This window comes from Lonepinella koalarum, from assembly GCF_004565475.1.
GTDB classification, from domain to species: Bacteria; Pseudomonadota; Gammaproteobacteria; order Enterobacterales; family Pasteurellaceae; genus Lonepinella; species Lonepinella koalarum.
This window is the reverse complement of record NZ_SRHX01000006.1, coordinates 1-115343: the sequence shown is the minus strand read 5'-3', so window position 1 is coordinate 115343 and position 115343 is coordinate 1. Positions and strand designations below refer to the sequence as shown.

The 115343-nt window shown below is 37.6% G+C and carries 112 protein-coding genes, 1 tRNA gene, 1 pseudogene and 1 riboswitch (1 of these 115 running past the window's edge); of the genes and pseudogenes, 66 read left to right on the top strand and 48 right to left on the bottom strand.

Annotated elements, in window-relative coordinates; genetic code table 11:
* A protein-coding gene (locus E0709_RS08700) for an NCS2 family permease (RefSeq protein ID WP_132302438.1) crosses the window boundary here: on the top strand, positions 1 to 437 show its 3' end. Its footprint begins 877 nt before the window's first position; only the last 437 of its 1314 coding nucleotides appear in the window; the start codon falls outside the window, past its left edge; the stop codon is at positions 435 to 437.
* A gap of 83 nt (positions 438 to 520) precedes the next feature.
* On the opposite strand, the gene mrcB is transcribed toward E0709_RS08700, so the two are convergent.
* The 4 genes from mrcB to E0709_RS08680 form a co-directional block, all read right to left on the bottom strand.
* The gene (gene mrcB / locus E0709_RS08695) at positions 521 to 2857 is read right to left on the bottom strand and encodes a penicillin-binding protein 1B (RefSeq protein WP_132302439.1); all 2337 of its coding nucleotides are present in this window, start codon (positions 2855 to 2857) and stop codon (positions 521 to 523) included.
* Positions 2858 to 3004: 147 nt separating this feature from the next.
* Positions 3005 to 3790, bottom strand: a complete 786-nt coding sequence (znuB, locus tag E0709_RS08690) for a zinc ABC transporter permease subunit ZnuB (protein ID WP_132302440.1) — start codon at positions 3788 to 3790, stop codon at positions 3005 to 3007.
* Positions 3791 to 3798: 8 nt separating this feature from the next.
* A complete protein-coding gene (znuC, locus tag E0709_RS08685; protein ID WP_132302441.1) occupies positions 3799 to 4593 on the bottom strand; it encodes a zinc ABC transporter ATP-binding protein ZnuC in 795 nt (264 codons plus the stop codon).
* A gap of 1 nt (position 4594) precedes the next feature.
* A complete protein-coding gene (locus E0709_RS08680) occupies positions 4595 to 5341 on the bottom strand; it encodes a YdcF family protein (protein ID WP_132302442.1) in 747 nt (248 codons plus the stop codon).
* 143 nt (positions 5342 to 5484) lie between these two features.
* On the opposite strand from E0709_RS08680, the gene E0709_RS08675 reads away from it, so the two are divergent.
* From E0709_RS08675 to E0709_RS08640, 8 genes are read left to right on the top strand one after another with little or no spacing between them, the layout of a single operon-like run.
* Positions 5485 to 6462: a polysaccharide pyruvyl transferase family protein gene (locus tag E0709_RS08675; RefSeq protein ID WP_132302443.1), complete on the top strand. Its 978-nt coding sequence runs from the start codon at positions 5485 to 5487 to the stop codon at positions 6460 to 6462.
* On the top strand, positions 6452 to 7651 hold the full coding sequence (locus E0709_RS08670; protein WP_132302444.1) for a lipopolysaccharide biosynthesis protein: 1200 nt from the start codon (positions 6452 to 6454) through the stop codon (positions 7649 to 7651). The genes E0709_RS08675 and E0709_RS08670 overlap by 11 nt, the downstream gene beginning before the upstream one ends.
* A 16-nt stretch (positions 7652 to 7667) precedes the next feature.
* Positions 7668 to 8441, top strand: coding sequence for a glycosyltransferase family 25 protein (locus tag E0709_RS08665; RefSeq protein WP_132302445.1), 774 nt, complete (start codon positions 7668 to 7670; stop codon positions 8439 to 8441).
* Positions 8441 to 9649 carry a hypothetical protein gene (locus tag E0709_RS08660; RefSeq protein ID WP_132302446.1) on the top strand — a complete coding sequence of 403 codons (1209 nt, stop codon included), beginning with the start codon at positions 8441 to 8443 and terminating at the stop codon, positions 9647 to 9649. Before E0709_RS08665 ends, E0709_RS08660 begins: the two co-directional genes overlap by 1 nt.
* Complete coding sequence (locus tag E0709_RS08655) at positions 9642 to 10523, top strand: glycosyltransferase family 2 protein (RefSeq protein WP_132302447.1); 882 nt, start codon at positions 9642 to 9644, stop codon at positions 10521 to 10523. The genes E0709_RS08660 and E0709_RS08655 overlap by 8 nt, the downstream gene beginning before the upstream one ends.
* Before the next feature lie 12 nt (positions 10524 to 10535).
* Positions 10536 to 11339, top strand: coding sequence for a glycosyltransferase family 2 protein (locus E0709_RS08650; RefSeq protein ID WP_132302448.1), 804 nt, complete (start codon positions 10536 to 10538; stop codon positions 11337 to 11339).
* Positions 11340 to 11347: 8 nt separating this feature from the next.
* Complete coding sequence (locus E0709_RS08645; protein WP_132302449.1) at positions 11348 to 12445, top strand: lytic murein transglycosylase; 1098 nt, start codon at positions 11348 to 11350, stop codon at positions 12443 to 12445.
* 52 nt (positions 12446 to 12497) lie between these two features.
* Entirely contained in the window at positions 12498 to 13394 is an 897-nt protein-coding gene (locus E0709_RS08640; RefSeq protein WP_132302450.1) for a mechanosensitive ion channel family protein, read from the top strand.
* A 47-nt stretch (positions 13395 to 13441) separates the two neighbouring features.
* Here E0709_RS08640 and trpCF read toward each other — a convergent pair whose 3' ends face one another.
* The 7 genes from trpCF to vapB form a co-directional block, all read right to left on the bottom strand.
* Entirely contained in the window at positions 13442 to 14875 is a 1434-nt protein-coding gene (gene trpCF, locus E0709_RS08635) for a bifunctional indole-3-glycerol-phosphate synthase TrpC/phosphoribosylanthranilate isomerase TrpF (RefSeq protein ID WP_132302451.1), read from the bottom strand.
* A 132-nt stretch (positions 14876 to 15007) separates the two neighbouring features.
* A complete protein-coding gene (gene trpD / locus E0709_RS08630; RefSeq protein WP_132302452.1) occupies positions 15008 to 16009 on the bottom strand; it encodes an anthranilate phosphoribosyltransferase in 1002 nt (333 codons plus the stop codon).
* A 10-nt stretch (positions 16010 to 16019) separates the two neighbouring features.
* The gene (locus E0709_RS08625) at positions 16020 to 16406 is read right to left on the bottom strand and encodes a tautomerase family protein (protein WP_132302453.1); all 387 of its coding nucleotides are present in this window, start codon (positions 16404 to 16406) and stop codon (positions 16020 to 16022) included.
* A 9-nt stretch (positions 16407 to 16415) separates the two neighbouring features.
* Entirely contained in the window at positions 16416 to 16994 is a 579-nt protein-coding gene (locus E0709_RS08620; protein WP_132302454.1) for an aminodeoxychorismate/anthranilate synthase component II, read from the bottom strand.
* 10 nt (positions 16995 to 17004) lie between these two features.
* Positions 17005 to 18546, bottom strand: coding sequence for an anthranilate synthase component I (gene trpE, locus E0709_RS08615; protein WP_132302455.1), 1542 nt, complete (start codon positions 18544 to 18546; stop codon positions 17005 to 17007).
* A gap of 109 nt (positions 18547 to 18655) precedes the next feature.
* A complete protein-coding gene (gene vapC / locus E0709_RS08610) occupies positions 18656 to 19060 on the bottom strand; it encodes a type II toxin-antitoxin system tRNA(fMet)-specific endonuclease VapC (protein ID WP_132302456.1) in 405 nt (134 codons plus the stop codon).
* Positions 19061 to 19072: 12 nt separating this feature from the next.
* Positions 19073 to 19306, bottom strand: a complete 234-nt coding sequence (gene vapB / locus E0709_RS08605) for a type II toxin-antitoxin system VapB family antitoxin (protein WP_132302457.1) — start codon at positions 19304 to 19306, stop codon at positions 19073 to 19075.
* 204 nt (positions 19307 to 19510) lie between these two features.
* On the opposite strand from vapB, the gene E0709_RS08600 reads away from it, so the two are divergent.
* From E0709_RS08600 to tyrA, 10 genes are all read left to right on the top strand, one after another.
* A complete protein-coding gene (locus E0709_RS08600) occupies positions 19511 to 20437 on the top strand; it encodes an ABC transporter ATP-binding protein (protein ID WP_132302458.1) in 927 nt (308 codons plus the stop codon).
* A gap of 1 nt (position 20438) precedes the next feature.
* Positions 20439 to 21206, top strand: a complete 768-nt coding sequence (locus E0709_RS08595; RefSeq protein WP_132302459.1) for an ABC transporter permease — start codon at positions 20439 to 20441, stop codon at positions 21204 to 21206.
* Positions 21207 to 21274: 68 nt separating this feature from the next.
* Entirely contained in the window at positions 21275 to 22336 is a 1062-nt protein-coding gene (gene sohB, locus E0709_RS08590; RefSeq protein WP_132302460.1) for a protease SohB, read from the top strand.
* Between the two features lie 202 nt (positions 22337 to 22538).
* A complete protein-coding gene (locus E0709_RS08585; RefSeq protein WP_132302461.1) occupies positions 22539 to 23384 on the top strand; it encodes an OmpA family protein in 846 nt (281 codons plus the stop codon).
* A 108-nt stretch (positions 23385 to 23492) separates the two neighbouring features.
* A complete protein-coding gene (modF, locus tag E0709_RS08580) occupies positions 23493 to 24944 on the top strand; it encodes a molybdate ABC transporter ATP-binding protein ModF (RefSeq protein ID WP_132302462.1) in 1452 nt (483 codons plus the stop codon).
* Between the two features lie 40 nt (positions 24945 to 24984).
* Positions 24985 to 25905: an SPFH domain-containing protein gene (locus E0709_RS08575; RefSeq protein WP_132302463.1), complete on the top strand. Its 921-nt coding sequence runs from the start codon at positions 24985 to 24987 to the stop codon at positions 25903 to 25905.
* A gap of 9 nt (positions 25906 to 25914) precedes the next feature.
* The gene (locus tag E0709_RS08570) at positions 25915 to 26373 is read left to right on the top strand and encodes an NfeD family protein (RefSeq protein WP_132302464.1); all 459 of its coding nucleotides are present in this window, start codon (positions 25915 to 25917) and stop codon (positions 26371 to 26373) included.
* Positions 26373 to 26966, top strand: coding sequence for an NAD(P)H-dependent oxidoreductase (locus tag E0709_RS08565; protein WP_132302465.1), 594 nt, complete (start codon positions 26373 to 26375; stop codon positions 26964 to 26966). Before E0709_RS08570 ends, E0709_RS08565 begins: the two co-directional genes overlap by 1 nt.
* A 222-nt stretch (positions 26967 to 27188) precedes the next feature.
* Entirely contained in the window at positions 27189 to 28247 is a 1059-nt protein-coding gene (locus tag E0709_RS08560; RefSeq protein WP_132302466.1) for a 3-deoxy-7-phosphoheptulonate synthase, read from the top strand.
* A gap of 29 nt (positions 28248 to 28276) precedes the next feature.
* Positions 28277 to 29404 carry a bifunctional chorismate mutase/prephenate dehydrogenase gene (gene tyrA, locus E0709_RS08555; RefSeq protein ID WP_132302467.1) on the top strand — a complete coding sequence of 376 codons (1128 nt, stop codon included), beginning with the start codon at positions 28277 to 28279 and terminating at the stop codon, positions 29402 to 29404.
* An 88-nt stretch (positions 29405 to 29492) separates the two neighbouring features.
* On the opposite strand, the gene ybaK is transcribed toward tyrA, so the two are convergent.
* Positions 29493 to 29981 carry a Cys-tRNA(Pro) deacylase gene (ybaK, locus tag E0709_RS08550; protein WP_132302468.1) on the bottom strand — a complete coding sequence of 163 codons (489 nt, stop codon included), beginning with the start codon at positions 29979 to 29981 and terminating at the stop codon, positions 29493 to 29495.
* Between the two features lie 61 nt (positions 29982 to 30042).
* Between ybaK and E0709_RS08545 the strand changes: the two genes are divergently transcribed.
* From E0709_RS08545 to E0709_RS08535, 3 genes are read left to right on the top strand one after another with little or no spacing between them, the layout of a single operon-like run.
* Complete coding sequence (locus tag E0709_RS08545) at positions 30043 to 30999, top strand: oxidoreductase (RefSeq protein WP_132302469.1); 957 nt, start codon at positions 30043 to 30045, stop codon at positions 30997 to 30999.
* A 17-nt stretch (positions 31000 to 31016) separates the two neighbouring features.
* Positions 31017 to 32312: an NCS2 family permease gene (locus E0709_RS08540; protein WP_132302470.1), complete on the top strand. Its 1296-nt coding sequence runs from the start codon at positions 31017 to 31019 to the stop codon at positions 32310 to 32312.
* A 16-nt stretch (positions 32313 to 32328) separates the two neighbouring features.
* Positions 32329 to 32685 (top strand): DsrE/DsrF/TusD sulfur relay family protein, encoded by a 357-nt coding sequence (locus E0709_RS08535; RefSeq protein ID WP_132302471.1) that lies wholly within the window; start codon positions 32329 to 32331, stop codon positions 32683 to 32685.
* Positions 32686 to 32745: 60 nt separating this feature from the next.
* On the opposite strand, the gene E0709_RS08530 is transcribed toward E0709_RS08535, so the two are convergent.
* The 5 genes from E0709_RS08530 to moeA all read right to left on the bottom strand — a co-directional run bounded on the left by E0709_RS08530 (position 32746) and on the right by moeA (position 37997).
* On the bottom strand, positions 32746 to 33753 hold the full coding sequence (locus tag E0709_RS08530; RefSeq protein ID WP_132302472.1) for a YeiH family protein: 1008 nt from the start codon (positions 33751 to 33753) through the stop codon (positions 32746 to 32748).
* Positions 33754 to 34386: 633 nt separating this feature from the next.
* A complete protein-coding gene (gene yedF, locus E0709_RS08525; protein WP_132302473.1) occupies positions 34387 to 34656 on the bottom strand; it encodes a sulfurtransferase-like selenium metabolism protein YedF in 270 nt (89 codons plus the stop codon).
* An 18-nt stretch (positions 34657 to 34674) separates the two neighbouring features.
* Positions 34675 to 35895: a selenium metabolism membrane protein YedE/FdhT gene (gene yedE, locus E0709_RS08520; protein WP_132302474.1), complete on the bottom strand. Its 1221-nt coding sequence runs from the start codon at positions 35893 to 35895 to the stop codon at positions 34675 to 34677.
* Between the two features lie 165 nt (positions 35896 to 36060).
* Positions 36061 to 36783: a molybdopterin-synthase adenylyltransferase MoeB gene (gene moeB / locus E0709_RS08515; protein ID WP_132302475.1), complete on the bottom strand. Its 723-nt coding sequence runs from the start codon at positions 36781 to 36783 to the stop codon at positions 36061 to 36063.
* Positions 36784 to 36785: 2 nt separating this feature from the next.
* Positions 36786 to 37997: a molybdopterin molybdotransferase MoeA gene (gene moeA / locus E0709_RS08510; protein ID WP_132302476.1), complete on the bottom strand. Its 1212-nt coding sequence runs from the start codon at positions 37995 to 37997 to the stop codon at positions 36786 to 36788.
* A gap of 132 nt (positions 37998 to 38129) precedes the next feature.
* On the opposite strand from moeA, the gene folE reads away from it, so the two are divergent.
* Complete coding sequence (gene folE, locus E0709_RS08505; protein ID WP_132302477.1) at positions 38130 to 38786, top strand: GTP cyclohydrolase I FolE; 657 nt, start codon at positions 38130 to 38132, stop codon at positions 38784 to 38786.
* 278 nt (positions 38787 to 39064) lie between these two features.
* On the opposite strand, the gene E0709_RS12550 is transcribed toward folE, so the two are convergent.
* The 4 genes from E0709_RS12550 to E0709_RS08490 all read right to left on the bottom strand — a co-directional run bounded on the left by E0709_RS12550 (position 39065) and on the right by E0709_RS08490 (position 42252).
* Complete coding sequence (locus tag E0709_RS12550) at positions 39065 to 39352, bottom strand: MOSC domain-containing protein (protein ID WP_279387421.1); 288 nt, start codon at positions 39350 to 39352, stop codon at positions 39065 to 39067.
* Entirely contained in the window at positions 39325 to 39621 is a 297-nt protein-coding gene (locus E0709_RS12515; protein ID WP_243640870.1) for an MOSC N-terminal beta barrel domain-containing protein, read from the bottom strand. The genes E0709_RS12550 and E0709_RS12515 overlap by 28 nt, the downstream gene beginning before the upstream one ends.
* A 65-nt stretch (positions 39622 to 39686) precedes the next feature.
* Positions 39687 to 41066: a Do family serine endopeptidase gene (locus E0709_RS08495; protein ID WP_132302550.1), complete on the bottom strand. Its 1380-nt coding sequence runs from the start codon at positions 41064 to 41066 to the stop codon at positions 39687 to 39689.
* A gap of 166 nt (positions 41067 to 41232) precedes the next feature.
* A complete protein-coding gene (locus E0709_RS08490; protein WP_132302478.1) occupies positions 41233 to 42252 on the bottom strand; it encodes a branched-chain amino acid aminotransferase in 1020 nt (339 codons plus the stop codon).
* A gap of 373 nt (positions 42253 to 42625) precedes the next feature.
* On the opposite strand from E0709_RS08490, the gene E0709_RS08485 reads away from it, so the two are divergent.
* The 6 genes from E0709_RS08485 (at position 42626) to folC (ending at position 48239) form a co-directional block, all read left to right on the top strand.
* Positions 42626 to 43525, top strand: a complete 900-nt coding sequence (locus E0709_RS08485) for a transcriptional regulator GcvA (RefSeq protein WP_132302479.1) — start codon at positions 42626 to 42628, stop codon at positions 43523 to 43525.
* Entirely contained in the window at positions 43525 to 43941 is a 417-nt protein-coding gene (locus tag E0709_RS08480; RefSeq protein ID WP_132302480.1) for a DUF423 domain-containing protein, read from the top strand. The genes E0709_RS08485 and E0709_RS08480 overlap by 1 nt, the downstream gene beginning before the upstream one ends.
* A 9-nt stretch (positions 43942 to 43950) precedes the next feature.
* Complete coding sequence (rlmM, locus tag E0709_RS08475) at positions 43951 to 45057, top strand: 23S rRNA (cytidine(2498)-2'-O)-methyltransferase RlmM (protein ID WP_132302481.1); 1107 nt, start codon at positions 43951 to 43953, stop codon at positions 45055 to 45057.
* The gene (truA, locus tag E0709_RS08470) at positions 45054 to 45878 is read left to right on the top strand and encodes a tRNA pseudouridine(38-40) synthase TruA (protein ID WP_132302482.1); all 825 of its coding nucleotides are present in this window, start codon (positions 45054 to 45056) and stop codon (positions 45876 to 45878) included. The genes rlmM and truA overlap by 4 nt, the downstream gene beginning before the upstream one ends.
* Positions 45879 to 45951: 73 nt before the next feature.
* Positions 45952 to 46887 carry an acetyl-CoA carboxylase, carboxyltransferase subunit beta gene (gene accD, locus E0709_RS08465; protein ID WP_132302483.1) on the top strand — a complete coding sequence of 312 codons (936 nt, stop codon included), beginning with the start codon at positions 45952 to 45954 and terminating at the stop codon, positions 46885 to 46887.
* Between the two features lie 14 nt (positions 46888 to 46901).
* Positions 46902 to 48239 carry a bifunctional tetrahydrofolate synthase/dihydrofolate synthase gene (gene folC, locus E0709_RS08460; protein WP_132302484.1) on the top strand — a complete coding sequence of 446 codons (1338 nt, stop codon included), beginning with the start codon at positions 46902 to 46904 and terminating at the stop codon, positions 48237 to 48239.
* Positions 48240 to 48309: 70 nt separating this feature from the next.
* Here folC and E0709_RS08455 read toward each other — a convergent pair whose 3' ends face one another.
* Positions 48310 to 48951, bottom strand: a complete 642-nt coding sequence (locus tag E0709_RS08455) for a histidine phosphatase family protein (RefSeq protein WP_132302485.1) — start codon at positions 48949 to 48951, stop codon at positions 48310 to 48312.
* A gap of 48 nt (positions 48952 to 48999) precedes the next feature.
* Between E0709_RS08455 and E0709_RS08450 the strand changes: the two genes are divergently transcribed.
* The gene (locus tag E0709_RS08450) at positions 49000 to 49650 is read left to right on the top strand and encodes a TIGR01621 family pseudouridine synthase (RefSeq protein WP_132302486.1); all 651 of its coding nucleotides are present in this window, start codon (positions 49000 to 49002) and stop codon (positions 49648 to 49650) included.
* Between the two features lie 84 nt (positions 49651 to 49734).
* Here the strand turns inward: E0709_RS08450 and E0709_RS08445 are convergent, their stop codons facing one another.
* On the bottom strand, positions 49735 to 50652 hold the full coding sequence (locus E0709_RS08445) for a gluconeogenesis factor YvcK family protein (protein WP_132302487.1): 918 nt from the start codon (positions 50650 to 50652) through the stop codon (positions 49735 to 49737).
* A gap of 192 nt (positions 50653 to 50844) precedes the next feature.
* A riboswitch (molybdenum cofactor riboswitch) is annotated at positions 50845 to 50993 on the top strand.
* Between E0709_RS08445 and moaA the strand changes: the two genes are divergently transcribed.
* From moaA to moaE, 4 genes are all read left to right on the top strand, one after another.
* Positions 50982 to 51992 (top strand): GTP 3',8-cyclase MoaA, encoded by a 1011-nt coding sequence (gene moaA, locus E0709_RS08440; RefSeq protein WP_132302488.1) that lies wholly within the window; start codon positions 50982 to 50984, stop codon positions 51990 to 51992. Its footprint overlaps the riboswitch before it by 12 nt.
* Positions 51993 to 52186: 194 nt before the next feature.
* Positions 52187 to 52663: a cyclic pyranopterin monophosphate synthase MoaC gene (moaC, locus tag E0709_RS08435; protein ID WP_132302489.1), complete on the top strand. Its 477-nt coding sequence runs from the start codon at positions 52187 to 52189 to the stop codon at positions 52661 to 52663.
* A gap of 9 nt (positions 52664 to 52672) precedes the next feature.
* Positions 52673 to 52918 carry a molybdopterin synthase sulfur carrier subunit gene (moaD, locus tag E0709_RS08430; protein WP_132302490.1) on the top strand — a complete coding sequence of 82 codons (246 nt, stop codon included), beginning with the start codon at positions 52673 to 52675 and terminating at the stop codon, positions 52916 to 52918.
* Positions 52919 to 53371, top strand: coding sequence for a molybdopterin synthase catalytic subunit MoaE (gene moaE, locus E0709_RS08425; RefSeq protein WP_132302491.1), 453 nt, complete (start codon positions 52919 to 52921; stop codon positions 53369 to 53371).
* 49 nt (positions 53372 to 53420) lie between these two features.
* On the opposite strand, the gene E0709_RS08420 is transcribed toward moaE, so the two are convergent.
* Complete coding sequence (locus E0709_RS08420; RefSeq protein WP_132302492.1) at positions 53421 to 53810, bottom strand: cupin domain-containing protein; 390 nt, start codon at positions 53808 to 53810, stop codon at positions 53421 to 53423.
* 162 nt (positions 53811 to 53972) lie between these two features.
* Here E0709_RS08420 and xthA point away from each other — a divergent pair, with 162 nt between their 5' ends.
* A complete protein-coding gene (gene xthA, locus E0709_RS08415) occupies positions 53973 to 54776 on the top strand; it encodes an exodeoxyribonuclease III (protein ID WP_132302493.1) in 804 nt (267 codons plus the stop codon).
* Complete coding sequence (locus tag E0709_RS08410) at positions 54776 to 55570, top strand: TIGR01619 family protein (protein ID WP_132302494.1); 795 nt, start codon at positions 54776 to 54778, stop codon at positions 55568 to 55570. The genes xthA and E0709_RS08410 overlap by 1 nt, the downstream gene beginning before the upstream one ends.
* 65 nt (positions 55571 to 55635) lie before the next feature.
* Here E0709_RS08410 and sixA read toward each other — a convergent pair whose 3' ends face one another.
* Positions 55636 to 56094 (bottom strand): phosphohistidine phosphatase SixA, encoded by a 459-nt coding sequence (gene sixA / locus E0709_RS08405; RefSeq protein WP_132302495.1) that lies wholly within the window; start codon positions 56092 to 56094, stop codon positions 55636 to 55638.
* A gap of 210 nt (positions 56095 to 56304) precedes the next feature.
* Between sixA and pyk the strand changes: the two genes are divergently transcribed.
* Positions 56305 to 57744: a pyruvate kinase gene (pyk, locus tag E0709_RS08400; protein WP_132302496.1), complete on the top strand. Its 1440-nt coding sequence runs from the start codon at positions 56305 to 56307 to the stop codon at positions 57742 to 57744.
* Between the two features lie 105 nt (positions 57745 to 57849).
* Here the strand turns inward: pyk and E0709_RS08395 are convergent, their stop codons facing one another.
* Positions 57850 to 58203, bottom strand: a complete 354-nt coding sequence (locus E0709_RS08395; protein WP_132302497.1) for a DUF4870 family protein — start codon at positions 58201 to 58203, stop codon at positions 57850 to 57852.
* Between the two features lie 322 nt (positions 58204 to 58525).
* Between E0709_RS08395 and E0709_RS08390 the strand changes: the two genes are divergently transcribed.
* The gene (locus E0709_RS08390; RefSeq protein ID WP_132302498.1) at positions 58526 to 59479 is read left to right on the top strand and encodes an AEC family transporter; all 954 of its coding nucleotides are present in this window, start codon (positions 58526 to 58528) and stop codon (positions 59477 to 59479) included.
* Positions 59480 to 59483: 4 nt separating this feature from the next.
* Here E0709_RS08390 and E0709_RS08385 read toward each other — a convergent pair whose 3' ends face one another.
* Positions 59484 to 60302, bottom strand: a complete 819-nt coding sequence (locus tag E0709_RS08385; RefSeq protein WP_132302499.1) for a D-hexose-6-phosphate mutarotase — start codon at positions 60300 to 60302, stop codon at positions 59484 to 59486.
* A gap of 68 nt (positions 60303 to 60370) precedes the next feature.
* On the opposite strand from E0709_RS08385, the gene yoaA reads away from it, so the two are divergent.
* The 9 genes from yoaA to rplT all read left to right on the top strand — a co-directional run bounded on the left by yoaA (position 60371) and on the right by rplT (position 68837).
* Entirely contained in the window at positions 60371 to 62290 is a 1920-nt protein-coding gene (yoaA, locus tag E0709_RS08380) for a DNA repair helicase YoaA (protein WP_132302500.1), read from the top strand.
* Between the two features lie 235 nt (positions 62291 to 62525).
* Positions 62526 to 63140, top strand: a complete 615-nt coding sequence (locus tag E0709_RS08375) for a glutathione S-transferase (RefSeq protein WP_132302501.1) — start codon at positions 62526 to 62528, stop codon at positions 63138 to 63140.
* 15 nt (positions 63141 to 63155) lie between these two features.
* Positions 63156 to 63869 carry a tRNA (adenosine(37)-N6)-threonylcarbamoyltransferase complex dimerization subunit type 1 TsaB gene (gene tsaB, locus E0709_RS08370; RefSeq protein WP_132302502.1) on the top strand — a complete coding sequence of 238 codons (714 nt, stop codon included), beginning with the start codon at positions 63156 to 63158 and terminating at the stop codon, positions 63867 to 63869.
* Positions 63870 to 63890: 21 nt separating this feature from the next.
* Positions 63891 to 64439 (top strand): Slp family lipoprotein, encoded by a 549-nt coding sequence (locus E0709_RS08365; RefSeq protein WP_132302503.1) that lies wholly within the window; start codon positions 63891 to 63893, stop codon positions 64437 to 64439.
* A gap of 35 nt (positions 64440 to 64474) precedes the next feature.
* Positions 64475 to 66163 (top strand): long-chain-fatty-acid--CoA ligase FadD, encoded by a 1689-nt coding sequence (fadD, locus tag E0709_RS08360; protein ID WP_132302504.1) that lies wholly within the window; start codon positions 64475 to 64477, stop codon positions 66161 to 66163.
* A gap of 2 nt (positions 66164 to 66165) precedes the next feature.
* The gene (gene rnd / locus E0709_RS08355; RefSeq protein WP_132302505.1) at positions 66166 to 67308 is read left to right on the top strand and encodes a ribonuclease D; all 1143 of its coding nucleotides are present in this window, start codon (positions 66166 to 66168) and stop codon (positions 67306 to 67308) included.
* A gap of 143 nt (positions 67309 to 67451) precedes the next feature.
* Complete coding sequence (infC, locus tag E0709_RS08350; protein WP_425339225.1) at positions 67452 to 68012, top strand: translation initiation factor IF-3; 561 nt, start codon at positions 67452 to 67454, stop codon at positions 68010 to 68012.
* A gap of 219 nt (positions 68013 to 68231) precedes the next feature.
* Positions 68232 to 68429 carry a 50S ribosomal protein L35 gene (rpmI, locus tag E0709_RS08345; RefSeq protein WP_011200231.1) on the top strand — a complete coding sequence of 66 codons (198 nt, stop codon included), beginning with the start codon at positions 68232 to 68234 and terminating at the stop codon, positions 68427 to 68429.
* A gap of 54 nt (positions 68430 to 68483) precedes the next feature.
* Complete coding sequence (gene rplT, locus E0709_RS08340) at positions 68484 to 68837, top strand: 50S ribosomal protein L20 (RefSeq protein ID WP_005596075.1); 354 nt, start codon at positions 68484 to 68486, stop codon at positions 68835 to 68837.
* A 157-nt stretch (positions 68838 to 68994) separates the two neighbouring features.
* Here rplT and E0709_RS08335 read toward each other — a convergent pair whose 3' ends face one another.
* The 3 genes from E0709_RS08335 to purE form a co-directional block, all read right to left on the bottom strand.
* Positions 68995 to 70185 carry an amino acid aminotransferase gene (locus tag E0709_RS08335; RefSeq protein ID WP_132302507.1) on the bottom strand — a complete coding sequence of 397 codons (1191 nt, stop codon included), beginning with the start codon at positions 70183 to 70185 and terminating at the stop codon, positions 68995 to 68997.
* A 148-nt stretch (positions 70186 to 70333) separates the two neighbouring features.
* Positions 70334 to 71413 (bottom strand): 5-(carboxyamino)imidazole ribonucleotide synthase, encoded by a 1080-nt coding sequence (gene purK, locus E0709_RS08330; RefSeq protein ID WP_132302508.1) that lies wholly within the window; start codon positions 71411 to 71413, stop codon positions 70334 to 70336.
* A 57-nt stretch (positions 71414 to 71470) separates the two neighbouring features.
* The gene (gene purE, locus E0709_RS08325) at positions 71471 to 71968 is read right to left on the bottom strand and encodes a 5-(carboxyamino)imidazole ribonucleotide mutase (protein WP_132302509.1); all 498 of its coding nucleotides are present in this window, start codon (positions 71966 to 71968) and stop codon (positions 71471 to 71473) included.
* 264 nt (positions 71969 to 72232) lie between these two features.
* On the opposite strand from purE, the gene E0709_RS08320 reads away from it, so the two are divergent.
* The 3 genes from E0709_RS08320 to cysB all read left to right on the top strand — a co-directional run bounded on the left by E0709_RS08320 (position 72233) and on the right by cysB (position 75064).
* Positions 72233 to 72856: an L-threonylcarbamoyladenylate synthase gene (locus E0709_RS08320; RefSeq protein WP_132302510.1), complete on the top strand. Its 624-nt coding sequence runs from the start codon at positions 72233 to 72235 to the stop codon at positions 72854 to 72856.
* Between the two features lie 288 nt (positions 72857 to 73144).
* Positions 73145 to 74056, top strand: coding sequence for a 23S rRNA pseudouridine(2605) synthase RluB (gene rluB / locus E0709_RS08315; protein ID WP_341539177.1), 912 nt, complete (start codon positions 73145 to 73147; stop codon positions 74054 to 74056).
* A gap of 36 nt (positions 74057 to 74092) precedes the next feature.
* The gene (cysB, locus tag E0709_RS08310; RefSeq protein WP_132302511.1) at positions 74093 to 75064 is read left to right on the top strand and encodes an HTH-type transcriptional regulator CysB; all 972 of its coding nucleotides are present in this window, start codon (positions 74093 to 74095) and stop codon (positions 75062 to 75064) included.
* Positions 75065 to 75107: 43 nt separating this feature from the next.
* On the opposite strand, the gene asnS is transcribed toward cysB, so the two are convergent.
* Complete coding sequence (asnS, locus tag E0709_RS08305; RefSeq protein ID WP_132302512.1) at positions 75108 to 76511, bottom strand: asparagine--tRNA ligase; 1404 nt, start codon at positions 76509 to 76511, stop codon at positions 75108 to 75110.
* A gap of 283 nt (positions 76512 to 76794) precedes the next feature.
* On the opposite strand from asnS, the gene cspD reads away from it, so the two are divergent.
* Complete coding sequence (cspD, locus tag E0709_RS08300; protein ID WP_132302513.1) at positions 76795 to 77004, top strand: cold shock domain-containing protein CspD; 210 nt, start codon at positions 76795 to 76797, stop codon at positions 77002 to 77004.
* A 438-nt stretch (positions 77005 to 77442) separates the two neighbouring features.
* Here cspD and E0709_RS08295 read toward each other — a convergent pair.
* From E0709_RS08295 to ftnA (E0709_RS08255), 9 genes are all read right to left on the bottom strand, one after another.
* A tRNA-Leu gene (locus tag E0709_RS08295) sits at positions 77443 to 77529 on the bottom strand.
* Between the two features lie 226 nt (positions 77530 to 77755).
* On the bottom strand, positions 77756 to 78445 hold the full coding sequence (can, locus tag E0709_RS08290; RefSeq protein WP_132302552.1) for a carbonate dehydratase: 690 nt from the start codon (positions 78443 to 78445) through the stop codon (positions 77756 to 77758).
* A gap of 14 nt (positions 78446 to 78459) precedes the next feature.
* A complete protein-coding gene (gene ppnN, locus E0709_RS08285) occupies positions 78460 to 79824 on the bottom strand; it encodes a nucleotide 5'-monophosphate nucleosidase PpnN (protein WP_132302514.1) in 1365 nt (454 codons plus the stop codon).
* A gap of 1 nt (position 79825) precedes the next feature.
* Positions 79826 to 80665 (bottom strand): NADPH-dependent 7-cyano-7-deazaguanine reductase QueF, encoded by an 840-nt coding sequence (gene queF, locus E0709_RS08280; protein ID WP_165867235.1) that lies wholly within the window; start codon positions 80663 to 80665, stop codon positions 79826 to 79828.
* Positions 80665 to 80988 carry an HI1450 family dsDNA-mimic protein gene (locus E0709_RS08275; RefSeq protein ID WP_132302516.1) on the bottom strand — a complete coding sequence of 108 codons (324 nt, stop codon included), beginning with the start codon at positions 80986 to 80988 and terminating at the stop codon, positions 80665 to 80667. The genes queF and E0709_RS08275 overlap by 1 nt, the downstream gene beginning before the upstream one ends.
* 86 nt (positions 80989 to 81074) lie before the next feature.
* Positions 81075 to 82004, bottom strand: a complete 930-nt coding sequence (gene uspE / locus E0709_RS08270; protein ID WP_132302553.1) for a universal stress protein UspE — start codon at positions 82002 to 82004, stop codon at positions 81075 to 81077.
* A gap of 136 nt (positions 82005 to 82140) precedes the next feature.
* Positions 82141 to 82911, bottom strand: a complete 771-nt coding sequence (locus E0709_RS08265) for a fumarate/nitrate reduction transcriptional regulator Fnr (protein WP_132302517.1) — start codon at positions 82909 to 82911, stop codon at positions 82141 to 82143.
* A 242-nt stretch (positions 82912 to 83153) separates the two neighbouring features.
* Positions 83154 to 83651: a non-heme ferritin gene (gene ftnA / locus E0709_RS08260; protein WP_132302518.1), complete on the bottom strand. Its 498-nt coding sequence runs from the start codon at positions 83649 to 83651 to the stop codon at positions 83154 to 83156.
* A gap of 11 nt (positions 83652 to 83662) precedes the next feature.
* Complete coding sequence (gene ftnA, locus E0709_RS08255) at positions 83663 to 84151, bottom strand: non-heme ferritin (RefSeq protein WP_132302519.1); 489 nt, start codon at positions 84149 to 84151, stop codon at positions 83663 to 83665.
* Positions 84152 to 84511: 360 nt separating this feature from the next.
* Here ftnA (E0709_RS08255) and rplY point away from each other — a divergent pair, with 360 nt between their 5' ends.
* Positions 84512 to 84799, top strand: coding sequence for a 50S ribosomal protein L25 (rplY, locus tag E0709_RS08250; RefSeq protein ID WP_132302520.1), 288 nt, complete (start codon positions 84512 to 84514; stop codon positions 84797 to 84799).
* Positions 84800 to 85486: 687 nt separating this feature from the next.
* Here the strand turns inward: rplY and E0709_RS12580 are convergent.
* Both E0709_RS12580 and E0709_RS08240 read right to left on the bottom strand, forming a co-directional pair.
* Positions 85487 to 85651 carry a hypothetical protein gene (locus E0709_RS12580; RefSeq protein WP_424353158.1) on the bottom strand — a complete coding sequence of 55 codons (165 nt, stop codon included), beginning with the start codon at positions 85649 to 85651 and terminating at the stop codon, positions 85487 to 85489.
* Between the two features lie 150 nt (positions 85652 to 85801).
* The gene (locus E0709_RS08240; protein ID WP_132302521.1) at positions 85802 to 86659 is read right to left on the bottom strand and encodes a fructosamine kinase family protein; all 858 of its coding nucleotides are present in this window, start codon (positions 86657 to 86659) and stop codon (positions 85802 to 85804) included.
* A gap of 240 nt (positions 86660 to 86899) precedes the next feature.
* Between E0709_RS08240 and thrS the strand changes: the two genes are divergently transcribed.
* The 13 genes from thrS (at position 86900) to pyrD (ending at position 107003) form a co-directional block, all read left to right on the top strand.
* Entirely contained in the window at positions 86900 to 88831 is a 1932-nt protein-coding gene (gene thrS, locus E0709_RS08235) for a threonine--tRNA ligase (RefSeq protein WP_132302522.1), read from the top strand.
* Positions 88832 to 89019: 188 nt separating this feature from the next.
* Positions 89020 to 90138, top strand: coding sequence for a homoserine O-acetyltransferase MetX (gene metX / locus E0709_RS08230; RefSeq protein ID WP_132302523.1), 1119 nt, complete (start codon positions 89020 to 89022; stop codon positions 90136 to 90138).
* 41 nt (positions 90139 to 90179) lie between these two features.
* Positions 90180 to 93887 (top strand): exodeoxyribonuclease V subunit beta, encoded by a 3708-nt coding sequence (gene recB / locus E0709_RS08225; protein ID WP_132302524.1) that lies wholly within the window; start codon positions 90180 to 90182, stop codon positions 93885 to 93887.
* On the top strand, positions 93880 to 95874 hold the full coding sequence (gene recD / locus E0709_RS08220) for an exodeoxyribonuclease V subunit alpha (RefSeq protein ID WP_132302525.1): 1995 nt from the start codon (positions 93880 to 93882) through the stop codon (positions 95872 to 95874). Before recB ends, recD begins: the two co-directional genes overlap by 8 nt.
* 105 nt (positions 95875 to 95979) lie before the next feature.
* Positions 95980 to 96708, top strand: a complete 729-nt coding sequence (gene bioD, locus E0709_RS08215; protein ID WP_132302526.1) for a dethiobiotin synthase — start codon at positions 95980 to 95982, stop codon at positions 96706 to 96708.
* A gap of 177 nt (positions 96709 to 96885) precedes the next feature.
* Positions 96886 to 98313 carry a peptide MFS transporter gene (locus tag E0709_RS08210; RefSeq protein WP_132302527.1) on the top strand — a complete coding sequence of 476 codons (1428 nt, stop codon included), beginning with the start codon at positions 96886 to 96888 and terminating at the stop codon, positions 98311 to 98313.
* A 163-nt stretch (positions 98314 to 98476) separates the two neighbouring features.
* A complete protein-coding gene (gene pheS, locus E0709_RS08205) occupies positions 98477 to 99466 on the top strand; it encodes a phenylalanine--tRNA ligase subunit alpha (protein ID WP_132302528.1) in 990 nt (329 codons plus the stop codon).
* Between the two features lie 15 nt (positions 99467 to 99481).
* Positions 99482 to 99949, top strand: coding sequence for a hypothetical protein (locus E0709_RS08200; RefSeq protein WP_132302529.1), 468 nt, complete (start codon positions 99482 to 99484; stop codon positions 99947 to 99949).
* Between the two features lie 13 nt (positions 99950 to 99962).
* Positions 99963 to 102353 (top strand): phenylalanine--tRNA ligase subunit beta, encoded by a 2391-nt coding sequence (gene pheT / locus E0709_RS08195; protein ID WP_132302530.1) that lies wholly within the window; start codon positions 99963 to 99965, stop codon positions 102351 to 102353.
* A 2-nt stretch (positions 102354 to 102355) separates the two neighbouring features.
* Positions 102356 to 102652, top strand: a complete 297-nt coding sequence (locus E0709_RS08190; protein ID WP_132302531.1) for an integration host factor subunit alpha — start codon at positions 102356 to 102358, stop codon at positions 102650 to 102652.
* A gap of 69 nt (positions 102653 to 102721) precedes the next feature.
* Positions 102722 to 103219, top strand: a complete 498-nt coding sequence (locus E0709_RS08185) for a C40 family peptidase (protein ID WP_132302532.1) — start codon at positions 102722 to 102724, stop codon at positions 103217 to 103219.
* 83 nt (positions 103220 to 103302) lie between these two features.
* Positions 103303 to 105921: an aminopeptidase N gene (pepN, locus tag E0709_RS08180; protein ID WP_132302533.1), complete on the top strand. Its 2619-nt coding sequence runs from the start codon at positions 103303 to 103305 to the stop codon at positions 105919 to 105921.
* 59 nt (positions 105922 to 105980) lie between these two features.
* Positions 105981 to 107003 (top strand): quinone-dependent dihydroorotate dehydrogenase, encoded by a 1023-nt coding sequence (pyrD, locus tag E0709_RS08175; RefSeq protein ID WP_132302534.1) that lies wholly within the window; start codon positions 105981 to 105983, stop codon positions 107001 to 107003.
* 224 nt (positions 107004 to 107227) lie between these two features.
* Here pyrD and purR read toward each other — a convergent pair whose 3' ends face one another.
* The 5 genes from purR to argR all read right to left on the bottom strand — a co-directional run bounded on the left by purR (position 107228) and on the right by argR (position 113905).
* Entirely contained in the window at positions 107228 to 108235 is a 1008-nt protein-coding gene (gene purR / locus E0709_RS08170; protein WP_132302535.1) for an HTH-type transcriptional repressor PurR, read from the bottom strand.
* 338 nt (positions 108236 to 108573) lie between these two features.
* Positions 108574 to 111231, bottom strand: a complete 2658-nt coding sequence (locus E0709_RS08165; protein WP_132302536.1) for a PqiB family protein — start codon at positions 111229 to 111231, stop codon at positions 108574 to 108576.
* Positions 111209 to 112483, bottom strand: coding sequence for a paraquat-inducible protein A (locus E0709_RS08160; RefSeq protein ID WP_132302537.1), 1275 nt, complete (start codon positions 112481 to 112483; stop codon positions 111209 to 111211). Before E0709_RS08160 ends, E0709_RS08165 begins: the two co-directional genes overlap by 23 nt.
* Before the next feature lie 46 nt (positions 112484 to 112529).
* Complete coding sequence (locus E0709_RS08155) at positions 112530 to 113435, bottom strand: TIGR01777 family oxidoreductase (RefSeq protein ID WP_132302538.1); 906 nt, start codon at positions 113433 to 113435, stop codon at positions 112530 to 112532.
* A gap of 2 nt (positions 113436 to 113437) precedes the next feature.
* A complete protein-coding gene (gene argR / locus E0709_RS08150; protein WP_132302539.1) occupies positions 113438 to 113905 on the bottom strand; it encodes a transcriptional regulator ArgR in 468 nt (155 codons plus the stop codon).
* 244 nt (positions 113906 to 114149) lie between these two features.
* On the opposite strand from argR, the gene mdh reads away from it, so the two are divergent.
* Positions 114150 to 115082, top strand: coding sequence for a malate dehydrogenase (gene mdh / locus E0709_RS08145; protein ID WP_132302540.1), 933 nt, complete (start codon positions 114150 to 114152; stop codon positions 115080 to 115082).
* A 67-nt stretch (positions 115083 to 115149) separates the two neighbouring features.
* Here the strand turns inward: mdh and E0709_RS08140 are convergent.
* Positions 115150 to 115343: pseudogene (locus tag E0709_RS08140) on the bottom strand (hypothetical protein); the annotation flags it as partial.

The window sequence follows — 115343 nt, the reverse complement described above, 5'->3', positions numbered from 1 at the left end:
GTAGTTTATTCTCGGGTATTTTCGGTACCGCACCTGCGGCAGTCTATATTGAATCGGCGGCGGGAACAGCGGCTGGCGGAAAAACGGGGATCACCGCCATTGTGGTCGGCGTATTATTCCTATTAATGTTATTTTTCCAACCGTTAGCTTTTTTAGTGCCGAACTATGCAACGGCTCCAGCTTTAATGTATGTGGGTTTGTTAATGTTAAGTAATGTGAGTAAATTAGATTTTACTGATTTTGTCGGTGCCATGAGCGGTTTAATTTGTGCGGTATTTATTGTGTTAACCGCCAATATCGTGACAGGGATTATGCTTGGTTTTGCTGCGTTGGTGATCGGTCGAGTAGTATCTGGTGAGTTCAATAAACTCAATATTGGCACGGTGTTAATTGCAATTGCTTTAGTGGCATTTTATGCTTGTGGTTGGGCAATTTAGTTTTTAGCTAATTGGCATAAAGTGCGGTGGATTTTTGATGATTTTTCAATCAAAATACCCCGCACTTTTTTGTTCGCAATTATTTAACCAGCAGGTTTGGCATCTTCAACAGGTGCAGGCGTTTTACGTGGGGGCGATAGTAAGATGGTTGGATCTATGGTTGATGAAGCACAGAAATCCTGCCCTTTATTTACCCAAACAGGGATATTCCGCACAGGGCTGTAACAGTTCCAACTACCATAGCTATTAATCCCTACCCATTTAATTTCATCTACTTTTTTCAGTTCTAATGGGCTGACTTCGGCACGTTGTAAGTAATTTTTATAAATTTCCAATGCACCACTTGCGCCAGTTAAACCCGTTTCGCCATTGTTGTCACGTCCTAACCAAACGGTTGCTACGTTTTCTCCATCAATACCCACATACCAAGTATCACGAGCATCATTGGTTGTGCCTGTTTTTCCGGCAAGATGTAAGTTGGCAAAATTATTTTGTAAACTGCGAGCCGTGCCACGTTCTACCACTTGTTGCATCGCATATAAGGTTTGTACTGCCGCTTGACTTGGTACGACTTGTTCTGGTTCAGTTTGATGTTGGTAAATTACTTCACCTTTACGGTCAGTAATAGTGTTAATCGTGCTTAATGGGATTTTGCCACCATTATTTGCGATCACTTGGAATAATTTTGTTACATCATAGGGAGAAATGCTATAGGAACCTAATAACATAGCGGGGACTTTGGGAATCGAAACCTGATCCCAACCCATCGCTTGCTGGGTCTCAATCACTTTGGTTAATCCTACTTTCATGCCAATATTGACCGTTGGAATATTCAGCGAACGAGTTAACGCATCCATTAATAACACTGATCCGCTATATTTACGATCATAGTTTTTGGGTTGCCAAGGAGGGCTACCTTTTATATTAATAGTAATTGGTTGGTTATTAATCGGACTGTTCAGTCTAAACCGATCAGGATCGGAAAGTGCGGTTAAATAAATGGAAGGTTTAACTAAAGAACCGATTTGACGTTTTGCCATAAATGCACGGTTAAAGCCAGCATACTGGGTTTGTAATCCGCCAACAATGGCTCTAATTTCACCTTTTTGATAATTTGCGATGACCATTGCAGATTGTAAATGTGGATTTTTCACTTTCAACTGTAATTTTTGTGTAGCGTCCACAACCGCTTGTTCAGCGTAAGCTTGTTGTTTAACATCAAGGGTTGTGAAGATTCTTGCCCCCAATAAACTGGAGGATTTATTTTCTCCCAAATTTTGGCGTAATTCAGCTTGCAATGTTTGAATAAATGCAGGATAGGGGCGAGTAACCGAGCCTTTTTCTTGTACACCTAATGGACGTTGGCTTAACAGATCAAATAATTCTTGGTCGATCATTTTATGTTCTAACATTAAGCCTAACACAACATTACGACGTTCTTTCGCATTAGTTGGATTACGCCAAGGATTATACAATGATGGACCTTTCACCATGCCGACTAATAAGGCTATTTGATCTAAGCTGATTTCTCGCACTGGACGACCAAAAAAGAAATGGCTCGCCAGCTCAAAACCGTGAATTTGGGTGTCACCATTTTGACCAAGATAAATTTCATTAAGATAGGTTTCTAAAATAGTGTTTTTGTCGTAGCGTAAATCCAACATAATAGCCATTAAGGCTTCGTTAATTTTACGTGTAATCGAACGTTCATTAGTTAAAAATAAATTTTTGACCAGTTGTTGCGTTAGGGTACTTCCACCTTGTACAGTTTGACCCGCACGAATATTGCTGATCATAGCACGAGCAATACTGATAAGACTGACACCTTGATGTGCATAAAAACGGCGATCTTCGGTTAAAATTAGGGTATCAATCAGTAGTCGTGGATAATTTTGTAATGGAATGGCTAGGCGTTCTTCATTATCAGATTGCAACATTGCCACTAATTTGGGGGCTAAACGAAATTCATCAATCGTCACTTGATTGACTAAATCTTCAATAACCGTTAATTTCTCATCACTAAAGCGTAAACGAATCACCCGTTGTGGTTCCATTTTATCAGGAAACGGAAATGATCGACGTAATAACACGATAGTATCATTTTCAATTTTAAAATCCCCAGGGGCTGCCACAAAGCTGGTTTGACGATAATCGTTATTGAGTAATAATTGTGTAACATCATTTAGGGTGAGATTATCTTGCAAACGAACACTTTCAATACGGCTATATACTTCGGCAGGTAAACGCCAAATTTGTCCATCCATTTTGGAACGAATTTGCCAGTCTAAATAAGCCCCATAAAAAACTACCAACGTACCTAGGCTAAAAATAGCTTTGGCAAAAAATAATTTCCATTTGTGCCGTTGAGAAAATGGAATAGACGTCTTTTTGGTTGAATCAGTTTCTTGGTTCGTTGACATATTAATCCTAATAGATCCTAGCATCGTAAGGGCGGACCAATGTGTCCGCCGCTGAAAACGGAGCGTGATTTTCGGGCAAATATACCGATTCGCCCTTACAAATAAAGTGATAAATAAGCGAATTCTATCATATAAATTTTAATGGGTTTAACTGTTTTCTTTTTTAAGTAGTGAAAATAAAAACAGTACACTTGATGCAACCACTACCGATGGTCCAGAAGCAGTGTTATACAATGCAGAAAGTGTTAACCCTAAACTTACCGCAATTATACTAATGATTACCGCAATCATTGCCATGCTTTCTGGTGTACGAGCAAAACGTCTGGCGGTGGCGGCTGGAATAATCAATAATGAAGTAATTATTAATGCCCCGACAAATGTCATACTTAACGCAATAGTAAGTGCGGTTAAAATCATTAAAATAAATCGCATTCTTTTTACATTAATACCTTCCACTTGAGCTAGTTCAGGGCTAACAGTGGTTGAAATCAGTGGTCGCCAAAAATAGAGTAACAGACTTAATACCACAACAACGCCAACCCCAATATAAATGAGATCATCAAAGTTGACTGCCAGTAAATCACCAAACAAATACCCCATTAAATCTACACGTACATTTTGTAATAATTGTACGGTAATCACACCAAGGGAAAGACAGCTATGAGCAATAATACCGAGTAAAGTATCCACCGAAAATTGGGTATTATTTTCTAACCAAACCATTGTAATGGCTAAAATCAGGGTGAGAATTAAAATCGCAATATACGGATTAATTTGTAAGAAAATCCCCAATGCCACACCAAGTAGGGCAGAATGAGCAAGGGTATCACCAAAATAGGCCATTTTTCGCCACACTACAAAAGCCCCTAAAGGTGCAGTAATAAATGACAACAAAATACCAGCAAGCCAAGCTGGGAAAATAATTTCAAACATATCTTTCCTTAATTTTTATGTTCTGCACAAGTCTGATCATCCTGACAACAGACATCACCGTGAATATTGTGTTGGTGGTTGTGATGATGCGTATAAACGGCAATATTTTTAGCAAATTGATCACCAAAAAAATGAATAAATTTCGGATCATTAGACACGGCTTCAGGTGTGCCAGCACAACAAATATGATGATTAACGCATAAGACTTCATTGGTATCCGCCATCACGATATGTAAATCATGAGAAACCATGAGAATGGCACAATTTAATTTTTCTCTTGTTTGTTTAATCAGCTGATACAGTTCTACTTGACCGTTAATATCGACACCTTGAGTAGGTTCATCTAGCACTAACAAATTGGGTTTATTCAAAATCGCACGAGCTATCAACACCCGTTGCATTTCACCACCAGACAGCTTTTGCATACTATTTTTGATTAAATGCGAAACTGACAGCAATTCCAACGCCTGTTGCATATCGTTTTTGGTAATGCCTTTTTTCAACGATAAAAATTTTTCCACTGTTATGGGCAAACTTGGATCTAAATGGATTTTTTGTGGCACATAGCCAATACGTAGATTTTTACTATAAACCACATCACCACTAGTCGGCGTTAATAATTTCAGTAATACCTTTAATAAAGTGGATTTACCTCCACCGTTCGGTCCCACAATAGTCATCACTGAGTTCGGATAAATGCGTAAATTAATATTTTGCAACGCAACTTTTTGGAAGAATGTCACATTAATATTATTTAACGCTACCAATGGTTGTTTAGGCAACTGAATGGATTTGATTTTCATATTAAAATTTCTCTTTCCAGTAGCCGAGCCATTCTTTTAATAATTGCATATTGGCACCAATCGCTCCAGCTTGTGGAATAAAGTGCATATAGTTTAAATCATAGCTTTCTGGGGTGACACCATTCCCTACGCTGGCTGGAAATACGCTAAACCCCGCTTTTTCAAATAATAATTTAGCACGTTGCATATGCCATTGATTAGTGATTAAAATAATTTTTGAAATGCCTTCACGCTCAAGAATTTCTTGGCTATATTTTGCATTTTCCGCTGTATTTAACGCTTTTCCTTCTAGCCATTTTGGTTGCACACCGAAAAAAGTAAAAAATTCTTGTGCCATGACCTTGGCTTCGGAATTACCATTTGGACTGGCTCCCGTGACTAAAATTGGTAGTTCGGTTTCTTTATGTAAATAGGTGGCATATCGCATACGTTCTAAGACTAAACCCGGTACCGTTAAACTATTATACAATTCACTGCTATCACGCAACCCACCGCCTAATACTACAATGGCTTGAGCTTGACGATAATCTTCTACACTTAGGTTATCTTCGACAATTAAGCTATCACTGAATTTTTGTGAAGTATAAGGCAAGCTCACGATGTATAAAATGCCGATAGCCAATAAGGCACTAAAAAAAGCCAATTTAGGACAACGAAATAATAGGCAAAATAAAGCAAAAATCGCCAGCATAATCACATTGGCTGGCGGTAAGATGAGGGCAGTAATCAATTTGGTTAGTTCAAACATAGTATTTTTCTCAATAAAAAGTGCGGTTATTATTCCCGAAAATTAAACGAAACTCAATCATTAAAACGCTGTCAAAGCCCTTGAAAAATGCTATGATAAGCAATTTGCTAATCTCTTTACTCGGCTATGGAACGTCTTTAGGAATGAATGCAGTCTTACAATCATTAAAACAAAAATTACAACAAATTAACAGCTTAATTATTGATAAAAATGACGTGCTGTATTTTGATTATCCGTTACATTTAAATGTTGGGGATTTATTAATCTATGCTGGCACGGAACAATTTTTCAAAGATTATCACATCAAGATTCGTTTAAGACGTTCATTGCAGGCTTTCGATATTCATGAAGTCAAAAAATATATTCAACCGAATACCACGATTTTGTGTCACGGCGGTGGAAACTTTGGGGATCTGTATCCACTCATTCAACAGATGCGAGAAGATATTGTGCGAGAATTTCCACATAATCGGATCATTTTATTGCCACAGACTGCTCATTTTTCCGATGAAAAAGCCATGTTGGTAGCCGCAGAATTATTTTCTTCTCATTCTGATCTGCATTTATTTGCACGTGATAGTAAAACCTTTCAATTAATGCAAAGCCATTTTTCGAAGAATAGTTATTTGTCGCCTGATATGGCTCATCAGCTTTACGGAAACTTGCCACAAAAAGACCGCAGTTTGCACCAAAGTGCGGTGCAAAAAACACTCTATTTTTTACGCAAAGATATTGAAAAAAGCTATATTGAAACAGAAATTCAAGCTCAATTAGCTAACCTAGATAACGTGAAAGATTGGGAAGATATTTTATTACCAAGTGATTTGAAATTTGAATTATGGTGTAGTCGTTTTTCCAAAATCGCCAATAAATTTCATTTAGCGTTTATGAAAAATAAAATTAACGATCTATGGTATCAACATGCGTTAAACGTGATCGAACGCTGTCAAAGGATTTTTTTAAGCTATGATAATGTGATTACCAGCCGATTACATGGACATATTTTTTCTTGTTTATTGGGTATTCCAAATCAAGTGTGTGATAATTCCTATGGGAAAAATTTAGGCTATTATCAGCAATGGACAAAAGACATAGATTACACAACGCTCTATGAAAAATAATCATTTTATTAAGCTCATTGCGATTACTTTATTAAGCATGGGGTTGACTTTAGTCAGCTCTTTTATCTTAGCTCGCTTGTTATCGGTACAAGATCGGGGAGTACATCAGCTGTTTGTGACTTCGGTTTCTTATGTGACTACGTTTGCCACTGGGGGAGTCGGTTTTGCGTTTGCTTTGAGTATGCGGAATAACCAATATACACATTGGAAAGGTTATTTTCTATTATTTTTAGCCTTAGCTGTATTGGTCGCCAATGTCGCCGTGTTTTTCTTTAATGTGACGGATTATTACGGCTTATTTATGCTGAATGTGCTATTAACCGCTGTGTTAACCATTACGCTAGAAAAAAGTAAAATTGATCCTAAGATGATCGTTTATCGTCGTTTAACCTTACAACAACCGATTTTATTGGTGTTGGTGTATGGCGTGACTTATCTGTTATTTCAGGAGCAACCACTCCAAATTGCCCTGTATTTATTAACCTTATACAGCACTATTCAGGCTATTTTTTGTCTTATTTATTTATATCAAATTGATAAAGATTTCACCCAACGTAATCGAGTAGTTTCCATTGAACGCAAATTTTTCTTCACCACTTGGTTTAAGCAAAATGTATTACAAACCTTTGGGGCGACCACTGCCAGTTTAGATAAATTTTTGGTGGTGTATTTTCTTGGCCATTATACGTTAGGTCTTTACACGGTGTGTATTGCCTTTGATAGTTTAATGACCAAATTTATTAATATGTTGGCGGATTATTATTATTCGGGCTTATTAAATAAATTAAATCGAATTAAATCCGTGTTAGTCGTGATTGCGTTAATTAGCGTTGGGGCATTAATTCTAGTGCCGTTGTTAGCCAAACCAGTGATTGCGTTTTTCTTCAGTGCTAAATATATAGAAGTCGCACCGGTGTTAATTTGGTTTATTGTGAATGCGATTATTGCTGGTCTATCTTGGGTGTTATCACAAAATATGTTGCTATTTGGCAAACAGATTTTATTGTTTGTGCGACAATTAATTGCTATTGTGGTATTTGTGGTTTTATTTTATTTATTACGTGATCTTCAATTATATGGCTTGGCTTATGCCCTTATCGGAGCCAGTTTAACTCGTTTATTGATTTCGTTAATTTATTATTTTAAATACCCGATCACCGATATATTGGTGAGCAACACAACTGAATAAAAAAGTGCGGTGTAAAATGCGAAAATTTTTAATTTCTTTAGAAAAAGACATACAACGTAGGAAATTATTTTTCTCTCAACCAGATACAGCAGATTTTGACGTATTTAATGCTATTAATACCATGAATTTGTCACCATCAGAATTAGAAAGCCGTTTTGATTTTAATGGGTTTAAACAAGCCTACGGGCGAGAAGTGACTAAAGGGGAAATCGGTTGTACTTTAAGCCATTTAGCGGTTTATCAAAAAATTGTAGATGATGAAACTGTTCAAGCAAATGACTATGCTTTAGTCTGTGAAGATGATGCGTTGTTGGCAGAAAATTTTCAGCAAAATTTGACCGCACTTTTAACTGAAAGTCTTACCGCCGATATTATTTTAGTCGGACAATCAAAAATCCCAACCTTTGATGATATTGAGTTGAAGATTAATTATCCAACCACATTGCGTTTTCTGCAAAAGAAGATAGCGACAACGGGTTATCGTTATGCTTATCCTTATAAAAATTATTTTGCAGGCACGGTGGCTTATTTAATAACAAAATCGGCTTGTCAAAAGTTCTTAGATTACATTGAACAACAGCAAAAGATCTTCTGGTTGGCAGATGATTTTATTTGGTTTGAGAAACAATTAGGCTTAGATATTGTCGTGATTCGTCCGTTAATGGTGATTGAAAACCCCAAATTAGCCAGTAATTTAGCCGATTTACGTGCTGCCTTAAAACATAGTTGGTGGCAAAAATGGCTGAAATTTCCAGCCAAAAAGCTATTAGCGATTAAGAGAAATTTATAATGTCAGCATTATTTAATTTATTTTATCTTTATGATCCTTGGACTTTTCATTTTATCCGAATGAGTCTAGTCGCTGGTGTTATTGCGGTGTTATGGTTGGCTTATAAATGGTATAAAAAACAAATTAATCAAGTGATTATTCCAGCAGACAGTTTATTCGTTTGTGCTGCTTTAGTGCTTGTTTCCGTGATCCCGATTTTGATTAATGGTACAGCAGAGTTTGGTGTACTGAGTATGTATATTAAACTGTTGGTGATATTTATATTGGGGATTGCAATTTATAATTTATTTTATCTGCAACAAGAAAAAAGCCTATTTATTCGAGATATTAAAATAGGAATAGTGGCACAGTCTATTATGGGTGTTTTAGCACTAACGGGTATTCCGTTTTTAGTCAGCATTGCATTAGGTACAAATGCCAGTGCCATTTTACCGCGGTTTACAGGATCGGAGCAGGAATATCGTTTATACAACATAACATCATCCGCCTTTTTCCAATTAAGTGCCTTTTACTTAATGCTTTTGCATTTTTTATTAGCTTATGCCGAGAAGCACGCTAAATTGCAAGGGATTTATGTGTTTTTAATGTTATGTATCGGATTGATTTCAGGCAGAACATTTTTATTACTCTCCGTTTTCAGCTTAGTCCTTTATTTTAAACGAGATTATATTTTGCCGATAATATTGTTTGGTATATTAATTTTTGTTTTAGCCATAAATTATCAATCAAGCCTTTATATTGAACATGCTTTAGAACCCTTGATTAATTTGATTTATGGGACAGATCGTCCAGCGTCTAAATTTATTGGTATTTCTACTGGGTTATCTTCTTCCACCGATACCTTAATGCAAAAACATTTATTTATGCCAGGTTTAAAACAACTGATGATAGGTGACGGCTTATATTATAATCTGAACGGCAAAGGTTATTATGGCGGATCGGACTCTGGTTTTATTCGTCAGGCATTATATGGTGGTATCGGTTATATTGCAGTTTGTTTTGTGGTGACTGCTTATTTTGTGAAACGGATTGCGGATAACTGGTTTAATGGCAGTTGGAAATTTATTTTATCTAGCTTGTTATTGTTGAGTTTATTAAATGTCAAAGCCGATACCTACGCTTACCCTGGGATTATGTTTATCTTTTTAATGTTTATTTCGTTGTTTGGTGGGCAGGGTAAACAAATTGTGAGAAAAAATCATGTTTAGTATTATCATACCTTCCTATAATCGTAATCTGGAAGTTAATCGTTTATTGGTGAGTTTAGAACAACAAACCGCAAAGAATTTTGATGTCATTGTGGTTGATGATTGTTCGCCAAATCCATTAAAAATTGACCGCACTTTTAGCTTTGAGGTTAAACTTATTCGTAATGAACAAAATGCTGGACCCGCTCAAAGTCGTAATAATGGTGCCAAAATGGCAACAGGCGAGTGGTTATTATTTTTAGATGATGATGATCGTTTTGATGAGCGAAAATGTCAAATGATTGCCGAAACCATTGAGCAAAATTCAACGCTGAACTTTATTTATCATCCTGCCAAATGTGAAATGGTGAATGAGAAATTTAGTTATGTGACTAAGCCGATTAAAGAGCAAGAGATTTCATTAGAAAGGATTTTATTGGTCAATAAAATCGGTGGTATGCCGATGATTGCGATTAAAAAAGACTTCTTTTGGCAGTTAGGTGGATTATCCACGGCGTTAAAATCTTTAGAAGATTATGAATTTGTGTTAAAAGCCGTAAGTTGCCCTGATTTTCGCCCAAAATATATTGATGAGCCATTGAGTATCTGTGCTTTTCATACCAAAAGATCGAGTGTATCCACGAATACGGAAAACACCGAAAAAGCCATTGCGATGATCGGTCAACAATATGTCAAAACTGAACAGCAAGCGAAAAATTTTGCCATCAATTCGTTGTATATGCTGGCATATCCTTATGCGATGAATTTATCACGTAAAGCAGGTTATTATTATTTCAAGATTTTTATGTTGAGCCACAATGTTAAGCATTTGATGATTGCTATTGTGAGCAGCATTTCGCCGCGGTTGGCGATAAATTTAAAACGCTATATTTAAACGGAACAAACAATGAAATTTTCAGTATTAATGTCCTTATACATCAAGGAAAATCCCACATTCTTACGGGAATGTTTACAAAGTTTAGTCGATCAAACTCACCCAGCCGATGAAATTGTGTTGGTGTTAGACGGTGCGATTACATCAGAATTGCAGGCGGTGATTGATGAATTTAAAGCAACATTACCTTTTAAATTAGTCCCATTAGAACAAAATGTTGGTTTAGGTAAAGCGTTAAATCAAGGGATAAAATCGGCGAGCCATGAATGGGTTTTCCGCATGGATACGGACGATATTTGCTATCCTGACCGTTTTGAAAAACAGCTTGCTTTTATTGAAGAAAATCCTGATGTGGTGATTTTCGGCGGACAAATTGCAGAATTTGGATCATCGATTGAGGATATTGTTAGCTTCCGTAAAGTGCCAACCACTGCGGATGAAATTGTAAAATTCACCCAAAAACGTTGCCCGTTTAATCACATGACCGTGGCTTATAAACGCCAAGCGGTATTGAATGCAGGCGGTTATCAAGGTTTGCAAGAAGATTATTATTTATGGATTAACTTAGTCGCTCACCATCCGACAAATGTCGCCAATTTGCCTGATGTACTGGTTTATGCAAGGGTAGGGAATGGCATGGTGGGTCGCCGACGTGGCATTGAGCAAGCCAAATTTGAATGGCAACTTTATCAATTAAAATCGCAAGTGAAATTACAAAATCCGGTGTCAGGTTTGGTGGTCTTTTTATCTCGCATGTTGCTACGCTTATTGCCAAAATCATTATTGGAAATAATCTATAAATTTATTCGGAAGTAGGAACGTAAATGAAAACTTTATTAGAAATCACCGCACTTTGTACGGGGTTAATCTTAGCTGGTTGTTCTTCATCAAATAATACGTCAAACTCAGCCGTCAATGCGTTAGACAGTAATGCAATCTACAGCAAAGATCGTACGTTAGATAATTTTAATGATTACGTACAATTTTTAAAACAAAAAGCCGTGGGACAGGGCGTATCTGCGAAAACCTTAAATGCTCAAAATAACATTCATTATATTGAAAGTGCGGTACGTTTAGATCAAAAACAAGCGGGCAATGCGGCACGCCTTAAAAATCAACCACCGTTACCACCCAATCCGAACGGCGTAACAAATTATATTAATAAACACTTAACCCAAGCCAAGGTGAATAAAGCGGAAGATAATTATTGGGACGTTCGCACGTCATTGCAAAAAGCCAGCCAAAAATACGGTGTGCAACAAGAATTTATTTTGGCACTGTGGGGCATGGAAAGCAGTTTTGGTTACTATCAAGGTAACTATGATGTGCTTTCTGTGTTAGCCACCTTGGCTTTTGACGGTCGCCGTGAAAAATTATTTAGCCAAGAATTTATTAATGCAATGAAAATGCTGGATCAAGGTTATTTAAACCGAACTCAAATGCTAGGTTCATGGGCGGGTGCAATGGGACAAACCCAATTTATGCCAACCTCCTATCTAAATTATGCTGTAGATGGTGATAATGACGGTCGTAAAGATATTTGGCAAAATGAACATGACGTTTTTGCTTCGATTGCAAATTATTTGCATACTGTCGGCTGGGATAACCGTTTACCTTGGGGCGTAGAAGTACAGCTTACTCAGCCCGTTAATCTTGCTTTATCTGGTACGGAAAAAAATAAAGCACGTTCTTTAACAAATTGGCAAGCTCAAGGTATCATGCTAAAAAGCAGTGCCGAAGCACAAAAATTAACTGCCTTATCTTCTGCGGATCTTTGGTTGGTGTTACCTGATAAACAAGTAGGAAGAGCATTCTTAGTTTCAAATAATTTTCGCACCATTTTAGACTGGAACCGTTCCAACTATTATGCGTTAAGTGTCGGCATGTTTGCGGATCGGATTAAGGCGGGAGCAGGTTTGTAATCTGAGTGAATTTATGTTGTAATAACATTTTATTAACAAATGAGGGGCAGTAATGTCAGAAAATACAGAAAACGTACAGTTAGACATCGTTGGACAAACGGGGCAAATTGTTGAATCTTTTATCAATATGGATATTAAACAAATTCTTAATGAGTGGGTTATTCCTTATGGAACCAAGATTTTACTTGCTATTTTAATTTTTTGGATCGGTAAACACATTTCTAGATTTGTGAGCAATATTTTAGGCAAAGCGGTATTGGCTTCTTCTAAAGATGATATGCTAAAAAGTTTTGTTAGCTCTATCAGTTATTTCTTATTGTTATTAATTACGGTGATTGCCGCTTTATCTCAATTAGGCATTAACACCAGTTCCTTGGTGGCATTAATCGGTGCGGCTGGTTTAGCCATTGGTTTATCCTTGCAAAATTCCTTGCAAAATTTCGCTGCGGGTGTGATGTTGCTGATTTTCAAACCTTTTAAAACAGGCGATTTTATTGAAGCAGGGGGAAAATCAGGTACCGTGAAACAAATGGGCTTGCTGATGTTAGAGCTAAAAACGGGCGATAACAAAGGTGTACTCGTACCAAATGGTAAGGTGTTTTCCGATAGCATTGTCAATTATTCCCTTAATCACACTCGCCGTGTGGAATGGGATTTTGATATTTCCTATGAATCTAACCTAAAACAAGCCAAAGAAATCGTGGATAGTTTGTTGGCAAAACACGAGTTGATCCTAAAAAATCCAGCCGCTACCGTGGTGGTTGGTGCATTAGAAGCAAGCAGTGTGCAGCTAAAAACTCGTTGCTGGGTGAAAACCTCCGATTACTGGACGGTGTATTGGGATATGTTGGAACAGGTCAAACTTGCCTTTGATGAAGCGGGTGTATCTATTCCTTATGACCAAATGGATTTGCATATTGTGAGCAATGCGAGCAATCAGCAAGATTAAGGTTTGAGCGGAAATATTAGGGCGGAAAAATCCGCCCTTTAGTTCATTTAAAAACGATGAATTTTTTCAAAAACTGCAGTCAATTTCTCCGCACTTTTTATCCCTTTGGCACTTTCTACGCCTGAATTTAAGTCTAGTCCTAAACAGCCTTGTTGAAGCGCAAGATCAATATTTTCTGGACTAATCCCACCTGCTAGCATAATGCGATTTTTCAATTCGGCAGGAATTTTTGACCAGTCAAAGGGTTTGCCTGTACCGCCTTGTTGATTACCTATTTGACTATCGAGAACATAGCGATTGACCACTGAAATTTCATCAATTTGCAGCGCAGTTTGGTTGTCAATATCCACCGAAACCGCTTGCCAGATTTGAATATTTTCAGGCAGTTCGGCACGAAGTGCGGTGATAAATTCGGCATTTTCTGAACCGTGTAATTGCACCGCAAAAAGTTGCAGTTGGCTGGCAATTTTCACGATAAAATCAATTTCCTGATTCTGGAAAACACCGACAAAACGCAATGGGGCAGTGGTGACTAATTCTTGTGCTTGTCTCAAACTGAGCTTCCTTGGGGATTTTTCCGCAAAAATTAAACCGCCGTATAAAGCGCCTTGCTTGTATGCTTCTTGCACATCTTGCGGACGAGTTAAACCGCAGACTTTATTTTCGCCGAAAATCACTGAACGTACGGCATTATTTAAATCTGTACTACCCATTAAGCTACTGCCGATTAAAAAGCCGTGTGACACAGATTTTAGCTGTTGCACTTGAGCGTGTGTATAAATCCCTGATTCGCTGATAATGCGAGAATCCGCTGGAATCTGATGTTGATATTTTTCCACCAAGTATTTGACCCGATTTAAATCCACCGTGAGATCGTGCAAATTACGGTTATTTACCCCGATAATTTTTGCCCCTAAGCTCAAGGCTCGTTCAAATTCCGCTTCGTTACTGGTTTCGGTTAATACACCCATATCAAGCTGATGAGCAAGGTCAGATAATTTTTGGTATGTTTCATCATCTACCACGGAAAGCATTAATAAAATCGCATCTGCTTGGTGGTAGCGAGCCAAATAAACTTGGTATTCGTCCACCATAAAATCCTTGCATAACACGGGCTGGCTGACGATATTTCGTACTTGCTGAATATAAGCAAAATCACCTTGGAAATATTTTTCATCAGTCAGTACGGAAATAGCGGTCGCATAATGTTTATATACATGAGCAATCTCTGCCAAATTGAATTCGGCACGAATTAAGCCTTTAGACGGCGAGGCTTTTTTACATTCTAAAATAAAAGCAGGTTGTTGATGATTGCCTTGTGTCTTTGATGACATTAGGGCTTGATAAAAACTGCGGTCAGAATGGGTGATTTTTTGTTGAAATTCGTTTAGCGGAAATTCGGTTTTTTTCTGTTTTACCCAGTCCAATTTATCGAGTACGATTTTTTGGAGAATGGTTGGGGCGTTTTTGTTGATGTTCATATTTTTTTATTCTGGATTGTTTTGATAGTTGTAGGGGCGTATTGCATACGCCCTAACGCTCAATTTTATCATTATTCATGATTTATGTAGGATTTTTGGGCGTATGCAATACGCCCCTACAATGTTTATATGTTAATACTGGGTTAATTTTAGCAAAGTTTGATAAGGTTTACCGCTTGCTATCACACCAAGGACTTGTTCTGCATTTTGTTTCAAATCTTGATGACCAAACACTTTCATTAACATGGCTACGTTCATTGCCACGGCTTGAACGTGTTCGGTTTTGCCTTTGCCTTGTAAAAGTGCGGTGAGAAATTGTGCATTTTCTGCTGGTTCACCACCACGTAGGCTTTCTAGTGGTTGTGGTTCAAAACCGAAATCATACGGTGTGACCCTGTAATATTCAATCTTGCCGTTTCTAATTTCTGCGATATCCGTTCTGCCATGAATGGCGACTTCATCTAGCCCTAAACCATGTACCACAATGGTATTTTTACCTCCTAAACGGACTACCGTTTCCGCATAAGGTTTAATTAAATCTGGCGAATACACCCCTAATAATTGATGCGTTGGGCGAGCAGGGTTACATAATGGACCAAGAATGTTAAACAATGTGCGAGTCTTCAAGGCTTGGCGAACTGGAGCAGCATATTTAAAACCTTGATGATATTGTTGCGCCCATAAAAAGCAAATATTGGTTTCATCTAACGCCTTGCGTGCGGTTTCAGCACGCATTCCAATATTTACCCCTAACGCACTCAGTACATCACTCGCCCCAGTTTTGCTCGATACACTACGATTGCCGTGTTTGGCAACTTTAAAACCAAGACTGGCAGCCACAATGGCAGAGGCAGTGGAAATATTAATGGTGTTGGCACCATCTCCCCCCGTTCCGACAATATCGGCAAAATCATAATATGGGGTAGGGAAATGTTGAGCATTTGCCACCACAGCATTGACTGCACCACTGATTTCTTCTGGTGTTTCGCCACGTAATTTTAAGGCAATTAATGCCCCTGCTAATTGTTCATTGGCTAATTCACCGTGCATAACAGCGTTAAATAGTTGTTCTGCTTGTTTTTGGCTTAATGGTTGTTTTTCAAAGAGTTGAGCCAGTAATTGTTCGGTTGTCATTTTGTTCTCCTTAACGATAAATACTATAAGCTAAGTCGTTGGCTTCGTCACCTGTCATACCACGGAAACCCCAACAATGTGGCGGTTGTTCTTTAATGGTGATTTCCACATCAATGGCATTAATATCCGCCCGTTGTTCCAATTCACAAAACAGCATTTTAATCAGCCGTTTTTTGGTATCTTCGGAACGCCCTTGCATCAGGTTAATTTCAACCACAATAAAATCGTCCGTTCGCCCCTCGGGACAGAAAAAATCTTCTCGTTCTAAGCCGATAAAACGTAAAGTATGTTTACGTGGGGGAATATCCAGTTGCATATTTAAGCAATCGTAAATTGCCTGCATAATCTGCTGTTTTCGTGGTGCAAGCGTGTGTTTTAAACCATAAACAATAATCATAATTTCCTCTTATCGGTTAACTAACCAACGAATTGAATTTTCTAATAATTTTCCACCTTGAACAGTTAAAATACTTTCAGGGTGAAATTGAAAGGCACAAATTGGCAAGGTGCGATGACGAATTGCCATAATAATATGGTGATATTCTGCATTGACGATTAATTCATCGGGTAATTCGGTTCCCATGAGGGAATGATAGCGAGCCACGGGCATTGGATTAGGTAAATTCTTAAACATGGCTTGTTCATCATGGTTGATTTTTGACACTTTGCCGTGTAACACTTCGCCTGCATGAACCACCTTGCCGCCGAAAGATTCAATTAAGGCTTGATGTCCCAAACAAATCCCAATAATCGGCACTTGATTTTTGACTTTCTCAATTAAGGCAAGCATATTGCCAGCTTGAGCAGGTGTACCAGGTCCGGGAGAGAGTGCCAAAATACTGTCAGGTTCAAGGCAGATTTTGGTTAAAAAATCCAGATCGCAGTCGTTGCGATAGACTTTTACGTTATGCCCCAGTGTGCGGAATTGATCCACCAGATTGTAAGTAAAGGAATCAAAATTGTCTAAAAATACGATAGTTGCCATAATTTGTTCCTTATGCGAGTTGGTTAGTTTGAATAATGGTATTTAACACCGCACGAGCTTTATGACGAGTTTCGTCCGCTTCCATTTGTGGATCGGAATCCAACACTTCGCCACAGCCTGCTTGCACGTGTGCTATGCCATTTTGTACAAAGGCGGAACGAATCACAATGCAAGTGTCGAAATTACCGTCTGAACCTAAATAGCCCACTGCACCGCCGTAGCTATGGCGTTTTTCTTGCTCAAATTGATAAATCAACTGCATAGCTTTAATTTTCGGCGCACCTGTTAGCGTTCCCATATTCATACAGGCTTGATAAGCATGTAAGGCATCTAATTCAGAGCGAAGTTTACCCACTACACGAGAAACCAAGTGCATAATATGTGAATAGCGATCGACCTGCATTAAATCACACACTTGACGTGTACCACTTTCGCAGACTCGAGCAATATCGTTACGGGCTAAATCCACCAACATCAAATGTTCGGCTAATTCTTTATGATCTAATCGCATTTCTAATTCTAAACGAGCATCAAGTTCAGGATCGATCTGACCATTGGCATCAAATCCCCGTGGGCGAGATCCTGCAATCGGGTAAATTTCCAACTGGCGATTTTCCGCTGAATATTTTAATGCACTTTCAGGTGATGCACCGAATAGGGTAAATTCATCATCTTGCATAAAGAACATATAGGGGCTTGGATTATTCAATTTTAACTGACGATAGGTCGCCAGCGTATTGGGACAAGGCAACGAAAAACGGCGAGATGGCACAATTTGGAATACATCACCGTCATAAATATGACGTTTAAGTGCGGTGATAATTTGTTTAAATTTGCCGTCATCGTGATTAATTTGTACCTGCGTATCCGCTTTTTGAATGGCGGGTAACGGTTTCAAGTTCTGTAAATCTTGCGAAATTTTCACCGCACTTTGTTGCAAATCCGCTAATGCTTTGGAATTAAAACAGAAAGTTTGCAATGTTGCCTGTTGGGTTGGGTGATCAAAACGCAGTAAATTTTCTGCTAGATAAAAGACATAATCGGGGCAGGTTAAACCATCATCTTGTAACTGAATACCGTCCATCGGAATAAAATTTGCCACTAAATCATAGGCAAATAATCCGCCTAAAAAAATGGGCGTTTGACTATGAGAATAAAGCGTAGCAATTTGACGAAGTCCGTCAAATACAGTGGCAGATTGTAATTTACTGTCTTCATCAAGATTTTGATCGAGTGCTGCAAATTCTGCTTGTAGGGTAGTTTGATTAAGTTTCGTGAGTGTAGCTAAACCCTGTAACTTTTGTTCAAGGTGAATTAAAACGGTATTTCCATTATCCGTTAATGCTTTAAATGTGACAATTTGTCCTGTGCAAGAAATTTTTACTGCCGCATTGATCAGTAACAAACTTTTTAAACTATTTTTACTGGAAATCTCCGCACTTTCAAGCAGTAAACTATTCGTATTGGGTGGACAAAGGGTGGTTAGCACTTGGGTGAGATCAAGATGATAATCTACTTGTTTATTCAATACCTGAATATAAGGTTGAAACATAAAATATCCTTATTAAAATTCTTTTGTACTATTAAACTAGTACAAAAGAATTTTGTCAAGGGATTTTTGTGTTATTTCACGAGAGTGTTGAAATAGGTTTGCTATACTTTTATTCTTTAATCCAATTTTGGGTGATTAATCCTGAAACTCGCTCAAATTCTCGCAGATTATTACTTACCAAAATTAATCCTTCACTGCGAGCGTGAGCGGCAATATGCAGATCATTTTCACCGATAAGATTACCTTGTTTGCTTAATTCGGCTTTAATATTGCCATAATGGGCGGCATTTTTGGGCGTGTAATCTACGACTTTTAGGCGAGAAAGAAAGTCATCAATCACACTCAAATTACGCTCAGGATAAGCACTTTTTTCTGCACCATAATACAACTCGCCAACGGTAATGCTACTCACACACATTCGCCCAATGTTGAGATTAAACATATTCAACACTTCAAGCGGACGGTGTTTGATGACATAAATCACCATATTGGTGTCTAGCATATATTTCAGCATTATTTTCTCCGATTAAAAACTCTCACGCTCAGGTTGCACGCCTTGATTACGCTCATTCATAAAATCATCACTGACCTTATTAGGTGATAGGAAAAAGCTCTCCCACATTTGATCTAATGGGGTCAAAATACGTTCTTGCCCAACCACTCGCACGGCGACTTTTTTTACATTTTCGTCAAATCGTACTTCCGCAGGCAAACGCACAGCTTGCGTGCGATTAGTCATAAAAACAGATGCTTCAACCATTTTATGCTCCTTTTATTTTTGTATTTAGCAAGAGTATATACTTGATAGCAGGGCGTGTAAACCAAAATATCAACAATCTTTAAGCGTTCGGATTTTTTTGTAGCGATTAAATAGAAAAAGTGCGGTGTTTTTTGCCTGATTTTGTAAAAAACGTTATCATAGTCGGCTTGAAAATAAGAAGAATAACAAAAAAGGTAAACGCAAATGTTTGCATTAGAAATAAAAGGCTTAACCAAGGCTTATAAAAATGGTGTCAAAGCCTTACATGGGATTGACTTAACCGTAGAACGTGGCGATTTTTATGCGTTACTTGGACATAATGGGGCAGGGAAATCTACGACTATCGGCATTATCAGCTCGTTGGTGAATAAAACCAGTGGCACGGTAAAAGTGTTTGGCTATGATTTAGATCAACAGCTGAATTTAGTTAAGCAATGTATCGGGTTAGTGCCACAGGAATTTAATTTTAACCAGTTTGAAAAAGTGATGGATATTTTAATTAATCAAGCGGGTTATTATGGGATTGTGCGTGCGGATGCTGTGCAGCGAGCTGAAATCTGGTTAAAACGATTGGATTTATGGGATAAACGTCATCAGCAAGCGAGAAGATTATCAGGGGGTATGAAACGCCGTTTGATGATTGCACGAGCCTTAATGCATCAACCTAACTTATTGATTTTAGATGAACCCACTGCAGGGGTGGATATTGAATTACGTCGCAGTTTATGGATGTTTTTGGCGGAAATCAATCAGCAAGGCACCACCATTATTTTAACCACGCATTATTTAGAAGAAGCAGAGATGTTATGTCGCCATATCGGGATTATTCAGCAAGGGCGATTAGTGCAAAATATGGCAATGAAAGATCTTCTGGCTAAATTGGAAACAGAAACCTTTATTCTAGATTTAGATAAAAATGCGACGTTGTCACAAATTAAAGGTTACCAGATAAAGGCGTTGGAGCAATGTTCTATTGAAGTAGAAGTCCACCGAGAACAAGGGCTAAATTCTCTGTTCATTCAACTGGCAACACAACAGGTACAGGTACTCAGTATGCGGAATAAAACTAATCGCTTAGAAGAATTATTTGTCAGAATGGCGTTAAATAAACCGGCAATAGAGGATAAATAGCATGAAATTAATTTGGGTGGCTTTTTACACCATTCTACGCAAAGAAATTCGCCGTTTTATGCGGATTTGGGTACAAACGCTGGTGCCTCCGGTGATTACCATGACGTTGTATTTTGTGATTTTTGGACAATTAATTGGTAGTCGAATTGGGGAGATGGCTGGCTTTAGTTATATGCAATTTATTGTGCCGGGCTTGATTATGATGTCGTCCTTAACCAATTCTTTTGCGAATGTCGCTTCGTCTTTTTATAGCACGAAATTTGCACGTAATGTGGAAGAATTGCTGATTTCCCCAGTATCCCCCCATATTATTATTTTAGGCTATATGGCAGGTGGTATGGTACGGGGAGTATTGGTCGGGATATTAGTCACCATGGTGTCGTTATTTTTTGTGTCCTTTGATATTTATGCTTGGGGCGTGATTGCTTTGACCTTGTTATTTACCACTGCCACGTTTTCCTTGGGGGGCTTGATAAATGCGATTTTTGCTCAATCATTTGATGATATTAGTATTATTCCGACTTTCGTGTTAACGCCGTTAACCTATTTAGGAGGGGTATTTTATTCGATCGCCCTGTTACCGCCCTTTTGGCAAGGTGTATCGAAATTAAATCCGATTGTGTATATGATCAATGGTTTTCGTTATGGTTTTTTAGGCATAAGTGATGTACCCTTGGTTTATACCTTTACAGTTTTGATCTTGTTTATTTCCGTGTTATACGGCATTGCGTATTACTTAATTAGCCGTGGTATTGGGTTACGTAGTTAAGATTGAATCGTTAGTCACACCGAAAGTGCGGTGTATTTTTAGGCATTTTTATAGGAGAAACAACAGAGATGTGGTCTGAAATTGCAATCGGTTATGGGATTTTTATTTTAGAAATTTTAACCATTTTATTAGTTATTGCTGGGATTGTCGCCGTGATTATGGCGTTAAAAGAGAAGTCTGCTCATTCTCATGGTGAATTAAAGATTACCGATTTATCGGAACAATATGAGGATAACAGCAAAAAATTGCGTGATTTTCATTTAACTGAAGATGAATTAAAGGAACAACAAAAAGCCGAGAAAAAAGCGGAAAAAGCCAAAGTGAAAGCCTTGAAAGCTAAACGTAAAAAAGGTGAAGTGATTGAAGAAGAAACGAAACCAATTTTATATGTGTTGAATTTTAAAGGCGATATTCAAGCGTCTGAAACCACTGCATTACGTGAAGAAATTAGTGCCATTTTGCAAGTGGCCGATCCTGCAAAAGATGAAGTATTATTACGTTTAGAAAGCCCCGGTGGTGTGGTGCATGGCTATGGTTTAGCCGCTTCGCAGCTGGCTCGTTTAAAACAAAAAGGGATTAAACTCACGGTAGCGGTGGATAAGGTGGCAGCCAGTGGAGGTTATATGATGGCTTGTGTGGCAGATCGTATTATTTCTGCACCTTTTGCGATTATCGGTTCCGTTGGGGTGGTGGCACAAATTCCAAACATTCATCGTTTATTGAAAAAACATGATGTAGATGTGGATGTCATGACAGCAGGCGAATATAAACGTACGGTTACGGTGTTGGGGGAAAACACCGAAAAAGGCAAACAAAAATTCCAGCAAGAATTGGAACAAACCCACGAATTATTTAAACAATTTGTCACGCAACATCGACCGCAGTTAGATGTGGCGAAAATTGCCACTGGCGAGCATTGGTTTGGTCAACAAGCCTTGGATTTACATTTGGTCGATGAAATTGCCACCAGCGATGATATAATTTTGCAAGCGATGGGTGAAAAATCCGTACTAGGTGTACAGTATAAGCAGAAAAAATCTTTGTTACAAAAAATAGGTAAACAAACCGAAGAAAGTGCCAATAATTTGTTACTTAATTGGTTAAAAGGTGATGAAAGAACCTTTTTATAGTGTCTTTACAATCTTTACAAAAAATTTTTATGATACGGAGAAATTTGTTTTACTTTATTATTGTTTAATATTACCATAATCTGGGGTTATAGTAGTAATTATTGCAATAATAACGAGAATTAAGATAATTATTGTTTTTAGTTTAGCTATAATTATGATTGGGCGTTTTAGGATTATGAGCATATTATTTAAGGTAAAACGAATGAAATTATCACATTTTTTATTATCAACTATTACCGCAACGACCTTGGTAGCTTGTGGAAATTTAAGCAATATTACCGATGAGGGACAGCCCTCAGGGGAAACAACAGAGCAGGCTGTGGCTAATTTAGTATGGCCTAAAATTGATAAATCTCTTTTTAATCATGATGGATCTCAATTTGGATCTTGGCCAAATTGGGATAATGTTCGTATGATTGAACGAGGTATGAATAAAGACCAAATACGTAATTTATTAGGTCGTCCACATTTTGCCGAAGGTTTATATGGCGTGCGTGAATGGGATTATGCCTTTAACTATCGTGAAAATGGTGAACACAAAATTTGTCAATACAAAATTTTGTTTGACAAAAACATGAATGCACAAAGTTTCTTCTGGTACCCTAATGGCTGTAATGGTCATTCATCGTTTGATTTAAGTGGTGATTTCTTATTTGACTTTAATAACGACATGTTAACGGTTAAAGGTCGAGAAGTGGTCGATAGTGTGGCAGCACAATTGATTAAATCAGGTGCGAAAAACGTTTCTATTGATGGTTATACCGACCGTTTAGGTTCTGACGCTTATAACTTAGATTTATCACAACGTCGTGCAGATCGCGTTAAAGTGCGATTAATTGAACAAGGTGTTCACGCTAATTTTGTTGTCACCGGACATGGTAAAGCGAATCAAGTTAAAGCTTGTGATGGAGAAAGTGGTCAGGCGTTGAGAGATTGTTTACGTCCTAACCGTCGCGTAGAAATTAAATCTTCCGGTATCGTATTGAACCAATCTGAATCAAGTAATGTTGCAGGTCCTAAAGGTCCGACTCCTTACTATCAAAAATAATATAGTGTTTTGATTGATGCAAAGGTTAAACGTTGGTTTAACCTTTTCTTTTGTTTGTTAGTCAGATAATATGGTGGAAATTTTAGTATAAAATAAGGGTAATAAGTCATGAAACAAGTCAATCTTCAACAAGCAGAATGCTTATTAAATCAAAAAAATCGTTTAAAAATACCGCACTTTCAAATTCAACAAGGTGATTTTTGGGTTGTGGTGGGGAGTAATGGAAGTGGTAAAACCGCTTTTTCCTTAGCAATTGAAGGTAAAATACCTGTTTATGATGGATTATATGAAAATACCTTTGATAATATTCAGCAATTTTCTTTTGAAAAACAACAGAAGATTTTGGAACAGACCTTTCGTGAACGTAATAATGATTGTATTAGCCCGGATGATTTTGGTAAAACCGCCCGTGAGACTATTTTAAATGGGTCAAATCACCATCAACTATGTGAACAATATGCTGAATTACTCGGTATCACGACATTTCTAGATCGCCCTTTTATGCATGTTTCTACCGGTGAAAGCCGTAAAATATTGCTAGCTCAAACCTTGGTGCAACAACCTGATTTATTGATCTTAGATGAACCTTTTGAGGGATTGGATCAGAAATCTGTACAAGAGTGGCAATATTTATTACAACAATTATCAGAACAAACCACTTTATTACTGATTATTAATCGTTTTAATGATATTCCAATCTGTGCCAAACAAATAGCTTTACTTGCGCATTGTGAATTAATTTTACAGGGTAAGCGAACGGAGATTGAACAACATAGTATTTTTCAGCAACTAAAATATGCTGAAAATGCGATTAATGTACCACTACCTGAGAGTGCTGCTCCAATACTAAAAATCGATCAAAATATACCGCACTTTGAATTGGAAAACGTAACTATTCAATATGCGGATAAGGTCATTTTAGATAAGTTGAACTGGGTTGTACAACCCCATCAACACTGGTGGATTAAAGGACCAAATGGAGCCGGTAAATCTACCTTACTTTCGATTATTACCGGTGATCATCCGCAATCTTATAGCAATATTGTACGATTATTTGGTCGTCAGCGGGGAACAGGAGAAAGTATTTGGGATATTAAATCCAAAATGGGTTACATCAGCAGTCAACTACATATGGATTATCGAGTCAATTGTTCCGTGTTAGATGTGATTATTTCGGGCTTTTTTGATAGTATAGGGATTTATCAGCGTATTCCAGATGCCTTGCGAGTAAAAGCAATGCAATGGCTAGCACGAATAAATCTTGCGAATTTAGCTAAAAAGCCTTTTCGTTCCCTTTCTTGGGGACAGCAACGGTTATTATTGATTACGCGAGCAATGGTAAAATATCCTCCGATATTAATTTTAGATGAGCCCCTACAAGGTTTGGATGGGTTAAATCGTACATTGGTAAAATCCTTTATTGATCAGCTAGTTAAGAATAGTGGCACTCAATTATTATTTGTCTCTCATCAGGATCAAGATGCACCACAATGTATTACCCACATTTTTGAATTTGTACCGCAAGAAAAAGGTTATAAATATGTACAAACTGCGGTGTAAAATGCTATAGTTTTGAAGATTTTTTATTAAGGAGATTAGTATGGATTTCTATGATGGCTTACCCGTTGCAACTATTGTGTTTATTGCTTTAGTTGCGTTTATCTTATATTCAACCTTAAAAACTGTGCCACAAGGTTATCACTGGACGATTGAGCGTTTTGGTCGTTATACCAGAACCCTTTCACCGGGATTAAACTTTGTCATTCCTTTTGTGGATCGTGTGGGTCGTAAAATTAATATGATGGAACAAGTGTTAGATATTCCATCGCAAGAAGTGATTTCGAAAGATAATGCCAATGTGTCCATTGATGCGGTGTGTTTTGTGCAAGTGATTGATGCACGCAGTGCGGCTTATGAAGTCAATCACTTAGAACAAGCTATTGTGAATTTGGTGATGACCAATATTCGTACTGTGTTAGGGAGTATGGAATTAGATGAAATGCTTTCACAACGAGATAGTATTAATGGTCGTTTGCTTGCTATCGTTGATGAAGCGACTAATCCTTGGGGCGTAAAAGTGACCCGTATTGAAATTCGAGATGTGCGTCCGCCACGTGAATTAAGTGAAGCCATGAATGCACAAATGAAAGCAGAACGTAATAAACGGGCGGAAGTGTTGGAGGCCGAAGGGGTTCGTCAGGCACAAATTTTACGTGCAGAAGGGGAGAAACAATCCCGTATTTTGCGTGCAGAAGGGGAAAAACAAGAAGCGATTTTACAAGCGGAAGCACGCGAACGTTCGGCAGAAGCGGAAGCAAAAGCCACCCAAATGGTATCTGAAGCAATTACCAATGGGGATACCAAAGCAATTAATTATTTTATTGCACAAAAATATACCGAAGCTTTGAAACATATTGGTAGTTCAAATAATAGCAAAGTTGTATTAATGCCATTAGAAGCAGGCAATTTAATTGGCTCAGTGGCAGGGATTGCGGAATTATTAAAAGTCGATAAAAAATAAGGAGTTGCGATGGAATGGTTGGCAACGTGGACGGCATGGCATTGGTTGATCTTAGGGTTTGCCTTATTGATTGCTGAAATTATACTGCCGGGTGTTTTCTTACTTTGGTGGGGATTAGCTGCCATTGTAGTGGCGGGTATAATAAAAGTTTTCCCAACGCTTTCCCTTGCCTCAGCAGGGATTATTTATGCCATTTTAGCCAGCATTTTGAGTGTGATTTGGTGGAAATATCAGCATAAAAAAGATCTGGTAGATGAAAAACAATCTCGTTTAAATCAACGTGATCATGCTATGCTCGGCACTATCGGTATTGTGCAAGAAATCAATCATAATGGTATTGGTCGAGGACATTTCGGTGATACCACTTGGCGAATCCAACAATTGTCAGATGAGAGGTTACAAGTGGGAGATCGTATCCAAGTCATCAGTGTACAAGGTATCACATTAACAGTTCAAAAGGTGAATTAATGAAGCAACATTTAGTTATTTTCGCACATCCAAACCATCATAGTTTTACTAAAGCGATGGTGAATGAAGTCATAAAAACCAGCGACCAGTTTGGGGCGAATACGGTGGTAAGAAATCTTTACGCTTTGAATTTTAATCCTGTGTTATCCAAAGACGAAATGCAAGGCGTATGTCAAGGAATTATCCCGGAAGAAGTGAGTTATGAACAAAAACTGATTCAACAAGCAGATTTAATTACCTTGGTTTATCCTGTGTGGTGGATGGGGTATCCTGCTATTTTAAAAGGCTATTTTGATCGCGTTTTAACTCATGGTTTTGCTTATCAAACGAGTGAAGAGGGGTCGGTTGGATTGTTGCAAGGTAAGAAGATGCAACAGTTTATTAATATTGGCAATAACGTTGTTAATTATCAAGAAATAGGTTTTGCTCAAGCTTTGGATGTGTGCTTAGTCAATGGTTTGTTTAATTATTGTGGGATTACAGATATTGAGCATACATTATTTGGTGATTTGCATATTATTAGTGATCAAGAACGTCAAGCTATGTTGCAGGAAGTGGGTGAAAAAACTTTACAGAATTTGACCGCACTTTAATCACCCCGCACCGATAACCCCGTACTGATAGTCCCGCACTGACGTACGGGGTTAGTTATGTGACGCCACGCTGTGGCTTTTTTATTTGGAAAAGATGCGGCGCATCGTTATATTAATAACCTTGTAGGTTAGTGCAAGGAAAAAGATTGCTATTTATTTTATTATAATGTATTTTATTATTTACATCATATGTAATTAATTTTTTACACAAAGGAACTCAGCATGAACAAAGATAGTATTCATAACGTCCATATCGTTGATGAAAAAGTATTAATCACTCCCGCCGAATTAAAGCAAAAATTACCCCTACCGCAACATTTGCGCCAACGAATTGAACAACACCGTCAAGATATTTCGTCTATTATCCACAAAAAAGATTCTCGTCTATTAGTGGTCATTGGACCTTGTTCTATTCATGATATTGAAGCCGCATTAGATTACGCTAAACGTTTAAAAGCACTATCAGACGAATTGCAAGATCAGCTTTATATTGTCATGCGTGTTTACTTTGAAAAACCACGCACCACGGTTGGCTGGAAAGGTTTAATTAATGACCCGAAAATTGATGGTTCTTTTGATGTTGAAAATGGGTTACATATTGCTCGAAAATTATTACTAGCACTGGTGGATATGGGCTTGCCGTTAGCGACCGAAGCGCTTGATCCAATTACGCCACAATATTTAGCAGATTTGTTTAGCTGGTCAGCCATTGGTGCAAGAACCACGGAATCACAAACTCACCGTGAATTGGCATCTGGTTTGTCGATGGCTGTGGGCTTTAAAAACGGTACAGACGGCAGTTTAGCAACAGCCATTAATGCCATGAAAGCGGCTTCAATGCAACATAGTTTTATTGGCATCAACCAAAAAGGGCAAGTCAATTTATTACATACCGAAGGCAATCCAGACGGCCATGTGATTTTACGTGGCGGCAAAACCCCGAATTACCAAACAGAGTTTGTACAACAATGTGAACAGGCATTAGAAAAAGCAGGATTAGAAACGGCGATTATGATCGATTGTAGTCATGCTAACTCTAATAAAGATTACCGCTTACAACCATCAGTTGCCGAAAATGCATTACAACAGCTCGTGAATGGTAGTCGCTCAATTATTGGTTTGATGTTAGAAAGTAATATTAACGCTGGCAACCAAAGTGCAGAGCAACCAGTGAATGAGATGAAATATGGCGTATCCATTACCGATGCCTGTATTGATTGGGAAACAACGGATGAGCTGCTACGCAAAATTGCAGATGGATTAAAAAATCGAGTAAAATAGACCGCACTTTTGTCTGTATGGAATAGAAAATGGACGTATTAAAAGAGATAAGAAACGAAATAGATCGGCTAGATAGTGAATTAATTGACCTTTTCGCTAAACGTCTTGCGTTGGTGAAAAAAGTTGGGGAAGTAAAACATCAGCACGGTTTACCGATTTATGTGCCTGAACGTGAAGCGGATATGTTAGCGGCGCGTCGTCAAGAAGCAGAAAAAATGGGGATACCAGCAGATTTAATTGAAGATGTGCTACGCCGTGTGATGCGTGAATCCTATACCAGTGAGCATCATTTAGGATTTAAAACGGTCAATCCTAACATTAAAAAAATCGTGATTGTCGGTGGTAAAGGAAAATTGGGCGGATTATTTGCTCGATTTTTACAAGCATCCGGTTATTTTGTGGATGTACTTGGTCGTCAAGATTGGCAAAGTGCGGATCAAATTTTGGCACATTCTGATGTGGTCATTGTCTGTGTGCCAATTGCTAATACCTTACAAACGATTGAGCGCCTACAACCTTATTTAACAGAAAACATGCTATTAACGGATTTAACATCGGTGAAACGTCAGCCACTACAAAAAATGTTAGAAGTACATAATGGTGCCGTAGTAGGTTTACACCCCATGTTTGGTCCCGATATTGCCAGTATGGCAAAACAAGTGATAGTACGTTGTGATGGGCGTTATCCTGAACGTTATCAATGGTTGCTGGATCAAATTACCATTTGGGGAGCAAAAATTTATCAAGTGGATGCGACAGAACACGATCATAGTATGACCTATATTCAAGCCTTACGCCATTTTGCTACCTTTGCTAATGGGTTGCATTTGTCTAAACAACCAGTCAAACTGGCTAATCTTTTAGCGCTTTCTTCTCCGATTTATCGCTTAGAATTAGCCATGATAGGGCGTTTATTTGCTCAAGACGGCGGATTATATGCGGATATTATTATGGATAAACCAGAAAATTTAGCTGTAATTGAAAGCCTAAAACAAAGCTACGAAGAAAGTTTGAAATTCTTTGAAACAGGTGATAAACAAGGTTTTATTGATACCTTTAATCAAGTTAGCCAATGGTTCGGTGAATATTCCGATCTGTTTATGAAAGAAAGTCGTCAGTTATTGCAACAGGCGAATGATAGTCGGCAGCATGGTTAATGACTTGCGCTAGTGTACAGGGCTAATAGCGTAACAATGATGATCCACATCTTCATTTTATTGTGCGTAGCCCAGTACATCCGTATTGTTATGTGTTATCTCCATCATCCACAATATTCCAAAATTCTGCCCCCAGCACCTTGGCTAAATCCTGTGGGGCAAGTTTTACACTTAATCCACGTTTTCCTCCTGAAACAAAAATATGCTCAAAATTCACCGCACTTTGGTCAATTACCGTTTTTAATCGTTTCTTTTGTCCTAAGGGACTGATTCCACCCACTAAATAGCCACTGCTTTTTTGTGCAAAATCTTTATCTGCCATTTCGACTTTTTTTACGCCGAGTGCTTTTGCTGCTTTTTTGAGATTGAGCATATTGGCTGTCGGTAATACAAAACAAGCGAGTTTCTTTTGATCGCCATTTTCTGCCACTAATAAGGTTTTAAAGGACTGTCTTGGATCAAGTCCTAATTTTTCGGCTGCTTCATCACCGAAATGCGTATTATGGGGATCATGCTCATAAGCATGTAGGCTAAAGGCAATTTTCTGTTTTTTTAATAAATCAATGGCTGGTGTCATTTTCTTTTCTTCCTGAAAAAGTATAGAATGTAGCGTTATTTTATTACGACGAGAACAAAAAATGAATAAATTAAATATCGCTATTGCCGCAGAATTTGATCTTTGTGAAAAAATAGCGGATTTTTTACAACAAAGTGAGCTAAATGTCGGTCAGCTATCCATTGTGGAAATTTATCCTTTCAATGAAGAACAAGGTGTACGTTTTAATAATAAAGCCGTGGCACAAATTGCTACAGAAGATGTAAATTGGGGCGATTTTGATTGTGTACTATTTGCTGGTGAAACAGCTCAGGCGACACATATTGCGAATGCCGCAGAAAGTGGTTGTGTGGTGATTGATATGTTGGGCGTGTGCGCATCTATTTCAGGTGTGCCAGTGGTGGTACCAACCGTAAATGATGAACAATTAGGGAATTTGCGACAACGTAACATAGTCTGTTTGCCGAATCCACAAGTGAGTCAAATTGTTTTAGCATTAGCATCCTTAATGGAACATTATCCATTAAATCAAGTGATTATTAGTTCCTTGTTGCCAGCATCTTATCATAGTGGCGAAACTGTGACTAAGTTAGTCGGGCAAACCGCAAGATTGTTAAATGGCATTCCGTTAGATGAAGATGAACAGCGCCTTGCCTTTGATGTTTCGCCACATCATCATGATTTTTCAGTGCAATTAAGTAAGATTTTTCCGAGTTTGAATGTGGTGTTGCATAGTATTCAAGTACCCGTATTTTACGGTTTAGCGCAAAAAATTAGCGCATTTTCTGATTATGCTATAGATATTGATGTGGTGAAATCTGCATACCAACAAAATGACTTTATTCAATTAGACGAAAAAATAACACCTGTATTAAATGGTGAACAGGAAAATAATGAAGAAACAGTTAAATTGCATATTAGTGATTTGAAAGTGATAGAAAATGGCGTAGAATTTTGGACGGTCGCGGATGAACAACGTTTTAATTTGGCTTTCTTAGCGATCAATTTGTTAGCAAGAATTTTTAATCAACAATCTTAAATACTTAAGGAATCAATATGCTAGAAAAATTTTTTCAGCTAAAACAAAAAGGTAGCAATGCCAAAACTGAAGTGATCGCCGGGATTACCACCTTTTTCACGATGGTTTATATTGTGTTTGTTAACCCATCTGTATTAGGTGTCGCAGGCATGGATACCCAAGTGGTATTTGTCACCACTTGTTTAATTGCCGCATTTGGTACAATTGCTATGGGCTTGTTTAGTAACTTGCCGATTGCTCTTGCTCCAGCGATGGGATTAAACGCTTTTTTCGCCTATGGTGTGGTGTTAAAAATGGGCTATTCTTGGCAAGTGGGGATGGGCGCCATTTTTCTAGGCTCAGTTGGCTTATTCTTGCTCACTGTATTACAAATTCGTTACTGGTTTATGTCGGCTATTCCCAAGGGCTTGCGTGTTGGGATCGGAGCGGGGATCGGTTTATTAATTGCCTTAATCGGTTTCAAAAATATGGGATTAATTATTCCGAATGAGGCTACCTTGGTTGCTTTAGGCGATTTGCACGATCCCACCATCTTGATGGGAATTTTAGGCTTTTTTATTATTGTCGTGTTATCTGCGAAAGGTATTCATTCAGGTGTGTTAGTGTCTATCGTGGTGATTACCGCCTTAGCCTTAATTTTTGATCCTACCGTACAATTTAGCGGTATTATGTCAATGCCACCAAGTTTAGATTCTGTGGTTGGGCAAGTGGATATTGCTGGGGCATTTGATTTAGGTTTGCTCGGAATTATCTTTTCTTTCTTATTAGTCAACCTGTTCGATTCATCTGGGACATTAATTGCGGTGACCACCAAAGCGGGTTTTGCGGATGAACAAGGACGTTTCCCGAAAATGAAACAAGCCTTATTAGTGGATAGTACATCTGCCATGGTGGGTTCATTTATGGGAACATCGGCGATTAGTACTTATATTGAAAGTGGTTCAGGGGTCTCTGTCGGTGGTCGCACTGGCTTAACGGCGGTTGTCGTGGGGGTATTATTCCTATTAACCATTTTCTTCTCACCATTAGCTGGTTTAGTACCCGCTTATGCGACAGCAGGAGCATTGGTGTTTGTCGGCATCTTAATGGCATCTAGCTTAATCGAAGTGGAATGGCATGATTTAACCGAAGCCACGCCAGCCTTTATTACCACCGCAATCATGCCATTTACTTATTCTATTACGGAAGGCATTGCCTTTGGTTTTATTACTTACTGCATTATGAAAGCCTGTACTGGTCGTTGGAAAGAAATCAATGGATCTGTTTGGGCGGTATCTATTTTATTCTTAATCAAATTTATTTGGGTTGGCTAAACAACGAGGACATATTATGCAAAAACTATTATTTATTTTTAACGAATCACCCTATGGCACAGAAAAAACCTTTAACGGCTTGCGTTTTGCGGTAAATTTATTAGAAGAAAATGGTAAAGAAGTGGAAATCAAAGCCTTTTTCTTCTCTGATTCAGTATTAGCGGGGCTTGCAGGTCAAAATCCGAATGATGGTTACAATGTACAACAAACTTTAGAAGTATTAACGGGCTTAGGGGCAGAAGCTAAACTTTGCACCAGCTGTACTAAAGCTCGTGGCATTACACATTTACCGTTAGTACAAGGGGTCAGTGTAGGTACATTGGATGATGTGTCCGCTTGGACATTGTGGGCGGATAAAGTGATCAATTTTTAGTATTATTGATGTGAAGTGCGGTGAAAATTTTCGATCTTTTCACCGCCGTTTATGAGATAATCAGTCAAATAAATTCTGCATTCCCAAATTCACCACAAATCCCCCAATAACTAACCATAAAAATACTAAGAAACCTAAAATTAATGGTTTTATCCCAGCTTGTTTAATGGCACTAATATGTGTAGTTAAACCTAATGCCACCATTGACATCATCAGTAAAATGCCATCCAGTTGAATTAAGAGTTGGACTAAGGGTTCCGGCAATAATTTAAAAGAATTAAACATGGCAACTAAAACAAAATATAATGCAAACCAAGGCATATTAAATTGACTTTTTTGATCGGTTTGGTTTTGTTGTTTGTGTAAATAAAATGACAGTACAATTAAAAATGGAGCAAGCATCATGACGCGTAACATTTTGGTGATCACCGAAATATCAGCGACTTCTGGATTAATATTTTTCCCCGCCGTATAAACTTGAGCCACTTCATGGACGGAAGAACCGATATAAATACCAAATTGGTTATCGGTTAGTCCTTGAATATAATCATATAAAATAGGATAGAGAAACATTGAAATAGTGCCGAAAATCACGATTAATGCAATGGCGACAGAAACCTTATGTGAATCTGATTTTACCACAGGTTCAGTCGCTAAAATGGCAGCTGCACCACAAATGCTACATCCTGAAGCGGTAAGATAGACAATTTGTTTGTCGATCTTCAAGAAATAAATGCCTAATGCATAGGTAATAAAAAAGGTAAAAATCAGCATAATTGCATCACAAATAATGGCATTTGCACCTACATGAGCAATATCTTGAAAAGTGATATGGAAACCATATAACACAATCCCAATACGTAACAATTTTCCTTTTGCAAATGTTACGCCATCTTGAGCTTGATGTTGCCATTTCGGATAAAGCGTATTACCGATGAATAAGCCAAACAAAATCGCGAGCGTTAATGCGCCAAGATGGAACGCATTGGCGATATTCGTTAACGAAAGTATTTTGGCAATGAGCGTAAGAATGCCAACAATAACTAAACCGAACAATGAGTTTTTCATTGCAGTACCCCTAAATCCTAATTTATAAATAAAAAAGTAGATAAACGATTTATTCAAAAGGAATAAATACGTCGAATTAAAAAATCAAATTAACAAAGTATTTTTATTTCACGAAATATCATGAAAAAATAGTCATTATTCATCACTACCCAATTGAAACGTTATCCAAATTTAACCATACAGCGAGCTATTTCCAACGATTGAATAGAGCTCTCTAAGCGCGCTATAGATGAAAAGCAAAAAGCACACTAACTTTAATATGACTTAAAGCGTTATTGCTATAAGCTTAAATAGCGATTAACAATATTTGGATAATATAGGTAATAATTTAATTGACTACAGTTTCTCGCATTATCGGTGTAATCTCTTACTACGTCAAATTGCTGTATCATTTCAGCTAAAAATATTAAGTCTAAAACAGCATTATTAACTAAATTATAGAAACTCGGTTTTAGCCAATTTACAAGAAGTGAAACATTTACCTGATTTCATCGATCATTTTTTAATAGTCATCTTCAGAAATCCATGTAACTGGCGTTGGGGAGAATAAGATGGTTAATTTTTAATTATCATCAATGTAAACTGCGGTGAAAAACTTAACAAGTTTTCACCGCACATTTATTTATAAAAATGTTATTTTTGAATCAAATACCGCAAGGTTGCTCCATCTTGCTCAATGCTTAACATTTTATAACCGTGATTTCTGGCATCAACAGGAATATTGTTAATAGATTGAGCACAGTCGCTTAATACTTCAAGAATTTCCCCGTCTTTTAAGGTCGGCATCGTTTCAAGTGTCGCAATCGCAGGATAAGGACAGGGTTCGCCGAGCATATCTAAGCTGTAAGTGGGGACAATGTCTTTGGGATCTTTATCTAATTTTTCAATGATGGTAAATGCCATATTTATTTCCTTTTTATATTAACGAATAGTATAAGTATTGGTGAGTGCAACACGTTCTTTGGCTTTGCGTAAGAAACGTTTTTCCCACCAAATCACGGCGACTAAACAAATAATCATTAGGCTATAATTGACGATTAATCCACCTACAGCGCCGAATGATTTGAGTAGATTGATTTTTTCATAATCTAGGGCTAGTACCGGAGCAAGATCATCCCACCAATAAGCCAGTAGGGTAGAGCCTGCTACATTACCGATACCGACCCACCAAAAATGTACTTGACCTTCCATTGCGCGATACATCCAGCCTGTTTCACAACCACCAGCAAGAACGATACCAAAACCGAATAATAAACCACCGATAATGGCATTTGGACCAGCCCACATAATTTTCGGATTCATGCCTAGTTGCACATAACTAAATACGCCAATTGTACCGATTAACATACCGTAAATAATGGCTTTACTCATGTAGGCACGTCCGGTTACCCATAAATCTCGGAAAGCCGAAGTAAAGCAAATTTGAGCCCGTTCAATCAATAAACCAAAAGCTAACCCAAACAACATTGCAAAGCCGAGTTTCATTGAATTTTGCATCACATAAAAAGAAAGGAGTAGATAAATGATAAAAATTACCACACCTAGTTTAAAGCGAAATTTCGCTTGATTTGGGTTACTTTCTTTGACTTTGGTCGCCCCTTTGGTGATTTTTAAGGGAACACGGAAAATCGGTAGCAAAGTAAAACGCACACCTGCATAAGTACCGATAGCGGTAGCAATGGTGAAAAACCAAGCATGCACAGAAAATTGTGGAATCCCAGTGAAAAGTGATGCTAAATTACAGCCCATCGCCAATCTTGCTCCAAAACCCGCCAATGCACCTCCCACTAAGGCTTGCACAATACGGATTTTATTTTGTGGCATACGGATTTTGACGTTGTTTGCCCAGAGTGCAGCGGCAATACAGCCCGCAAACATGCCCAAAATCATCACACCATCCACACGATCTAACACTGTACCCTGTAAGCCGATCAGTTTGTAATAGCCCCAGTCGGATAAGTCCACTCCAAGATTTTGTAAAACATGTCCGCCCCAACGCGTAAATTCCCCAGTCACCGCCCAATATGTGCCCGTTAAGCCGAAATAGTAAGCAGAAAGCAAACCAGCAGCAACGACAGCAACCGTGGGATTCCAAAACTTAACGAGATAATTTTGTTTAAATTGTTGCCAAATTTCTTGCATAAAATGTCCATAAAATGTAAGTGAAAAAACACAAGAAAGGTATAACAATGATGATATGAATTGAGATTCAGATTGGCTCATTTCCTATACACAAAACTTGCAATATATCAATGAAGCGCGAAAATATCGCACGAGTGGAATTATAAAGGGAAAAGGGCAATGAAATCAACAAGGCAATTTAATTTCCCGAAAATGCATGGAATACCCGTCAATCATCAATAATCGTCCGGTTAAAACATTTCCGATTTTTAACCGCACTTTGATCGCTTCTAATGCTTGAATTGAGCCAACAATACCCACCAAGGGTGACAAGATACCGGCTTCAACACAACTTAGGCTATTATCACCAAATAATTGGCTTAAATGGCGATAAGTCGGTGTATTGGGTTCATAGGTGAACACTGAAATTTGCCCTTCCATTCGAATAGCTGAGCCGGAAACTAAAGGCACTTTGGCTAATTCACAACAGCGATCTAATTGATTACGGCTTTCTACATTATCGGTACAATCTAGTACCACATCAAACTGCGGTATTAATTGAGCTAATTTTTCTTTATCAAGTTTTTGGTTGAGTGCTGTAATCTCAATATGAGGATTGATGGTCTGCAAGGCAATTTTAGCAGATAGTACCTTTGGCATATCAATTCGTTCATCGGTGTGTAACACTTGTCGCTGTAAGTTAGAAAGCGACACCGTATCAAAATCCAATAAAGTCAAATGTCCTATCCCGGCTGCCGCTAAATACTGACTGGCAGAACACCCCAATCCGCCTAAACCCACAATCAACATTCGGCTATCCTTAAGTTTTTCCTGACCAGCAAAATCCACGGCTTTTAAAATAATTTGGCGGTTATAACGCAGTTCTTCTTGATAAGTTAATTCTGCCATCATTACCCCAATAAATCACTAAATGGCTCAATCATCACGGTCTCGCCTATTGCTACATTGCCACGCGCTTGTTCAAGACGAATAAAACAGTTGCTTTTTACAAAAGCGCTAAACAAATGCGACCCTTGAAAACCGACAGGATAAACTTCAATTTGTCCTTGAGCATTGACTTGATAAAAACCACGCTGAAAATCTAAACGCCCTACGGCTTTTTTCATGGGGGCTACGGCTACCGCGTGTAATAGGGTAGCTGGCTGATAGTTCGCTCCTGATAAACGAGCGATCACAGGTTGCACAAGTTGATAGAAAGTGACTAAGGCAGACACAGGATTCCCCGGTAAACCACAGAACCAAGCATTCGGTAATTTTCCAAAGGCAAACGGCTTACCCGGTTTCATGGCTAATTTCCAGAAATTCACGTTTCCCACTTTTTCTAACACAGTTTTAGTGAAATCTGCTTCTCCTACGGATACGCCACCACTCGTAATTAACAAATCTGCTTGGGCTTGAGCTTGTAAAAAGGCGTGTTCAAATTGTTGTTCATCATCAGGTAAAATACCAAAATCCAACACGTCGCAACCGAGTTTTTCGAGCATTAATTTCACGCAAAAACGGTTAGTATCGTAAATTTGTCCTGTTTGCAATGGTTTTCCTACCGGCACAAGTTCATCTCCAGTAGAAAGCACAGCCACTTTTAAGCGTGGATACACGGCAACTTTCGTAATGCCAAGCGATGCTAATAATGGTAAGGAAACTGCGCTAAGTTTTTGTCCTTTTTTTAGTACCACATCACCCACTTTCACATCTTCTCCAATTCGACGAATATTTTGATTATTTTTCGGTACCGCGGCAAGTGTAATTGAACCATCATCATTGAGCGAGACATCTTCTTGTATCACCACGCTATCCGCCCCTTGTGGTAACATTGCGCCAGTCATGATTCGTACCGCACTTTGTGCCTCCCATTTCCCTGTAAAGGGATTGCCGGCAAAGGATTTGCCAGCTACCGAAAGGGTTAAGGAGTTTTCTACATCTGCCAAACGAATCGCATAACCGTCCATTGCCGAATTATCAAAAGACGGTACGTTAATCGGTGAAATTACATCTTCGGCACAAACTAAATTTATTGCTTGTTCAATGGAAATTTGCTGATGAATGGTTGGCGTTGGTAATGTATTGAGAATTTTATCTAGAGCTTGTTGTAGGGTGAGCATAGTAATCCTATTTGTTGAATATTAATCATATCCCTATTCTATACTAAAACTTTTCATCTCGTTAATGATAATCTCATTTTATTCTTAGCTGAATGTTTGTTAGAATAGCCCATTATTTTATTGGAGTCGTAAATGAGCAATATTTTAGCAGAAGCGATTAAGGTACGAGATGCTTTAGTGGCGAAAGGGATTGAAACCCCGATGATAAACTTGACCAAAAGCAAAGATCAACGTCGTGATGAAATTGAACAAAAAATGCGAGATGTGTTGACGTTAATTGGGCTGGATTTAACTGATGATAGTATTGAAGAAACTCCACACCGTTTGGCGAAGATGTTTGTGGATGAGATTTTCAGTGGCTTAGATTATGCCAATTTTCCGAAGATTACCAACATTGAAAATCGCATGAAAGTGAGCGAAATGGTATTAGTCAATGACGTAACTTTAACCAGCACTTGTGAACATCATTTTGTCACTATTGATGGCACAGTATCAGTAGCGTATTACCCGAAAAAATGGGTGATTGGATTATCCAAAATTAATCGCGTGATAGCGTTTTTTGCACAACGTCCACAAGTGCAAGAGCGTTTAACTGAACAAGTTTTGTTGGCATTCCAAACCATTTTGGAAACAGAAGATGTGGCAGTTTATGTCAAAGCTACCCATTTTTGTGTGAAATGCAGGGGAATTAAAGATAGCAATAGTTACACGGTAACATCAGCTTTTGGTGGCGTATTCCTTGAAGATCGGGAAACACGTAAAGAATTTTTAAGTTTGATTAATAAGTAAATAGTCCACACAAGGTGCTAATTAACGCACCTTTGTTATTTGAGTAGATTATTTTAATATTTGAACATTATCTCCAACCCGAATTATGCCCAAATTTAGCGGAATTAAATTAATCCCAAAAATTGGTTGGTTTTCATCATCTTTACTGACTTTCTTTAAGGTGCGATAAGGTTCCATTTTTTCGTGTAACTGTTTGTGGTCGGGTTTCTTGTTGTCAGAGAGCAGCGTACGCAAGATTTACCATTTAAAAAACGTACTGCGCCAATTTGAATTTTTTGTCATTGATGTTCTTCATTTGGATTTTCACTATCAATCACAATATTAGGACGGAATTGGGTTATTTGGATCGGTGTAGGGCAATGCTGTTGTACAAAATCAAGGGATTGTTGAGTACAAAGTAATAATGGATAGCCGTCAGCAAAAGAAACTGGATTATCGGGAAAATGTTTAATTCTACGTTGTGATTGGTTGCCTAGCCAGCGTAGTTGTACAGGGCGCTTGAGTTTTTCACTAACCCATTGATTTATTTCATCGCTTGCTACATAGGATAAAAATTCCGTGCCCATACTTCATTGGGTTGTAATTGGTTAAAATCGGCATAACGAACAATAAGTTGTGAACCATCTTTATGCACAATTTGTAACCCCTGTGGAATCGGATAAGCGGAAAAATGATAAAGTTCTCCATCTTTGCGTGCGGTAATAAATTTGCCGTTAGGTTCGGTGAGCATAAATTGGCGGTCAAAATTTAACCCTTGTGGTTGTACTAAAGTTTCATAAATACGATGAGCTTGGATAGATTTAATTGGGTAGATAAAGAGTTGGGAAACTTGCATTCTTTTGCCTTAATAATGAAAAAAGTGCGGTAGATTTTACCGCACTTTTAGCTAGATTAGAAAAATTATTGTACTAATAAATAGAAATTATTTTGTCCACGTTTCACATTAAGTGCAATGGCAGATGGTTTTTCATCTAATGCATTACGTAAGTCTTTTAATGTTTTTATTGGTTGACGGTTAATACCGACAATCACATCGCCTACTTTTAATCCACTTTGAGCCGCTGGGGAATTTTTCTCTATTTTTTCGATTTCAATACCTTCTTTACTGTTAGTTAAAGAAGCCCCTTCAAGAGCAGGTAACATATTATTTGTACTGGTTTCACCAGAATTTACAAAATCATCTGCTTGCAAAGTAACCTCGGTTTTTTCTGCTTTACCATCACGTAAATAAGTGAGTTCAAATTTTTTGCCGGCTCCAGACGTGGCAATTTTTGCTCTTAATTCGGCAAAACTTCTAATTCTTTGACCATTTAGCTCAGTAATCACATCACCTGCTTTTAGACCCGCCTTGGCAGCTGCTGAATTCGGTAATACTTCGCTAATAAACGCTCCTTGTTGTGCATCAATATTAAAGGCTTTAGCTAAATCTGCATTAAGTTCTCCACCTTTGATACCTAATACACCACGACGAACTTCACCAAATTCAATGATTTGTTGCACTAAATTGTTTGCCATATTGGACGGAATAGCGAAAGCAATCCCCGCATTACCGCCACTTGGAGAGATAATAGCCGTGTTTATGCCAATCAATTCACCGTTTAGATTGATTAATGGTCCTCCCGAATTACCACGGTTTACCGCTGCATCGGTTTGAATATAGTTTTCGTAAGTACCGCTGTCAGAACCTGTAGAACGACCTAAAGCAGATACGATCCCCGAAGTAACGGTTTGACCTAATCCGAACGGATTACCCACAGCCACAGTAAAGTCACCTATACGTAATTTATCACTGTCTGCTATGCTAATTTCAGTTAAGTTTTTGGGATTTTCTACTTGTACTAATGCCACATCAGATTGTGTATCAGTACCCACTACTTTACCCTTTAATTCTCGTCCGTCTTGTAAGATTACCGTGATTTTATCTGCTTTGTCGATAACATGGTTGTTAGTTAAAATATAGCCTTTCTGTGCGTTAATAATTACACCAGAACCCATACCTTTAAATTGTCTTGGGATCGAACCACCACGGTTACCAAAGAAGTCATCACCGAAGAAAAAACGGAATTCTTCTGGAATATTTTGATTTCTAACAGTGTTTTGTTCTTTACCTTCCACATTAATTGAAACCACGGCAGGAAGCACTTTTTCTAGCATTGGCGCTAGAGTAGGTAAAGTTGTACCAGCTACTTCATTTGGTAGTTCTGCCATTGTAGTCAGTGGGCTGGTTAACACACTTAATCCCAATGCAATAGCCGTTAAGGTAAAACTCGTTTTTTTTATTTTCATAATATTTCCTTTCTAAAATTAAGTGAATAGTTTGCGTATGAATATGACAAGAAAATGGGGAAAATGTTCAGTATTTTCAAGAGATAATTTAGAAAAAGAAGTCTAAAAAGGAAATAGTGCGATATAAAATATCGCACTGAAGAAGATTATTTAAGTTTATTTATTCGACTTTAACCACCCAGCCTTCTGGAGCAGGTTTGTCGCCAAATTGAATACCAACTAATTCTTCGTAAAGTTGACGAGTTACAGGTCCAACATCGGTTTCTGAATAGAAAACATGAAAATCATCACCATTGAGAATACCGCCGATTGGCGTAATCACTGCTGCTGTGCCACAAGCCCCAGCTTCGCTAAATTGATCTAATTGATTAATATAAATATCACCTTCAATCGTTTCCATACCAAAGCGTTCTTTTGCCAAATAGAGTAGTGAGTATTTGGTGATACTTGGTAAAATAGACGGGGAAATAGGGGTGATAAATTTATTGTCTTTGGTAATACCAAAGAAATTTGCTGATCCTACTTCTTCAATTTTGGTGTGTGTGGTTGGATCTAAATAAATACAGTCGGCATAACCTTGAGTTTTAGCTTTTTTACCCGGATAAAGGCTAGCCGCATAGTTTCCACCGACTTTGGCAGCCCCAGTTCCATGTGGAGCGGCACGATCGTAATTGGATACCATAAAATTAGTTGGTTTTAAACCACCTTTAAAATAAGCGCCCACTGGACAAACAAAAATAGAAAAGATGTACTCAGGAGCCGTATTCACGCCGATATTATCTCCTACACCAATCAAGAATGGACGTAAATATAAGGTGGCGCCTGAACCATAAGGTCCAACCCATTGTTCATTAGCTTTCACCACTTGTTTACAAGCGTCAACAAACATTTCAACAGACACTTCAGGCATTAACAAACGTTGGCAACTACGTTGCATCCGTTTGGCATTTTCATCCGGGCGGAATAGATTAATTGAACCGTCTTTACAGCGGTAGGCTTTTAATCCTTCAAAACATTGTTGTCCGTAGTGCAGTGCGGTGGAACCTTCGCTAATATGTAGCACATTATCCGTCACTAATTCGCCTTTTTGCCATTCGCCATTTTTCCAGTAGGCTATATAGCGATAGTCTGTTTTTATATAACTAAATCCAAGATTATTCCAGTCAAGATCTTTCATAATTTATCCTTATTGTATTTAAAAAAGATGATGTCGCTAAATTTACATGATAATGCAAAGATTGAAAACTATTATTTGAGATTTTCTATGGGCTAATGTTAGAATGACACCATAAAAAAACACCGCACTTGTAAAGTACGGTGTTATTACCCCAAGTTTAGGGCGAAATATACAGGAAGTTATGTTCAGTTTCCCGAACAATATGCAAACACAACATAATACTTAATTAAAAGTAAGGAACTTCTAATTAATCAAAGAATTACTCATGATTAAGTATGTTTGTAGTATAATGTAGCTGGATAGACCAGACAATTGAGAAAAATTAATTTGTCACATAAAAAAAACTAATCCTACTCATCAAAATTAGGGAAAAATTATGGGGAAACGTTTACCGCCTTTAAATTCATTAAAAGCCTTTGAAAGTTCAGCTACCCATTTAAGTTTTACCAAAGCAGCAGAAGAACTTTTTGTTACCCAAGCGGCTGTCAGTCATCAAATTAAATTATTAGAAGATTTTTTAGGTATTGAGTTATTTATACGAAAAAATAGGCTGTTAGAACTGACTGAAAAAGGGAAGCTGTATTATGGTGAGATCTCTCCATTGTTGCAGAAACTCGCTCATGTGACGGAGAAAATTATGTCGAAAGACAAATCTCAGTTAAACATCAGTGTACCACAAACTTTTGCTATTCAATGGCTTGTACCACATTTATTTTCATTTAATCAATTATATCCAGATATTGAAGTTCGGATTCGAGCGACAGAACAAGATGAGGGTATCTTAAATAAAGATATTGATGTTGCTATTTATTATGGCTATGGTAATTGGGATAACCTCTATGCGGAGCGATTAGCTAAAGCGGATTTGGTGATATTAGCATCACCTAAATTATTGGAGAAAAAACCGATTCATTCGGCACAAGATTTGCAACAACATCAATTGATTCATATTCATAATCACGATAACTGGCAAATGATGGCACATTTTTTAAATATCGAGTTGCCAAATGTACAAAATGGATGTATATTTAGCCATACATTAATGGCTTTACAAACAGCTTTATATGGTCAAGGATTAATTCTAGCGAATCAGATGTTAGCTCAGCAAGAAATCGATCAAGGTAATTTACAAATAGTATTACCCATGAAATTGCCAGATCCTAAATCTTTTTATGTGGTCAATAATCAGGTTAGAAATAATGAAAAAACGATCCAATCATTTCGCCATTGGATTGTACAAGAAATTGATAAATCAGGAATAAATAAGGAGATATGATGGGAAATAAATTTTTATCGTTTGCCGCCTTGAGCGGGTTTATTAGTGTTGCTTTTGGGGCTTTTGTTTCTCATGGTTTGCAGCCTGAATTTTCACTACAACAATTAAATTGGTTTGATACTGCATGGAAATATCATACTTTTCACACGGTTGCTTTGTTAGCATTAGGCTGGTTTATTTCTGCCACTATGCCACAGAATACACCTAAATGTCGTCAAACTGCGGTGAATATTATCGGTTTTTCATGGCTGTTAGGTATGCTGTTATTTAGTGGTTCACTTTATACCATGGCAGTGTTAAATACTCGCGCCATTGCTATGTTTGTGCCAGTCGGGGGAATAGCTTTTTTATTTGGCTGGGCGACATTATTGGTGGTTTCGGTCCGTTCTAGTTTCGCCAGAAGAGCGACGAAATAAGGAAATTCATTGAATAAATTAGCATTATATTGCCGTATTGGTTTCGAAAAAGAAGTGGCGGCTGAAATAACGGATAAAGCGACAGAGCGTGGCGTGTTCGGTTTTGCTCGAGTGCAAGAAAATAGTGGTTATGTGATTTTTGAATGTTATCAAGCTGGAGAGGCAGATAAATTAGCTCGTGAGATTCCATTTCAGCAATTAATTTTTGCTCGTCAAATAATCGTCATATCGGATTTATTAACAAATTTAGATCCTACTGATCGCGTTAGTCCCATTATTGAAAAATTTCACCAATTTTCACCGCAGTTTAACCTAAAACAAAGCACTGAAATTTGGGTAGAAACCGCTGATACTAATGAAGCAAAAGAATTATTAGGATTCTGTCGAAAATTTACTGTACCATTACGCCAAGCCTTGCGAAAACAGGGATGGTTGCAATGCCAAGAAATTAAAAAAAGTGGTGTTACCTTACATTGTTTATTTATAGCAAATAATGCCTGTTATATTGGTTATTCTTATAATAACAATCATTCCGCTCATTTTATGGGTATTCCACGCTTAAAATTCCCTATGGACGCACCGAGTCGTTCAACCTTAAAATTAGAAGATGCTATTTTAACCTTTATTCCTGCCGAACAAGAAGCCAAACGCCTAAATGAAAATATGATTGGTGTAGATTTAGGGGCTTGTCCAGGCGGTTGGACCTATCAACTAGTGCGACGAGGGTTGTTTGTGTATGCGGTGGATCATGGCAAGATGGCAGCCAGTTTACATGATACTGGACGAATTGAACATTGTCCTGAAGACGGGTTTAAATTTCAACCCCCAAAACGCAAAAAAATTGATTGGTTAGTTTGTGATATGGTGGAACAACCGAGCAGAATTACAGATTTAATTAGCAAATGGTTACTCAATGGTTGGTGTCGAGAAACGATTTTTAATCTTAAATTACCCATGAAAAAACGTTATCAAGAAGTGCAAAAATGTTTGCAACAATTATCTGATAGTTTGGATAGTCAGGGTATAAAATTCCGTTTACAAGCCAAACATTTATACCATGATAGAGAAGAAATTACGGTGCATATTCAATTAATAAGCCATGGAGTAACACAATGAAAATTGCCCTTGGTGTAGAATATAACGGTACACATTATTTGGGTTGGCAACGACAACAAAATCTACCGAGTATTCAGGCAGAACTGGAAAAAGCCTTGTCGGTGGTGGCTAATCAAAATATAGAAGTATTTTGTGCAGGGAGAACGGATAGCGGTGTGCATGCGACAGGGCAGGTGGTACATTTTGAAACAAATGTAGATCGCCCTGAAAAAGCGTGGGAATTTGGCACAAATGCCAATTTACCAGATGATATTGCCGTGAAATGGGCGAAGATCGTGCCTGATGATTTTCATGCTCGCTTTAGTGCTACTGCACGGCGTTATCGTTATATTTTGTATTGTAATCGATTGCGTTCTGCTATTTTACCTACTGGCGTGACGCATACCCATTTAGACTTGGATTACAATAGAATGCGTGAAGCAGGACAAGCATTATTAGGCGAACGGGATTTCACAAGTTTCCGAGCAGCTCAATGTCAATCTCATAGTCCATGGCGAAATGTACATTCGTTAATGGTATCTCGATTTGGTGATTATATTATTGTCGAAATTCAAGCTAACGCCTTTTTACATCACATGGTTCGCAATATTGTGGGGAGTTTAATGGAAGTGGGTTGTGGGCGAAAGCCTGAAAGTTGGATAGCGGAATTATTAGCTAAAAAAGACCGCACTTTAGCTGCTCCCACAGCGAAACCAGATGGGTTATATTTGGTGAATGTGCAATATCCAAGACGTTTTCAGTTGCCACAAACACCGCTAGGACCTTTGTTCTTACCAGATGAATTGCCAGCATTTATTATCGAAAGATTAAAATTATGGTAGAAATATCTACAAAACAAGTCAAATTTGTGGTTAAATACGTAGGATTTTCATTTAACAAAATTAAGGTTAAATAATGAGCTGGATTGATAAAATTTTTAGTAAATCACCGTCATCTTCGGCAAGAAAAAAAGCCAATGTGCCAGAAGGTGTATGGACAAAATGTACGTCATGTGAACAAGTATTATATCGTGATGAATTAAAACGCCATTTGGAAGTTTGTCCGAAATGTGGTCATCACATGCGGATTGATGCTCGTGAGCGCTTAGATGCGTTGTTGGATAAGGACAGTATTGTAGAAATAGCCGCTGATCTTGAACCACAAGACGTGTTAAAATTCAAAGACTTGAAAAAATATAAAGATCGTATTACAGCAGCGCAAAAAGAAACTGGCGAAAAAGATGCGTTAATCACCGTTTCTGGTACGCTGTATGGCATGCCGATTGTCGCAGCAGCATCAAACTTTAGCTTTATGGGTGGTTCCATGGGATCGGTAGTTGGGGCGAAGTTTGTACAGGCGGCGGAACAAGCTATTGAAAAAAATTGTCCGTTTGTGTGTTTTTCTGCTAGTGGTGGTGCGAGAATGCAAGAAGCCTTGTTATCTCTCATGCAAATGGCAAAAACCAGTGCGGTGTTGGCAAAAATGAAAGAAAAAGGGGTACCGTTTATCTCGGTATTAACTGATCCAACTTTAGGTGGCGTATCAGCCAGCTTTGCCATGCTTGGTGATTTAAATATTGCTGAACCGAAAGCCTTAATCGGTTTTGCCGGTCCGCGAGTCATTGAGCAAACAGTACGTGAAAAATTGCCAGAAGGTTTCCAACGTTCTGAATTTTTATTAGAACACGGAGCCATTGATATGATCGTGAAACGTGCCGAAATGCGTGAAAAATTGGCAAATGTATTAAGTCAATTAATGGGCTTGCCATCACCATTTATTGAAGCTGAATTACTTGAAAATACAGTAGAAAACGTTACCGCAGAAAGCACTATTGCAACAGAGCTTAAATAGGATATATTTGAGCGATGTTACATAACTCAAAAGCCACGCCAACGCTACAATCTAGCCTTGAGGAGTGGCTTTATTATTTAGAACACAGTCATTCTAAAGCCATCGATCTTGGACTGGAAAGAGTAAAATCGGTTGCTCAAGCATTAGATTTATTAACTCCAGCCCCTTATGTGATTACGGTGGGGGGGACCAATGGTAAAGGCACAACCTGTCGCTTGCTGGAAACTATTTTACTTAATGCTGGTTTTAAAGTTGGTGTCTATTCTTCACCGCATTTAATTTGTTACAACGAACGTGTGCGGATTCAAAATCAAGATGTGCAAGACGAAGATCATATTCGTGCTTTCCAGTTTATTAATACCCATAAAAATCAATCTTTAAGCTATTTTGAATTTAGTACGCTATCTGCCTTGCATTTATTTAAGCAAGCAAATTTAGATGTGGTCATCTTAGAAGTAGGTTTGGGTGGTCGATTAGATGCGACTAATATCGTGGATGCAGATATGGCGGTAATCACCAGTATTGATATTGATCATATTGATTACTTAGGCGATACTCGAGAAAAAATTGGGTTTGAAAAAGCAGGGATTTTTAGAGTAAACAAGCCTGTGATTATTGGTGAGCCAGATATTCCACATTCTATGATCGAGTATGCAAAATCGTTAAATTGCCAGCTTTCTTGTCGCAATCAAGATTGGCAATTTGAAATAACAGGCGAACAGTGGAAGTGGCAAAATAACAACTGTCAGCTAGGAAATTTACCGCTATGTCAAATTCCATTAGCAAATGCGGCAACGGCGTTAGCTGCCGTACAGTCTTTGCCATTTAACATTTCTGCTGAAATTCTCCGAAAATCCTTAAATGAAGTGGAATTAGTCGGGCGTTTTCAAACGGTTAAAGCAGAAAATTTAACCGCACTGATAAAGTTAACAGAAAAATCTTTACAAGATTTGCCTAGAATTATTATTGATGTTGGTCATAATCCCCATGCCGCACGTTATTTAGCGGAAAAATTAACTCAATTAAAAAGCAAAATTTCAGGAAAAATCACCGCAGTTTGTGGTATTTTACAAGATAAAGATGCGGAAAATGTGTTATCACCGTTGTTATCAATCATTGATGAGTGGCATTGTGTTACCTTGTCAGGCTACCGTGGACAAACTGGTGAACAGCTTGCGGAAAAATTATATTCAGTAGCTGAGAAACAAGCCATTAACGTCAAGGTTCAAGTGGAAAATTCGGTAGCTTTAGGGGTAGAAAGTGCGGTGAAAAATACCGATAAAAATGATGTCGTGTTGGTGTTTGGATCCTTTCATACGGTGGGGGAATTTTTACAGATTGGGGGCACTTAGTCTATACACTCAGCCAATAGATGAATAATAATGTGGTGAACAATTTTAATATTTTTCACCACATTTTATTTTATTCTAAATGATTTACATCATTTACTTTTTCTACCATAAATTGTCCTAGTTGATTGCCTTGTTGAACATAACGAACCACACTAATTGAGGTATTAGCAAGCGTTTCGCTTTGTCCATTCTCACGATGGTTTTGCCAAGTTGCACCGTTTAATAACGCAATGAGTAAGCGTAAAGTATGACCGTGCGAAACCACTAAAATATTGCCTTGTTGGTGGATTTTAATCATATCTTGTATCGCTTTCATTGCTCGCTCGGCAAGTTGTTGCCACGTTTCGCCATTGTTACAGATTGCTTTATAGTTGGCAGGGTCATTGAGCATTTGTTGAAATTCTTCATGCTGGCGAATATCATCTACTACAAGCCCTTCCCAACTACCAAAATGATGTTCATTTAAGCCATTATGTTGGAACAGTGGAATATCTCGTTTGCCTAGAATGTATTGAGCCGTATCAATGGTTCGTTGTAAACAGCTTGAATAGGCAACAATAAAGGGAATATCTTGTAGCGCTTGACCGGTTTTGATGGCACCTTGTACACCTTGTTCGGTGAGATTAGAATTACCTGATCCTTGCATTAATCCTTGTTCATTCCAAATGGTTCGACCATGACGAATAAAATAAAAGCGAATATCTTTATTCATTGTATGTTTTCCTTTAAGATGGGGCAAATTTATTATTGCAATATAACTATGTTTGAAATTATATATCAACATCAGGATTTTATCATCATCAATAAACCTTGTGGGTTAAGTGTGCATAAAGATGATCAGGAAATCGGATTAACCCAAATGATAGCGAATCAACTTGGTATCAAACAGGTTTGGTTAGTTCATCGTTTGGATAAAGTCACTTCTGGGTTGTTGATTTTGGCATTAAATCAACCTGCTGCGATTATCTTATCTGGATTATTTGCCAAACATAAAATAAGCAAAACATATATAGCCTTGTCATCGCATAAACCGAAAAAGAAACAAGGATTAGTCGTGGGGGATATGGAAAAAGCACGACGTGGCGCATGGAAATTGAGTCCATCTAAACAAAATCCTGCGATAACATGTTTTTATTCCGTGAGTTGTGAGCCTAATTTACGTTTATTTGTGTTAACACCACAAACCGGCAAAACACATCAGTTACGAGTGGCGATGAAAAGTTTAGGTAGCCCTATTTTAGGAGATGAGCTTTATGGTGATAAAACGGAAAATATTGACCGTACTTATTTGCATGCCTACGGTTTAGATTTTGTTTACCAGAATCAGTCGATTAATGTGAAATATCTGCCGAACTGCGGTGAATTTTTTCAACGACATTCTGTATTAGATCAACTGAAATTAATTAAATAAATGTTTGTAAAAATAGTTGAAAAAATATCAAATAGCCTATGATTTATTGGGGACGTTATTTCCAAATGAGTCACTAATATATCTTTAAGCTAATTCTGCGATCATGTCATTAATAGCAGAACAAAGCCGATCACGATCGTGGCGATAGGTAACATCATCTGCGTTTAACTTTCTGACTAATAATTTAACATCTAATGGTTTTTGATCTTTAAGTTGTATAGATGTGATGGCGCCATTTACAATATTTTTGCCAACTGTTTTATTTATCCAATCAATGCGATCGGCTAAAGATAAGCGTGCAGATGGGCTGTGTTCGATACCGAGATTATCAATAAAAATAATCTTAGCGAAACTGGCTTTTAAAGCTTGCGCGATTTCAGGTAATAATAATGTTGGCATAATGCTGGTGAGAAAGCTACCGGGCCCCAGTAAAATCACATCTGCTTGCAAAATAGCATTAACAGCTTCAGGAGATGCCTGAACCATCGGAGATAAAAATAGCGAAGAGGGTAACTGTTGTAAATTATCAACAGCGACTTCACCCCAAATTTTTTCACCAGATGGCAAAACTGCCCCTAAATGTACTGGAGCATCTGACATGGGGAGTAAAAAAGATTTTACTCGCAAAAAGTTACGAATTAAATTGATAGCATCCGTGGGACGGATGTGCATATCTTCTAAGGCTTTTAAAATCAGATTACCTAAATTATGTCCGGCTAACTCACCTGAGCCACTAAAGCGATATTCAAAAACAGCAGATGCGGTAGTGGGATTGGCAATAATTTGGGTTAAACAGTTGCGTAAATCTCCCCATGCAATACCACCATGATCCTGTCGTATTCGACCCGTTGAGCCACCGTTATCTGTGGTGGCAACAATGCCAGTGAGCTGTTCTTTCAGAAAATTTAATGATGACATGACTCGCCCTAAACCATGACCGCCACCGATGGCAACGAGATGTTTAACTTGTATTAGGTGATCGTGGTTTAACATTGTTATCATTGTTTTCCCTTTAATTAAAAGTACACTACTAATTTAGCATTTTTGCGTACTTTTAGAAAGGTTATTTTATTTTTACGTTATATAAAATTATCTATAATTGAATAAAAATAATTAACTTATTTTTCTACCTAAAAGGTGTTAATCATCTGCTTTTGGGTTGTACTTTGGGGTTATCTCTTTTAAAATAAAAGCAATTTCATATACCGAGCTTGTGTACCTAAGTCTCTCAATGAGTTGATAGGGTAGCAATGCCAGTGATGGTTAGTTTTATCATCACTCGGGGATACGCTGGAAACGGTTTGTCCTATTCTTTTTTATAAAGGTATCTTATGCAATCTATTCCTATCCGAAATTTGTCGGCGCGGCTTGTTGATCCGTTCCAGCGAGAATACTACTATTTACGAATGTCGATTACCGATGTTTGTAACTTTCGTTGTAACTATTGTTTGCCTAATGGTTATCAACCCAATCCTGAACGTGATAAATTTCTTCACCTAGATGAAATTCGTCGTGTGATACAGGCGTTTGCTGCTATGGGAACAGAGAAAGTTCGAATTACCGGCGGTGAGCCAACCTTACGCAAAGATTTTATTGAGATAGTGGAAAATATTGCGAATATTGAGAATATTCACACCTTGGCATTGACCACTAATGGTTATCGTATGGCGAAAGACGTAGAGGTGTGGCGAAAAGCGGGAATTACATCTATTAATGTGAGCGTGGATAGTCTTGACCCTCGTCAGTTTTATCGTATTACAGGGGAAGATAAATTTGATGATGTAATGCGTGGTATTGATCGTGCTTTTGAAGTAGGTTATCAGAAAATCAAAATTAATTCAGTGTTGATGAAAGACTTTAATGATCGGGAGTTTGAGCAGTTTTTGGCTTGGATAAAGCATCGTCCGATTCAAATGCGATTTATTGAATTAATGCAAACGGGAGAAATGGATTATTTTTTCCAAAAACATCATATTTCTGGGCAAATTTTGATGGATAAATTATTGCGACAAGGTTGGCAATTACAACCGAAAGGACGGACTGATGGACCAGCAAAAGTGTTTTCGCACCCTGATTATCAAGGTGAAATTGGGCTAATCATGCCGTACGAGAAGAATTTTTGTGTCAGCTGTAACCGCTTGCGAGTTTCCGCTAAAGGCAAATTGCATTTATGTTTATTTGGCGAAGAAGGCGTTGATTTGCGAGAATTGTTACAATCAGATAACCAGCAATTACTTTTACAAGCAAGGCTTTTCGGTGCGTTACAGGGTAAACGAGAACATCATTTGTTACATCAAGGCGATAGCGGTGTAAGAGCAAATTTAGCTAGTATTGGTGGGTAAAGAATAGTCAATATTTGTTTTTTTGTGTTGATTATATTTAATTTAGGAGATGATTGTAGGGGCGTATTGCATACGCCATCATCTCGAATTTGCAAATTTGCCCTAAAATTGGGGCAAGCATTAAAAGGGCGTATGCAATACGCCCCTACAATATTAATATAAAATTCGAACATAGCCAAAAAAGAGATAACAGAATGACAGAATTTAGCCATATTAATCAAAATGGTGAAGCCAATATGGTGGATGTGTCGGCTAAACAAGATACAGTGCGAGAAGCTCGAGCAGAAGTGTTTGTGACAATGTCACCAGAAACCTTAGCAATGATTGTTAAGGGTAATCATCATAAAGGGGATGTATTTGCCACCGCCAGAATTGCAGGGATTCAAGCGGCGAAACGGACGTGGGAACTGATTCCGTTATGCCATCCGTTGTTATTATCTAAAGTAGAAGTGAATTTAACCGCACTTTCAGACAGTAACCAAGTTCGCATTGAAAGCCTGTGTAAATTAACTGGCAAAACGGGAGTCGAAATGGAAGCCTTAACGGCAGCAAGCGTGGCAGCATTGACTATTTATGATATGTGTAAGGCGGTACAAAAAGATATGGTGATTTCAGGCTTGCGTTTGTTAGAAAAGTGCGGTGGAAAATCAGGACATTTTAAAGTGGAATAATAGGTAAATATGTTAAAAGTGTTATTTTTTGCTCAAACTCGAGAATTAATTGGTATTGAGCAATTAGAATTGAAAGCAGAATTTGATACAGCAGAAAGCCTACGTCAGCACTTGGTTAAACAGGGCGATAAATGGGCGTTAGCATTGCAAAAAGGTAAGTTATTGGTGGCGATCAATCAGACCTTGTTACCATTAGAAAGTACAATAAAATCAGGTGATGAAATTGCTTTTTTTCCACCTGTAACAGGGGGTTAAATGTCGGATATTTTTATCGCAGTGCAAACACAACCTTTTGATCAAAATGCGGTTTATCGTTGGTTATCGGAGCAAAATTCCGTGGGAGCAACCACCATTTTTGTGGGCAAAGTGCGTGAAATGAATTTAGGCGATAAAGTATCTAGCCTATATTTAGAACATTATCCAGCAATGACCGAAAAAGCCTTGCAAGAAATTGTGATCGAAGCTAAACAGCGTTGGAATTTACAGAGAGTGGCGATAATTCATCGAGTTGGCTTGTTGCATACTGGTGATGAAATTGTCTTAGTTGGGGTGAGTACCGCTCATCGTGGTGATGCGTATTCGGCTAATGAATTTATTATGGATTATTTAAAAACCAAAGCACCGTTTTGGAAAAAAGAACAAACCGAGCAAGGTGAGCGTTGGATTGAAGAACGAAATAGTGATCATATTGCTGCAGAAAAATGGTAAATAAAAAATCTGTACTTTTTTAAATACAGATTTTTATACATTCTCATTATTATTCTTTGATTAAGCTAATTAATACTTCGGTTTCTTCAGGGAAGTCAGCGTTGATAAAATGTTTACCGTTGAAATAAAGGATTTCACCAGCATTAATTGGATGAGTTTCTTTATCATCTAACACAATATTAGCTTTGCCTTTTAACACGGTAAAGAAAAGTTCATAGCCGTCGTGGTTATGTCTTTTCATTTTATCACCAGCCTTAAAGAATCCATGTACGACAGTGCCAGATTGATTTACAAATACTCTGCCTTTTTCGGTTAACACTTTACCAGCTTGTGTACCCGTCTCTATTTTAACTGTTGTAGGGCTAGATTCTTGTGCTATTGCTTGATGAGCAAGAGCGAAAGTTGTTATTGCAAGAAGTGATAATACTTTTTTCATCATTAAGCTCCGTATAATATAAAAATAACGACTGCAATCATAGCAAATAATAATGATTATCAAAAGCAAATTATCAGTAAAATAGCGCGTTTATTTTATTTATCCAGTTCCACCCACTTTATAAAGGCTGTATAATAAACCATTCATTTTTATTTAGAGCGTTTTATGAAAATTATATCCTTTAATATCAACGGATTACGTGCTAGACCCCATCAGTTAAATGCAATTATAGAGAAACATCAGCCTGATATTTTGGGGTTGCAAGAAATTAAAGTGGCAGATGAGCAATTTCCCTACGAATTAGTAGAACATTTGGGTTATCACGTTTTTCATCATGGACAAAAAGGGCATTATGGTGTGGCGTTATTGTGTAAACAGCAACCCGTTGCAGTACGTAAAGGCTTTCCAACCGATAATGAAGATGCACAAAAACGGATTATTATGGCGGATTTTGATACGCCATTTGGGCTATTAACGGTGATCAATGGTTATTTTCCACAAGGGGAATCTCGAAATCATGAAATTAAATTCCCTGCCAAGCAGAAATTCTATGAGGATTTACAACATTATGTAGAAAACCAACATAATAAGTCAAATCCTATTGTCATCATGGGAGATATGAATATCAGCCCAACGGATTTGGATATTGGTATTGGAGAAGAAAATCGTAAACGTTGGCTACGCACAGGAAAATGTTCATTTTTACCTGAAGAAAGAGAATGGTATCAACGCCTATATAATTATGGCTTAGAAGATACTTTCCGTAAATTAAATCCAACAGTCAATGATCAATTTTCGTGGTTTGATTATCGTTCTAAGGGTTTTGATGATAATCGTGGCTTGCGGATTGACCATATTTTGGTAAATCAGGCATTAGCAGAGAAATGTGTGGATGTGGGGATTGATGGGGACATTCGAGCAATGGAAAAACCTTCTGATCACGCACCCATTTGGGCGGAATTTAAATAATGTCAGACGTGAATTTTCAGCAAGAAATTGATGACCAAAATTGGCAAAATTACCGTACTTGGTTTAATGATCAAGTAGCAATAGTGTCGGTTAATATGTCTTTAATAGCCACATTGACGGAGTTTCGTCAGAGTAATATTGCTCAAATTATTCGTCGCTATGAACGTGATGAAAATGGTTTGCCGGCAGAAGCATCTTATCACGCGATGTTTAGCCAATTACTACATACCATTACACAACTTTGTGCGTTGCCTGATGTTGTTTATGCGGGGCATATTTTGTCGAATGGTAAGTCGCAACAATTTTTTTATTTTAATGATGAAATCAATTTATTAGAAACATTAGGACAATTATCTTATGATGAATTAGTGATTCAGCAGGATCCAAATTGGGACACCTATTTTGAGTTTTTATTACCGTCACCTTTAGAGCATAAAATGACAGTGACAGAAGAAATTTTAGATACGTTAACTGAAAATGGCGTGAATTTGTCTGAACCACAACGAATAGAGCATAATTTTCAATTCGATGATAAGGACGATATTGAACGTTTTATTGAGAAATGTAATTTATCTAAAATTCAGTTCGACAGGATTAAATATACCGAACATAAAGTGAAATTGGATAATCAAAATAAAGTCTATTTATTGAAAGTAGAGCAAGAATTGGCGTTAAACTCGCAAGAAATTTTTACTCAAGTTGAGCAGTTTGAATTGCTGGCGGATGAAGTTTCAGCTCGTTATTTAGGCTGGGAATATGATCATTCTGCACAACAAGGTACTTATTTGAATTAATCTAAGCATAGCCATTTATGCTTAGTTTTTCAGAAAGTTGTAAAAAATACCGCGCTTTTTATCCATTATGGATTTTTTGTTTGAATTAATTTCCCCATTTCAGCATCCCAGTCAATTTCAGCAATAGTTGCGGGTAAAAAAGAGACATTATTTTTGCCACATAATTCGGCTACAATTTCACCCACCAAAGGTAAATGGGAAACAATTAAAACTTGTTTAATATCTTCATCAAATAAAGTAGAGAGATAATCTACAACAACTTCTGCTTTACCATAAGGAGTAATGGCATCCCAAGTTTCAGCTCGTTCGGTAAGTTGTTCAGAAAAAATATTATTAATATATTCAAAGGTTTGTTTAGCCCTAATATAAGGGCTAACGAGTACTTTATTGAAATAACCAGCCGTTTCCTTAAGCCAAATGCCTTGGCTGGCTGAACTTTTTTCACCAAATTCAGTAAGTGTACGATCTTTATCGGATTTGGCAAACATTTCTGCTTCACCATGACGCATAATAAAAATTTTCATCAGATTTCCCTTATACAATAATTTAACAAAATATAATCGTAAATTTATGTACATGTCAATGGGAAATTTTTCTTTCACACATCTCGCTTTTAAAGCGTTTTCAGCGTATAATGCACGCCAGTTTTATCGTGGTAACTAGATAGCTGTCAATGTTATAGCGATGTAAATATATTATCATTTCAAATAATAAAATTAGTGACGGAGAAAGCAATGTCTAGAAAGCTAAGAAGAACAAAAATCGTATGTACAATGGGGCCATCTACTGATAAAGGTAATAATTTAGAAAAAATTATTGAAGCGGGTGCGAATGTTGTACGTATGAATTTTTCTCATGGTACGCCAGAAGATCATATTGAACGTGCAAATAAAGTACGCGAAATTGCTAAAAGATTAGGCAAAAATGTGGCAATCTTAGGAGACTTACAAGGACCTAAAATTCGTGTATCTACCTTTAAAGACGGTAAAATTTTCTTAAATGTGGGTGATAAATTTGTTTTAGATGCTGAATTGCCGAAAGGTGAAGGTAATCAAAATGCCGTTGGTTTAGATTATAAAACATTACCACAAGATGTGGTACCCGGCGATATTTTATTATTAGATGATGGTCGAGTTCAATTGAAAGTATTAGCGACCGAAGGTGCGAAGGTATTTACTGAAGTAACGGTTGGTGGTCCATTATCAAATAATAAAGGAATTAACAAATTAGGCGGTGGTTTATCTGCAGATGCATTAACTGAAAAAGATAAAGCGGATATTATCACGGCGGCTCGTATTGGTGTCGATTATTTAGCCGTATCTTTCCCACGTTCAAGTGCAGATTTAAATTATGCTCGTCAATTAGCTAAAGAAGCAGGTTTAGAGGCGAAAATCGTCGCCAAAGTAGAACGTGCTGAAACTGTCGTTGATGATGCTGCGATGGATGATATTATCTTAGCTTCTGATGTGATTATGGTGGCGCGTGGCGATTTGGGGGTAGAAATCGGTGATCCGGAATTAGTTGGCGTACAGAAAAAATTAATTCGTCGTTCACGCCGTTTAAATCGTGTAGTGATTACTGCAACCCAAATGATGGAATCCATGATTAGCAACCCAATGCCAACTCGGGCAGAAGTAATGGATGTGGCAAATGCCGTATTAGATGGTACAGATGCAGTAATGCTTTCGGCTGAAACTGCTGCTGGTCAATATCCAGCTGAAACTGTTTCAACGATGGCAAAAGTCTGTTTGGGTGCGGAAAAAATGCCAAGTATTAACGTTTCTCGTCATCGTATGGATGTTCAATTTGATACTATTGGTGAATCTGTGGCATTCTCTGCAATGTATGCAGCAAACCACATGAAAGGTGTGGCAGCCATCATTGCAATGACAAGTACTGGTTATACTGCAAAATTGATGTCACGCATTAGTTCTGGATTACCTATTTTTGCCTTATCACGCCATCAATCTACATTGAATCTTTGTGCATTATATCGTGGGGTAACGCCTGTTTTCTGTGATGGTGAATCACGTACTGCAGAAAGTACTAAACAAGCTGTACAGTTATTAAAAGATAAAGGCTTCTTGGTTTCAGGCGATCTTGTCTTATTAACCCATGGTGATCCATTAGGTAATGGTGATACAAATACTTGTCGTACATTAATCGTGGAATAATAGATAGGAATCTATATTGAGCAAACGGTGGTCTATTCCACCGTTTTTTTATGGTTAACAACAAAACATCTTACTTCACTTCATAAAATAGAGTTTTTTAAATGATTATTTAAACCAACCTGTTGGTGTAATAGTGGCATTTTCTTTTAAACGTAATGCACCAACCACTACACGGAAAATGTACCAAATAGACACAGCAAAAATAATTAATGCCCCAATGCCAATAATAGTAAGTATTCCACCAAGCACAAAACCTAATAAGGTTCCCCAGAAAGTTCGGATTAAGAAACGATAGTGATCTTGGTAGGCACCAAAAACTTCCTCTTTTTTAATATAAGCGAGAATGACACCCGCAATGGCAGGCAATCCCCCAAACAGAATGCCTGCACCAAATAGGGCGTAAGCAATCCATAAAGTAGATCGTTGGTCATCACCATTTGGTATTATATTTTGATTCATAAAAACTCCCATAATAATAAAAAAAACTGAACAATACCGAAATCTCAACTAACAAAAAACAATTCGCAACAAACAAAAAGGTATGATGATTAACGGTAACTATTTCCTAGATGAATTAACAATAAACTAGGCTAGATTTAACACCCGGGCAATAGCAACATCTCATTTAATTTCAATGGATGTTACACCATTTAAATCATGAGTTTCATCATTTTTCCTTATAAAATAGCTATCCATTGGTAAAATATAAAGTCTTTTGTTATAGTAGAAAATGGTGTTTATTTATCAAATTTCAAGCCTAGCGTTAATCTCATGGTGATGTATGGAACAATTTATTTCATCTTTTTTATTTTCGTTAAATGTCACGCTACCGATTATTCTCTTGCTGTTGTTGGGGATGTGGTTACGTCGTTCACAAGTGATCGATGAACGTTTTTGCGATCAAGCGACCAAAGTGATTTTTAATATTACTTTGCCATTAATGCTATTTTTTAGTGTTTATGGTAAAGAAATTGACTATTTTTCACAAATAAAATTACTTTTAGTGGGAATTGGTGGTACTGTCTTACTGTTTTTAATCGGTGAGTGTTTAGCGAGCCGATTTGTCGCAGAAAAACGAGAGCGAAGTAATCTAGTACAATCCTTTTATCGAGGCAATAATGGTATTTTAGGGTTAGCATTTTGCGTGAATGCTTATGGTCAACAAGCGCTGACGCCAGCGTCTATTTATTCTGCCGCATTAATTTTTGTGTATAATATTTTAGCCGTGATTACTTTAACGCGTGCTTTATCCAATGAAAAAATCACGATTTGGCAAATGATAAAACAAGTGGCGAAAAATCCATTAATTATTGCTATTGTATTGGGTTTCTTGGCAAATGTAATACATTTTCAGTTACCAAAACCTTTTGCTACAACAGGGCATTATTTAGCGGATATAACGTTGCCTTTTGCGTTAATTTGTGCCGGAGCCAGCATTAATCTTCGTAGCTTAATGAACACATCAAAAGTGGCGACATGGGGAAGTTTAGGTCGTCTCTTGGTGTCGCCTTTATTAATGTTATTTTTGGCTCAACTGGTGGGATTAAGTGGCATCAATATGGGGATTGTATTGTTAATGGCAATTACACCGTTGGCATCTGCCGCTTATACCATGACTAAAGCGATGGGGGGAAATGGCACCACGGTAGCAAATATTATTGGTATTACTACCGTTGGTTCATTGTTGGTTTCTTCTCTGATATTAATGTGGTTAAAGCATGGTGGTTTTATCTAATTATTTAAACTGCGGTGTTTTTTATTTGAATTTTTACGCCGACAGATTCTTGCTTTAACGGTTGTTTAATCCGTGCGCTTTCCACACAAACCATGGTTTTATATCCGATGTCTGACATACTGCTAGTGGGTTTATGCCATGGATTCCACACCACGATGTCGGATGCGTTAATGTGTTCAACGATAATAGTGCGTTGGTTTATTTGATCTTCAATGAACGTAGCACCGTTTTCTGCGGTATAAATACAATCTATATTTTCCCCGATAGTGCGTGGCGATGGCACATTTTCTTGTTGTTGGGTAAGGGAATTAAAGGTCGTGGTGGGTAAATTATGTAATTGTATCTGTTCAATATCACCTACATTAAAATAACTATGTAAAGCTAGTTGAGCGTTTTCTTGCTGATAATTGGTAAAGATTAATTCGCATTGTGCCGTAAATATCATGTTGATTTGCGCAATTGGCGTTTTATCCGTGGCAAATAAAGAAAAGGTTAATGTTACTTTATTCGGTTGAATATCATAATCGGTTACATCCCATAAGCTGATGCGAGCAAAACCATGTGCTGGCGTACCGTTATTACCAAACCATGGGAAACAAATCGGTACACCACCACGAATTGCCGAACCTCGTTTAAAGGGTTCCATTTCACTTAACCAAAATACATCTTGTTGACAATGTGCTGGTTTCCAACTGAATAAATGTGCACCTTGTAAAGCGATTTTTGCTGTTCCTATTGGGTGATCGAGTTCTAACACAGCAATTTCATTATATTGATAAAGGGATAATTCATTACAAATTGGTTTGATTAAAGTGGATTTCATAAATTTTCCTTTTGGTGGAATTGAGATGCTACAATATACCGCAAAATTAATCATAAAATAAATAAACAATGTCCGAAATAATCAACATTTTCTCTGAAACCGGTGCGTTAAGTCAGCAGATTAATGGTTTTCGTCCCAGACGAGAACAATTAGACATGGCAACTGCGGTGGAAAAAACAATTAAAAATCGCACCGCACTTGTGGTGGAGGCTGGCACTGGCACGGGCAAAACCTTTGCTTATCTCGCCCCTGCATTATTGGTAAAAAAGAAAACCATTATTTCCACGGGCTCAAAAAATCTGCAAGATCAGCTGTTTAAACGGGATTTACCTGCCATTCAACAAGCCTTAAATTACACGGGCAAAATCGCCTTGCTCAAAGGGCGAGCCAACTATCTTTGTTTGGAACGCTTGGAGCAGGTGAAATATATGGGCTTGGTGGGGGATAAATCCATTTTGGTGGATTTAAGCAAAGTGCAAAAATGGCAACTTGCCACCAAAACGGGGGATTTGTCGGAATGTTCCACCCTTGCCGAAGACAGCCCGATTTTGCCGCAATTAGTCAGCACCACCGACAGCTGTTTAGGCACAGATTGCCCTCATTATGCCGATTGTTATGTGGCATTGGCTCGCAAAAAAGCCTTGGCAGCGGATTTAGTGGTGGTCAATCATCATTTATTTTGTGCGGATATGGCAGTGAAAGAAAGCGGTTTTGCGGAACTCATTCCTGATGCGGAAGTGATTATTTTTGACGAAGCCCATCAACTGCCCGACATCGCCAGCCACTATTTTGGGCAATCGCTGACTTCTCGCCAACTGTTTGATCTTTGTAAGGATTTACAAATTGTTTACCGCACCGAAGTGAAAGATATGCAGCAGCTTGGGGTAGCAAGTGATCATCTGCAAAAAATGGTGCAGGATTTTCGCTTGTTGCTGGGAGAAGGCAATCAACGGGGCAATTGGCGGGATTTATTGCGACAAACTGCGGTGCAAAAAGGCTTAGAAATTTTGCAGGAAAAACTGGACTTCACTGCGGAGGTGGTGAAACTGGCTTTAGGGCGTTCGCAAACCTTGGACAGCATTTATGATCGTTTGAATGCGGTGAAAAAACAGCTCACAAGACTCGCGGACACCAGCATTACGGGCTATTGTTATTGGTATGAAACCTTTAACCGCCAATTTGGCTTGCATATTACGCCATTGACGGTGGCCGATAAATTCGGCGAACAAATGGCGAATCAAAAAGCAGCGTGGATTTTCACCTCTGCTACCCTTGAAGTGGGCGGCAGTTTCCAGCATTTTTGCCATCGTTTAGGCATTCAGAACGCCGATCAAAAAGTGTTACAAAGCCCCTTTAATTACCCCGAACAAGCCTTGCTTTGCGTACCTCGTTTTCTGCCAAGTAGCAACCAAAAACACACCTTACCACAGCTAGCAGAAATGCTATTGCCCGTAATTGAAGCCAATCAAGGGCGTTGTTTTATGCTTTGCACCTCTTATTTTATGATGAAAGGCTTGGCGGAATATTTCCGTGCCAACAGTTCGCTTTCCATTTTGTTGCAAGGGGAAATATCGAAAGCCAAGTTGTTGGAGCAATTTATTAAAGAAGATCACAGCGTATTGGTGGCGACTTCCAGCTTTTGGGAAGGGGTGGATGTGCGTGGTGATGCTTTGTCTTTGGTGATTATTGACAAACTGCCTTTTACCTCGCCTGATGAACCTTTGCTCAAAGCTCGCATTGAAGATTGTAAGTTACAGGGTGGCGAACCTTTTAATGATTTGCAAATTCCCGAAGCGGTGATTGCCTTAAAACAAGGGGTGGGGCGATTAATTCGTGATGTCACCGACCGTGGTGCAGTGATTATTTGTGACAGCCGATTGGTCAATCGTCCTTACGGCGAAACTTTTTTGAAGAGTTTACCCAATGCGAAACGAACGAGAGATTTGGGCAAAGTGGTGGATTTTTTGCAGAAAATCAAGGCGGAATAATATGTTCCACCTTTTGGACGCTAATTTTGCCTATTTTGACGCATAATGAGCAAAAGCACCCCATGCACATACAAAAATAAGGAATACCACCAATCCAAATGTCCAACCCATTTTATCACTCCTTTGTCATTTTTCGGAATTTTCGACCATACTCTCAGCAGTGTCAACACTTCTTTGATTTACTTTGTTAAAATATGCTATATTGCATTCAAATTCAGACAAAAAGGAGTTCTCTATGAAACTTTGGTATTCCACCACTAGCCCTTTTGTGCGTAAAGTGCTCGTCACGATGAAACATCATCAGCTTGAAGATAACATTGCGCTGTTGCCCGTTAGTTCTTCTTTTGATCCCCACTCGCCACATAATCAGGATAATCCCCTTGGGCGTGTACCCGCATTGCAACGCAATTGTGGGCGTTGGTTGTTTGGTAGTCTGTTGATTGCAGAATATTTAGATAATAAAGGCAAAAATGCAACACTGTTTCCGAAAGAGGGCAAGGCACGTTGGAATGTGTTGGCGTTGCATAATTTGGCGGATGGGATTATGGAAAATACCTTGCCAATGATTGCGGAAATTTTATTGCGTCCCAAAGCGGAATGGTGGACAGAACGACATCAGCAATTAGTAGAGCGTAATCTGCGAAGTTTTGCCATGTTGGAACAGAACTTGGCAGAATTTGCTACGGAACTGAATATTGGCACCATTTGTGCGGTGGGCGTGATTGATTGGTGGCATTTGCGTGAGCAAAAATTAGGCGTGGATTTTGGTAAAAATTTTCCAAATCTAGTAAAATGGTCAGATCAGATGAATGCAAAATACCCTGTGCTGGCAGAAACTGCACCACAATAATAAACATGGAACACTATGACAAAGCTAACTTTACTTGCTATTGACACTTCAACGGAGGCCTGTTCTGTAGCATTACTGCATCAGGGCGAAATTACTCATTTAGATGAGGTGGCACAACGTACCCATACTAAACGAATTCTACCTATGATTGATCAGATTTTAGGGCAATCGGGCTTACGGCTTAACCAATTGGATGCGTTGGTATTTGGACGTGGTCCGGGCAGTTTTACGGGGGTGAGAGTAGGGGCAAGTGTGGCTCAAGGGTTAGCTTTTGGTGTGGATTTGCCAGTGATTGCGGTGTCTAATTTGACTGCCATGGCTCAAGCGGCGTACCAACAACATCAAGCAGAACAGGTACTTTGCGCGATTGATGCTCGTATGAATGAAGTGTATTTTTCAGCCTTAAAAGCGGAAAAAGTGCGGTTGGAAATTGGCGAGTTTTTGCAATGGCAAGAAATAATTACCGAACAAGTGTGTTCACCACAAAGATTGCTTGAGCAGGCTAATACATTAAGCGGAAATTGGTTAACTGTTGGTACAGGATGGCAAGCCTATTTATCGTTAAATAATGTGGCTAAAAACAGTGAAATTACTTTGCCATCGGCAAAATATATGCTTTCTGTTGCCGTGCCAATGTGGTTTGCCAAGCAGACTATTGCTGCCACAGAAATTGAACCCGTGTATTTGCGTAATGAAGTGACGTGGAAAAAATTACCCGGTAGAGAATAACTATCAAAATAAGGTGTTGCTATGAAAAAAATATTGTTTTTTATCACCGCACTTTTATTAGTCGGTTGCGTTAATCCACCGCAAGGCTTGGAAAAAGACGAATTCACTATCCAGAATTTAAAGGATATTGAGCAAGATCATTATGCTTGTCAATGTAAAGATGTCCGTTTGGGCGGCAAAGTATTGTCCGTTACGGCTCAAAATGAGCAAACTAAGATAGAAGTGTTGAGTTTGCAAGTCTCGTCATTTTCTGCAAAACCAGTATTGGATAGTTCGACAAATGGTCGTTTTATTGCTTATTTGAAAGGGTTTGTGGATCCGGAAAGTTTGAAAGATCAATATATTACGGTAAAAGGCAAGTTGACAGGGAAAGAAATGGGTAAAGTTGATCAAGCAGACTATCAATATCCAGTGGTAAGTGTGCAAGCCTTTAAGCAGTGGCGGTTAGAGAAAGAATACTACTATGAATATGATGATTGGGATGATTATCCTTTTGGTTTTGGACCACGTTGGAGATTTATGGGACGATTCTGGTTGGCTCAACCGAAAGTGCGTTATGTGTTGCGTTAATATTATGAAAGAATAAAAGAAGAATAAGGATTTATATGAAAAAGTTATGGATTGAGAATTACCCTAAAGGGCTGGAAAAAGAAGTTAATATTAATAAATATGCTAATTTATTGGATATGTTTGATAGTGCAGTACAAAAACATCCTGATCGTCCAGCTTATATTAATATGGGCAAAGCATTGACTTTTCGTAAATTGGAAGAACGTAGTCGGGCTTTTGCAGCTTATTTACAAAATGAATTAAAACTTAAGCGTGGTGATCGTGTTGCATTAATGATGCCGAATTTATTGCAATATCCGATAGCCTTATTTGGTGTGTTGCGTGCTGGTTTAATTGTAGTAAATGTCAATCCGCTTTATACGCCACGAGAATTAGAATATCAGTTACAAGATAGTGGGGCAGTGGCTATTGTAGTGGTGTCGAATTTTGCCTCAACCTTAGAAAAGGTCGTATTTAACACCGCAGTTAAGCATGTTATTTTAACGCGAATGGGAGATCAGCTTTCTTTTGGTAAACGTACGCTGGTTAATTTTATAGTGAAATACGTTAAAAAATTAGTCCCCAAATATAAATTACCAAACGCAGTAACCTTTCGTGAAGTGTTAAGTATTGGCAAGATGCGTCAATATGTTCGCCCTGAATTAGAACCAACAGATTTAGCCTTTTTGCAATATACTGGTGGCACGACAGGGGTGGCAAAAGGTGCGATGTTGTCGCATGGCAATATGGTGGCGAATGTGATGCAAGCTCGTTGGATTGCCGAACCTTTTGTGGGAGATAATCATCGTGAGCGTAAGGCGATTTTACCATTGCCGTTGTATCATGTATTTGCACTTTGTGCGAACTGTTTGTTATTTATTGAGTTAGGCATAACAGGGATATTAATCACCAATCCACGTGATATTGATGGCTTTATTAAAGAATTAAGAAAACACCATTTTGTGGCGTTAACTGGGGTAAATACCTTGTTTAATGCGTTGTTGAATAATGAGAATTTTAAAGAAGTTGATTTCTCAGGGTTAAAATTAACAGTCGGTGGTGGTATGCCAGTTCAGCAAGCTATTGCAACCCGTTGGCACGAATTAACCGATTGTAATATCATTGAGGGGTATGGATTAACCGAATGTTCACCTTTGGTGGCAGCATCTACGATAGATTGTTTAGTGCATGACGGTAGTATTGGTTTGCCGGTCCCAAATACAGAGATTAAAATTCTGAAAGAAGACGGCAGTGAAGCAAGTTTAGGCGAAGCTGGCGAACTTTGGGTCAAAGGGGCTCAGGTGATGCAAGGCTATTGGCAACGCCCAGAAGCCACTAGCGAAGTACTGAAAGATGGCTGGTTAGCCACAGGTGACATTGTCACAATGAATAAAAAAGGTATTCTACGTATTGTGGATCGTAAAAAAGATATGATTTTGGTGTCAGGTTTTAATGTATATCCAAATGAAATTGAAGATGTTGTGATGTTAAATTATAAAGTGGCTGAAGTGGTAGCGATAGGTGTTCCACATGAAGTATCTGGCGAAACCATTAAAATTTTTGTGGTGAAAAAAGATGATAGCTTAACCCGTGATGAGCTACGTCAACATTGTCGCCAATATTTAACTGGCTATAAAATTCCGAAACAAATTGAATTCCGTGACGAATTGCCGAAAAGCAATATTGGTAAAATTTTACGCCGTGTGTTGCGTGATGAAGAATTGGCGAAACGTTTGAATAATTAATCATGATCAAAGAAATCCAAAATAAACCGCACTTTCAGATGATTAGTGATAATCAAGGTTTGGCTCAAATTTGCGAATTGGCTCAACAAAAAGCGGTGGTTGCTTTAGATACGGAGTTTATCCGAGTGCGCAGTTATTATCCAAAATTAGGTTTAATTCAACTTTATGATGGTGAGCAAGTCAGTCTAATTGATCCCAATGACATCACTGATTTTTCGCCTTTTATTGCTTTATTATCAAATAAGAATGTGCTGAAAGTGTTACATGCTTGCTACGAAGATTTGGAAGTATTTCAGCATTATTTCAATCAGTTACCCACACCGTTAATTGATACACAAATTATGGCGAATTTTTTGTCTTTCCCAAATTCTACAGGGTTAGCCACTTTAATGCAGCATTATTTTGAATTTAGCCTTGATAAAGGAGCATCTCGAACCGACTGGTTGGCTCGTCCTTTATCAGACAAACAGCTTGAATATGCAGCGGCAGATGTATGGTATTTGTTACCACTTTATCACAAAATGGCAGAGCAACTCGCTCAAACACCTTGGCAAAGTGCGGTGCAATTTGACAGCTATTTATTATTGGAAAAGCAGGAGAAAGTTAACGATCCCGATAAAGCCTATTTAACTATTCCAAACGTTAATAAGCTCAATTCAGAAGAGTTAATGAGATTAAAATTATTAGCTAAATGGCGGCAACAGGAAGCGATTAAACGTGATCTTGCATTGAATTTCGTGGTTCGTGCGGAAAATTTATGGTTAGTAGCGAAATATCATCCGCAAAATACATCAAATTTGTTGGATTTAGGTATTCATTCGCAAGAAGTACGGATTCATGGTAAAAAAATGTTACAAGTTATTGAACAAATAAAACGAGTTGACCCGATAGATTATCCAGCAGTAATTGAACGATTTTCCGATGATCCTCGTTATAAAAAAACATTTAAAGCCTTGCAACAAAAATTACTCGAGATAACACCTAAAAATTTAGCCTGCGAAGTCATTGCAAGCCGTAAAAGTTTAGAAAAATTAATGAAGTGGGTTTGGCTAAAACAAAAAGATCCAGACAAATTACCCGATTTGATGCGAGGCTGGCGTGAGCCTTTTGGGCAAAAATTGTGTGAAATATTGGAGACCCCTTAACGACAAATTTTTATGTGTAAAAAGCATTCTTTTATTGCATAAATTCGAAAAATCTCGTAGAATTTCGTCTGTTTTGCTTAATGTAGAGCAAAGAAAGAAATCATATCTTCTGCTAATGGCTAAAAAGTATGATGTGAAAATAAATTGACCAGAGGAATAGTACTATTAAACCAGTAAAACGTGTTCAGACAAACCGAGCTCATCGTATTAATGATGAAATTCGCGTTAAAGAAGTTCGCCTAACCGATCAAAATGGCGAGCAAATAGGTATCGTATCAATTCAAGAAGCATTAGCAAAAGCTGAAGAAGCTGAGTTAGACTTAGTTGAGATTAGCCCAAATGCTGAACCGCCAGTTTGTCGTATTATGAACTACGGTAAATTTATTTACGAAAAAGAAAAGGCCGCCAAAGAGCAGAAGAAAAAGCAAAAAGTGGTACAGGTGAAAGAAATTAAATTCCGCCCGGGTACTGATATTGGTGACTACCAAGTAAAATTACGCAATATTCTTCGTTTTTTAGAAGATGGTGATAAAGTTAAAATTACTGTACGTTTCCGTGGTCGAGAAATGGCTCACCAAGACATTGGTTTAGATGTATTGGCTCGTGTAAAAGAAGATACGGCGGAAATTGCCATGGTGGAATCTGCACCGGGTAAATTGGAAGGTCGCCAAGCGATTATGGTGTTAGCACCTAAGAAGAAATAATTTTTTATTGAATTGAGCAGATCTATTCAATAAAAAATCTAAAGCTTATCAGGCACACTCAGCAGCCTGATGGCTTTTATGGAAAACAGAGATGAAAATTTCTGTGAATAACGTGATAAATAAGAGCTTTACAAGTAGTGTCTGAAATATTGCAAACAATATAACAAGATATTCGCCTATTTATCTTTTTTAAACAAAACAATGCGGAGTTTTTAAACAATGCCTAAAATTAAAACAGTACGTGGTGCTGCGAAGCGTTTCAAGAAAACAGCTTCTGGCGGTTTCAAGCGTAAACAATCTCACTTACGTCATATTTTGACTAAGAAAACTACTAAACGTAAACGTCATCTACGTCATAAATCCATGGTTGCGAAAGCTGATCAAGTTTTAGTTGTAGCGTGCTTGCCATACGTATAAGCATAAGCGTTCATTAGTAAATTTTAGTTAACATATACATTAGGAGATTAAATAATGGCTCGTGTAAAACGTGGTGTTATTGCAAGGGCGCGTCATAAGAAAGTTCTTAAGGCCGCTAAAGGTTATTATGGTGCACGTTCACGTGTGTATCGTGTTGCTTTCCAAGCAGTGATTAAAGCTGGTCAATATGCTTACCGTGACCGCCGTCAACGTAAACGTCAATTCCGTCAATTATGGATTGCACGTATCAACGCTGCCGCTCGTCAAAACGGTTTATCTTACAGCAAATTCATCAACGGCTTGAAAAAAGCTTCTGTTGAAATCGATCGTAAGATTTTAGCTGACATCGCTGTATTCGATAAAGTCGCTTTTGCTGCTTTAGTTGAAAAAGCAAAATCTGCTCTTTAGTTTTTAAAGAATAGAAAATTAGGACGCTGTGAAGCGTCCTTTTTTATTGGCTAATGACTTTTGGTCGCTAATAAATAGTACCGTTGTTGTGAAATATAAAAAATGAAAGCGAACACATAGGGTTCGCTTTCATTATAACAATGATGAATGAAATATATTAAAGCACTTTCACAATACTCTCACACAAATGACGAATATTATCTTCGGTAATACCCGCTACATTAATACGACCAGAACGTACCGCATAAATTGCAAATTCATCTTTTAAGCGATCTACTTGAGAGGCATTTAAGCCACTGAAAGAGAACATCCCATTTTGTTGCGTAATAAAGCCAAAGTCTTGGTTTGCGCCAAATTCTTTCAGTAATGCTACAAATTTTGTTCGCATTGCTTTAATACGATTACGCATTTCAGTTAATTCATCTTCCCATTGTTTACGTAATACTGGATCAGCTAATACGACAGCGACCGTTGCAGCCCCATGTGAAGCTGGGTTAGAGTAGAGTGTACGTACAATAGTTTTAACTTGAGTTAAAGCTGTGGCAGCAATTTGTTCATTTTCAGCCACCAACGTAAATGCACCAACACGTTCGTTATATAAACCAAAGTTTTTAGAGTAAGAACTGGCAACTAATAATTCTTTATGGTTTGCCGCAAAAGTACGTAACCCTACAGCATCTTCATCTAAACCGTTGCCTAAACCTTGATAGGCGAAGTCAAACAATGGCAACCAACCGTTTTTAGCTGACATCTCCGCTAATTGTTTCCATTGTGCTGGCGTTGGATCAATTCCTGTTGGGTTATGACAGCAACCATGTAACAATACCACATCACCTTCGCTCGCATGAGTTAAATCGGCAATTAAATTATCCCAGTCTAACACTTTACGTTCTGCATCATAGTAACGATATTCACGAATCGTGATACCGACAGCATTAAAAATCGCGTTGTGATTTGGCCATGTTGGCGAGCTAATCCAGACATTTTGTGCTTTAGTTTGGCGTTTAATAAATTCTGCGGCAATACGTAAAGCCCCAGTACCGCCAAGACTTTGTACCGTTTTTGCACGACGGTCCTTAATGAGGTCTGAACCTTCACCAAATAACAAAATTTTTGTGCGTTCATTGAAGTCTGCTACGCCGTCAATGGCTAAATAGTTTTTCGTGGTTTCGATGTCAAATAGACGTTTTTCCGCTTCTTTAACGGCTTGCATAATCGGCGTAGTGCCTTTGGCATCTTTATAAACACCGATACCTAAATTAATTTTATTGGCACGATTTTCTGATTTAAATGCCTCGCCTAAGCCTAAAATAGGATCGGCAGGCGCCGGAGTAATATGTTCAAACATAGTTGTTGTCCTTTTAAATGTAAATGTTTTGTTAATATGTTAAAATTTATACTCTGTATAGCCTAAAATTGCAAGTAGTTATTCCATCAGGTATAACCATTTTACTACTGAATTTGGTAAAGTCTAAAAACTGCGGTGCAAAATTAAATTATTTTAATTTTTCAATCGTCCACTCTAAACCAGAGTGATAATCTTCTGGTAATTCCGTACGTAATTTATTTAGTTGAGCGATTAATTGGTTTTTATCAATATGAGTCAAATTAATATGCCCTACTTTTCGTCCCGCTCGCACTTCTTTGCCATACCAATGGACTTGACTAAAAGGCGTGTTTAACCATTGTGGATTATGTGCTGTACCGATTAAATTGACCATCACACTTGGTGCAAAGACTTCTAATTTAGGCGTTGGTAAATCTAACAACGCACGCAAGTGTAATTCAAATTGGCTAATGGAACATCCCAGTTGTGTCCAATGTCCACTGTTATGTACGCGTGGTGCTAATTCATTGATTAATAATTGATTATTTACCACAAAACATTCCATTGCCATGACGCCGATATAATCCAATTTACACATTACTTTACCAAGCATTTGTTCGGCTGTTGATTGTAAATGAGCATTTGAATTGTCAGCAACGCTATAACGTAAAATACCGTTTTGCTGTAAATTATGAGTGACAGGATAAAAACGTGTTTCGCCATTGCGGAATCTTGCGCCTACAATGGACACTTCACCGTCAAAGGGAATAAATTTTTCCGCAATCACCTCGCCGAATAAGTCATTTGTAATGACATTTTGATTTTGTCGGGTGATAATCCATTGTCCACGTCCATCATAACCTCCAGTGCGACGTTTCACCACGATTTTTTCCCCTATATGCGCAAAAATATCATTAAAATCCACCGCACTTTTGATTAACCCCCAAGGGGACGTCGGTAGATTTAATTCATCTAACAGGGATTTTTGGGAAAAACGATCCGCTGTCGTCGCAAACACTTTTTGATTAACAAATTTATCATGATTACCGAGCATTTCCGTTAAAGGCGTTTGTTCCCAACGTTCAATTTCTGCGGTAATAATGGCATTTTTCGGCAAATCAAATAGGGGAGCGTTAAAGTCTAATGGTTCGACATTAATATCTAAAGGTGCTCCAGCATAACGCAACATACGCCCAAGTTGACCATTGCCTAAAATATAAATAGTGGGATATAAAGTACTTTGTTGCATAGTAAAAATCTCAAAAAACACCGCACTTTTCATTATACAAAGTGCGGTTAAAATTAATCAATTTCTTGGATCGGGATTATCCAACACCACCTTGGTTTGTTTGTCACGGAATGCTTTTAAACGAATTGACAATTCGGTATCCCAAGCGGCTAAAATTTGAGCTGCCAATAATCCCGCATTAGCCGCACCAGCCGGTCCAATAGCTAATGTGCCTACTGGAATCCCTTTTGGCATTTGGACAATAGAATACAGGCTATCCACGCCACTTAACATTGAGCTTTTAACAGGCACACCCAATACAGGAATCAGGGTTTTAGCGGCAAGCATTCCCGGTAAATGAGCGGCTCCTCCTGCTCCAGCAATAATCACTTTATAGCCCTTTTGTTCAGCAGTTTCAGCAAAGCTAAACAGTTTATCTGGCGTGCGGTGAGCGGATACCACTTCAACATGATACGGTAGCTGTAATTGATCTAAAATTTGGCTAGCTTCCTGCATTGTCGCCCAGTCACTTTGGGAGCCCATAACAATGGCAATTTGTGGATGTTGATTAGACATTTTGAGTTTCCATTAGAAAAATATGAATAGTAAAAAACGTGGGGTAGAATAGCATAATTTTAATATTTTGAGCAAACGATTGCGGATGGATTTAGAGATTTTTCAAGTAATCAGGTCGTTAGAAGCAAAAAACCTCAAACCATCCCTTTAAAAGGGTAAAAAATGAGTGTAACAACGCAATGAATGGATATAAAACTATCAAAATCATATAACAATGCGATATAATACTTAACTAATTTTTATATTAATTACAATGGAAATACAATGAGTCAGTTTTTTTATGTCCATCCTGAAAATCCACAAATGAGGTTGATTAATCAAGCGGTGGAAATTTTGCGCAATGGTGGAGTGATTGTTTATCCAACCGATTCTGGTTATGCGTTAGGTTGTATGTTAGGAGATAAGCATGCGATGGATCGTATTGTGGCAATTCGTCAGTTACCCGAAGGACATAACTTTACTTTGGTGTGCAGTGATTTATCGGAATTATCCCATTATGCTACGGTGAATAATGTGGCTTATCGTTTGATTAAAAATAATACCCCTGGACGTTATACCTTTATTTTAACGGCCACCAAAGAATTACCACGTCGTTTAATGACATCAAAACGTAAAACTATCGGCATTCGTGTGCCAGATAATCAAATTGCTTTAGATTTATTGAAAGCCTTGGGTGAGCCGATTTTATCTTGCTCATTGATGCTGCCAAAAGAAGAACATATTACACAATCGGATCCGGAAGAAATTCGTGATCGTTTAGAACGTCAAGTGGATTTGATTATTCATGGCGGTTATTTAGGTCAAGAACCGACAACAGTTGTGGATTTAACAGATGAAACACCTGTTATTTTGCGAGAAGGTAGTGGTTCAGTAACACCATTTATTTAATTATCTTATTTTATAATGACGCTTGGGAAAGTGACAATAAAGGAAACATTTATGAAATTTCAAACTGCGAAATCACCATTTCGCTCAACAGAACGTTCAACTAAAAAGGTTGAAAAATCACCGCAGTTCAATTCTCGTTTTAGCAGTGAAAAAGGTCGTAATGACAATGATCACAATGATAGAAATCGTGCTGAAAAAGGGCATTCAGAAAAAACTCATTATGCTCGAACGGGTCTTTCAAAAAATAGTGCTAGCAAAAATGAGCAAGCTCCTTTCGAACGTAAACCATTGCCTATGCGTAAACCAAAGCCAGTAGCAATGGCGGAGAAAAAACCAACGGTGGCTGGGGAAAAATTACAAAAGATTTTAGCCAATGCAGGACAAGGTTCTCGCCGTGAAATTGAAACGATTATTGCAGCAGGGCGAGTAAGTGTTGACGGTAAAATCGCAACACTTGGTGACCGCGTCACAGTTCATTCAGGATTAAAAATTCGTATTGATGGCAATTTAATTAATTTAACTGCAGTGCAAAAAGAAGTATGCCGAGTATTGATGTATTACAAACCAGAAGGGGAGTTGTGTACTCGCAATGACCCGGAGGGGCGTGCCACCGTATTTGATCGTTTACCACGCTTATCAGGTTCTCGCTGGATTTCGGTTGGACGTTTAGATATTAATACATCCGGTTTATTATTGTTTACTACTGATGGTGAGCTGGCAAATCGGTTAATGCATCCAAGCCAAGAAGTGGAACGTGAATATTCAGTACGTGTATTTGGTGAAGTGGATGATGCCATGATTGCTCGTTTGCGTAAAGGGGTACAATTGGAAGATGGTTTGGCAAGCTTTAAGAACATTAAATCCATGGGGGGGACAGGATTAAATCAATGGTTTGATGTTACCTTAATGGAGGGGCGTAATCGTGAAGTTCGTCGATTATGGGAAAGTCAAGGGATTCAAGTCAGCCGTTTAATTCGTATTCGTTATGGAAATATTAAATTAATGAAATCTTTGCCACGTGGAGGTTGGGAAGAAATGGATTTAGTTAATGTCAATTATTTACGTGAATTAGTGGGGTTACCGCCTGAAACGGAAACGAAATTAGATATGACACAAACCAAACGCCGAGCGAATACTGGAAAAATTCGTAAAGCGGTAAAACGTTATAGCGACATTAATAAGCGTTATAAAAAATCCTAGCAAATTAAGAGTAGAATTCGTTAAAGAGAAATTTTTATGAAAATTCAACAACTACGTTATATTGTCGAAATTGTTAATCAAAATTTAAATGTTACCGAAGCATCTGCAGCACTTTATACGTCTCAACCGGGGATTAGTAAACAAGTGCGTTTGTTAGAAGAGGAACTTGGGCTCGAAATTTTCGAGCGGAATGGAAAGCATATTAAAGCCATTACGCCAGCGGGCAAAAAAATTATTGGGATTGCTCGTGAGTTGTTGGTAAAGACCCAAGCTATTCGAGCTATTGCTGATGAATATACTCAACCAAATCATGGTGTGTTGCGAATTGCGACTACAAACACGCAGGCACGTTATATGCTGCCAGCAGTAATTGAACGTTTTTCTAAACAATATCCAGATGTGAGCTTACACGTTCATCAAGGATCGCCAAATCAAATTTATGATGCGTTATTATCCGGCGAAGTGGATTTAGCGATTACTACCGAAGCACAATATTTATTTGATGATTTGGTGTTGTTACCTTGTTATTTCTGGAATCGATCTGTGGTAGTGAAAAAAGATCATCCATTAGCGAAGGTAAAAGATTTAACCATTGCAGAATTGGGTAAACATCCATTAATCACCTATACTTTTGGATTTACTGGCGTTTCTGATTTAGATTATGCTTTTAATAGTGAGGGGATTTTACCTAATATCGTATTTACGGCAACTGATGCGGATGTCATTAAAACCTATGTACGACTAGGCTTAGGTGTTGGTATTATTGCTGCTATGGCGCATACAGAAGCGGATTCCGATTTAGTTGCTATTGATGCAAGCCATTTGTTTAATCCTAGCATGACACAAATAGCCTTTAAACACAGCACTTTTTTACGTAATTACATGTATGATTTTATTCATTATTTTTCACCTCACTTAACACGTAGTTTAGTGGAAAAAGCAGAAACTATGCATGATAATAATGCGGTAAAACGCCTGTTTGAAGGAGTGGAGCTAGAGAATAGATAAAATGTATGGTGCGTTTTTACGCACCATAATTATATGTCTATATTTAGAAACTCGCATTTCTTGGTGATCTTGGGAAAGGAATCACATCACGGATATTTTGTACACCAGTGACATAAACGATTAAACGTTCAAAACCTAATCCAAAGCCAGCATGTGGTACGGTACCATAACGACGTAAATCACGATACCACCAGTAATCTTCAGGATTTAAGCCCATTTCTTGCATACGTTTATCTAATACGTCTAAACGTTCTTCACGTTGTGAACCGCCGATAATTTCGCCGATTCCTGGCGCTAATACGTCCATCGCTGCCACGGTTTTGCCGTCATCATTTAAACGCATATAGAACGCTTTAATATCTTTTGGATAGTTTTTTACCACCACAGGGGATTTAAAATGTTCTTCGGCTAAATAACGTTCATGTTCCGAAGATAAGTCGATCCCCCAAGACACTGGAAATTCAAATTTCTTACCTGATTGTAATAACACCTCAATAGCATCGGTGTAATCAATTTGAGCAAAATCAGAACTCACAAAATTTTCTAAACGCGTGATGACATCTTTATCAATGTGTTTAGCAAAAAATTCTAAATCATCACGGCGTTCTGCAAGTACCGCACGGAACACATATTTCAACATATCTTCGGCTAATTTAGCATTATCATTTAAATCCGCAAATGCCACTTCAGGTTCCATCATCCAAAATTCAGCTAAATGACGAGTAGTATTAGAATTTTCTGCACGGAATGTTGGACCGAACGTATAAACTTTACTTAATGCACAAGCGTAAGTTTCTGCATTTAATTGACCTGATACGGTTAAAAAGGATTCACGTCCAAAAAAATCTTGTGAAAAATCCACCGCACCTTTATCGTTACGAGGTAAATTTTCTAAGTCAAGGGTAGAAATACGGAACATTTCGCCCGCACCTTCGGTATCAGATGCGGTGATAATTGGACTGGCGACCCAGAAAAAACCTTGTTCATGGAAGAAACGGTGAATGGCTTGTGCTAAACAGTGACGAACACGAGCTACGGCACCGATAATATTAGTACGTGGGCGTAAATGTGCAACCTCTCGTAAGTATTCAATGGAATGACGTTTAGCCGCCATTGGGTAAGTATCTGGATCTTCCACCCAACCAGCCACTTTAACTGTTTGAGTTTGTAATTCGACCGCTTGACCTTCGGCAGGTGATTCTACAACGGTTCCCGTGACAATCACTGAACAGCCCGTGGTTAAATGTAATACTTCATTTTCATAATTTGCAATATCGTTATTGACGATCGCCTGAATGGGGGCAAAACAAGAACCATCATAAACCGCAAGAAAAGAAAGTCCTGCTTTAGAATCACGGCGAGTACGCACCCAACCACGTACGGTTACACTTTCACCGATCGCTATTTTACCTTGTAACACATCAGCAATTGATGCTATTTTTGTCATTTTTAATCTCCGAAATCCAAAAAGAATTAATTATAAAAAAGTCTGCTTAGTTTACATTAAATTCATTGATTTACCAAAAAATCCATTCAAATATATTACTAAATAACCCTATATCAATTACTTTTTGATTTTGCTGAACAGATTAAGCTAAAAATTTTTGTGATCTATGTCGAATTTTGGACATTTACTGATTGCATAAAATAAAAAAATCCTTAACTATATAAGTAGGTAACAAGATTATTCATCTTGTTGTTTTGTCATTAGACCAAATTAGAGGTATCGTATGGAAGTTGGTGTTGTTAAATGGTTTAATAATACGAAAGGTTTTGGCTTTATTAACAGAGAGGGCAATGATGAGGATATTTTTGCTCATTTTTCGGTGATTGAAATGGATGGTTATCGTTCATTGAAAGCTGGACAAAAGGTAAATTTTGAAATGGTTAGTGGAGATAAAGGTGCTCAAGCAACTAAAATTATTCCTATTATTGAGTAGTTGAAAAATAATAAAAAGTGCGGTTAAAAAATTGTTATTTTGATATGCTCCCAAAAAGTTAAATACTTATTTCAAGGGCTGACAACGATATTGTATCGGACTCAGTCCTTTAATTTTGTTAGCGGTTTAGTTAATTGTGCCATTTGCTCAAAATCTCAAAAAATAAATAACCGTTCAAGCCTTATACTAAAAGGCTCTAGGAAAAAATAAGGGTACAAAATTACTATTTTTTCTGTACCCTTAAACTTGTACCCTTATTTGTACCCTTATTATTTGCGGTTGTCAACGTAAGGCAAAACGCTAACGCATAAGAATACGAAAGAACATCATTAAGGTGTAAAGCCTTGCGGTATCTGGTTTCGCCTGTCTTAAAAGTAAGATAAAATAACAAAACGTAAGACGAAAAAAAACCACGTAATAACGTGGTTTCTTGTAATTTGGTGCCAGTGGTCGGACTCGAACCGACACGCTTTTAAGGGCGGCGGATTTTGAATCCGCTGCGTCTACCGATTTCGCCACACTGGCAAGCACTAAATCTTGTGTTGCATTATACGGTTATCTAACATGGTTGCAAGCATAAATTGTTGATTTATGCTTATTTGCTTTAATTTTCATCAATTATAAGATGATTTTTTGGTAAGTTTGATGCCTAGCTGAACTATCTAAAATCAGTCAAATTTTGCCAATATTGCTATCAATCAGTGTTATATATTTTAATAGTTTAACCTTTTGGCATCAGAGCATTTATTAATTAATATTGTGGAACTGATTTCTTTTCCAGAATATTATTCTCATCCAGTGTTAGCAAGCGTGCAATAGCGTTACGATAAGATATTTCTAAACTCTCTCGGCTCGTAGCTAATACCCCTTGATCCACTAAGAAACCATCATTTACGTCATAAACCCAACCATGTAAAGAAAGTTTAGCACCACGCTCCCAAGCTGATTGAATAATAGAAGAACGCCCAAGATTATAAACTTGTTCTGCAACATTGATTTTAGTCAGCATATCAGCACGTTTCTCCGGGGAGAGATTACCTAGCAAGTGGCTGTGTTTAAACCAAATATCACGAATATGTAATAACCAGTTATTAATTAAGCCGAGATCTTGATTAGTCATTGCGGCCTTAATCCCCCCGCAATTGGTGTGACCGCAGATAATAATATGCTCAATATTCAACACATCTACTGCATATTGCACTACTGAAAGGCAGTTGAGATCGGTATGAATAACCTGATTTGCTACATTACGATGTACAAACAATTCGCCCGGTTCTAAATTCGTTAGTTTTTCTGCTGGAACACGGCTATCAGAACAGCCTATCCATAAATAATGTGGTGTTTGATGCTCGGCTAATTCTTTGAAATAGAGCGAATTTTCTTCTTGCATTCGCAATGCCCAACTGTGGTTATTGGCGAATAATTGCTCAATACGTTTCATCATGTTTTGGCTTCCTATTTAATAATTTCATAACAAGGCTCGTAAGCATCACCGGTTGGCAATTTCATACGATGCTGTTCGATAAAGTCTTGTAATAATCGATCGATTTTAGTCATTAATTGTTGATCACCGTTTAACTTAAATTTCCCTAAGCTCGCAATTTTATCTTGCGTATCGGCTTTAATATTACCAGCCACGATACCCGAAAAAGCACGGCGTAAATTTGCCACTAAATTCACCGCACTTTGATTAAGATGAAGATTCAAATTCGCCATATTCTCATGGGTTGGAATAAATGGTTTTTGAAATTCTTGATCAATTTCTAGCGACCAATTAAAGCTGTAACTATCACCTTTTTCAAAACGTTGTTGCTGAATTTTCGTCATGGCAGATTTCATATGGCGTGACACCGTCACAGGATCATCTATAATGATTTGATAAAGCGCTTGAGCTTGTTCGCCAAGCGTTTCTTTGACAAAACGATCAATGGCATCAAAATAACCTTGGCTTTCTTTTGGTCCAGTGAGAATCAACGGCAAAGTTTGTGCTTGATTTTTAGGATTGAGTTTTATACCTAAAATAAACATAAATTCTTCAAATGTCCCCGGTCCACCAGCGAAAATAATAATACCATGTCCCATGCGAACAAAGGCTTCTAGGCGTTTTTCAATATCTGGCATGATAATTAATTCATTAACAATTGGATTAGGTGGTTCTGATGCAATAATAGATGGCTCAGTTATACCGATAAAACGGCTATTTTTATAACGTTGGTTTGCATGACCAATCGCTGCCCCTTTCATGGGTGCTTCCATAACACCCGTACCACAACCAGTAATAATATTTAACTCACGTAAGCCAAGTTCAGTTCCTACCGCACGGCAGTATTGATATTCCGCCTCACTAATCGAATGACCGCCCCAACAAACCACTAAATTTGGCTTCTCACCTACAATTAGGGCTTTGGCATTGCGTAACATACCAAACACTAAATTAGTGGTTTGTTCGCTAGTCAGATGATTGTTTAAATTGGTGTTTGAAATCATACTGTTAACAAATAAAATATCACGTAATACCGCAAAAGAATGATATTGAATATTACTAATCATTACGTCATCGACAAAAGCAGTTTCAGGAGGATTATGTAATTCTAAGGAAATTCCACGTTCTCTTGCCACTAAATTAATATCAAAATTATCATATTTTGCTAATAAGGCTCGGCTATCATCAGTCACGGCACCAGAGTTTAGTACTGCTAAAGTGCAATTCCGATAAAGCTGATAGAGTGGTGAACGGGCTTGTTTGGTCAATTGACATACTTCAATATGCGAAAGTTGATCCATACTGCCTTTCGGATTAATATAATAAACTTGATTCATGTTATTGCCTTGCTAAACGTTGGTTATTGGGTATAGTTTCAAAATTTGAACGGAACGGATTAATATCTAAACCACCACGACGCGTATAACGCGCATATACGGTTAATTTTTGTGGTTGCGCGTAATGCATCAAATCATTAAAAATCCGCTCTACACATTGTTCATGAAATTCATTATGTTGACGAAATGAGATTAAATAGCGTAATAATTTTTCTCGATTAATTTGCTTTCCAACATAATGAATTTGTACTGAACCCCAGTCCGGTTGGCTGGTAATTAAGCAATTTGATTTAAGTAAATGACTGACTAATGTTTCTTCTACATATGTATTATTTGTACAGTCCTGCAAATAATGGGCATCAAAAGCATAATCGGTGACTTCAATATCTTGATAATCAATACATTCGCCAATAAAATCGTCAAGCTTTTGTTGGTTATAAAATTCGAGAGAATTCAACCGCACTTTGACATCACCATCAGCACATTGAGCCAAATCCTGTTGAATAGTATTTTGTACTTGTTCAAAAGAAGCAAATTTAGTTTGGTTAAAGCTATTTAAATAGAGTTTAAAACTTTTTGATTCAATTAAATTTTGTGAACGGTAATCAATTTCTATATCCGCAATGGCAACCTGTGGCAAACCTTTAGGGTTTAGCCAAGAGATTTCATAAGCTGTCCAAATATCTGCACCGAATGAAAAAGGTTGTTGTTGCGTAATACCAAGAGCATCACGATTAAGTGAACGTGGCACGGGTTGCAGTAAAGTGCGGTCATAAATAGCTCGGTATTCTGTTTTTTGACCGAGTTTTAAGTTTTTTAAGCTAGCGTTATTTGAGTACATTATTTTTTCCAGATAATATGATATTCACGATCATCTGCACGGTGTGAGATTAAAAATTTTGCAAAAATATCATCCATTTCATCTTGTTCATTGACTAAACCGATCCATACTTCGGCATATTCTTCGGGGTCAATCAGTACACCGATTTCTTGCTCCCAGTCATTAGCGGTTTCTACCAATTCTACCGCTCCGCGATCTTCAAATTGTAGATTGAATAAAAGAATATCCGCTGGATCTAAATTTTCTCCAGCCATCTCAAGAAAAATATCATAGGCAATATCTATGGCAGTATCGGGATCGAGTTTTTGGATTATTTCTGTCATAAGAGTTTACTGTTTGGATTATCTAAAATAAAAAAGTGCGGTTATTTTTCACCGCACTTTTATTGTATTTCGTGCAAGTCATTAGGTTAAGCTTTTTTCGTCGGCTTAATAGCCAGTAAATTACATTTTAATTTACTGATCACATGTTCTGCCGTGTTACCAAGGAGAGCTGCGGAAAGTCCTGTACGTCCTACGGTACCTAAAATGACGAGTTCAGCTTCAATTTCTTCAGCCACTTGCGGAATAACTTCTTCAGGGAAACCTTCATAAACGTGGGTATGATCTTCTGAAATACCAAAACGTTGGCGTAATGCTTTCATATTAATTAAATATTGACCACGTACACCATTAATATATTCACTGGAATGAAATTCTGGTAAATCAATCGCCATATTCATTGGAGTTGGCGGGTATGCACTGACTAAATGTACATTACCACGTCCTAATTGATCGGCTAAATCCATGCTGAGCGATACCAATTCTTGATTGAAAATATCATGGTATTCTTTATCTCCCGAAGATACATTTACCGCCACTAAAATACGGCGTTGATGCTTCCAGTCACCATCGCGCACCATTAATAATGGCGTCGGGCATTTACGTAATAATTGCCAGTCCATTGGGGTGATAAATAAAGAAGTTAAACTTTCTTCTTCTTTGGTATATTTAATGACTAAATCATAGTGGTTGTTTTCAATTTCTGCCACAATAGCTTCTGATTCATTACTTGACCAGACTACACGTGAATGAAAGATAATCATCGGATCTGTATATTTATCTAAATAGGGTTGTACGTCTTTTTGGCGTTGTTCAACTACCGTACGGTGCATTTCTTCACGTTCTTCGGAAGAAAGCAGCGCTGACATCTCATAGGAGAGATCATAGACAGGTAGGAAAACAGTAATATTAACAGGAAATTCGCTTTTCTGTTCTTTAACTAAACGAACGGCGCGAGCTAAGCTGTATTGTTTTTCATTTTCTGGGTTAAGAATAACGAGAATATTGTTGAATTTCATCATAACCTCCGTTTTTACAGTTTGATTTTATTCATCTCCGAATATAAATAGCATAGTGCGGATTATATTAAATAACAAGCGAGACGAGTTAAAAATGTGATCTAGGCAACAAAATTTTATATAATTTACAAATTTTCTACTCAAAGGCAATCTTGGTACGGTGAATTCCCGCAATTTCGGTTAATTCAGGTAAACTATTAATCGTGATATATTTACCTTGTACCGCTAAAATCCCCAGTTTTTGGAAACGACCAAGTAAACGGCTAATGGTTTCCACTGTTAAACCGAGATAATTGCCAATATCGCCACGCGTCATGGTTAAACGGAATTCTCTAGGTGAAAAACCACGAGCAGAATAACGTTTGGATAAATTATAAATAAAAGCAGCTAAACGTTCTTCCGCATTCATTTTAGATAATAACAAAATCATTTCTTGATCGCTTTTAATTTCACTACTCATTAAACGCATAATCTGTTGGCGTAATTTCGGCATTTTACCAGAAAGATCATTAAGTACATCAAAGGGAATTTCACATACCATTGCCGTTTCTAATGCTTGAGCAAAACTTGGGTGACGCATATTCATAATGGCATCAAATCCCACTAAATCACCGGGCAAGTGGAATGATGTAATTTGTTCTTCGCCGGCTTCGTTAATGGTATAAGATTTGATGGTACCAGAACGGATAGCATACAATGACACCAGTTCATCCCCAGCTTTAAATAATAATTGAGATTTTTGGATAGGTTTTTTACGCTCAATAATATTATCAAGTTGATCTAACTCGTGAGCATTAAGGGTAAAAGGTATGCATAATTGACTAATACTGCAATCTTGACAATGAATAGCACAACCGCCAGATTGAATACGGCGACCCATACGTGGTTCTGATGATAAAATACTCATTCTGCCTCGAATTTTGTGATAAAATTGATCTAACTCAAAAATAATAGCATTAAAATATAAAATTAAGAAGAAAAATTATGCCGGCAGAAAAATTAACCAAAAAACGTCTTATCCAGATCATTATTATGTTTGTGATTTTGCTTGTCGCTTTTGGCTATAAAACCTATCAATATTATCAATAACTACAAGCGTTAAAAAAGCTGATAACCTTAGGTCATCAGCTTATAGTATCGTTTTAACGTCTAATTTGCACTAGATAATGCGGCAAGATCTTTATCAATTAAGAAGATAGATTTACCGTCTTCACCTAAAATATTGAATTTATCTAAGATGCTACCAAATAATTTTTCTTCTTCGTGCTGTTCTGCTACATACCATTGTAAGAAATTAAACGCAGAGTAGTCTTTTGCTTCAAATGTTGCTCCAACTAATTCATTGATTTTGCTGGTAATCAATTTTTCATGGGCAAAGGTTAATTCGATTACTTCACGCAATGATTTATATTCATGCGTCACTTCTTCAATATCAGAAATTTGAGCACCTGCTCCCGTTTCATTTAGGTAAGTGAAAAGTTTACGCATATGTTCCATTTCTTCAGACGCATGTCCACGTAAGAATTTCGCTGCACCCACATAACCTTTTTGATCGCACCATGCACTCATTTGCAAATAAAGATTGGAAGAATAAAATTCCAAATTCATTTGAGCATTCAATAATTCAATAATTTGTTTAGCTAACATTGTTTTTCCTTTTATTCTAGAGTTAATAATTCTTTATCAATTAAATAGATTGCTTTGCCATCATTGCCTAAAATATCAAATTTATCAATTACACCACCAAACAGCGTTTCTTCTTCATGTTGTTCTGCCACATACCATTGCAAGAAGTTGAAAGTAGAGTAGTCTTTGTTGGCAAAAGTGACTTCCACTAATTCATTGATTTTTGCTGTCACATGTTTTTCGTGTTCAAAAGCCACTTCTAACACTTCACGTAATGTAGCATATTCAGTACGTGGCGCTTCAATTTTACCTAACAGAGGTAATCCACCTGTTTCGCTGACATAGTCGAATAATTTTTGCATATGTTCCATTTCTTCATCGGCATGGCGTAAGAAAAATGCAGCAGCACCTTCATAACCTTTATTTGAACACCATGCACTCATTTGTAAATAAGTATTAGATGAAAAGAATTCTAAATTGATTTGTTCATTCAATTTAGTTGTAATAGCTTGGTTTAACATTTTTCGTTTTCCTTGTAAAAAATTAAAATAGAAGATATCAATTGTTGTTATTATAACCACCCAAATGAGAATTGCAACATTTATTTTTGTATAAGTCATTAATTTAAAAAGAAAAAACAATGGCAACTATTATCATTTAGAATAACTTAACAATTTTTTCACATAGATAAATTTGTAAATAATTCGCATTTTTTACCGTGGTTTTATTTTTGACTAAAAAGAAAACCACCAGAACATTTGATTTTTGTAGGAAATTCATTATAATACGCCCTCTCAAAATACATTTTGAGCGAATTATGGGGAATCGTTGGGTCGCCTACGATTTCTGTCTTTAAACAATTTTATATAGAGAACATTAATATGGCATTTAAATTTAACGCTGAAGTTCGTCAAACGCAAGGTACGGGTGCGAGCCGCCGTCTGCGTCGTAATGGTCAAATCCCTGCTATCGTTTACGGTGGTAGTGAAGCTCCTGTTTCTATCGTATTAAACCACGATGAATTAAACAATGCACAAGTTCACGACAATTTCTATTCTGATGTGATTACATTGGTTATTGATGGAAAAGATGTGGCAGTAAAAGTACAAGCAATGCAACGTCACCCATTCAAACCAAAATTAGCGCATATTGACTTTAAAAGAGTTTAATACTTATTTATCAATGAGTTAAGTATTATTTTATTCCGAAACTAGACTGAATTTATGAGCTAAAAAAGCGAATAAAATCAATAAGGTTAAAAATAGTTTCGGAATAATTTTGTGGCTTAATAAGATCCGGCATAGTAGACAAAATAGTTGTTATTTAGTATTTTATCTCACTGAGTAGCAACTTTTCTTATTCAAAAAATCTTGTATAAACAATATGTTATTCTTTGTTTTTAGACCGCTAATGTACAGCTAATTTCTTTTTTAATTCTTTAAATAGTCCTTCAAGCCAATTTGTTGTTTTTTCAATCTTTAGTTCAGGATATTTTTCAAAAGTAAATAGTGCGTTTTCATTCCGTTTTGAGCTGAAATAGACACTTTTGAGTTGTTTGTGTTTGAACAGTTTTCTATCGTTTTGTTCCGCTTTCTCTGAACGCTCTAGTAAGTAATTTTTGTGTTTCCGGTACCATTCATTTAGATTACGATAAAACGCATTAGTTTGTTAATCGCAATTTTGTAATAAACCATTTTTTTTGTTTTTACAATTTGATGATATAACACCGTATCGGTGAGAGAGTTCATAAAGACCATCACCCCCAATTTATGTCTAAAGAATGTCACATCCATGATGAGATTGATAGGGATGAATTCAGGCTCAGTAAACACCGATTTAGGCGCTTTTTTGATGTGTCACTGAATGGTTCGTATCGAACATCGGTAAGTTCTTGATAACTCTGTTAACGTTTGTTTTTTAGCAGAATAATCATGCCAAATTTGAGCAGAATTTAGGGGCGAATTATTGCTAAATAATTTACCGCAAGAGGTGCATTTGAAACGTTGGAGCTTATTTCTGATCCCATATTTTTTCGTGGTATTTTTTTAAGCAAAATGGGCAATTTTTTTGTTCAGAATTTTGAAATTTTGAAAGTGAGTTAAAGCCTTGTACTATAAGGCTTTAACCCACTACTTAGCAACCATTTTGTCTATTAAGCCGTTTTAGATTTTCTATAAAATCAATTCCAAAAACCGTTTAGTTAATTCCACATAATGTCCTTTAAAGCGATGACTGAAATTAAGCAAATAGTAAAGCTGATAAATCGGTTTGCGTTCAATATAATCCTCAGCCAATGGATAAGTGAGGTGATAATTTTCATAAAATTCATCGGGGAATGGCTCGAATAATTCGGTAAACGCTAGATCACATTCACGGTCACCCCAGTAACAAGCTGGGTCGTAACAATAAATTTTATGATTAAATGAACCGCAGTTTTCAATCCATAGATTACCATGTAATAAAGCTGGGGTTGGTTTATGTTTGGCAAGTCGAGCTGCCACTACGGCAACAATTTCTTCAATATTACCGAAATTGATACCCCGTTCTTTGCAGATTTGTAATTGCCAACCGATACGTTGGTCAGCAAAAAACGTTGCCCAGTTGGTACGCCATTCGTTTGGTTGATAAACAGAACCAAGCCAAGTATCAAAATCTAAACCATAGCCCTCAAGCCCTTTAATTTGGTGTAATTTCGCTAATGCGATACCAAACTCTGCAAATTCTTCAGGGCTAGGCGTTGCTAATTGCAAGGCTTCAAGTAATAAAAAACTATGATTTTGCGAACAACCTACACCGTAAACTTTAGGTAGGTCAATGATATGGGTTTTGCTTAATAATTCAATTTGATCGGCTTCAGCTCGAAACATAGAACGATAGGTTTTGTCGTTAGTTTTGACAAAAACAGGTTGTATGCCATCATCAATTAACCAAGATTCGTGCATTTCACCGGTATGCACTTTATCTTTTTCTTTGATTGAATAATACGCACCAAATTGATCCGCTAATACTTGAGAAACTGATTTCCACATAGCTACCCCTTAAATTACACTGAGATTAGTTTAATCATAAACTTATTTTCATGAATAATCTGTGACGAATATCAAATTTTTAAAAAATTATGCTAAAATATACCGCACTTTTTGCTAGATAACGTGTTTGTAGAACGTCGCTATAGCACAAAGTGAGGGGCAAAATGCCCATTTTTTATTTTTAACTTAAACTCAACAAGTTGCCTTTCGTATGGGCGACCACTGTAACAAGGATAGAAAATGCCTATTATTACTTTACCAGACGGTTCACAACGTCAATTTGATCACCCTGTTTCTGTATTGGAAGTAGCACAAAATATTGGCGCAGGTCTTGCCAAAGCTACTATTGCAGGGCGGGTCAACGGCGAGCGGAAAGACGCTTGCGATATTATCTCGGAAGATGCCAAATTAGAAATTATTACTGCCAAAGACGAAGACGGTTTGGAAATTATCCGCCATTCAACAGCTCACTTATTGGGACATGCAATTAAACAATTATTCCCCGATGTGAAAATGGCGATCGGTCCAACCATTGAAAACGGCTTTTACTATGATGTGGATTTAGATCGTTCATTAACACAAGACGATATTGATGCGTTGGAAAAACGCATGCTTGAATTGGCGAAAACCAATTATGATGTGGTGAAAAAGCCAGTCAGTTGGCAACAAGCCCATGATACCTTTGAGCAACGTGGTGAGCCGTATAAAATGGCGATTCTCGATGAAAACATTGAACACACCGCAATGCCAGCCTTATATCATCACCAAGAATATATTGATATGTGCCGTGGACCGCACGTGCCGAATATGCGTTTTTGCCAACATTTTAAATTAATGAAAGTAGCAGGCGCATACTGGCGTGGCGATAGCAAAAATAAAATGTTGCAACGGATTTACGGTACCGCATGGGCGGACAAAAAACAATTAAATGAATATTTAACTCGCCTTGAAGAAGCGGCAAAACGCGACCATCGTAAAATCGGCAAAGCCTTAGATTTATATCACATGCAAGAAGAAGCTCCGGGAATGGTGTTCTGGCATAATGACGGCTGGACCATTTTCCGTGAATTGGAAACCTTTGTTCGCACCAAACTCAAACAGTATGATTACCAAGAAGTAAAAGGTCCGTTTATGATGGACAGAGTGCTTTGGGAACGTACAGGTCACTGGCAAAACTACGGCGATTTAATGTTCACCACTCAATCAGAAAACCGTGAATATGCCATTAAACCGATGAACTGCCCGGGTCACGTGCAAATTTTTAATCAAGGCTTGAAATCGTACCGTGATTTGCCAATTCGTATGGCAGAATTTGGTTCATGTCATCGTAATGAGCCATCAGGTTCGTTACACGGCTTAATGCGTGTGCGTGGTTTTACCCAAGATGATGCGCATATTTTCTGTACCGAACAACAAATTGAAAGCGAAGTAACCAGCTGTATTAAAATGGTTTACGACATTTACAGCACCTTTGGCTTTGTGAATATTGCAGTGAAACTTTCTACCCGTCCTGACAGCCGTATTGGTTCTGATGAAATGTGGGATCGTGCCGAAGAAGGGTTAGCCAATGCGTTACGTCACAATGGTCTTGAATACGAAATCCAAGAAGGCGAGGGAGCATTCTACGGGCCGAAAATCGAATTTGCTTTGCGTGACTGCTTAGGTCGTGAATGGCAATGCGGCACAATTCAATTAGACTTCGCCTTACCAGGTCGCTTAAATGCGTCTTATGTGGCAGAAGATAACGATCGCCGTACCCCTGTGATGATCCACCGTGCGATCTTAGGTTCAATCGAACGCTTTATCGGCATTATCACCGAAGAATACGCCGGTTTCTTCCCTGCATGGTTAGCCCCTGTGCAAGCGGTAGTGATGAACATCACTGACAGCCAAGCGGATTATGTTCAAGCCGTGACGAAAAAACTTTCGGATGCAGGTTTGCGTGTAAAATCTGATTTACGCAACGAAAAAGTGGGCTTCAAAATCCGTGAACACACCTTACGCCGTGTGCCTTATATGCTGGTTTGTGGCGACAAAGAAATCGCTGAAAATAAAATCGCCGTGCGGACACGCAAAGGGACGGATTTAGGCAGTTATGATGTCGATGAATTTGTGCAGATCTTGAAAGCACAGGTTCGGGGACGGGAATTGAAGTTGCTGGGTGAAGAATAAATCTAGCTTATTGACTTTATTTGATTTATAGGGCGTATTGGGTACGCCCTTATTTTACCTTTGTTTTAAATTACGGTACTCTTTATTTTTAGCCGTCTAAACGTCTAAAATTTCTTGACAATCGATATTATCCTAGGTAGTTTATAGCTCATCGTAAAAATCTTTATCCCCGAACAACAGGATAATCAATGGCAGTACAAAAAATTACCTTATTTGAGCAGGAACCGCTAGATCTTGTGTTTGGTGGGAGACTTGATCATATTGAAGTGGCTTATCAAACTTATGGTGAGTTAAATGCGGATAAGAGTAATGTCGTTTTATTATGTCACGCTTTAACAGGCGATGCCGAACCTTATTCTACAGAACCAAATAGCACAGGCTGGTGGCAGAATTTCATGGGTAAGAGGTTGGCTTTTGATACGGATAAATATTTCTTTATTTGCTCAAATGTGTTGGGCGGTTGTAAAGGCACAACGGGTCCCGCTTCAATAAACCCTCAAACGGGCAAGCCTTACGGTGGTCAGTTTCCAAATGTGATCGTACAAGATTTGGTTCGGGTACAAAAAGCCCTGTTAGATGCTTTACAAATTTCCCATTTACATGCTGTCGTTGGCGGTTCTTTTGGTGGCATGCAAGCCACCCAATGGGCGATTTATTATCCTGATTTTGTGGATAATGTGGTTAATCTTTGTTCTTCTTTAACCTTTAGTGCGGAAGCCATTGGATTTAATCACGTCATGCGTCAAGCGATTCTGAATGATCCCAATTTTAATGCTGGGGACTATTATGACGGCGAACCACCAGCCAAAGGATTAGCTATTGCCCGAATGTTAGGTATGTTGACCTATCGTACGGATATTCAGTTAGCCAAAGCCTTTGGGCGAGCCACCAAAGCAGAGGGGCAATATTGGGGCGATTGGTTTCAGGTGGAAAGTTATTTAACCTATCAAGGTAAAAAATTTCTTGATCGTTTTGATGCCAACAGTTATTTACATTTATTGCGAGCGTTGGATTTATATGATCCAGCGGTAGGTTTTGACAATATTAAGACCGCCTTAGCACGGATTAAGGCTCGTTATACTCTCGTTGCAGTGACCAATGATCAGCTTTTTAAAATTAACGATTTGCGTAAAAGCAAAGTATTATTAGAACAAAGTCAGGTAAATTTACAATATTTTGAATTTGCATCAGATTATGGGCATGATGCGTTTTTAGTGGATTATGATATTTTCGAAAGCAAGATTCGGGCAGGCTTGGAAAATGCCAATACCCCCCCAGCTAGTACAATGATTGAATTTATGATATAACTAGGCTAACAGTAGTTAGCCTTTATTTTTGGAAAAAAACGATGCCAAAAGCTACCGCACTTAATGCCAATTCAACTCCCTTAACCCACACCACGTTAATAGAAGCCTCCGCTGGGACAGGCAAAACCTACACCATGGCGAGCCTGTATATTCGTTTATTACTGCAAGCTGGAGAAAATAATTTTTCTCGTCCCTTATCGGTAGAAGAAATTCTAGTGGTTACTTTTACTGAAGCATCTACTCAAGAACTTAAAGAACGTATTCGTCAGCGGATTCATCTTTGTAAAAAACAACTTGAGCAATATCGGGAAATACAAGATAAAAAGGCATTTGCAGATAATCAACCATTAGCGGAATTAGTGGATTATATTGATGATATTGACTTAGCTATTCAACGTTTGCGTTTAGCGGAACAGAATATGGATATGGCAGCGATTTATACTATTCATAGCTTTTGTCGCCGAGTATTAACTCAATATGCCTTTTATTCAGGGATTCATTTTGAATTGGAATTAGTCAAAGATGAAACGGAATTATTAAAACGCTTTGCCAATGAATTTTGGCGTGAGCATTTTTATTCATTACCTTACGAAAGTACAGATTTTATTCACCGTTGGTTAGGTTCTCCATCAGCGGTTTTAAATCATATTCGTCAATATGTGAGTGGTGATCCGTTAAAAGTCGCAATAAATTCACCGCAGTTACTGGAGCATGATTTAAGTGAATTTTTACAGCAATATGTACAAAATGGACTACAGCAAATTCAGCAATTAAAACAACAATGGCGAGAAAGTGCGGTGGAAATTCGTCAATTAATTGAGAATGAGACTGCTAAGAAATATGCAAAAGGTGAGAAAAAACGCTTAAAACGTACTAGTTTTAAGTCTAATACTGTACCAAATTGGTTAAACCAAATGGAAAGTTGGGCGGATGATGTTTATCAATTAGATTTTCCTGATTGTATCAAATATTTCTCACAACAAAATTTAAATACCGATTATGTGGAAGAAGGGGCGGAGCCGATGACACATGTGGTATTTGAGCAAGTGGATAAGGTTAGAAATATTGATTTCACTTTATACTACCACATTGTTTTATATCATTATATGCAGGCATTAAATCAGAAAATGACTGCTTATAAACTCGATCACGCAGAAAAGAGTTTTGATGATTTATTACGTTTATTGCGTGATGCGTTATATGCCGAACAGGGGAATGAATTGGCTCATCGGATTCGTTCGCAATATCCATTTGCGATGATTGATGAGTTTCAGGACACTGATAATCGCCAATATCAAATTTTTGAGAAGATTTATCAAGCACAACCAAACTGTGGTTTTATTATGATTGGCGATCCGAAACAGGCGATTTATAAATTCCGTGGGGCGGATATTTTTACCTATTTACGAGCCAGCCAACAAGCCAAGCAATCTTTTACCTTAGAAAATAATTATCGTTCTAGCGGAGCATTAATTCAGGCAGTAAATGGCATTTTTAATTTTGCCAGCTCTTTTTTATATGCAGATATTCCTTTCCAATCGGTTAAGGCTGGCAGTAAACAGGCTGAATTTTTGATTGGGGAGAAAAAGCAAGCACCCTTGGTATTTTATTTAGGTGAACAGTTAAATGATAAAAATAAATTGCTCAAAGGCGAAACTCAACAGCTATTTGCTGAAACCTGTGCAAATTCTATTTATCAATGGTTAAAAAGTGTTGGAAAAAACACCGCGGTTTTTGCCAAAGATGAGCAACGTGAAATCGTACAAGATAATGATATTGCGGTGCTGGTGGAAAGTTGGCGAGAAGCTGAGTTAATTCAACAAAGTTTACGTAAACGGGGGATTGCTTCAGTTTATTTGTCGGATAAAAGCAATGTATTTGATAGTGATGAAGCGAAAGAATTAGCCTATATTTTACGAGCTTGTTTAAATCCATTGAATACCAAAGTAATTTTAAATGCCTTGGCAACCAGTTTATTTGCTTTTACTGCGGCAGAAATTAATCAAATTAAACAACAAGATAGTCTGCTTGAACAATGGGTAAGTCGATTTGAAAATTATCAACGCCGTTGGTTGCGTCATGGTGTGTTGGCAATGTTATACCAACTCTTTTTACAAGTGGATGAACATCAGCCTTGTATGTTAGAGCGAATGAAAGCCATGCAAAATGGTGAACGCCGTATTACCAATTTATTACATTTGAGTGAATTATTACAACAAGCCAGCCCAACCCAAGAAAGCGAAGCCAGTTTATTGCGTTGGTTTGAGTTACAGATTCAAAATAAACAGGATCGTGATGATGAGCAACAATTACGGCTAGAAAGTGAAAATCAGTTGGTGAAGATTGTTACCATTCATAAATCCAAAGGGCTGGAATATGGCTTAGTGTGGTTGCCCTTTATTGCGTTTTCTACGCTTAAATCCGATGCCATAAGCACTTATCATGATGAACGAGATAAACAGCAATATTGGGATATTGAGTCACAATATTCTGCGTTAACCGTGCAGGAAAGTATGGCAGAAAAAATGCGATTACTTTATGTGGCACTAACTCGGGCGAAATATCAGGTCAATATCACCTTACCGCTACATTTGCAAGGTGAATGGACGGCTATTGGGTATGCGTTAACACAAGGTAAGATCGGTTTAAATGAAAAAATGCAGAATGTTTATGATAGCCAAACATTATTAACGGCTTTGCAACAAAAATGGGGGCATGAAAGTTTAACCGTTGAGCCTATTTTAAATACGGATATTGTTGTAGAAGATCGGAATAAAGCACAAAACGCTACCGTAGCACCACTAAAAGCATCGGAATTTGAGCAAAACATTGAACGTGATTGGACATTATCGAGCTTTACTGGCTTAATGCAAAATCATCAACAAAATAAACAAAAACCTTGGTGGCAACCGCAAATCCAAATGTTAGATGAAAGTGCGGTAGAAAATAGTCGAGTTTTTGATGCGGCTAAAGATAACGATCAGTTGGCACAAAGTAATATAGCGTTGAAGCAAACTTCATTAGTCGATTGGCAAGATTATCCGACCGCACATTCCCCCGTGGATTTTCCCCATGGTTCTCAAGTCGGAACCTTGTTACATTCGCTGTTGGAAAAAATAACCTTTAATCAGCCAGTCAATCCTGAGCTGATAGCAAAATATTGCCAACAATTAGGTTTAGATGAAAGTTGGCAGCAACCTTTTACGCAATGGATTAATCATATTTTACAGACACCGTTATTAGAAAATGGGCTATACCTAGCTCAATTACCTGCCAAAGATTGCTTAAAAGAAATGCAATTCTATTTTAATTTACACCGCACTTTTGATGTGAATAAGTTTAATAGTTTGTTAAAAGCCTATCATCACTACTGGCAGGAACCTTGGCAATTCGATCAAATTCAGGGTATGTTACGGGGGTTTATTGACTTGGTGTTTCGTTATCAAGGCAAATACTATATTGTGGATTATAAATCGAATTTGCTGGGGAAATCACCGCAAAATTATCAACCAGATGAATTGGTTAAAGCCATGCAAAATGAACATTATGATTTGCAATATTTACTTTATACCTTGGCATTAGATCGTTATTTACGCTTGCGAGATCCTGCGTATAGCTATGAAAGCCATTTTGGTGGAGTGGTTTATACTTTCTTGCGTGGTATGAATGGTGAAATGCAATCAGGGGTATTTTTTGATCGTCCCGAAGCAGAATTGATTGCCAATTTGGAGAACTTATTTAATGCTTAATTTATTATTTTCGCTTTGCCAACAGCAACGGATTAGTCAGGCTGATTTTTATTTTGCAAAATTGATTGCTGATAAACAACAAGGTTTAGGTTATAGCGAACAGCAACAAGTATTGGCGATTTTGGTGGCAGGGCTTTGTCAATATAGTTTATCACAGGGCAATACTTGTTTATTTTTAGATAGAGATTTAGCCAATAATTACTTTGGGTTGCGTTATATCAAAACCGATGATGGCATAGATTACGTAGCGGAAATTAATCAGAAAATAGCTAATTTACCTTTGCATCAATGGGCGAATATGTTGCAAGACCATATTGCTTTTACTCTTAGCCCACAAGAGAAAATTGCCCCCTTGGTATTACAACATAACGCCTTGTATTTTTACCGCACTTGGCAAGATGAATATCGTTTAGCTGATTACATTAAAACTGCGGTGCAAAAACCACAAGATTTTTCGTTACCACAAGTTAAAGCCTGTTTGGCTCGTTATTTTGAGCAAACAACGGCAACAACTAACTGGCAAAAAGTGGCGGTGGCAGTAGCGTTACGGCAATCATTTTGTTTAATTTCAGGTGGACCAGGGACAGGTAAAACCTATACGGTAGCACGGCTGTTGGCAGTATTACAAAAATTACATCAAGGCAAATTAAAAATTGGTTTATCTGCTCCCACAGGCAAAGCCTCCGCTAGATTAAGTGAAAGCATTGAAAAAGAATTAAACAGCGAATCTTTACAGCATTTATTAATTGAAGATGCAATACAGCATAACATGCCAAGCTCGGCACAAACTTTGCATAGCCTATTGGGAGTACGACCGTTTAGCGAAAAAACGGTTTATCACGCCCAAAATCCATTTCCTTATGACGTGTTGATTATTGATGAAGCGTCAATGATTGATTTGAGCCTAATGAATAAAGTACGAGAAGCGTTGGCACCACATTGTAAATTGATTTTATTGGGCGATAAGGATCAGCTCTCTTCCGTTGAAGCGGGCGCTATTTTAGGTGAGTTGGGGCAGTTTATGGGCTTGTATTTTGATCCTAAACGGCAAAAAAATATTGGTTGTTATGATAAAGAATTTACTGAATATTTGACCGCGGTTACAGGGGAAATATTAATCGCCAGTGAAACGAGTTTATCAAGCATCGCGAATTGTTTATGTTATTTGCCAGATAGTCGCCGTTTTGATGAAAATTCAGGCATTGGACAGTTGGCGGCAGCGGTAAATTCTGTACAATATCCTGTGATTGAACAAAGTTGGACGTTGTTTACGCAAGATTTTTCGCAAGGAAAATTACATCTGGTGGAATTTCTACCCCAGCAATTTGCGGATGAAAAAGATTTTAATGCTCATTGTATCAATCAAATTGTACAAAGTGCGGTGCAGAATTATCGAGATTATTTAGTTTATTTACAACAGAATAAAGATGATTTGAATAATGAACATTACCAAATGTTATTTGCTAAGTTTAATGCAGTTCGGTTTTTAACTGCATTACGTCAAGGCGAGTTTGGGGTGGAATCACTTAATCAAATGATAGCCAATGCACTGCAAAAAGCAGGCTTGGTAAATTTCCAACAGCAACGAGATTGGTATCTTGGTAAGCCGATTATGATTACCCAAAATGATCGCAATGTAAATTTAGCCAATGGGGATATTGGCATTTATGTGGGGCATAATTTGGTCTGTTTTGACAGTGTCGATAAACAAGGTAATTATAAATTGGTTTCTCGCCATCGTCTTCCTATGCAATATGAAACGGCTTATGTGATGACCGTGCATAAATCGCAAGGATCGGAATTTAACCATACATTTTTACTGTTACCAACGAAAAATAATCCTGTATTAAGTAAAGAATTAGTTTATACCGCCATTACCAGAGCGAAAGATGAATTTACCTTATTTGCCACAGAACAGATTTGGCAATTGGCGGTACAGAGAAAAAGCAAGCGACAATCGGGATTAAAATTTGTTCTGGATCAATAAATTGCAATAAAACCAATATAAACCACATAAAACTTGCGTTAGCTCAATAATTCTATTTTCGAGATATTTTACAATCGTTGTGTTTTTTCGGAAAAGGATGTGATTATGAGTAGTTTTTTTGTAACAGGTACTGATACCAATGTGGGGAAGACGGTTGCGACACGAGCTATTATGCAAGCGTTGCAAGCATTAGATATTGACGTTGTGGGATATAAGCCGATTGCTTGTACGCAAGATGATGAAATTTCGGTAGGGGATTGTGTCGGATCAAAAAGTGATTATGGTACAGAAGATAATGCTGATGTATTAACCCTAATGCACACGACAAAGCAAGATGTGACTTATCAGGATATTAATAGCTATACTTTCAGTCATACTATGCCGTTATTTACCGATCAGGGAGAGCAGATTCAAATTGATAAAATTAATCAAGATTTAGCACATTTAAATCGAAAATACCAAACTGTGGTAGTGGAAGGTTGTTTTGGATGGTTATCGCCGATTAATAAGCATTTTAGTTTTGCCGATTGGGTGGTTAAGCATCAAATGCCGGTAGTATTAGTGGTGGGAATTAAAGAAGGTTGTATTAATCATACTTTGTTAACCGTACAATCCATACTAAATCTAGGCGCACCGTTAATTGGTTGGATTGCCAATCGTATCAATCCTTGTTTAGGGCATTATGCGGAAATGATTGATACTTTGCGTAATAAAATTGATGCACCATTATTGGGTGAGATTCCTTATATTTATAAACCAGAAACGCAAGATGTGGGGAAATATATGACCAATATTGAGCGATTGACGTATTTAAAAACAGTATTAGTAAAGTAAGAAAGGTTTATTTTGAATTGATGGAACCGATAGTTATATACTGTCGGTTTTTTATTTTTAGCACTAAATAGTAAAATTTTGTGATCAGTCTCTCAATTTTAATATTTTATACTTTGTTAATGAGTTGTTATATTGTAGATTGATGTTCACTAATAGTAGTTATGGAAGGAATACAGTATGCAACAAAAAACTTTCTTTGGACATCCTTATGCATTATCGAGTATTTTTCATATAGAGTTATGGGAGCGTTTTTCATTTTACGGAATGAAAGCGATTTTATTTCTCTATTTATATTATGAATATAGCCAAGGTGGACTTGGTATAGATAAAAATATTGCTGGCGGTATTGTTGGTGCTTACGGTGGTAGTGTTTATCTTTCTTGTTTAGTTGGCGGTTGGGTAGCTGATCGTGTGTTGGGTGCGGAACGTACGTTATTTTATTCCGGCATTGTGGTGATGTGTGGACATATTATTCTTGCACTTGTACCGGGCTTAGAAGGCTTGATCTTAGGGATGATTTGTATTGCTTTAGGCAGTGGTGGCGTGAAAACGACCGCCAGTGCAACCTTGGGAACCCTATATGAAACCGATGATACTCGCCATATGCGTGATGCAGGCTTTTCTATTTTTTATATTGCAATTAATATTGGGGCATTATTAGGTCCGTTATTAAGCGGTATTTTGCAACATTCTTATGGTTTCCATTATGGTTTTGGTGCTGCTGCGGTTGGAATGGCATTTGGTTTATGGATGTATTCGCGTGGACGTAAAAACTTACCACCAAGTCCAGTACCGAATCCATTAAATAAAAAAGAACAAAAACAAGCGAGTTTTTCTTGGTTGGCACTTATCGCTATTGTGATGGTGACTATTTTTTCAGGATTTCTTACCTTACAAAATTTTCCAAGAATTTTATTAGTTTGTGTAATTTGTTTGACCATTGGCTATTTTGCTCGATTATTGATGAGTCATCAGGTTGAAAACAAAGGAAATATTGTGGCATTTATTCCGTTATTTATTACTATCAGTATTTTCTGGTCACTATGGGCGCAATTTGATACAGCAATGATTTTGTATTTTGAACAAACGATTGATCGTCATTTTTTCAATTTTGAAGTACCGGTTGCTTGGTTGGGTTCATTACAAAGTTTATGGGTAATTTTGATTGCTGGATTATTAGCCACCCTTTGGACAAAAATGGGTGATAAGCAGCCAAAAACACCACTTAAATTTGCTATTTCTATGTTGGCATTAGGTGTCACTTATTTTGCATTTTCCTTAATGGTATCGGCTCAAGGTTCAAGTTTCTTATTGTTCTTTTTCTTTATTTTACTGATTACTATCAGTGAATTATTATTAAGTCCAGTATCCTTGTCGTTAGCCACCAAAATTGCCCCTAAAAATTTCCAAGCATCTATGGTGGCATTGACTTTCTTATCCTATTCTCTCGGTTTTACCCTGAGCGGGGTTATCTTTAAAAATGGCTTTGATGAAAATGATCCAACCAGTTTCTATGAAATGATCAGTAGTATTGGCTTAGCAACGGGGATTTTACTGTTGTTAGTGGTACCTGTATTGAATCGTTTATTAAAAGGTAAAGATTAGTTCTTATTCGTCAATTATGGCAAAAGAGAACAAAATTGTTCTCTTTTTTATTTGTGCAAAACAAAAATCATTAATTTCATTAAAAATCACGTGATTTTTGAATAAGTTAATATTATCATTAAAGGAATTTTTAAAAAACACATTAAATTTAAGAAGGGTAGGTATGCAAAACCTTAAAGAGATTACGGAACAGGCGAGACAAGCCTTAGATGAATTACAGGATAAGGGCTTAGAAGCGTTAGAAAATTTCCGCGTAGAATATTTTGGTAAAAAAGGACATTTTACCCAGTTAATGCAAGGTTTGCGTAATGTAACCGCAGAAGAGCGTCCTGCTATTGGGGCAAAAATTAATGAAGCTAAACAGATTGTTTTAGATAGCTTAAATGCAAAAAAAGAACAGTTAGAGCAAGCGGTATTAAATGCCACATTAGAAAAAGAACGTGTTGATGTAAGTTTACCGGGGCGTAAAGTAGAAACTGGAGCTTTACATCCAGTAGCAATTACCATTGAACGAGTGGTGAAATTCTTCTCTGAATTAGGCTTTTCAGTGGAAAGTGGTCCAGAAGTAGAAAGTGATTATTATAACTTTGATGCCTTAAACATCCCTAAACATCACCCAGCTCGTGCGGATCATGATACGTTTTGGTTTAATCCAGAACTATTATTACGTACCCAAACATCAGGTGTACAAATTCGCACCATGGAAAAAATGCAACCACCAATTCGTATTATGGCGCCGGGACGTGTTTATCGTAATGACTACGATCAAACCCACACGCCGATGTTCCATCAAATTGAATTGCTTTATGTGGATAAAAAAGCCAATTTCACCGAATTAAAAGGCTTGTTACACGATTTTTTACGTGCATTCTTCGAAGAAGACTTGCCAGTACGTTTCCGTCCATCTTATTTTCCATTCACTGAACCCTCTATTGAAGTAGATATTATGCGTCAGAATGGCAAATGGTTAGAAGTATTGGGTTGTGGTATGGTGCATCCAAATGTTTTACGTAATGTGGGTATTGATCCCAATGAATACAGCGGTTTTGCGGTTGGTATGGGCGTTGAACGTTTAACTATGTTACGCTACAACGTGACAGATTTACGTGCATTCTTCGAAAATGATCTTCGTTTCCTGAAACAATTTAAGTAATATTAGGAAATAAATATGAAAAAATTAGTGGTTATGGCATTAACATTATTTTCGGCATCAGTATTGGCAGTAACAGAAAATGTAATCGAAACAACCACCACTCAACCCAAAGCGACAATATTTGTTTTGGATACATCAAGTCAGCCGGCTAAAGTGATGAAAGGTACGCACTTTTCTCGTTCAAAAGCGCGTAATTTATGTGTTGCAGTGTCAGATGTTCCCGTGCAGGATAAAAACCAATTTGTAGAATATTTTGTTTCACCGGCACCAATTAATATTATTGCAAAAGATTCAGATATTAAAGTGGATGATGATAAAAAAGGTTTTTTAGCGATTACACTAATTAATGAATCTGAGATTAAAAATAATGTAGTGACAAGATGCTGGCAGTTTGAGCAAAATGATCCTGTAGGTAAATATAAATTAGATGTACAGTTTAATGACATTGTCTTTAAAGGCTTATCATTTGAAGTATTAAAATAAGAGAGATGAATAGATGAAATTTAGTGAACAGTGGGTTCGAGAGTGGGTTAATCCTGCCATTACAACTGAACAATTATGCGATCAAATCACCATGTTAGGTTTAGAAGTAGATGGTGTAGAGCCAGTTGCTGGTGAATTTTCTGGTGTATTGGTAGGTGAAGTAGTGGAATGTGCTCAACATCCTGATGCAGATAAATTACGAGTAACTAAAGTCAATGTCGGTGGCGAGCATTTATTAGATATCGTCTGTGGTGCACCAAATTGTCGTCAGGGCTTGAAAGTGGCTTGTGCTACCGTGGGGGCTGTTTTACCCGGTAATTTTAAAATTAAAAAAGCAAAATTACGTGGTCAGCCGTCAGAAGGGATGTTATGTTCCTTTAGTGAGTTAGCGATTTCGGAAGATCATAGTGGTATTATTGAATTACCAGCAGATGCCTCGATTGGTATAGATTTGCGTGACTATTTACAATTAAATGATCAAGCGATTGAAATTAGTTTAACGCCAAATCGCGCAGACTGTTTAAGTATTGCTGGTATTGCTCGTGAATTAGGTGTGGTGAATAAACAAGCGGTAAATACACCGCAGTTTGATATTGTTCCATCAACGATTAGCGATAAAGTGGATATTAAGATTTCAGCACCAGATGCTTGTCCACGTTATTTGTTGCGTAAAGTGAAAAATGTTAACGTAAAAGCACCAACACCGATGTGGTTAAAAGAAAAGTTACGCCGTTGTGATATTCGTTCTATCGATCCTATTGTGGATATTACAAACTATATTTTACTTGAGCTTGGACAGCCTATGCACGCTTTTGATGCAGAAAAAGTGACACAACCTTTTGATGTGCGTATGGCAAAAGATGGCGAGCAATTAGTCCTATTAGATGGCACTACCGCGACGTTGCAAAGTAATACGTTAGTGATTGCAGATCAAACAGGTCCATTAGCCATGGCAGGGATTTTCGGCGGGCAAGCCAGTGGTGTGGATGCGGAAAATACCAAAGATGTGATTTTAGAATCTGCTTTTTTCAATCCATTAGCGATTACTGGTCGTGCTAGACAATATGGTTTGCATACTGATAGTTCACATCGTTTTGAACGAGGTGTGGATTTTGAATTACAACGTAAAGCAATGGAAAGAGCTACAGCGTTGTTATTAGCCATTTGTGGAGGTGAAGCGGGTGAAATTTGTGAAGTGGTCAGTGAACAGCATTTACCTAAAATCAAACAAATACAATTACGTCGTGAAAAATTAGATAGTTTATTAGGGCATTATATTGATGATGCTACCGTAACAGATATTTTCCAACGTTTAGGCTTTGATGTTGATTTTGTTGATAATGTTTGGACGGTTACTTCAACTAGCTGGCGTTTTGATATTGAAATTGAAGAAGATTTAGTGGAAGAAGTGGCTCGTATTTATGGTTATAATGAAATTCCAAATAATTCCCCGTTAGCTCATTTAAAAATGCGTGAGCATCGTGAAGCTGATATTGATGTTTCGCGTGTCAAAACAGCATTAGTGGGTAACGATTTCTATGAAGCCATTACCTATAGTTTTGTTGATCCGAAAATTCAGCAATTATTGCACCCTAATCAAGATGCTTTGATTTTACCAAATCCTATTTCTGTCGAAATGTCGGCTATGCGAGTATCTTTATTGACTGGATTGCTAGGGGCAGTATTGTATAATCAGAATCGTCAGCAAAATCGTATTCGTTTATTTGAAGTGGGCTTACGCTTTATTCCTGATCAAAATGCAGAATTTGGTGTTCGTCAAGAGCAAGTATTTAGTGCGGTAATGACCGGTTCACGTTTAAATGAACATTGGGCTGGAAAAACTGAACAAGCGGATTTCTTTGATCTAAAAGGGTATTTAGAAAATATTTTATCTTTGACGGCTTATGCAAATGATGTTAGATTTGTGTCAAAAGCTTTCCCAGCATTCCATCCGGGGCAATCGGCATCAATTGTATTAAATGGCGAAGAAATTGGTTTTATTGGACAAATTCATCCGACCATTGCTCAAAAAATTGGTTTAAATGGCAAAGTCTTTGCTTGTGAAATTTTAGTGGATAAAATTGCACAGCGTAAAGTGGCTGTGGCAAAAGAGATTTCAAAATTCCCAGCGAATCGTCGTGATTTGGCTTTGGTGGTTGAGAATACAGTGGCGGCAAGTGATGTATTGGATGTCTGTCGTACAGTGGCAGGCGAAAAATTAATTGGTGTGAATTTATTTGATGTTTATCAGGGTCAAGGCGTGCCAGACGGATATAAAAGTTTAGCGATTAGCTTAACTATTCAAGACACCGAAAAGACTTTGGAAGAAGAAGATATTAATGCGGTGATTTCAGTGGTATTAACCGAATTAAAACAGCGTTTTAATGCTTATTTGAGAGATTAATTATGACATTAACTAAAATTGAAATTGCAGAAAATCTCATTGATAAATGTGGATTGGCAAAACCAGAAGCAAAAGAACTTGTGGAAAGTTTTTTTGAACAAATTCGTCTTTTTTTAGAACAAGGAGAAGATGTAAAATTATCGGGTTTTGGTAATTTTGAATTACGTGATAAATCTACCAGACCGGGTCGTAACCCAAAAACGGGGGAAAGTGTACCCGTTTCTGCCCGTCGAGTAGTGGTTTTTCGCCCCGGACAAAAATTACGTGCCAGAGTAGAAAAAGCGAAACCCAAAGGTTAATTCTAATATGTAGAAGCTATTTATAAACCCTATAGATAGCTTTTGTGTAACTTTATTATAGGAAGATCGATGAATTTTTATCAGCGATTGAGTGCTTTGTTTTTATTAATATCATTATATTTAACTGGCTGTTCTTCCTCATCTAATAAAGGTGAATATGATGGTATTAATTATCAAGGTCAATTAAATGATCCCATTATGGTGATTGCTTTATTAAGTGAACAACAACGTGAATGGGCGGGAGTCCCTTATTTATTAGGGGGCAATACACGTTCAGGGGTAGATTGTTCAGGGTTTACGCGTACCACATTTAAAGACCGTTTTAATATTCAACTTCCCAGAACAACCACAGAGCAATCTCGTTATGGTAAAAGAGTGCCACGTTCACAAATTCAAACAGGGGACTTGGTCTTTTTTAAGACTGGACGTGGACCAAACAGTTATCACGTCGGTATCTATGTCAAAGAGGATAAGTTTTTACATGCATCAACAAAGGGGGGAGTCATTTATTCTTCATTAAATAGCCCTTATTGGAATAAAGTATTTTGGCAAGTTCGCCGAATTTAACCCTAGAATATAGTAAATTACTTGTTTGTTAAGCACTTTACTATTAATTATTATATTTATATTTGCCTTATTTGGACATTTTTATGCAACAAGCTAAATACAGAAAAAATTATCGTACGCCAGACTTTACTATTACACATCTCTCTCTTGATTTTCAATTAGATCCAAAGCATACCGTAGTGAAAGCGGTCAGCCGAGTAGAACGCTTAAATCCAGAAGCGACAAGTTTACGTTTAGACGGTCATGGCTTTCAATTTGCATCAATAAAATTAAATGGTGCAGAATTTACTGCTTATCAGCAAGATAAAGAAAGTTTAACCTTAGATTTAACCGAACTCTGTGGGGAAAGTGCGGTTCAATTTGAATTAGAAATTATTACTTATTTGGTGCCAGCAGAAAATACGTCACTACAAGGGTTATATCAATCTGGTGAGGGAATTTGTACACAGTGTGAAGCCGAAGGTTTCCGCCAAATTACCTATATGCTTGATCGTCCAGATGTGTTAGCTCGTTACGATGTCACAATTACCGCAGATAAAAGTAAATATCCGTATTTATTATCTAATGGTAATCGTATTGCTCAAGGGGATTTAGCAGATGGTCGTCATTGGGTGCAATGGCAAGATCCTTTCCCAAAACCATGTTATTTATTTGCCTTAGTGGCCGGGGATTTTGATTTATTACAAGATAATTTTGTGACCAAAAGTGGTCGTAATGTGCTGTTAGAATTATATGTGGATCGGGGCAATTTAAATCGAGCGGATTGGGCGATGCGAAGCCTGAAAAAATCCATGAAATGGGATGAAGATCGTTTTGGCTTAGAATATGATTTAGATATTTATATGATTGTTGCGGTGGACTTCTTTAATATGGGTGCCATGGAAAATAAAGGGTTGAATGTATTTAACTCAAAATTTGTATTAGCCAATCCACAAACCGCCACAGATAATGATTATTTAGATGTAGAACGTGTAATCGCCCACGAATATTTCCACAACTGGACTGGTAATCGTGTGACTTGTCGAGATTGGTTCCAGTTGAGTTTAAAAGAGGGCTTAACGGTTTTCCGTGATCAAGAATTTTCGTCTGATACGGGTTCGCGCGCAGTGAATCGAATTAATAATGTACAATTCTTGCGTACTATGCAATTTGCCGAAGATGCAAGTCCGATGTCGCATCCGATTCGTCCTGAAAAAGTATTAGAAATGAATAATTTCTATACCGTAACTGTGTATGAGAAAGGGGCAGAAGTTATTCGTATGATGCATACTTTGCTTGGTGAAAAACGTTTCCAAAAAGGTATGCAACTTTATATTGCAGAAAATGATGGTAAAGCCGCCACTTGTGAAGATTTTGTTTCTGCCATGGAACGTGCATCAGGTGTAGATTTAACCCAATTTCGCCGTTGGTACAGTCAATCAGGTACACCAGAATTGACAGTGACTGATAGCTATGATGAGAAAAAACATAGCTACAAATTAATCGTGTCACAAATGACACCACCAACTGCGGATCAAATGAGCAAAGTGAATTTGCATATTCCATTAAAAATAGCCTTGTATAATCCAAAAGGTATGCCATTTACTTTGCTTAAAAATGGTGAATTAGTAGATGATGTGCTAAATATTACCGAGAGCGAGCAGATTTTTGAATTCCATGATATTACCAGTCGTCCCGTACCAGCATTATTATGTGATTTTTCTGCACCAGTGAAATTAGATTATGATTATAGTCCTGAACAATTAATTACGTTATTGAAATTTGCTCAAAATGAATTTGTACGTTGGGATGCGGTACAAATGTTGTTTAGCTATGAATTGCGTCGTTTATTAGAACAGTATAAAAATGCTCAACAACTAGAATTTTCTCCACAAATTTTAACCGCACTTTCTCAAGTATTGGCAAATTACCAAAGTAATATTGAATTAACCACATTAATTTTAACTTTGCCAAAAGAAGCTGAATTCGCTGAACAATTTAAAGTAATTGATCCTGAAAATATTGCCATCGTGCGTGATATTATGCAACGTACTTTGGCAGAGAATTTAAAAACACAATGGCTTGAAACCTATAATCAAATTCGTTTAGAAGATTATCAAATTAATACCCAAGATATTGCAAAACGTGGTTTACGTAATCTCTGTTTGCATTATTTAGCCTTTACAGAGTTAGGTAATGCGTTGGTCAATAAACATTATTTGCATGCCAACAATATGACAGATAGTCTTGCTGCGTTAAGCGCGGCTTGTAAAGCACAATTGGCTTGCCGTGATAATTTAATGGCAGATTTTGAACGAAAATGGCACCAAGATGGGTTAGTGATGGATAAATGGTTTAATTTACAAGCAACACGACCAGATGACAATGTGCTGTTAAATGTCCAGCAATTAATGGATCATCCAAGTTTTAACTTTAATAATCCAAATCGTTTACGTGCCTTGGTGGGAAGTTTTATTAATCAAAATCCACGAGCTTTCCATGCTGTAGATGGTTCAGGCTATCGTTTTTTAACGGAAATTTTGATTAATTTAAATAAAACAAATCCGCAAGTAGCGGCTCGTCTAATTGAGCCATTAATTCGTTTTAGACGTTATGATAGCCAACGTCAACAATTAATGAAACGCGCATTACAACGCTTATTTGAAGTAGAAAATCTTTCTCGAGACTTATACGAAAAAATTGAGAAGGCGTTGAATAGTTAATTATTGTTGTTATTCATAGGGCGTTGATAGACGCCCTATTTTAAATGAGAGATCATCCTATGTTTTATCCTTTAATTCGTAAAGCACTATTTACTTTACCACCGGAAACCGCCCATAATTTCACCATTTCAATCTTGCGTTTAGCTCATCATCCGTTACTTAATTATGTCATTAAAGCTTTATTAGCTTGTCCGCAAGGAACAGAAAAAACAGTGATGGGGATTCGCTTTAAAAACGCAATAGGTTTAGCGGCTGGAGTGGATAAAGATGGTGAAGCCATTGCTGGTTTTGCAGCTTTGGGATTTGGTTTTATTGAAGTCGGAACTGTCACACCGTTGGCACAAGACGGTAATGCAAAACCTCGTCAATTTCGTTTAGTTGAAGCAGAAGGGATTATTAATCGTAATGGTTTTAATAATAAAGGTATTGATCATTTAATTGAAAATGTGAAAAAAGCACGTTTTAATGGTGTCTTAGGGATTAATATTGGTAAAAATAAAATTACCCCGCTTGAAAAAGGCAAAGATGATTATATTTTCTGTTTAAATAAAGCTTACAATTATGCGGATTATATTACCGTAAATATTTCATCACCAAATACACCGGACTTACGTCAATTACAATACGGTGATGCCTTAGATGATTTATTACAGAGTATAAAAGCCAGACAACTTGTATTATCACAGCAATATAATAAATATGTGCCGATAGTGGTCAAAATTGCCCCTGATTTAAGCGAGCAGGAGCTAGTTCAAATGGCAGATACTTTACGCCGTCACAAAATGGATGGTGTTATTGCTACCAACACAACGATTACACGGGATAATATCAAGGGATTAAAGTATTCACAAGAAATGGGGGGATTAAGCGGCAAACCGTTGCAACATAAAAGTACTGACATTATTCGCCGTTTACATCAAGAATTGCAAGGTGAACTACCGATTATTGGAAGTGGCGGCATTAACTCGGTGCAGAATGCTCAAGAGAAAATGGCGGCGGGGGCAAGTTTATTACAATTGTATTCTGGGTTGGTTTATCATGGTCCGAAATTGGTGAAAGATTTGGTTAACGCAATAAGATAGGTGTCATGAGAAAGTGCAATGAAAACTTGATCTTCACCTTACTAGGTTAGATTAATGCCCAACTTAGTAAGGTGCGGATTTTTATGACTAAATACAACTAAATCTTAAATGATAACCTGCTGATTTTTTATTTTGTAAATGACGAAAGCTTATTCAAAGCATTCAAGCATTTTAATCTACCAAGCAAAACTGTTTGGAGCAAATCAAAATGTCGCAGTTTTTAGTTAACTTTTTATATTTCTCACTGATTTCCGTACAATTAATTCTGGATAGAGTTCAATGGTTTCTTTTTCATTATTTTTATGATGAATACGGTCAAGCAGTAATTTCAAAGCACGCTCTCCTAGTCTTGCTTTAGACTGATGAATAGTGGTGAGAGGTGGTGCGTAAAAACGAGATGAATGAATATTATCATAGCCGATAATCGAAATATCATCAGGTACTCGCAAACCTTTTTCGGTAATGGCTGAAATTGCGCCTAATGCCATGACATCATTACAACAGAAAACAGCAGTCGGTAATTCTGCTTGTGCAAGAATTTTATTCATACATTCATAACCGTCTTCGGGTTCAAAAAAACCTTCTTGAATCCAGTTAGGGTTTAGCGTTAATCCAGCATCAAATATCGCTTTCTCAAAACCTTGGAAACGAGTTTGTGCTGTGGTTTTGCTGAGTTCACCAGCAATAATTCCGATTTTTTGATGACCATTTTCGATCAAATGTTGAGCCGCTAAATAGCCCCCATTAAAACTGTTATCTAAAATTATATCGTTATTACTATGCTGAATTCCCCATTCCATAACCACCATCGGTAATTCTCTGAAATTATTAAATAAATCAAGGCTTTCTTGGAGATATTCGGCACACATAATAAGTATGCCATCAACGCGTTTTTTTGCCAGCATTTCTAAATGATTTTTAATTTTTTCTGCATCATTTTGGGTATTACATAAAAATAAAGAGTAGCCTTGACGATAACAATGACTTTCTACTGCTTGGATAATTTCTGCAAAATAGGGGGATTCACTGGTGGTAACAATCATACCGATAGATTTGGTGGTATTAATTTTAAGACTACGTGCTACGGCACTGGGTGAATAGCAAAGTTGTTGAATTGCATCCATGACAGCTTGTTTAGTCTCTTGTGCAACGTGTCTTGTATTATTGATGACATGAGAAACGGTTGTTGTAGATACTCCCGCCATTTTTGCCACATCTTTAATTGTTGCCATATTTATCTCCCTGAAAATTTCGCTTATTATAAAGTGAAAAACATAAAAAAAGTATGAAAAAATAAATTAAACTGATAGAATACATAGTAAATTTAGATGATTTTATCAGCCCTTTCAAATAAATAGGAGAAAAATATGAGTGATTTCGGTTATGCAATGGTGATGGTTGTACTTTCATTAAGTATTGTTGTTGGATTGTCAGTTGCAATTTTCTAAGATCTAAGAAAATATAATAAAAGATACCGTACTTTTTTAGTTTAATAGCTAAAAAAGTGCAGTATTATTGTCTATTAAGCCTTTTGGGAGGCAGAGCCATAAAATAGCGTCCTTATCCCATCTTATTCTGCCATTACCCCCGAATCCCAGCGTTTGGAATCATCCGGTCGACGAATTTGTAACAAGAAACGTTGGTTAGTTTTAGCTTGTGGTTGAACGACTGTACTGGATGGTGTTGAGAATGAAATTCCCCCCTTTAAGAGTTGTTGTACAGAACCTGTATTTACTTCAATACCTGACCAGCCCACACCAGCGGTATAGCCTGATGATAACCAGAACTGTGTATTAGTGCGTACAAGATGAGCGTATTTATTATCAATGATAACGTAAATTAATACACGATCGCCCATATTATTTAGTTCTAGATTACGAATTTTTCCCACATCTACACCACGATACATCACCGGTGATCCTGATGAGATATTTGATGCATCGGAAGTTTCTAAAATAATCGGAAAGCCATTAGAAAACTTATTATTTTGCCGTGTACTTTTATCATATAACATAAATTGTTTTTTGCTTTTACCTGCACCCACTTCAATATCAATATAGGGTTGTAACAGACTATCAATATTTTCAATCCCACCGGCTGAAATTTCGGGTGAAATAACCTTAAAGAGACTGCCCTCTTTTGCTACGATATTCATATAATTTGGATTTATTAAAGCTTTGGCAATGATTTTATTATTGCTTTTATCTAAGCTGATACTGTCGATTTCTCCCACGGTTAATCCCATGTAACGCAAACTCATACCTTTGCTTAAATTAGTGGCATCCGTCGCAGTTAGGGTAATAACTTGACCAGCAGATTTAGCGGTTAATTCATTGGCGTAAAGGGTGGTATTTTTGCCACTGCCTGAATTATCAAAGCTGATCGCCCCTTTCAACGAACGTCCAATCGGTGTGGCTTGAATGCTAATACCTTTTGGTGTGATGTCAATTTGAGCCGCACTTTCTACCCAAAATAGGCTATTGTTAGTTAATAAATGCATAAATTTAGGATAAATAGCAACATCTACATCAAAATGATCTTTCAATGGTCGAACATCTAAAATTTTACCCACTTCATATTGTCGATAAAGTACCAAAGAACCTTTGCTAATATTGGGTAATTGCGTCGTTTTTAAGGTTAAAGACGGTTTTAACTCATTTGCTGTTATACCTACTTCAGCACTTTCTTGATCTTTATAAATCGGATACTGTGTTTTAGCATGCCCCTGTTTATTATGATTAATAATTTTTACCCCACCTTGTAACCAGTTACCAGCGGCTGGTGTTTGCATACGTAAGCCATCTGTACCAAGAGAAATAGCAAAATTACTAGCCGCAATAAATTGCGTATCCGCATGAATGAGGTGTCGATAGGAGGGTAAAATAACCGCTTTAAATTCTACTCCATTGGTATCAACTTGTTGTTCCACTAATTGACCAATACTAATATTATTGTAATAAATTTCTTGCCCTTGGCTAATACCATAAGTTTCTGGTGCAGTTAAGGTGATCTGCAGGGCATTGGGCTGACTGAGTAATAATTCCTTTTCATTTAGTACGTTAAATTCAATACTTGGCTCACCATCACCCGCAATAATTTCTAAGTATTGACCACGTAAAAGTTCAGGGAGTTTATCTAAATTGATTAAATCAACTTTAGGGGAACGAATAACTATTTTACTATGTTGACGTAAAATATCTTTAACGCTTGGGTTTAATAATAATTTACCGGTACGATTATCACTGTCAATACTGGCATCTGACATTTGGGTTAACATACCCACTTGCATACCTTGATAAAATACTTCGGTTTTACCCACTTTGAAAGTGTTTTCTGATGGCAACGTCACATTGATTTCAATACCACGTTGAGCAGATGATAAATCAGGATATAGTGTATATTGTTGTTCACTTTCTGCCGAGTCACTTTTTTCAGGTGAGTCAAAGGTGATCGCACCACGTACTACGGCTTGTAGGCTATCAATGTTGAGACTAATCCCAGATAAATCCATATTGGCACGAATGCCGCTAATATTCCAGAAACGGCTATCTTTTTTGATTAAATGAGCATATTGTTTTTCAATGGCAACATTAATTTCCACTTGTTTCTGATCCTTGGTAAAGCGGTAATCTAATACTTTTCCCACTGGCATTTTTTTATAGAAAATAGATGCCCCTTGTGAAATGGAACCTAAATCATCAGATAATAAATGGATTAATAAATCACCTTCTGCCAGTTGTACGATTTGGCTACCATTTTCCGCGGTAAAATCATATTTGTAATCCCCATCTCCCGGCTGTAATGTAATATAATTGCCTGAAATTAACGTATCTAAGCCAGAAATTCCCGCTAAAGAAGCGTTCGGTTGAACAAGCCAAAATTTAGTATTTGCTCGTAACACGGTTTTAGCTTCAGGGTAAATACTGGCTTCGACTTTGACAAGTTTTAAATCGTCGGTAAAATTTACTTTTTTTACTAGACCAATTTGCAAGCCCTGATAGCGAATTTGGGTTTTATTTGCCACTAAGCCATCACCGCTCGTAAAAGTGATCCGTACAGTTTCACCTTGTTCTTTGATAATTTGAAAAAACAGCGAAGCACCAATAATTAGGGCAATAATTGGCAATAACCAGAACGGTGAAATATTGCGACTTTTGCGAATTTTCGCAGGAATAATATTTGGCTGTTCCGTACTAACAGCAAGATCAGTTTGATTTTCTTTCGTCATAGATTTTCCAAAGTAAACGACTATCAAAAGTAGTGGTAGCTATCATGGTTAAAAACACGGATAGACCAAAATAAATGGCGGCAGGACCCACCGAAAAATTAATAATTTGCCCTCGCGTTACCAAAGACATCATTAAGGCTAAGACAAATAAATCCAGCATTGACCAACGACCAACAAAATGCACAATATGAAATAATCGCATTTGCCATTTTACGGAATGTTGCCACCTAAAATGTATGCTAAATAATAAATATAACATGATCACAATTTTACTAAAGGGGACAAAAATACTGGCAAAAAAAACCACAAAAGCAACAAAATAACTTCCCATTTCCACAAAAGATATGACCCCAGATATTAAGGTATCACCCGTCGGTACATTCGTCATTGAAACATAGGAAATCGGAAATATATTGGCAGGAAAAATCATGACAATCCCAGCGATTAATGCCGCCCAAGTTTGTTGTAAGCTTGTCTCTGCGGTTTTATTGGGTTCATTATGGCAACGCGGGCAACGATCTATACCTTTATGATCCTTAACGGGATGCTCAAAAGTATACTCGCAACTATGACAAAAGTGCGGTGGATTTTCGGCAGATATTTCAGATAATTTAGTATATTGTGGATAAAAATCATTCCACAATTCTTTGGGATTGATTTTGGCGAATAATAGGGTATTCAGCAAGGCAGTAGTTAAAAAAGCAATCAGATAAATATCAAAAGACAAGGTGGCATAATCACGCACTTTAAAGGCGGTTACCCCCAAAGCTACTAAATAAACATCGAACATTACCCAAGGCTTAATATAATCTATAGCAATTAATAAATTACGGGGTATTTGTCGAGTGAGTTTAGCCAGCTGTAATAAAATGATCAGCAAGGCAAAGGATATTGGCATAAAGACGGCACAGAGAAAAATTAAAAATGCGGTATAAGGATAACCTTCCGTTGCCATTTTCCATATTCCTCCCCAAATTGAAGCATCCACTTGTGAGCCGAGTAAATCTACGCTCAATAATGGATATTTTAATGCAAACGGCATTAAAATCAGGATAGAAAGAGCAATAATAGCACAACGTTTTAACGACCAGCGATCTTCGGATTGTAAATCATAATGACAGCGTGGACATTCAGCATGTTCACCTTTTGCCAAATTAGAGACCGCTACTAATGCATTACATTCGCCACAACGAGCAATGTGATTGATTTGAAGATCTGAATCATCAGTAACGGGGAACGAATTTGTTTGCATAGCTATCTCATCTTAATTAAGCGAGGCTATTTTATACATTAATTGTCTATTTGCCAAATGTTGAATGTAAATAGTCGTCAAGCTGAGAATATTGAAATTGAAAACCTTGTGCTAATAATTTTTGCGGACAAAGATTTTGGCTATCTAAAATTAAACTCGCTCGTTCACCTAAGATCAGTTTGAGTACAAAAGCAGGTACAGTGAAAAAAGCAGTACGCTGTAATTGCTTAGCTAATAAGCGGTTAAAATCGGTATTGCGGATGGGATGTGGAGAACACAGATTAAATGCCCCTTGACATTGAGTATGATGCAGAAGAAAGTTAAGCGCATTGACCATATCTTCAAGTGCTATCCAAGGCATAAATTGTAAGCCATTGCCTAATTTTCCCCCTAGACCATAACGATATAAAGGTAACATTTTGGCTAATGCACCACCTTTCGGAGAAAATACCATACCGGTTCTTGACAAGCAAACTCGGCAATGTGCTTGCAAGGCGGTTTTTTCCCATTGTTGGCACAAACGAGCCGCAAAGTTTGTTGCTGCTGGATGTTCTTCCGTGACAATTTGTTCACCAGTATTGCCATAATAACCATAGGCAGATCCTGAAAGAAAACAGGTTGGAGGTGTTTGGCTAGCATTAATAAGTGCGGTTAATTTTTCGGTTAAATTAATTCGGCTTTGCCATAGGCGATCTTTTTGTTGTGCTGTCCAGCGACGATCAAAAATCGGTTCACCAGCTAAATTGACCACTGCATCAAATGAATTAAAATTGGCAAACTCCTGTAAAGAATTCACCGCGGTTAGGCAATTAAATTTAGGGTGGGAGTGGAAGTGAGACAGTGCTTTTTCAGGGGAACGTGTCAATAACGTGACTTGATATTTTTGACCAAGCCAGCGATTGACTAATTTTTGTCCGATTAATCCGGTGCCACCGGTAATAAAAATATGCATCTTTACAATGAACTCTCAAAAAGTTGTTGAATATTAATAATCAGCTGTTTTATTGGTGTATTCAGTGTTGGGGTCACAAAAATAGTATCGTCCCCCGCAATGGTACCTAAAATACCATCGGTTTTTCCCACAGAGTCTAATAAACGAGCAATTAATTGTGCAGCCCCCGGACTAGTTTTGATCACAACCAACAAGGCATTATGATCAATATCTAACACCAGATTTTTCAATGGACTACTGGTATTTGGCACACTTAATTCATTGGGCAAACAATATACCATTTCCATTCTGGTATTGCGAGTTCGTACCGCACCAAATTTACTTAGCATACGAGAAACCTTAGATTGATTAATGCTACTAAATCCAAGATCTTGTAGCGCATTTACAATTTCAACCTGTGAACTAAATTTTTCTTGCGCTAATAAATCCTTAAATGCTGTCATTAAGCTGTCATTTTTTGTTTCAATCATCACGTTTTGCTTATTTAGAATGTGTTGCATAAATTTTGCATAAAAATGCAGAATTAATCAATAAAAATTTATTCATATGCACATAATTGACGAAAAATTTGAGCTAGATCGCAAATTTGCATTTTGTTATTTGAATTATATGGTTGTTATGTTTAAACTATAATAGATAGCTAGGTTTTGTAGCCATTTTGGTAATTACTGAATTGTTACAATACCTAATTTTTTAATATTTAAGGAGAAAACTATGAAAATTGCCGTTTTAGGTGCAGCAGGTGGTATTGGTCAACCATTATCACTTTTATTAAAATTACAACTTCCAGCAGGATCAGAGTTAGCATTATATGATGTAGCTCCAATGACGCCGGGAGTGGCAAAAGATTTAAGTCATATCTCTACCGCCGTTAAAGTGGAGGGTTATGCTGGTGATGATATCGGTGCTGCATTGACCGGTGCTGATGTAGTAGTTATTTCTGCTGGCGTAGCAAGAAAGCCGGGTATGGATCGTTCTGACTTATTCAATATTAATGCTGGTATCATCCGAGATTTAGTGCAAAATGTGACTGAATTTGCACCAAAAGCCTGTATCGGTATTATTACTAACCCAGTAAATACCACTGTTGCTATTGCTGCTGAAGTATTGAAAAAAGCAGGCATTTACGATAAACGTAGATTATTTGGTATCACCACGTTAGATGTATTACGTGCGGAAACCTTTGTTGCGGAACAAAAAGGTTTAGAAGTAGAGCGTAACAGTATTCCAGTGATCGGCGGTCACTCAGGTACCACGATTTTACCTATTTTCTCACAAGTACAATATGCGACTTGGGACAAAGAAGAGATTGTTGAATTAACTAAACGTGTGCAAAATGCAGGGACTGACGTCGTGAATGCGAAAGCGGGTTCGGGTTCTGCTACACTTTCTATGGCAATGGCAGCAGCACGCTTTACTCAAGCGCTCGTGCGTGGCTTACAAGGTGAAACCGCGGTAGAATGTGCTTATGTGGAAGGCAACGGTGAATACGCTCGCTTCTTCTCACAACCTGTACGTTTCGGTCGTGAAGGGGTTGATGCGTTATTACCAATCGGTGAATTAAGCCAATTTGAACAAGAGCAACTTCAAGCCATGTTACCACAATTGAAAGCGGATATTGAGTTAGGTGAAAAATTTGTCGCTTAATTTTTGGCATAATGGACAAAATGGTTGCTAATTTCTGATCAATTATGCCTATTGGACAAAATGGTTGCTATTTAGTATTTTCTTTCACTGAATAGCAACTTTTCTTATTCAAAAAATCCTGTATAAACAAGATTTTATTCTTTGTTTTTAGACCGCTGTGTACTGCTAATTTCTTCTTTAATTCTTTAAATAGTCCTTCAAGCCGATTTGTTGTTTTTTCGATCTTTAATTCGGGATATTTTTCAAAAGTAAATAAGACAT

Bases quoted from the DNA above. Each gene is read 5' to 3' on its own strand.
- E0709_RS08585 (WP_132302461.1), top strand. From the start codon at position 22,539: ATGAAATTATCACATTTTTTATTATCAACTATTACCGCAACGACCTTG.
- mdh (WP_132302540.1), top strand. From the start codon at position 114,150: ATGAAAATTGCCGTTTTAGGTGCAGCAGGTGGTATTGGTCAACCATTA.
- purR (WP_132302535.1), bottom strand. From the start codon at position 108,235: ATGGCAACAATTAAAGATGTGGCAAAAATGGCGGGAGTATCTACAACA.
- trpCF (WP_132302451.1), bottom strand. From the start codon at position 14,875: ATGAACATCAACAAAAACGCCCCAACCATTCTCCAAAAAATCGTACTC.
- E0709_RS08595 (WP_132302459.1), top strand. From the start codon at position 20,439: ATGAAATTAATTTGGGTGGCTTTTTACACCATTCTACGCAAAGAAATT.
- E0709_RS08190 (WP_132302531.1), top strand. From the start codon at position 102,356: ATGACATTAACTAAAATTGAAATTGCAGAAAATCTCATTGATAAATGT.
- E0709_RS08675 (WP_132302443.1), top strand. From the start codon at position 5,485: ATGAATGCAGTCTTACAATCATTAAAACAAAAATTACAACAAATTAAC.
- moaA (WP_132302488.1), top strand. From the start codon at position 50,982: ATGCAATCTATTCCTATCCGAAATTTGTCGGCGCGGCTTGTTGATCCG.
- pyk (WP_132302496.1), top strand. From the start codon at position 56,305: ATGTCTAGAAAGCTAAGAAGAACAAAAATCGTATGTACAATGGGGCCA.
- argR (WP_132302539.1), bottom strand. From the start codon at position 113,905: ATGATTGAAACAAAAAATGACAGCTTAATGACAGCATTTAAGGATTTA.
- E0709_RS08565 (WP_132302465.1), top strand. From the start codon at position 26,373: ATGAAGCAACATTTAGTTATTTTCGCACATCCAAACCATCATAGTTTT.
- E0709_RS08545 (WP_132302469.1), top strand. From the start codon at position 30,043: ATGAATAAATTAAATATCGCTATTGCCGCAGAATTTGATCTTTGTGAA.
- purE (WP_132302509.1), bottom strand. From the start codon at position 71,968: ATGTCTAATCAACATCCACAAATTGCCATTGTTATGGGCTCCCAAAGT.
- ppnN (WP_132302514.1), bottom strand. From the start codon at position 79,824: ATGAATCAAGTTTATTATATTAATCCGAAAGGCAGTATGGATCAACTT.
- yedF (WP_132302473.1), bottom strand. From the start codon at position 34,656: ATGGCATTTACCATCATTGAAAAATTAGATAAAGATCCCAAAGACATT.
- pepN (WP_132302533.1), top strand. From the start codon at position 103,303: ATGCAACAAGCTAAATACAGAAAAAATTATCGTACGCCAGACTTTACT.
- asnS (WP_132302512.1), bottom strand. From the start codon at position 76,511: ATGACAAAAATAGCATCAATTGCTGATGTGTTACAAGGTAAAATAGCG.
- E0709_RS08535 (WP_132302471.1), top strand. From the start codon at position 32,329: ATGCAAAAACTATTATTTATTTTTAACGAATCACCCTATGGCACAGAA.
- E0709_RS08480 (WP_132302480.1), top strand. From the start codon at position 43,525: ATGGGAAATAAATTTTTATCGTTTGCCGCCTTGAGCGGGTTTATTAGT.
- E0709_RS08265 (WP_132302517.1), bottom strand. From the start codon at position 82,911: ATGAGTATTTTATCATCAGAACCACGTATGGGTCGCCGTATTCAATCT.
- E0709_RS08620 (WP_132302454.1), bottom strand. From the start codon at position 16,994: ATGGCAACTATCGTATTTTTAGACAATTTTGATTCCTTTACTTACAAT.
- sixA (WP_132302495.1), bottom strand. From the start codon at position 56,094: ATGAAAATTTTTATTATGCGTCATGGTGAAGCAGAAATGTTTGCCAAA.
- tsaB (WP_132302502.1), top strand. From the start codon at position 63,156: ATGACAAAGCTAACTTTACTTGCTATTGACACTTCAACGGAGGCCTGT.
- cysB (WP_132302511.1), top strand. From the start codon at position 74,093: ATGAAAATTCAACAACTACGTTATATTGTCGAAATTGTTAATCAAAAT.
- can (WP_132302552.1), bottom strand. From the start codon at position 78,445: ATGAAACGTATTGAGCAATTATTCGCCAATAACCACAGTTGGGCATTG.
- sohB (WP_132302460.1), top strand. From the start codon at position 21,275: ATGTGGTCTGAAATTGCAATCGGTTATGGGATTTTTATTTTAGAAATT.
- thrS (WP_132302522.1), top strand. From the start codon at position 86,900: ATGCCTATTATTACTTTACCAGACGGTTCACAACGTCAATTTGATCAC.
- E0709_RS08540 (WP_132302470.1), top strand. From the start codon at position 31,017: ATGCTAGAAAAATTTTTTCAGCTAAAACAAAAAGGTAGCAATGCCAAA.
- E0709_RS08660 (WP_132302446.1), top strand. From the start codon at position 8,441: ATGTCAGCATTATTTAATTTATTTTATCTTTATGATCCTTGGACTTTT.
- E0709_RS08275 (WP_132302516.1), bottom strand. From the start codon at position 80,988: ATGACAGAAATAATCCAAAAACTCGATCCCGATACTGCCATAGATATT.
- recB (WP_132302524.1), top strand. From the start codon at position 90,180: ATGCCAAAAGCTACCGCACTTAATGCCAATTCAACTCCCTTAACCCAC.
- yedE (WP_132302474.1), bottom strand. From the start codon at position 35,895: ATGCAAGAAATTTGGCAACAATTTAAACAAAATTATCTCGTTAAGTTT.
- fadD (WP_132302504.1), top strand. From the start codon at position 64,475: ATGAAAAAGTTATGGATTGAGAATTACCCTAAAGGGCTGGAAAAAGAA.
- E0709_RS08655 (WP_132302447.1), top strand. From the start codon at position 9,642: ATGTTTAGTATTATCATACCTTCCTATAATCGTAATCTGGAAGTTAAT.
- E0709_RS08200 (WP_132302529.1), top strand. From the start codon at position 99,482: ATGAAAAAATTAGTGGTTATGGCATTAACATTATTTTCGGCATCAGTA.
- modF (WP_132302462.1), top strand. From the start codon at position 23,493: ATGAAACAAGTCAATCTTCAACAAGCAGAATGCTTATTAAATCAAAAA.
- E0709_RS08185 (WP_132302532.1), top strand. From the start codon at position 102,722: ATGAATTTTTATCAGCGATTGAGTGCTTTGTTTTTATTAATATCATTA.
- E0709_RS08560 (WP_132302466.1), top strand. From the start codon at position 27,189: ATGAACAAAGATAGTATTCATAACGTCCATATCGTTGATGAAAAAGTA.
- E0709_RS08670 (WP_132302444.1), top strand. From the start codon at position 6,452: ATGAAAAATAATCATTTTATTAAGCTCATTGCGATTACTTTATTAAGC.
- E0709_RS08485 (WP_132302479.1), top strand. From the start codon at position 42,626: ATGGGGAAACGTTTACCGCCTTTAAATTCATTAAAAGCCTTTGAAAGT.
- E0709_RS08625 (WP_132302453.1), bottom strand. From the start codon at position 16,406: ATGATTATTGTTTATGGTTTAAAACACACGCTTGCACCACGAAAACAG.
- E0709_RS08395 (WP_132302497.1), bottom strand. From the start codon at position 58,203: ATGAATCAAAATATAATACCAAATGGTGATGACCAACGATCTACTTTA.
- E0709_RS08160 (WP_132302537.1), bottom strand. From the start codon at position 112,483: ATGCAAACAAATTCGTTCCCCGTTACTGATGATTCAGATCTTCAAATC.
- E0709_RS08375 (WP_132302501.1), top strand. From the start codon at position 62,526: ATGAAACTTTGGTATTCCACCACTAGCCCTTTTGTGCGTAAAGTGCTC.
- E0709_RS08445 (WP_132302487.1), bottom strand. From the start codon at position 50,652: ATGATAACAATGTTAAACCACGATCACCTAATACAAGTTAAACATCTC.
- uspE (WP_132302553.1), bottom strand. From the start codon at position 82,004: ATGAAATTCAACAATATTCTCGTTATTCTTAACCCAGAAAATGAAAAA.
- E0709_RS12515 (WP_243640870.1), bottom strand. From the start codon at position 39,621: ATGCAAGTTTCCCAACTCTTTATCTACCCAATTAAATCTATCCAAGCT.
- E0709_RS08645 (WP_132302449.1), top strand. From the start codon at position 11,348: ATGAAAACTTTATTAGAAATCACCGCACTTTGTACGGGGTTAATCTTA.
- E0709_RS08650 (WP_132302448.1), top strand. From the start codon at position 10,536: ATGAAATTTTCAGTATTAATGTCCTTATACATCAAGGAAAATCCCACA.
- rpmI (WP_011200231.1), top strand. From the start codon at position 68,232: ATGCCTAAAATTAAAACAGTACGTGGTGCTGCGAAGCGTTTCAAGAAA.
- E0709_RS08240 (WP_132302521.1), bottom strand. From the start codon at position 86,659: ATGTGGAAATCAGTTTCTCAAGTATTAGCGGATCAATTTGGTGCGTAT.
- E0709_RS08165 (WP_132302536.1), bottom strand. From the start codon at position 111,231: ATGACGAAAGAAAATCAAACTGATCTTGCTGTTAGTACGGAACAGCCA.
- E0709_RS08640 (WP_132302450.1), top strand. From the start codon at position 12,498: ATGTCAGAAAATACAGAAAACGTACAGTTAGACATCGTTGGACAAACG.
- E0709_RS08530 (WP_132302472.1), bottom strand. From the start codon at position 33,753: ATGAAAAACTCATTGTTCGGTTTAGTTATTGTTGGCATTCTTACGCTC.
- E0709_RS08335 (WP_132302507.1), bottom strand. From the start codon at position 70,185: ATGTTTGAACATATTACTCCGGCGCCTGCCGATCCTATTTTAGGCTTA.
- trpE (WP_132302455.1), bottom strand. From the start codon at position 18,546: ATGTTTCAACCTTATATTCAGGTATTGAATAAACAAGTAGATTATCAT.
- znuB (WP_132302440.1), bottom strand. From the start codon at position 3,790: ATGTTTGAAATTATTTTCCCAGCTTGGCTTGCTGGTATTTTGTTGTCA.
- moeA (WP_132302476.1), bottom strand. From the start codon at position 37,997: ATGCTCACCCTACAACAAGCTCTAGATAAAATTCTCAATACATTACCA.
- pheS (WP_132302528.1), top strand. From the start codon at position 98,477: ATGCAAAACCTTAAAGAGATTACGGAACAGGCGAGACAAGCCTTAGAT.
- folC (WP_132302484.1), top strand. From the start codon at position 46,902: ATGTTACATAACTCAAAAGCCACGCCAACGCTACAATCTAGCCTTGAG.
- ftnA (WP_132302519.1), bottom strand. From the start codon at position 84,151: ATGTTAAACCAAGCTATTACAACTAAATTGAATGAACAAATCAATTTA.
- moaE (WP_132302491.1), top strand. From the start codon at position 52,919: ATGTCGGATATTTTTATCGCAGTGCAAACACAACCTTTTGATCAAAAT.
- yoaA (WP_132302500.1), top strand. From the start codon at position 60,371: ATGTCCGAAATAATCAACATTTTCTCTGAAACCGGTGCGTTAAGTCAG.
- rplT (WP_005596075.1), top strand. From the start codon at position 68,484: ATGGCTCGTGTAAAACGTGGTGTTATTGCAAGGGCGCGTCATAAGAAA.
- rnd (WP_132302505.1), top strand. From the start codon at position 66,166: ATGATCAAAGAAATCCAAAATAAACCGCACTTTCAGATGATTAGTGAT.
- pheT (WP_132302530.1), top strand. From the start codon at position 99,963: ATGAAATTTAGTGAACAGTGGGTTCGAGAGTGGGTTAATCCTGCCATT.
- E0709_RS08600 (WP_132302458.1), top strand. From the start codon at position 19,511: ATGTTTGCATTAGAAATAAAAGGCTTAACCAAGGCTTATAAAAATGGT.
- folE (WP_132302477.1), top strand. From the start codon at position 38,130: ATGAGCAATATTTTAGCAGAAGCGATTAAGGTACGAGATGCTTTAGTG.
- vapC (WP_132302456.1), bottom strand. From the start codon at position 19,060: ATGCTGAAATATATGCTAGACACCAATATGGTGATTTATGTCATCAAA.
- E0709_RS08680 (WP_132302442.1), bottom strand. From the start codon at position 5,341: ATGTTTGAACTAACCAAATTGATTACTGCCCTCATCTTACCGCCAGCC.
- purK (WP_132302508.1), bottom strand. From the start codon at position 71,413: ATGCAACAAAGTACTTTATATCCCACTATTTATATTTTAGGCAATGGT.
- metX (WP_132302523.1), top strand. From the start codon at position 89,020: ATGGCAGTACAAAAAATTACCTTATTTGAGCAGGAACCGCTAGATCTT.
- vapB (WP_132302457.1), bottom strand. From the start codon at position 19,306: ATGGTTGAAGCATCTGTTTTTATGACTAATCGCACGCAAGCTGTGCGT.
- ftnA (WP_132302518.1), bottom strand. From the start codon at position 83,651: ATGTTAGCTAAACAAATTATTGAATTATTGAATGCTCAAATGAATTTG.
- cspD (WP_132302513.1), top strand. From the start codon at position 76,795: ATGGAAGTTGGTGTTGTTAAATGGTTTAATAATACGAAAGGTTTTGGC.
- E0709_RS08450 (WP_132302486.1), top strand. From the start codon at position 49,000: ATGTTTGAAATTATATATCAACATCAGGATTTTATCATCATCAATAAA.
- moeB (WP_132302475.1), bottom strand. From the start codon at position 36,783: ATGGCAGAATTAACTTATCAAGAAGAACTGCGTTATAACCGCCAAATT.
- tyrA (WP_132302467.1), top strand. From the start codon at position 28,277: ATGGACGTATTAAAAGAGATAAGAAACGAAATAGATCGGCTAGATAGT.
- E0709_RS08390 (WP_132302498.1), top strand. From the start codon at position 58,526: ATGGAACAATTTATTTCATCTTTTTTATTTTCGTTAAATGTCACGCTA.
- mrcB (WP_132302439.1), bottom strand. From the start codon at position 2,857: ATGTCAACGAACCAAGAAACTGATTCAACCAAAAAGACGTCTATTCCA.
- E0709_RS08420 (WP_132302492.1), bottom strand. From the start codon at position 53,810: ATGATGAAAAAAGTATTATCACTTCTTGCAATAACAACTTTCGCTCTT.
- pyrD (WP_132302534.1), top strand. From the start codon at position 105,981: ATGTTTTATCCTTTAATTCGTAAAGCACTATTTACTTTACCACCGGAA.
- bioD (WP_132302526.1), top strand. From the start codon at position 95,980: ATGAGTAGTTTTTTTGTAACAGGTACTGATACCAATGTGGGGAAGACG.
- queF (WP_165867235.1), bottom strand. From the start codon at position 80,665: ATGTACTCAAATAACGCTAGCTTAAAAAACTTAAAACTCGGTCAAAAA.
- E0709_RS08570 (WP_132302464.1), top strand. From the start codon at position 25,915: ATGGAATGGTTGGCAACGTGGACGGCATGGCATTGGTTGATCTTAGGG.
- E0709_RS08575 (WP_132302463.1), top strand. From the start codon at position 24,985: ATGGATTTCTATGATGGCTTACCCGTTGCAACTATTGTGTTTATTGCT.
- E0709_RS08320 (WP_132302510.1), top strand. From the start codon at position 72,233: ATGAGTCAGTTTTTTTATGTCCATCCTGAAAATCCACAAATGAGGTTG.
- rplY (WP_132302520.1), top strand. From the start codon at position 84,512: ATGGCATTTAAATTTAACGCTGAAGTTCGTCAAACGCAAGGTACGGGT.
- E0709_RS12550 (WP_279387421.1), bottom strand. From the start codon at position 39,352: ATGGGCACGGAATTTTTATCCTATGTAGCAAGCGATGAAATAAATCAA.
- E0709_RS08210 (WP_132302527.1), top strand. From the start codon at position 96,886: ATGCAACAAAAAACTTTCTTTGGACATCCTTATGCATTATCGAGTATT.
- E0709_RS08455 (WP_132302485.1), bottom strand. From the start codon at position 48,951: ATGAATAAAGATATTCGCTTTTATTTTATTCGTCATGGTCGAACCATT.
- truA (WP_132302482.1), top strand. From the start codon at position 45,054: ATGAAAATTGCCCTTGGTGTAGAATATAACGGTACACATTATTTGGGT.
- E0709_RS08365 (WP_132302503.1), top strand. From the start codon at position 63,891: ATGAAAAAAATATTGTTTTTTATCACCGCACTTTTATTAGTCGGTTGC.
- E0709_RS08385 (WP_132302499.1), bottom strand. From the start codon at position 60,302: ATGAAATCCACTTTAATCAAACCAATTTGTAATGAATTATCCCTTTAT.
- E0709_RS08665 (WP_132302445.1), top strand. From the start codon at position 7,668: ATGCGAAAATTTTTAATTTCTTTAGAAAAAGACATACAACGTAGGAAA.
- E0709_RS08155 (WP_132302538.1), bottom strand. From the start codon at position 113,435: ATGCATATTTTTATTACCGGTGGCACCGGATTAATCGGACAAAAATTA.
- accD (WP_132302483.1), top strand. From the start codon at position 45,952: ATGAGCTGGATTGATAAAATTTTTAGTAAATCACCGTCATCTTCGGCA.
- moaD (WP_132302490.1), top strand. From the start codon at position 52,673: ATGTTAAAAGTGTTATTTTTTGCTCAAACTCGAGAATTAATTGGTATT.
- E0709_RS08410 (WP_132302494.1), top strand. From the start codon at position 54,776: ATGTCAGACGTGAATTTTCAGCAAGAAATTGATGACCAAAATTGGCAA.
- recD (WP_132302525.1), top strand. From the start codon at position 93,880: ATGCTTAATTTATTATTTTCGCTTTGCCAACAGCAACGGATTAGTCAG.
- ybaK (WP_132302468.1), bottom strand. From the start codon at position 29,981: ATGACACCAGCCATTGATTTATTAAAAAAACAGAAAATTGCCTTTAGC.
- xthA (WP_132302493.1), top strand. From the start codon at position 53,973: ATGAAAATTATATCCTTTAATATCAACGGATTACGTGCTAGACCCCAT.
- moaC (WP_132302489.1), top strand. From the start codon at position 52,187: ATGACAGAATTTAGCCATATTAATCAAAATGGTGAAGCCAATATGGTG.
- znuC (WP_132302441.1), bottom strand. From the start codon at position 4,593: ATGAAAATCAAATCCATTCAGTTGCCTAAACAACCATTGGTAGCGTTA.
- trpD (WP_132302452.1), bottom strand. From the start codon at position 16,009: ATGACAACCGAACAATTACTGGCTCAACTCTTTGAAAAACAACCATTA.